Below are 112,843 nucleotides of genomic sequence, written 5' to 3' on the forward strand. Positions count from 1 at the left end.
AAATCCAAAGCCCCCTTCTCTTCGTTGAGAAGGGGGCTTTGGATTTGTTGCGTTATCTGTTTTATTCGCTCAAATCGACACCCAATTTTTTCACAATGGTGGCACAACGCGAGCACAGATGCGGATGGTCGGCATCTTGGCCCACGGTCGGGGAAATCACCCAGCAGCGTTCGCATTTTTCTCCTTCTGCCGTACGAACCGTCACTTTCACCTTCTCCTCCGCCGTCACGTCAGAAGAAGCTTCGTTCAGGACAACACCGGAGACAATAAACAGTTGATCCAAATGATCCGTGGACTTGAGCAACTCCCCGGCTTCCGGATTCGGCGTGATTTCGACAGCCGCTCCCAGCGAGTTTCCGATTAATTTTTCGGCCCGCGCTTCTTCCAGCGCTTTTAAGACCACATCGCGGATGGTCAACAATTCATCCCATTTTTTCTCCAGAGCTTCATCATACCAATCTTCCCTTGCAACCGGGAAATCACAAAGTTGCACACTGATTTCATGATCGCCCGGAATATATTTCCAGACTTCCTCCGTCGTATGCGGCAGGATGGGGTTGGTGATTTTCACCAGCGTCAGCAAGACTTCATACAACACGGTTTGTGCCGAACGGCGCACTTCCGAATCCGTGGGCAATACATAGAGCCGGTCTTTTAACACATCCAGGTAGAACTGGCTTAAAAACACCGTGCAGAAATGGTGGATGTCATAGTAAACCTGGTGGAAATCATAGTCATCATAAGACTTGCTCACCCGCTCGACCAGACGATTCAGCTTGATAAGCGCATAACGGTCCAATTCGGTCAATTCATTCAGAGCCAAGCGGTCCGAACCGGGATCAAATCCGTTTAAGTTGCCCAGCAAAAAGCGGAAAGTGTTCCGGATTTTCCGGTAAGCTTCGGCCGTTTGTTTCAAGATGGCATCCGAAATTCGCACATCTGCCCGATAATCTGAAGAAGCCACCCACAAGCGCAAAATATCCGCACCATATTGTTGGATCACTTTGGCCGGGGCAATCACGTTCCCCAAGGACTTGGACATCTTCCGCCCTTCTCCGTCCAAGAAAAATCCGTGGCTCAGCACCTCTTTATAAGGAGCTTGTCCTTTGGTTGCCACGGCGGTGGACAGGGAAGAGTTAAACCAGCCGCGATATTGGTCCGATCCTTCCAAATACATGTCCGCCGGCCATTGCAAGTTTTCCCGTCCTTCCAACACCGCACGGTGGCTGCTGCCGGAATCAAACCACACATCCATCGTATCGGTTTCTTTGCGGAACTTGTCATGGCCGCATTCGGAGCAGGTGGAACCGGGCGGCATCAATTCTTCAACCGGTTTTTCATACCAAACTGAAGAACCCCGTTCTTTAAACAGATTGGCAACAAAATCAATGGTTTCATCGGTTACATGGGGATGGCCGCATTTCGTGCAATAAAAGATCGGCAAAGGAACGCCCCAAATCCGCTGCCGCGAGATACACCAATCACCACGGTCGGCAATCATGTTGTGAAGGCGGATCTCTCCCCAGGACGGTGTCCATTTGACTTTCCGGATCTCTTCCAGCATTTTTTCACGGAATCCGTCAATCGACGCAAACCATTGTTCCGTCGCCCGGAAAATGACCGGTTTTTTGGTCCGCCAGTCATGAGGATATTGGTGGGTGATAAAGCCCAAATTTAACAAGTAGCCGGCTTCCTCCAGCTTTTCTGTCACTTTTTTGTTGGCATCGTCATAGAACAATCCTTCAAAACCGGGAGCCTGCTCCGTCATGCGCCCTTTCTCATCCACCGGGCAAAGCACGCCCAAGTTGTATTTCTGTCCAACATAAAAGTCTTCTTCCCCATGTCCCGGAGCCGTGTGAACACAACCGGTTCCTGCATCCAAAGTGACATGATCACCAAAAATGACGGGGCTTTCCCGGTCATACAGCGGATGCCGGCAAATGACGCCTTCCAGTTGTTTTCCTTTGAACGCTGACAGCACCCGGTAATCGGAAATGCCGGCCTCTTCCATCACTTTCGCCAACAAAGCTTTGGCCATCACCATTTTGCGTCCGTTCGCCTCAACCAGGTTGTATTCAAAATCCTCATGCAGGGCAACGGCCAGGTTGGCGGGAATCGTCCAAGGTGTGGTGGTCCAGATCACCACATAGGTATTGTCTGCCGAAAGCACAGCATTGCCCTGTTTCACCGGAAACAAAACATAAATGGACGGCGAGCGTTTATCACGGTATTCAATTTCCGCTTCGGCCAGTGCCGTTTCGGAAGACGGGGACCAGTAAATGGCTTTTTGCCCGCGATAAATATAACCCTTTTTCAACATTTCCCCGAACACGCGGATCTGTTCAGCTTCATATTCCGGTTTCAACGTTATATAAGGGTTGTCCCAGTCCCCCCGGACCCCCAGGCGTTTGAATTGTTCTTTTTGTTTATTGACAAAGGATAAAGCATACTCTTTGCACATTTCCCGGAATTTGACCGGATCCACGTTTTTCCGGTCCACTTTTTTCTTGCTGACGATGGCATGCTCAATCGGCAAACCGTGGGTATCCCAACCGGGAATGTAAGGAGCATAATATCCTTTCAGCGATTTATACCGGATGATGAAATCTTTGAGAATTTTGTTCAGGGCATGCCCAATGTGCAAATCCCCGTTGGCATAAGGAGGCCCGTCATGAAGAATAAAGGAATCGGCTCCTTTTCTTTTTTCCAGCACTTGCTGATAAATGTCGATCTCATCCCACCATTTTTGCATTTCCGGTTCGCGGTTGGGCAAATTCCCGCGCATTGGAAAATTGGTTTTCGGCAGATTTAATGTTTGACGGTAGTCCGGCATGTGTGTAATCACTCCTTTATCCTTTTCTAAAAACATAAAAAAACCTTCTGCATCCTCTAGGGACGAGAAGGTTTCCCGCGGTACCACCCTACTGGCTTCGTATCCTTGAATTGGAGACAAAACCTCTCAACCATCCTTAACGTGGATGACGCGGTCGACCTTACTCCAATTTCAGGTGACAGTTCCAGGGTGATTTTCGATAGAAACTCGGATTAGGCTTACACCATCCCTAATTCGCTGCAAACACGAGTTTACCTATCTACTCTTCCCTTTCTTTACCATTAGCCCTGATTCTCTTTTTACTGATCTCCCAGAACATCGGCATGTCCATTAAAACATTGCTTTTTTCTTCAGTTTTCTGGATGTTCTGCGCAACTCGCGGCGTGGTTCTTCTTCTTCATAATAGGAAGAAGCGGCGACTTCGTCCATGACGGAATTATCTTCCACATTGTTCATGCCATTGAAATCTTGGAATTCCTGCGTGTTGAAATCCTGAAACTCCTGGGTGTTGAAGTCTTTATACTCTTGGGTGTTTTGATCCATCAACATCTCCCGGGATTGATCCTGTTCGGCATATTGTTCAAGTTTCTTTCCTTGTTCTTCCAATCCGGACTCCAACTCTTCCAGGGATTCCCAATCGGAGTTTTCCAGAATGTCCAGATGCGATTGCACCAGCGTGCGGAAACGTGCACGGTAGACGGTTGCTTTTTGTTTCAGATCAAGCAGCTCGCTGTGGATGGCACGTGCCTTTTGCAATGCTTCGTTGATGATCCGGTCGGCATTTTTCTCTGCTTCCTGAACAATCAATTCGGCTTCTTTCTTGGCGTTTAAGCGGACTTCCTCGGCCACTTCCTGAGCCACACGGATCGATTTGTGAATGCTTTGTTCCATCGAGCTCAATGCTTGAGGCGACGGATGCTGAACAGGTTCCGGATAACGTTGCATCGGTTGCGGCGCGGGTGCCGGCGGTTGTACGGTTTGTTGTTGCTGCTGTTGCATTTGCTGCGGTCCGGTTTGGAACATGGATTCGTCTTCCATCAAACGTTCAATCTCTGCCTGCAACTCTTCCACTTGTTGTTCCAGTTCCAGTTTTTCCCGTGTGAGCAGTTCAAAATCTTTAATAATCTGGTCAAGAAAATCGTTCACTTCATCAACATCATATCCACGGAAAGATCTTTTAAACTCTTTATTGTGTATATCTAAAGGTGTTAATGGCATCTTTCGCACCTCCTGAAAAAATTGCACTCATTCTTATTCTGCAAAATGAAAAAACGTCCTTCCGGAAGCCTGCAAAAATCATCCGGGCTCCCATCAATGATAAGTACTCAGTTTTATCCATATTCTTCCTTTTTTGCTATGTCCCTCAATACTTTCTACAGCCAAACGTCCAAATCCTCTTAGTGAAATCAAGTCGCCCGGTGCCACCGGATAATCCGGTTGATCCACTAATTTCCAATTCACTTTGCACTTACCGCTTTTCACCATGGACGCAGCCTTTGTTCTAGAGACCCGATAACCTTCTGATATTACTGCATCGACACGCATCGAGGCCACAGAAGCCGTCCGGATCTTTCCGTTTCTTTCGGGAAGAGTCAGTTCCGCGCGATTAATCTTCCTTATACTAACACGATGGCGTCCGACTTGTCCAATACCCAGAAAAATATATTCCGCCATCTCGCCGGCAACGATAATATCGCATCCTTTCCCGTGTGGCAGGATGTCCCCCAGCATGTTCCGTTTGATTCCCAAACCCGTCAAAGCTCCCAAAACATCACGGTGTTTCAGTTCTTTTGAATCTTTTGTTTCAAGTCTGTAAAAAACCAAATCCGTCCATTCCGGATTTTCCCCGTAATAATCGGGAACAATCAAAGCGCGCTTTCGCTCTGCTTCCGGATACCCGCCATCCAGACAGAAAAGAAGATCCGGCTCCCTTTTGACAACCGACGTCAGAATAAACTGCTCCCTCGGATCCAAAAAAGGAGTGACAACCAATTGATTTCTGTCGGATGCGCGATGCACATAGTCCAAAGAACGTTCCACAAACGGGCGTTCTTCCGGACGAAAATGCATAAAAATATTTTCTTTTGACATCACAGAATTATAGCACCCAATCGATAATTGTATATACGCCTAATTCAACGAAATGCAAAACAAAAAGCGCTACGATGGGGGAGATGTCAATCATCCCGCCGATCGGTGGAATGAAGCGGCGAAACACGCTCAAATAAGGTTCGGAAACTTTCGCGAGAAAAATGCCCACCGGGGTGTCCCTGAAATTGGGAAACCACGAAGACAGGACATAAATGATGAGCACAATCGAATAGATATTGAAAAACTGGCTCACGATGGAGTAAATCATTTTTTCCACTTCACCTCAAATTTTTTGCCTCTTCCTCTTTGAAGATATCTGTGATCGATCCTTGGATATCCACATTCGCCGGTGTGCAAATAAAGATATTTTCACCCAGTTTTTGAATGTTTCCCCCCAAAGCATAGACGGTACCGCTTAAAAAGTCGATGATCCGCACCCCTTGCTCGCGGCGGACCATTTGCAGGTTGACCACCACAGGGCGGTGGCTTTTCAAGTGATCCGCAATTTCCGGCGACTCTTCATATGCGCGCGGTTCAAATAATACCATACGAATGTTTTTTTGTGTATGCAGCGAAACCACATTGCTTCGCCCCTTCGGGCTGGAAGTTCCTTGCTCTTCTTCCGTTTCTTGGTATAAATCCTCATCGGTCACGCCGAAAAAGCCCATAATCCGGTCCATGAATGTCATTGGGAAATCGCCTCCTGACACAAAGGCTAGCCACCCCGTTTTTCACCCCCAATCAAAACAGAGCCCAACCGCACCCAAGTCGCTCCTTCTTCAATGGCAATTTCAAAATCTTGGGACATGCCCATGGATAAATGAGGTACTTGCAAACGGGGATGGTTTAACCGTTGTAATTTTCCTTGCAATCGTTTTAATTCACGAAAGACAGGCCTCACTTCTTCGGGGTTGTCCGCTATGGGTGCCATGGTCATCAGGCCGGTGATGTCAATGGTTTTTAAATTCGCCACTTCAAGGGCAAATTCTTCTAATTCTTGCGGAGAAATTCCATATTTTGATTCTTCTCCCGAGACATTGACTTGCAAAAAACAACGCTGCGGCGGATATCCGCTTTGCAATACCCGTTTGTTGATTTCTTCCGCGAGGGAAAACCGGTCCAGTGAGTGGATATAGGAAAATCTGCCAACCACGTCTTTGGCTTTCCGCCGTTGCAAATGGCCGATAAAATGCCATGTTCCCCGGTCTTTTAACTTCTCCCATTTGGGAAGGGCGTTTTGCACCCGGTTTTCGCCGACATGCTCCAACCCCAGGTCCAAAATGCTTTTGGTCGCTTCCGTATCTAAATATTTAGTGACCGCAAGCACATGAACCTCCTTCGGATCCCGGCCGGAACGCTGACACGCCTGCCCGATTCGTTGTTTCACTTTTTCCCACCGGTTAGCAAATTCGTTCATTCCGATCCCCTTTCCTTCTTTCCGATGTATGCAACCATTCGTCCGGTTTCTCCCTGATCGCGACGATGGGAATAAAAATAATCTTGGTCACAGCTTGTACAAAACCGTGACAAAAGAATATGTCGCGGATGGACGCCGGCTTTTTCCAAAATTTTGGCATTGGCTTTTTTCAAATCCAGCTGCCAGCGACCCGGTTCCCGGCTTACGGCGACTTCATTTAGAGCTTTTTCATCCGATAATATGTTTTCCAGCGGCCGGTACACCCGTTCATCCACTTCATAACAACAGGAGCCGATCGACGGGCCAATCACGACACGGATTTTTCCGGGATCTGCTCCAAGCGATGTGAAACGTCCGACCATTTTTGAACCGATTCCCCCGACCGTTCCTTTCCAACCGGCATGCGCAATCCCGATCCAGTCGACATCGGGGGCATAAAAATAAAGCGGAACACAATCGGCAAAGTAGGCCGCCAATAAGATTCCGGTTTCGTTTGTCACCATCCCGTCGGTGTCTTGGAAAGCGGTTTTCCGCGAATCTTTTCCATATCCCCGGTGTTTCTCCCCCACCGTTTCGATATGGACACCATGAACCTGTTCCCCGCAAGTCCAAGCGGAAAAAGGCATCTGAAGCGCATCAGACAGTTCTTTCCGGTTGGATAGGACTTGTTCCGGTTGATCCCCGACATGTAGTGCGTAATTTCGACAGAATTTATCTTCTTTGTGATCTTTGGCGCTAAAACCCACGGTCAGATGAGGGAACATGCGCTCCCATTCCTCCACCGTAAAATAAGGCACACCATTTTTCTGTTGATAACGAAATGGCTCCATATACACCCTCCCTTCCAATCATATTACCATATCTTCACAACGGAACAAACTGATTAACGGTACTCGTCACCGTCCGGTAACATGGCGTGGGAAGGGGGTGCCATCGGGGAGGACCGGCCGTTGTCCAACCGGACCAAAATCACATCCGAGCCGATTTTTACAATGTGACGCCATGGAATCACCCACTCATGCCCCCCGGAAACCAACCCGAACCATCTCGTTTCCCCGGGAACCACAATGGCCTGGATCACGCCTTTTTGCATATCCAGCTCCAAATCATAAATTTGTCCCAACTTGCGCCCGTCAGCAATATTCACAACATCTTTTTCCTGCAACTCGGATATTTTCATGGGAAAGATGCCCTCCGTTTGCCATGATTTTTTATTATATATATGTAAACAGGCCGGAAAATGTAATGAGGACATCCCTTTTTTAAGCAGAACTTTTCCCGTTAAAAAAAGCTTGCCATTTCCACCCGTTGGCAAGCTCCGGTTTATATTTTAATTAATAAATTTATTCATTTGTTGTATTGCTGCTTTCTCCAAGCGAGAAACCTGGGCTTGGGAAATGCCGATTTCATCCGCCACTTCCATTTGTGTTTTTCCTTCGAAAAAGCGCATGGACAAAATCATTTTTTCTCTTCCGTTTAACCGGTTCAGTGCCTCTTTCAGTGCAATCTCTTCAATCCACTGCACATCTTTGGATTTGTCATCACTTAATTGATCCATGACAAAAATCGGATCACCGCCATCCTGATAAACCGGTTCAAACAACGAAACCGGGTCTTGAATCGCATCAAGTGCAAACACAACATCTTCTTTCGGGACATTTAATGCTTCCGATATTTCGTAGATCGTCGGTTCCCTGGAATGCCGGTTGGTCAATTGATCGCGAACCTGCAGTGCTTTGTATGCAATATCCCGCAACGACCGGGATACACGAATCGGATTGTTATCCCGCAAATACCGCCGGATTTCTCCGATGATCATCGGCACGGCATAGGTTGAGAATTTGACATTTTGGCTGAGATCAAAATTATCAATGGCTTTCATTAATCCGATACATCCCACTTGGAATAAATCATCCACGCATTCTCCACGGTTATTGAAACGTTGAATCACACTCAGCACCAAGCGTAAGTTCCCATTGACCAATTTTTCCCTCGCTTTGAGATCTCCGGCTTGATATTTCTGGAACAATACACGCATCTCTTGGTTTTTCAGGACCGGGAGTTTTGATGTATCCACACCGCAGATTTCCACTTTGTTTCGTGCCATGAAAAATTCTCCTCCTCAGGATGGAACTAAATTACAGTATGTCCTGCGAAGGAGAATTTATAATGAAAATGAAATTAAACCATTTTATTGAATTCTTTACGCAATCTCTTAATAATCCTTTTTTCGAGACGGGAAATATAGGACTGCGAAATTCCCAACAGATCTGCGACATCCTTCTGTGTTTTCTCTTCACCGCCATCCAGACCAAAACGCAAAATCATAATTTTCCGTTCCCGGTCCGAAAGATGCGACAAAGCCGTCCGCAATATTTTTTTATCCACTTCTTCTTCAATGTCGCGGCAAATGATGTCATTATCCGTCCCCAACACATCAGACAGCAGCAACTCATTTCCATCCCAATCCGTGTTTAAGGGCTCGTCGAACGAAACTTCCGACCGGACTTTGTTGTTGCGGCGCAAAAACATCAAAATTTCATTTTCAATACAACGGGAAGCATAGGTGGCCAATTTGATTTTTTTCTCCGGATCAAAGGTGTTTACCGCTTTAATCAAACCGATGGTTCCGATTGAAACCAGATCCTCGATATGGATCCCGGTATTTTCAAACTTCCTTGCGATGTACACAACCAAGCGCAGGTTTCTTTCGATCAGGATGGCCCGGACAGCCGAATCCCCGCTTGGAAGCCGTTCCAACAAATGGGCTTCTTCTTCTTTGCTCAGCGGCGGCGGAAGGGCTTCACTGCCTCCGATATAGTAGATTTCTTCTCCTTTCAGCCCGAAATGAATTAAAATACGATACCAGAATAATTGAAACGCCATTTTCCATCTGGCAAACATCCCTTTTACCTCCTCTTTTAAACGGCTGATACACAGGATGGATGAATAATCGCCTGGTAAGTTCCGTCGGATGAAAGACTTCCGACATCTATACCTATGAGAATTTTCTTGATTTTATTCTCATTTTCTCCTTGCGAAATGATGACATAATCGGGTTTGACGGCCAGCAGGAGGTTATTCTTTTTTCCGGCCGCCCGGTAAGGAATCAGGCGGATGCGATTCATCCAATCCGCCGGCAGCTCTTCCCAGTCTTTTTCAAACCCCGGCTCTTTGGCCATTTTCCATAAGGGTTCCGGAAGCAGCGTTTTTAACTGCTCCAATTCCACCATGATCACCGGCGCGCGGGTGATCGGATCCCGCAATTGATTTCCGGTGTCCACCAGTCCCACGCAACGCAATTCCTGATCCTTCAAGCGGATTTTCACATCGGCTGTGAATTGGTGAAACATTTGCCGCTCATCCAGCGAACGCAATGACAAGCGGGTGTACAACCACACAACCGGAAATCCGAAAATGATCAGCCCCCATGAGACCGGGGATCCCCATCCATGTTGGGATTCCGTGTAAAAAATGCCTCCGGCCACCTGGCTGTCACCGGTCATGACATAGTGAAAAGCAATCATTGCTCCGCCCGTAATAAAGCAAATGAGATAAAACATTCCCAAATTCCTGAAAAAAGCGAGCGGATCCTTCCAACCGAAAGCAATCCAAACCATAAAAAAGGAGACAATGATTTTCACCGGCAAAAAGTAGGCGATGGAAAATTGCGGCCACAGATGCAACATTGAGTAAAATCCGCCCAGCAGGGCCGAAAGCAATAACCGCCACCAGACGGCCTTTTGCTTCCGGATCCCGGAAGTGAGCCAGAGGAGCAAAAAATCAATTGCGCTGTTGAGAAAGAAAACCACGTCCGCATACACTGTCATAAGCTCTCTCTCCAAATTGAGGTGAGAATAGTATATCTTAATCTATATTTCAAAGTCTGTCTAAACTTGCCAACCCCGTTTGACTTTTTTCGTCGAACCGGAAAACAACCTGCAGGCTCCAACCGCACGGCGTGCAAAAAAAAGCAACCGGACCCCCGAAGGAGTCCGGTTGCAGCAAACAGCCGGTCATTTGTTTTTGCGGTTGCGCAGGAAAGTGGGCACTTCCAAGTTGCCGTAAGGATCCATGATGCTTTCTTCATCCGGTTTTTTGGGAGCAGGGTCTTTTTGCAAGCGTTGGAACGGGTTCAAATTGTTGTCTTCCCTTCCGCCAAAAGAAGGTTTTCCCTGTGATTGCGGTTTGACGCTCTTTTTCTCTTGCTCTTCGTGATCGAAGCCGGTGGCAATCACCGTGACCAAAATTTCATCTTTGAGATCTTCATTAATAACCGCCCCGAAAATCATGTTCACTTCCGAGTGGGAAGCCTGGGTCACTATATCCGCCGCTTCATATACTTCGTATAAACTCAAATTGGTGCCGCCGGTGATATTCATCAGCACACCGCGGGCTCCTTCGATCGAGGTTTCGAGCAAAGGACTGCAAATCGCTTTTTTGGCCGCATCGGCAGCGCGGTTTTCCCCGTTGGCTGAACCGATTCCCATCAAGGCGGAACCCCGTTCCGTCATAATGGTGCGGACATCCGCAAAGTCAAGGTTGATGAGTCCCGGGACGGCAATCAAATCGGAAATCCCCTGAACCCCTTGTCTCAGCACGTTATCCGCTTCCCTGAACGCTTCCAACATCGGGGTGTTTTTATCCACGATTTCCAACAGGCGGTCGTTGGGAATCACGATCAACGTGTCCACATTTTCCTTTAATGCCGCAACCCCTTGTTCCGCCTGATTTGCTCTTCTCCGTCCTTCAAACGTAAACGGTTTGGTGACCACGCCGACGGTCAGCGCCCCCAATTCACGGGCCACCGCGGCAATCTCCGGCGCCGCTCCGGTTCCGGTGCCTCCACCCATTCCGGCGGTGACAAACACCATGTCGGCTCCCTTTAAGACGCTTTCGATTTGTTCCCGGCTTTCTTCAGCTGCTTTTTTCCCGATTTCCGGTTTGGCACCGGCTCCGAGCCCCCTGGTCAATTTTTCCCCGATTTGCAGGCGGACAGGCGCCTTGGAGCGGTTTAAAGCTTGGGCATCCGTGTTGACGGCAATAAACTCGACCCCTTGTACGCCCGCCTCAATCATCCGGTTGACTGCATTGCTTCCGCCACCACCGACACCAATGACTTTTATCTGGGCAATTTGTTCCATTTCAAGATCAAAATCCAACATATTCTTGTCCCTCCAATACAAATGCTTACCAAAATCTTTTTAAATGAATTCATTTAACCAGTTTTTCATTTTTTCAAAAGCCGACGGTCCACGCTGCTTTTTCTGGCGAGGAGGGTGATGGGAGGCACGATGCGACTCGGTTTGAAAAGCCCCGCGTTTATGCAAGTAGTGAATCATGCCGACTCCGCCGGTGTATGAGGGCTCCTTGACGCCGATATTTTGGGGAGTGGCGATCCGTACGGCTCCGCCCAATTGGCTTTGCGCCACATGCAGGATATGCTGTGTTGCCATGACTCCTCCCGTCAACACATAACCACCGGCAGGTTCTTCCGAAAATCCCATGGCTTTGACCTGTTGGCGGATCAACTGAAACATTTCTTCCAGCCGGGGTTCAATAATTTGCGCCAATTCCAGTTGAGTCACAATCCGGTCTCTGCTCGTTCCAATCGTCTGCACATTAAACATCTTGTCTGTCAGCGCAAATTCTTTACAGGCAACCCCGTATTTGCATTTCACTTCCTCGGCTGAGCTGGTCTGTGTCCTGAGTCCTATCGCAATGTCATTGGTTATGTATTCCCCGCCGATCGGAATGACGGAAGTTCCTGCAAGGTGACCGTGCTGATAAACCGTCAGGGTCGTGGTTCCGCCACCCATATCCACCATGACGACACCCAGATTTTTCTCATCATCGGACAGGCAAAGTTCACTGACAGCCAGCGGCAAAAACACCATTCCGGCGATATTTAAGTCCGCCCGCTCCACACAGCGGAGCAGATTGGTCAAAATCGTCTTGGTCCCGGTGACAATGATCGCATCCACTTCCAACCGGACACCGACCATTCCGTTCGGATCTTTGATATCATCGAGGCCGTCAACAATAAATTGCTTTGGAACGACTTCAATCACTGCCCGTTCCGGCGGCAAGGCAATCACCCGCGCCGCTTGCAACACACGGTCAATGTCATGAAGGCTGATCTCCCTGTCTTCACTGGAAACAGCAACAACACCATGGCTCGGCTGCAAAGAGACATGGTGTCCAGACACTCCGACAAACACCTCGGAAATCTCTATGCCAACCATGCGTTCAGCATGATCCACCGCTTCGCGAATTGATTGTACGGCTTGATCAATATTAATGATGGCTCCCTTTTTCATCCCTTGTGACTCTGCCGTCCCCACTCCCACAATGTGTGGTGTTCCGTCTGCATTGATTTCGGCTACGATGACACGAACTTGTGAAGATCCAATATCCAAAGTGATAACGAAATCCTCATTGCTCAATTCTGGGCACCTCCTTGCCCGGGAGTCAGTCTTAAAGTATGGGTATCCATTTTAGAATGAAATTATATTAAGGAAAAGGGAGGAAACTCTTACAAACCATATTCAACAATCAAAGAGTGATCCCCTCTAAAGCAAAACATTTTTATTGATATTCCTTTTTCCATGTTTTTCTTTTTAAACAGACTTTCTCATGTCAGGTTGCCGGCTCCGTTCCGTCATCCGGAATAAACCAGATGCTTTCCAACAAATACAGTGTACCTTGCGGATGTTTAGAAAACGAGGGATAATAATTCATTTTTTGTGCAAGGTCTTCCACTCTCACAAAAATGCGGTGTTGATAACCGGTTAAAATTTCCACTTGATCCTGGTGTTTGGGGACGGGTCGGACTTCTTTGATGGAACGTTGAATCATCGGAGGGATTTTTCCAATTTCTTGCACCGTTTGTTGCAGCATGGGATGGGCAAGATCCCACCCTTTAAATAAAATCCGGTCATATTTGAATGAAAGCTGCCGGTGAGGTAAAATAGTACCGTCCGATAAAATGGGGAGATGTTTCTGATCTTTGGTTTCAACCCAACCGACAACCGGTTTTTCCCGGACCAAAATGGTCACTTTATCCGGAAACGACTTTTTGACCTCTGCATGACGGACTTCGGGAATGGTCCGGATTTGATTTGCGATTTCGCCGGGTTGGACACCAAAAAAAGAAACCCCTTTCTGTAACCGCGCTTTCTTCAAAATCGTTTTGGTTGATACCAATTGGTTTCCGGATATTTCAATCTCTTTGATTTTACTCAGCGGCGATCGCAAGAAGATGGCAAACAACGCTCCCATAAAAAACAAAAAGATAAATGCCAAAATCCATGGTGACGGGGACCGTTTTTTGCCAATCCGGTTGCGAAAGGGAGGAATGCGTTCATCCACCAAATGATACTCCTTTCCTCTGCTTTCGCCTGACTGACCTGGATGCAAAAAATATAATCTTCCCTATATATTACCACAAATATGGGATGTTGAAAGGTTTTCGCACAAAAAAACAGCGGCACAATCGTGCTACTGTTCAGCATCCTTCTGGATTCGTTTGATATTTCCTCCCAATTGTCGGAATGTTTCTTCCATCGGCTCATAACCCCGGTCGATATGGTGAACGCCATGTACAACGGTCCGGCCGCAAGCCGCCAATCCGGCGATCACCAATGCCGCTCCGGAACGCAAATCCGATGCAAACACTTCGGCTCCTTTCAGTCTTTTTACCCCGCGGATCGTAACCGTACACCCGTCCAAATGCATATCCGCTCCCATTTTCTTCAATTCGTGCACATGTTTCAAGCGCCGTTCAAAAATGTTTTCGGTCACCCGGCTTTCGCCCTCCGCCAACGCCAGCAGGACCATGGTTTGCGGTTGCATATCGGTCGGAAATCCGGGAAACGGCTTTGTCACCAATTCAGAAGCCGGCCGGATGGATGAACCTGCCTTTACCCGGATACCCTCCGGATCCGGACGGAAATGAACCCCCAACGGCTCAAGATGTGCGGCGAGCCCTTCCATCTCGGCTTCCTTGATCCCTTTCATGACCAATTCTCCCCGGGTGATCACCGATGCAATGGCGAACGTGCCCGCGGCAATCCGGTCGGACATGACCTGATGGGAAGCAGCTGTCAATTGATCCACCCCGATAATCCGGATCTCGGGCGTGCCGGCTCCTTCGATCTGAGCCCCCATTTTGGCCAGGTATGTTGCCAAATCAACAATTTCCGGCTCACAAGCTGCATTTTCAATGACGGTTTCCCCTTCGGCACACACCGCCGCCATCATGATGTTTTCCGTGGCGCCGACACTCGGAAATGCCAACGGGATGTGTGTTCCGGTCAGTTTGGGTGCTGCACACTGAATGATCCCATCCGTCTCCACAATTTCCGTTCCCAACATGGCAAGCCCTTTGAGATGGAGATCAATCGGGCGTGCACCGATATTGCATCCCCCGGGTTTGGTCACATGAACCCGCTGAAGACGTGCAAGCAACGGCCCCATCAGAAAAACCGATGACCGGATTTGCCTCATCAGATGTTCCGGAATGCAATGTTTTTCTATGTTCCGGGTATCCACATACAACGTCGACCGTTCACGAACAATTTTCGCCCCCAGCGATTCCAAAATATGACACATCGCAAAAATGTCGGTCAATCCGGGAACGTTTTCGATTCGGTGAATTCCTTCGGCTAAAACCGTGGCAGCCAGGATGGGCAAGGTTGCATTTTTTGATCCTTGGACACGAACAGATCCGGACAGAGGTTTGCCACCTTCAATCACAAACCGTTCCAATGTGTCACCTCCGTTTACTCTTCACCCACCACCTGCACTTCCGGTTCGAGACGGATATTGTATTTTTCCTCAATGGTTTGAATGATGTGCTCGATCAATTGCAAAACATTTTTGGCCGTTGCATTACCCCGGTTGATAATAAAGTTCGCATGCGTGGTAGACACTTCGGCATCCCCGATCCGGAAGCCCTTTAAACCGGCTTCCTGGATCAGGCGTCCGGCGTAATCCCCCGGCGGATTTCTGAAAACACTACCAGCGCAAGGATATTGTAATGGCTGTGTCTTTCTCCGGCGGTCTTTATAAGAAGTCAGCCGCGACATGATCTCATCCCGTTCTCCGTACTCCAATGTGAAAGAAGCTTCGGTCACGATTCCTTTCAGTTTGGTTTGAAGCACGGAAGTACGATAGCGAAATTCCATCTCTTCATTCGACAATGTCACCCATTCACCGGTTTCCAAAAGTACAGTCGCGGAATGAAGAACTTTAGAAATCTCAGAACCGTGCGCACCCGCATTCATGTAGACGGCGCCCCCCACGTTGCCGGGGATTCCCGCCGCAAACTCCAATCCGGTCAGCCCTTGTCTGGAGGTCATGGTTGCCAGCAAGATGGTGGAATACCCGCCACCGGCGGTGACCCGGGTTCCATCCACTTTCAATTCGTTAAACCCTTCATCCAATTTGAACACCACACCCCGGATTCCGCCATCCCGCACCAACAGATTGGATCCTCTGCCAATCACTCTCCAAGGAATCTGATGCCGGTACACCACTTGCATCGCCTGTTCCAATTCTTCCTTGTTGCGCGGATAGATCAAAAGATCGGCAGGACCTCCCACTTTCCACGTCGTATGGCGGGACAAAGGTTCATTGACTCGCACATCCTGAATTCCGATGTTTTTCATCTCTTGTATGATTTGTTCCACTTGATCGTCCCTCCTCGCCTATCCCGAAAGAGTCCCTCCAACCACTGGCTTAACATAGTTTATGCCGGTCCGCACCGATTGTGACGAACGTCCAGTTGGAAAGGCCTTTCTTCACTCAGTCATGGGTAACTGCAATTTTTTCCAGTTCGCTGACCAATACTTCGGCCGCATGGGGACGCCCCAGACGGCTGGCCGCTTCACTCATCGCATGATGTTCTTCTTTATTTTCAATCAGCCGTTTCACTTCACGCCACAAGTTTTGGCCCGTGCACTCACTTTCCAGAAGCATTTTGGATGCCCCTTGTTCCTCCAGCCATCTTGCATTGGCTTCCTGGTGGTTGTTGGTGACATAAGGGGACGGAATCAGAATAGAGGGTAAACCCAATGCTGTCAACTCCGCCAGCGTCGAAGCCCCGGCTCGTCCAACCACCAGATACGTGGCTGCCAGCACATCCGGCATGTTATAGATAAACGGCTTGATGTCCAAGTTGGGGATGTCATCGGTTTGCACCATTTCACGAATTTTATCATAGTGCACTTCACCGGTCACATAGACAAAATGGACATCCGGCATTTCTTTCATGCGGGGAATCATTTCAAGAACCGCTTCGTTAATGGCTTTGGCTCCCCGGCTTCCTCCGAAGATCAGGATAATCGGTTTGTGTGCGTCCGTAATCCCCAAAGATTTTCTTCCGTTCGCGGCATTGGCTTGTACCACTTCGGTCGCCCGCGGGTTGCCGGTGAAGACAATGCGGTTGGCACGGCTCAAATATTTTTGCGATTCCTCCAGGCTGATGGCAACCACATCCACAAACCGCGATAAAAATTTGGTGGTCAAGCCCAACACGACATTTTGCTCATGAATCAGGGTCGGAATTCCCAACTGGTGGGCCGCATACACAGCCGGACCACTGACGTAACCGCCGGTTCCCACCACCACATCCGGCTCAAACTCGCGCATGTATTCTTTAGATTTGCGCACGGCTTTGATGAACTTGTGCAAGGTGTGGACGTTTTCCCAAGAAACGCTTCTCTTAAACCCTTGAATTTCCACAGTATAAAAATGAATGTTCCCTTCTTTGGGAACAATTCGCGATTCCAATCCTTCACTGGTACCGATATAAGCGATTTCCACATCCGGGAATTTTTTTCTGACAGCCCGGGCAATTGCCAAAGCCGGGTAAATATGCCCGCCGGTTCCGCCACCGGATAACAAGATTCGTTTCATTGATCCTTCCTCCTGATTATTTGGATTTACGTACAAACCGCGATAAATTCATCAATATTCCTACGGCTGCTAATGTCAATGTGAGGGAAGAACCTCCGTAACTCAAAAAAGGCAATGTGATTCCGGTCACCGGAAAAACCCCGGAGACAACGCCGATATTGATCACGGCCTGAATGATGATCATCGCCGTGATCCCTGTTGCCACCAAGCTGTAAAACATGTTGGGAACACCCATGGCCACCCGGATGCCGCGCCATACCAGGACGGCAAACAGCAGAATCACCGTGGCCGCTCCCAAAAAACCCAACTCTTCGGCTAAAATCGAAAAAATGAAATCCGTATGCGGTTCAGGAAGATACAGGTGTTTTTGTTTGCTCATGCCAAGCCCCAGCCCCATGAGTCCGCCAGGGCCGATGGCATATAATGACTGGATCAGATGATATCCCGCACCAAGCGGATCCTGCCACGGATTTAAAAAAGCGACAATCCGCTGAATACGGTAAGGTGCAGCCAGTATCAGCATGACAAAACCGACCACACCCAATAAGAAAAAGAAAGCCAAATGTTTTTTTCTGGCTCCGGCAGCAAAAATCAAAATAATTCCGGCTCCCATCAAGACCGTGCCCGTTCCCAGATCCGGTTGCATCATGATCAGCCCGAAAGCGAGCCCCAACAACAGGAGTGCAGGTAAAAAACCCCGGGTAAAATGTTTGATGTCATAATCGGGGTTGGAAAACATGCGGGACAAAAACATAATCATGGCCAGTTTCATAAACTCGGAAGGCTGAATGCTGAAAGCTCCGATTCCCAACCAACTTCTTGCACCGTTACGCAAAATTCCAACCCCGGGGATCAAAACGATCAACAACAGAATAAAACATATGACAATCCCTGGTTTCGCCCATTCACGAAACTTTTCCGGGTCCAGTTTTGCAATCCAAAACATCAGGAAAACACCCAAAGATGCAAACAAGAACTGCCGCTTGGCGAAATAAAACGCATCATCGTATTTATGATAAGCAAAAGCGGCACTTGCGCTGTACACCATCAATACACCGATGGTCAAAAGCAAAACAATCGCAACCACAATGATGATATCGGGTGTTTGGCTCTTTGGATTCATGGGCGTTTTCACCTCTTGGTAATTTGGGCAAGCTCTTATACTTGAAGATTATGCACGGTCTTCTTAAATATGCTTCCCCTTTCCTCAAAAGAGGTGAACTGGTCCCAGCTTGCACAGGCCGGGGAGAGCAACACCACATCCCCGGGCCGGGCCAGGTCAAATGCCCGTTTCACAGCCGTTTCCAAACCGTCCACGGAATACACATCTTTCAGCCCGGCATCCTTTCCCCGCCGGGTCAGGATCTCTTTGGTTTGGCCATAGGCAATCAACGCTTTCGCCCTTTTTTTAAAAACCGGAATCAACTCTTTGAAGTCAATCCCCCGGTCCAAGCCTCCCCCGATCCAGATGACGGGTTCACGAAAGGATTCCAAGGCTTTGGAAGCCGCTTGCGGATTGGTCGCTTTGGAATCATTGTAAAAACGGACTCCGTTGATCTCAGCCACAAATTCCAAGCGGTGCTCCACCCCGCGAAAGTTTTTCAGCACCTCACGGATGCCAGCCACGCCCGCTCCGGCTGCCAGACTCATCGCGGTGGCCGCCAGCACATTTTCCAGGTTGAATTCACCGCGCAGGGCAATGTCATTCACCGGAAGGACCGGTTCCGTTTTGTCCCCGATCCGGGCGGTCACCATGCCCTCACGGACAAACACTCCTTCCGGCACTTCCTCCTTCCGGCTGAACCACCAGACCTGACTTTTGATTTGCCCGGCCGCCTCTTGACACACCGGATGATCCCGGTTCAGGACGGCGATGTCTTCCGGCGTCTGATTTTGAAACAATTTCATTTTGGAAGCAAGATAATCATCCATATTCAAGTGGTAGTCCAAATGCGCCGGATAAACGTTCAAGAGACAAGCGATGTCCGGTTTGAATGTGCGGGTTCCTTTCAACTGAAAGCTGCTGAGCTCCGCGACCAGCCACGCGTTTTTCGGGTTGGAACGGACCGCTTCGGTCAATGCTTGTCCGATGTTTCCGGCCACCTGATTTTGAATTCCGCTTTTGGTCAACATTTCCCCCACCAAGGTCGTGGTGGTGGTTTTCCCGTTGGAACCCGTTATTCCGATGACCGGGGAATCGGAAAGGAGTCCGGCGATCTCCACTTCCGTTATGACGGGGATACCCTTTTCCGAGGCTTGAACCACCGGTTTGGCATGATAGGGAATGCCCGGATTTTTCACCAACCAATCCACTTTCTCATGAATCAAATCATCCGGATGGCTTCCGCAAAGAACCGGGATCCCCAATTCTTCCAATTCTTCTGCTTCGGGACATTGTTCCCGCGGCTTTAAATCATTGACCACCACATTGGCGCCCAACTCATGCAAACATTTGGCAACTGCGACTCCACTGCGGGCCAGCCCCAAAACAACCACCTGGCGACCCGCCCAAATTCCGGTATTTTTCATCACAACCACATCTCCAAAAAGACACCCAAACCGGCGAGAACCAGACCGAAGAACCAGAAGGTGGTCACCACCCGCCACTCGGACCAGCCGCACAATTCAAAGTGGTGGTGTAACGGGCTCATGCGAAACACCCGTTTGCCACGGAATTTAAATGAAGTCACCTGAATCATCACAGACAATGTTTCAATTACAAAAATTCCACCGATAATGGGTAACAATAATTCCGTTTTCGTAATCACGGCCAACGCTGCAATGCCGCCGCCGAGAGCCAATGAACCGGTATCTCCCATAAACACTTTTGCCGGATTGGCATTAAACACCAAGAATCCCAGAAGCGCCCCGACCACGGCCACGGAAAAAATCGTCACCGTCGGGTTGCTTTGCAAAATCCCGATCACGGCATAAGCACCGTACGCACTCACTGCCGTTCCGGCCAACAAGCCATCCAAACCGTCCGTCAGGTTCACGGCATTGGAAGCACCGATCATCATCAACAAGAGAAGAGGCAGATACAACCAATTCAGATGAATGGTCAAATCGGTAAAAGGAATGTCCAAACTGAAAATATAGTTGTTGGGACCGCCTGTCCGTACTTCCAGCAGCACCCAGAAAAGCACCAAACCGATAAACAGCTGACCGAGTAATTTCTGGTTGGCGGTCAGTCCGAGATTCCGTTTCATTACCACTTTAATGTAATCATCCAAAAAGCCGAGAATTCCGTAACCCAATGTCGCAAACACCAAAAAGAACAAGTCCGCGTTAATAATGGCATCGTTGTTGTTCAGCAACGTCAAACTGCTGAGCGGAACGGCCGTCAACACGATCGCGGTGAGGATAATCACTCCGCCCATCGTCGGGGTTCCCGCTTTCTTCAAATGGGCTTGCGGCCCTTCCTCACGGATGCTCTGACCGAATTTCAACCGTTTTAACACCGGAATAATCATCGGTCCCAGGATGACGGCAATACCAAAAGCAACTGCAAGTGGAATTAAAATAAATCGAAATTCTAGATTCCCCATAGTTCTTCCCCTACGCTCCTTCAGTCATATTTTTGACAATCTGATCGAGCCTCGCTGCACGTGAAGCTTTGACTAAGAGGATGGTCTCTGGATGTCCTTCCCGGAGCAATGTTTCGACAGCTTCATCCGGCGTATGGAAATGAACGAGGGCTTGATTGTCATCAGCTTTTGCTTTCATGGCTCCTTCATGAATCCACCGGCCCCGTTCGCCAATCGTATATAAGCGGTGAATGCCTTTTTCCATGGCATACACCCCCAACTCTCTATGATAATGCTCCTCTTGTTCCCCGATTTCAAGCATATCTCCCAGAAGAGCCCATTTCTCTTTTTCCGGCTCAATCTCTGCCAACAAGTCCAATGCCGCTTTCATGGATGTGGGACTGGCATTGTAGGCATCATCGATCAACAACATTCCATTTATTGCCAGTTTCGTCTCCAAACGCATTCCGGTCAGGGTCACATTTGCCAGGCCGCGGACGATCTCCTCTTCCCGAAGCTGAAAATACCGGGCCACCTCGATGGCAAGCATTGCGTTTTTGACATTGTGCCTTCCCAATAACGGCAAGGTGAAACGGGTGCCGGTTTTCCGGGATTGAAAAGAAACACCCTCGGTACCCCTGACCTCAATTTGTTCCGGAGATTCGTCGGAATCCGTTTCCCATCCGGCTTTGATCAACTTTCTGGATTCCTCTTTCAACAAGTTCCGAAGCAACGGTTCATCTCCGTCGATCACCAAAGTCCCTGCCGGGGACAGTCCATCTTTAATTTCCAATTTTGCCCTTGCAATTCCTTCCCGGCTCCCCAAATGTTCGATATGGGACTCGCCGATGTTGGTGATCACCGCGACGTCCGGACGGGCAATCTTCGAAAGGACGGAAATCTCCCCGCGGTGGTTCATTCCCATCTCGATCACCGCAATTTCCGTTTCCTCCGGCATCGATAGCAAGGTTAACGGCACTCCGATATGGTTGTTGAGATTTCCTTTCGTTTTATGCACCGCATATTTTTCTGCCAACAAAGATGCGATGAGATCCTTGGTGGTGGTTTTTCCATTGCTTCCTGTCACTGCAACGACTTTGGCCTGACATTCCGCGCGGTATCCGGCAGCCAGTTGTTGCAATGCTTTCAACGTGTCTTCCACCAGAATGACAGGGAGGTGAAGCTCCGGCAACGGCCGGTCCTGCTGCCACAAGACAGCTGCCGCTCCCTTTTCCCCGGCATCCTTTACAAACTGATGCCCGTCAAAACGTTCACCGACCAGAGGCACATAAAGCTGATTGGCCCGGATGTTCCGCGTATCCGTGGACACCCCGCGCACCAGCCGGTGAAGATCGGCGGGACTTCCCTTCCAGCTTCCGCCGGTTGTTTCCAAAATCCATTGACATGTACGTTGCATTTCATCATTCCTCACTTTGCCCGCATGGATGAAATCGCATCGGCGGCGACTTCCCGGTCATCAAAATGATGGCGTACGCCGTTGATTTCCTGATAGGTTTCATGGCCTTTTCCGGCAATTAAAATCACATCTTCCGGTTTGGCTTTGGCCACCGCTTCATAAATCGCTTCCTTGCGGTTTTCAATCACCAAATAACGGTCTTCGGGATACTGGTCCACCCCGACCAACATATCATCCAAAATCGTGACGGGATTTTCCGTACGAGGGTTATCCGAGGTGAAAATGGCCAAATCACTGTTTTTCACCGCAATCTCCGCCATCAGCGGACGTTTGCTGCGATCGCGGTCCCCGCCGCAACCCACAACGCAAATCACCCGCCCCTTGGCAAATTCGCGAATGGTGGTCAACGCATTTTCCAGACTGTCTGGTGTGTGGGCGTAATCCACAAGAACCGAATAAGGCTGTCCCAAATCCACCGGTTCAAACCGCCCGCTGATTCCTTCCACTTCAGCCAATGCCGTCTGAATCAGTTTAAGGTCCATGCCTTCAATCAGCGCGACGGAAACGGCCGCTAATACATTATATACATTAAATTTGCCGACCAGTCTTGTCTGAATGGGAACTTCCCCGCGAAAGGTTTTTAACGTGAAGGTTGTTCCCGAAGAAGAAAACCGGATATTTTCCGCCGTGACGTCGGCCGGCTGCCCGATGCCGTAGGTAATCACCTGGGCCGGCGTCCGTTGCATGAAATAACCGGAAGCTTTGTCATCCGCGTTTAATACGGCAAACGTATTATCTTCTAAATCTTCCGCATAAGCATTACCCAATTGACTGAACAGCAAACTTTTCGCTTCGCGGTAGTTTTCCATCGTCTCATGGTAATCCAAATGATCTTGCGTCAAATTCGTGAAAACAGCGATCCGAAATTGACAACCTCTGGTTCTTCCCATGTCCAATGCATGTGATGAAACTTCAATGACAGAATACTCACAACCCTCATCTTTCATCATTCGAAACGTCTTTTGCAAATCCGTCACTTCGGGCGTTGTGTTTTTGGTTGCAAACTTTTTCTTTCCGATTTTCGTCTGAATGGTTCCGATCACGCCGGTTAAAGAACCTTTATGTCTGAGAAGCTGTTCAATCAGATAAGTCGTGGTTGTCTTTCCGTTTGTTCCCGTCACTCCAATCAGCTTCAATTCTTTCGTCGGATAGTGGTAGAATTTCGCAGCCACCACGGCCATCGCTCTGCGTGTGTCAGGCACTTGAATCACGGGAATGCCCGGCAAATCAACCGGCTTTTCCACCATGACCGCCGCGGCGCCGTTGGCCACCGCCTGCTCGACGAAACGGTGGGCATCCACCTGCGTCCCTCTCAGAGCAATAAACAAGTCTCCCGGCTGAACCTGACGGGAATCGATTTGGATGCCATGAATTTCGGTCATCAGATCCCCTGTCGTTTTGTGCAACATTAACGGCCGGATTAACTCACATATTCGCATCTTCTTCCTCCTTTTCGACAACAGAAAGACAACAGAAAATGCCAGGGGTATTCCTGGCATGGTCTATTCACATACCCTATTTTAATCTCCTTTCTATCATTTGTCACTTTCCTTGGCAAGTGCGCACTTTCCTCAATTCATCGGATAAACCCCCGAGAATTCAAGGAGTGAGCAAAATCAAGCCACAGAATCCCCACAGAAATGTTTGCATTTTGTTTGCAAATTGTTTGCATTTAAGTAACAAAGAAGCGCCGCTTGGCAATCCGATCCGGTGTTTTTCTATGAATCCCCCAGGTAGATTTTGATGGTCGTTCCTTTTTTGACACGTTGCCCGGGCTTGGGCATTTGATCAATCACCTTTTGTCCTTTTCCATAAACTTGCAGCGGAAAGGAATACAAACTGGAACGAATTTCATCGATGTCCTGATTGACCAGATTGGGCGCCGGGACAATCGGGATCTCTGCCGGCCCGTTTTCCGGCGGAATTTGTTTGGTTCGTTTCGGGATTTTTAAATACCGCAGGCTGTCATCCAAAATGTTGCCGACAATGGGGGCGGCAACCACTCCGCCGAATTGAATTCCCTTGGGATTGTCCACCGCCACATAAACCACCAATTGCGGATCATCCGCCGGCGCAAAGCCGATGAACGAGACAATGTGGTTATTTTGCATGTATCTGCCATCCGGTCCCACTTTTTGCGCGGTTCCGGTCTTTCCTCCCACACGGTATCCATCCACAAACGCTTTCCTTCCCGTCCCCTTCGCCACGACACTCTCCAAGGTTTGCCGGACTTGGGCGGAAGTCGCTTCGGAAATGACTTGCCGTTTCATTTTGGGTTTGATTTCTTCCACCACTTTTCCGGTTTCCGGATCCACCCATGCTTTGGCGACGTGGGGAACCATCAGCTTCCCGCCATTGATCGCGGCCGAAACGGCAGCCACCTGTTGAATCGGGGTCACCGAAACCCCTTGTCCGAATGCCGTGGTTGCCAATTCCACCGGCCCCACCTGACTTTCCTCAAATAAAATTCCGAGTGCTTCGCCATTCAAGTCAATCCCGGTTTTCTCCCCAAACCCGAACTTACGGATATAGGAAAACAATTTCTCTTTTCCCAGCCGCTGTCCCAACGTGACAAATCCCGGGTTGCAGGAGTTTTCCACCACTTCCAAAAATGTCTGATGTCCATGGCCCCCCGATTTCCAACAACGCAACCGGGCACCGCCCACTTTGATGTAACCAGGGTCATGAAAGTGATCCTGTAAATTCATTTTCTTTTCTTCCAGTGCCGCGGCCAACGTGATAATTTTGAACGTCGATCCAGGTTCATACGTTTTCCAAATCGGCAAATTCCGGTTATAAATCAACGGGTCGGTCACCTTGTATTGATCCGGGTGGAAAGTGGGGCGGCTGCTCATCCCCAGAATTTCACCGGTATTGGGGTTCATGGCTATGGCCAAAGCGTTTTCCGGTTGATACTGGGCCATCGCCTGATCCAATTCCCGTTCGATGATGGTTTGAATCTGGTAATCAAGGGTCAGCATCAAGTCCAGACCATCCTGTGGAGGTATAAACCGGTCCACCCCTCCCGGCAATTTATCCCCGCTGGCGGTGGCACTGAACGAAACATATCCCTTTTTACCTTTCAATTTTTCATCATAGATCAATTCCAACCCGGCCAGCCCCTGATTGTCGACCCCGGTAAATCCCAAAAGATGGGCGGCGAAACTGCCATGGGGATAATACCGTTTACTGTCCTCTGCAATGGCAATCCCCGGGAGCCTGAGCCCTTGAATTTGCCGTGCTTTTTCTTCCGAAATTTTTCTCCCCCACGGATGAAGTTTGACAATCAATTGCCGCTGGGTGATTTTTTCATAGATTTTCTCTTCGGGGGCCTGGAGAATGCGGGCCAATTGCTTGGCTGTTTTGGCCGGATCTTTGATTTGGGCCGGAATCGCCATGACGGAAGGGGAGCTGATGTTGTATGCCAGTTTTTTTTGATTCCGGTCCAATATTTTTCCCCGTTTCGGTTCAAAAGGGATATTCCGGCTCCACAGGTCTTTGGCTTTTTCCGCCAGTTCCCCGCCGGCAATCAATTGGACGTAAGCAAGCCGTGCAATCAAAACCATAAATACAAATATGGAAATCAAAAACAAAGAAAACAATCGTTTGCGAACGGTGATTTGTTGGCCGTGCATCTTCCCCTTCCTCTCCTTCCCGTCTCTTACTCTAAAACTATGAAATCCGCGGAAAAAAAATGACACGGCCTGTCTTCTTCCATAAAAAAAGCCCCGCTTTTAAAAGTGGGGCTTTCCATCCCTTTATTTAATCGTCTCGGCGAATTTGTCATTCGGTTGCACTTGTCTGATTTGCAGCGATTTTTTCATGATCTCCCTGGCGATCGGAGCGGCCACCGTTCCCCCGGTGGCATTTTGGGACGATGACGGCTCATCAATGGCGACATAGACGACCACTTCCGGTTTGTCATACGGGGCAAAACCGACAAAGGAAACAATATATTGGTTCTCCATGTATCCTCCGTCCGGATCCGGTTTTTGTGCCGTCCCCGTTTTTCCGGCCACGCCATAGCCCGGTAAATCGGCTTCGACACCGGTTCCGTTTTGTACCACCCCACGCAATAACTCCCGGACTTGTTTTGCCGTGGATTCTTTCACGATCCGACGGCTTTCGGGTTGAAAAGATTTCACTTCTTTTTTCAACCCCGGTTCCCATATCGATTTCATGATATGGGGGGTCTTCCAGACACCGCCGTTGGCAATGGCGCTCACGGCTGCAACTTGCTGGATCGGCGTGACCGAAATCCCTTGTCCGAATGAGGTGGTGGCCAATTCCGTGGCATACAGGTTCCGTCCGAAAAAGTATCCCCTTCCCTCTGCCGGCAGATCGATTCCGGTTTTTTTGCCGTATTGCTCCGTAATATTTCCAAAGCCAAACCGGTTGATATAATCCGTTAATTTTTGCGCCCCCAACTTTTGCCCCAAAATGACAAAAGCGACATTGCTGGACAGTTTGATTCCGTCCCGAAACGTGATGTTTCCCCATCCGCTTCCGTTCCAGTCATGAATCACCCGGTCATCCACCCGGATCGAACCCGACGGATACGTTTGATCCGGATTGAAAATGCCTTCTTCAATCGCCGCGGCCAAAGTCACAATCTTAAAGGTGGAGCCCGGTTCAAACTGGCTTTGCACGGCCCGGTTGATGCTGTTTTCGTCACTCAGGGTCTCGGCATACCGGTTCGGGTCAAAAGTCGGGCGGGATGCCATGGCCAGAATTTCCCCGGTTTTGGGATCGGCGACAATCGCCGTTCCCCCTTTGGCCTCATGGGTTTTGATTGCTTCATCCAACTCCAGTTCCACTTGATGTTGGATACGCGAATCAATGGTCAGGACAAGATCTTTCCCGTGCTGCGGAGGCTGGTTTTTTTCCGGCTGATCCGTGACCATCACACCATTTCTGGCTTTCAGGTATTTGATGTAACCTTCTTTTCCCCTGAGCCATGGATCGTAATATTCTTCGATGCCGCCAACGGCTGTGTCATCATACCGCAAAAATCCCAAAACATGGGCGGCCATGGTTCCGTTATACTGCCTCATGAAAGTGGGAAAAGCATAAATGCCTTGGATAAGCCCGTCCTTTTTTAAGGATTCCACCTGATTGAGTGTCTCTTTTGGATACTTGTATTTCCCATTGTATCGGAGTTCCACAGAGTCTGAATCCTTCGACAGCAGTTTGACCAGCTCGTCTTCTTTTATTTTCAACACCGGTGCCAGATACTTTGCAGTTTTTTCAGGATCTTTCACCTGCCGGGTGTCTGCGACAAAGTAATAAGCGTCCACTTCCCATGCCAATTGCTGCTGCTTGGTCCGGTCATAAACAGTGCCTCGTTTGGGACGAAGAGCATCTTCTTTGATCCATGTTTCTTTGGCCGCCGCGAGCAATTTGTTATGGTCCACCGCTTGCAGCCAAAACAATCTTCCAATCACAATGATGAATCCCACGATCCAAACGAGCCCGATCAGAAGAGAACGCCGTTTGCTCTTCTTAAACATCGAACCCATATCAAGCCTCTCCCATCTCTCTGACAAATATCGTGTTTATTTCGGCATCAGGGGCTGGTTGAAGGTAAGTATTTTGGTGCTGTCAGCTCTAACCCTTTCTGTTCAGCAAATTTGCGAATACGCTCCACACTTCTTAATTTGTTGGCTTCTGTTTCCAATTGGAGATTCTCTTTTTCCACCTTTTCGATTTCCAATTCCGTATTTTGAATCGCCACATTTAACTCCGACACTTTGGCATAACGCGACAAAACCAGAACAGCCAAAGCAACGCACAAAACAACGCTGAACAGGTAAAGCAGTCTTTCACCGGTCGGAAACGCTTTGAAAGGGGCCGGCTTTTTTTGCTTCCGCTCCCCTCTGTAAGGTTTATGGAGCTGTTTTGCAGCCGAACCATGAAAACGATCCGCTCTCATATATAAATCCTCCTTACACTACCTGCTTCTTTCATGTTTATATTTTTTCCGCGACCCTCAATTTTGCGGACCGGGCCCGCTGGTTTCTCTCTATCTCTTCCGGACCCGGCAGGACGGGTTTTTTGGTAATCATCTTCAATTCCGGTTTTCTGCCGCACGTGCAGACCGGAAAATCAGGAGGACAAATGCATCCCCGGGATTGTTCCTTGAAAAACTGTTTGCAAATCCGGTCTTCCAGAGAATGAAAAGTGATCACACTGATGCGCCCTTCAGGGCGGAGCAATTTCACACTTTCTTTCAGCGCCTCTTGAAAAGCGTTTAATTCATCATTGACGGCAATCCGGATCGCCTGAAACGAACGACGTGCCGGATGAGGACCCTTTCTGCGTGCAGGCGCGGGAATCGCCCGCTTGATCACGTCCACCAGCTCCAACGTGGTTCGAATCGGCGCTTTCTTTCTCGTTTGGACAATTTCTCTGGCAATTCGCCGGGAAAATTTTTCTTCGCCATATTCAAACAAGATTCGCGACAATTCTTCCTCCGGCCATTCATTCACAACATGAAAGGCGCTTAACTCCTGTGACTGATTCATCCGCATGTCGAGCGGAGCTTCCTGGTGATAACTGAAGCCCCGTTCACCCTGATCGAGCTGGGGGGATGAAACACCCAGATCAAACAACAAGCCGTCGACCTTTTCATAACCTAGTTCATTCACAACTTCCCTGACATGTCGAAAGTTGGTGTTTATCAAATGCAAGTTGCATGAGTGTTCTTTTAATTTATTTTTGGCATGATCCAATGCTTGCTTGTCCTGGTCTAATCCGATAAGGGTTCCTGATGGAGACAGTTGCTCGGCGATCAACTGACTGTGTCCCCCTCCGCCCAGCGTACAATCCACATAGATGCCATCCGATTTGATACAAAGTCCATGGACTGCTTCTTCTCTTAATACCGTTTCATGTTTAAACACTTTCATTCATCCTTTGCTACAAATCCAGATCAATCAAGCTTTCTGCAATTTCATTAAAAGATTCTTCGGAGTTACAGTAATACTCTTCCCATTGTTCTTTGCACCAAATCTCAACACGGGTGGAGACACCGATGATCACACACTCTTTTTTCAAACGAGCATATTCCCGTAAATGGGGAGCAATATGGATTCTGCCTTGTTTGTCAAATTCCACTTCGCTTGCTCCAGAAAAAAAGAAGCGCGTAAATTTACGTGCATCCGCTTTGGTAAAAGGAAGAGCTTTTAATTTTTGTTCCAGTTGCGTCCATTCAGAAGGAGGATATGCAAACAAACAGCGGTCCAAGCCACGGGTGATCACAAAAGAAGATCCCAATGATTCCCTAAACTTCGCAGGGATGATCAATCTCCCTTTATCATCGATATTATGCCTGAATTCACCCATGAACATACCGCTTTCCTCCCCCCTGGCCTCCCTTCCTCACCACTTTTCACCACTCTCCACCACACTGGTAATTATACCACACGGAATATAAAAAATCCTGCACTCAATGTGCAGGATTCAACCGTATATTTCCTTTCATCTCAAATCAATCCAGCTGCCAGCTTGCCAAGTATTTTTCCTGTTCTTCCGTCAAGCGGTCGATCGCCACCCCATTGGCTTCCAGGAAATAACGGGCCACTTGCTCATCGATTTGATAAGGCACATCCAACACTTTCGGGCCCAATTCGCCATGATGTTCATGCACAAACAGCAGGGAGAGCGCCTGCAGGGCAAAAGTCATATCCATGATTTCAGCCGGATGCCCGTCTCCCGCAGCCAGATTCACCAGACGCCCTTCGGCCAACAGGTAAAGTTTCCGTCCGTCAGCCATCTCATACTCCGCGATGTCTTTTCTCACCACGCGTTGTTTCACGGCTGCTTTTTCCAGCTGTTCCACGTCGATTTCGACGTTGAAGTGTCCGGCATTGGCCATGATGGCTCCGTTTTTCATCACTTCGAAATGCTCACCCGCAATGACTCCTTTATTCCCGGTGGTGGTGATGAAGAAGTCGCCGTACCGGGCCGCTTCCTTGATCGGCATCACTTCAAAGCCGTCCATGTATGCTTCCGTTGCTTTGATGGCATCCACTTCGGTGACGATCACTTTCGCCCCCAAACCTTTGGCGCGCATGGCAACCCCCCGTCCGCACCATCCATAGCCGACAACAACCACGGTTTTCCCGGCGACGACCAGGTTGGTTGTGCGGTTGATTCCGTCCCAAACAGATTGACCGGTTCCGTACCGGTTGTCAAACAAGTATTTGGAATGCGCATCATTGACCGCCACCATCGGGAATTTTAATGTCCCCTCTTTTTCCAGCGAGCGCAAACGCAAAATCCCGGTGGTGGTTTCTTCGCATCCGCCCAGGACATTTTCCATCAGATCCGGACGTTCGGAGTGCAAAATGCTGACCAAGTCCCCGCCGTCATCAATGATCAAATCCGGTTTCGTTTCAAGCGTTTTGATCAAATGGTCTTTATATTCTTCCGGAGACGGGTTGTATTTGGCAAACACCGTCACGCCCGAAGCAGCCAGCGCAGCGGCAATGTCATCCTGGGTGGAAAGCGGGTTGCTTCCGGTAATGGCCACTTCCGCTCCGGCATCCCGGATCAATTCAGCCAGGCAAGCCGTTTTTGCCTCCAAATGCAGGGAAATCGCCACTTTTTTTCCGGCAAGCGGCTTTTCCGCGCTCAACCGTTCCCGCAACCGGCTCAGCACCGGCATATGATCCCAGGCCCAATCCATTTTCAGGCGGCCTTGCGGAGCCAGGTTCATATCACGGACAATGCTGTTTTCTGCTGACATATAAATCCCCCTATTCCTATATGTAAATCCGATAATCGTGGTTATTATACACGATTATCTTCCAAAAGGAAAAAGACTAAATCAACAAGACATGGACGGAACCATCCAGCCGCACTTCCGAAGAAGGCGCCCGCAGCAAAAAGTCAACCCAATCCATCCCGTGTTCATTCCATGCCCATATCATATTGTAAACCCTTTCCTGGGGTTTGTCGTTCGGATAAATTCCGTGAATCAGTTCGTCCCATTTCCGTAACGATGCGCGATGTTTCTCTTCCAGGCTTTTTTTGGCAAACCGGTGCAAGTAATCGATTTGCGCTTTGATTTTTTCTTCATTTTTTTTCCCGATTTCTTTCATATTCATGCCGATGGTTTGGTGCAAATAACCAACCAGCTGCCCGTGATGCCCGAGAATGACATCCACCGCTTCCTGAAACCGGTCGGTCAGATCGGGAGGTTGTTGCTCGTCGATCCACTTCATTTTTTTCTGTTTCAAGTGTTCCAGTTCCTCAAGCCCCAAAGCAAACTCATCCATCCGTTTTTCCAATGCCTTGTCCATCAGCGTGACAAACATGCGCGGAATTACAACCGGCATTTTCAGGCCGAGTTCGTAAAACGCCTCTTTCAACAGGGACCAATACGCGATTTCACCCGGGCCGGCCACGAAGTAAAGGGTGGGGAACAAGGCTTCCTGCATGAGGGGACGGGTGATCACATTATTGCTGAACAAAGCGGGTTCTTGTTCGACCAATGACAACAATTCATCTTCCGACCACTTTTTCAGGCCGTCTTTGGTGGTCCACTGCCCCCCTTTTTGAAACAGGAGCTGCCGCTCGCCATCGATTTGGATGAACAAATTCCCCTGATCTTCTTTTAAATCGACCGGAACTTCCAGTCCCCTGCCAATCAGCCGGCCGGAAGCGTTCTGCACCGCCCGGGCAATCGCCCGGCTTTGCCGGATCATGCGTTTAAGAACCGGCACCTCCAGCCGGCGCAAATTTTCGTCATGGGAATCCACCAACAACAATCCGTACGGGCCAAAAAAGTGATTCAACACTTTGGCAAACAAGCGGGTCCATGACCGTGTGCCCATTCCCCACTTTTTGCACTGTGCCAGCCATTCTTCTTTGTAAGGACGGTCCGGCAGAATCCCGGCCAATTGATCCAGCCAGTCCCGGTACTGTTTTTCATCCAGCCTGCGTCGGGAAATGGGGATTTTCCGCTGGTCTTTCACTTCAAGCCGGTGTTTCACCGGTTCTTTGTCACCGTTTTGCACCCATACATGGTTCACTTCTTCCAAATCATGGTCCTCACCGGCAATCCAAAAAACGGGAATCACCGGTTTTCCCAGTTGTTTCTCTGCTTGTTTTGCCAACCGGACAATGGTGATGGCTTTATAAAAAGTATATAACGGTCCGCCCAATAAACCGGCCTGTTGGCCGCCAATCACAACCATGCTGTCCTCTTCGGCCAACCGGTTCAAATTTCGCTCCACTTCGTGATGCACCAAATCCGGCTGATGGTAAGACCGGAGCACCCTGACCAATTCCTGGCGCGAAACGGCCGGTTTCGATATTTTCAAATCGCGGGCACGTTCGTAAATGCTTTCTTCCCGCCAAGGATGATACTGATAAAACGAACCGGCAAATTCCCGGTCGTGAAGAAATTCATCAAATATACTGGATTTCTTGGTCATTGCTATCTTTTGTAACCTCATATATAACTCCTCTTTAAAAGAAAAGTCTGATGCTCCACCGTTACAAAGTATATCACTTCAATTATTATAGTGGCTAACTTTTTTTGTCCCCAAAAACAGGCTAAACAAAAATCCCAGAAAAGAAACTCCTGCAACAAACAAAAAGATGCGCACCTCTGCACTGATGAGCACACCGGGTTCAAACAAGCGGGCCGCGGTCACAAATCCCAGCGCTCCCCCGGCCGCCCTGAACATGCCTGCCGCCATCAATCCCGAACGGATCCGGCGGGGCGACACCCATTTGAACATATACCGGTGAACGGGATCGGCCACTGCAAAGCTCAGGCACCATCCCAAAAGACAAACCGCCAGAAGCATCCACCGGCTGTCCGGGATCCAGATCATGCCCGCACTCGTGACGGCCGAAAGCAAAAAAGCCGTGTAAGCCAGACGGTGCACATACACCGGATTGGACAAAAACCCGATGACGGGCAGCGCCATCATTGCACCAATCACAATGAAACTCAAACAGACCGCCGAGCCGTATGTCCCGGTATCATACTGCCGGGCAAACCAAAAAGGAAGCAAGGTCAGAATCGTCCACAAAAACCCTTGCAAAGTGACCTGTATATATAAAATCCACAGACGCCAATTGGCAAACAGATGCGGTTCGAAAAACGGATAGCTCCCCTGGCGTTCAACCATCAACAGAGGAACCACCATTCCGATGGCCACAATCCAAAGCGGCAATACTTCTTTGTGCAAGACCGCGGAGATCCCTCCGGAAAAATCGGTGCTGGTGACGGCCATCATCAAAAACAAGACGATCAGCCCGAAAAAAACGATGGATTCGCCGCCGACTCCTTTGCGGTTCGGCTGATCAACGATTTTCCACGTTTGGGAAATCAACAGCACCAAAAAAGCAAACAAAATATGCAAAATAAAAACCGATTTCCAGCCCAAGGCGTCAGCCAGCCCGGCGGATGCCAGGGGAACCAGACACCATGCGGCTGCAAAGGCCAGCATGATCAAATAGCGTTGGCCTTTGGGCATTTTGCCGAGTTTGCGCCGGCATTGCGAGGAGACAAACGGCACCATGCCGCCGGTTCCGATGGCCTGAATGACACGGCCGCACATGAACCACACCCACTCCACGGCCAATCCGGCGAGAAAGGTTCCCAGCACAAAGAAAGTGAGAGCCGTCCACAATACTTCCATTTTCCCTTTGGAAGCCGCCCAGTTATCCATCATGGGCAAAGAAAAAGCAAAAAAAGCCAAATGGAGTGAAACGGCCCACACCGCCCAATTCATCGACAAATGGTACTCCCGGATGATCAAAGATAAAACGGGCACCACCGTCAACAAATCGAACATGCTGAAAACCAAGTTGATGATATACGTATCAAATGACAACAATTTGGGACGAGACAAACCAATCCCCCCACAGTACTCCTGATCCATGATCGTCTTCAGTCTTCACATTATAGCATGAACTTTTCTTTCTCCCGAATCCGGCCGGTCCACAGTTGATTGACGGGCAACTTTTTGTGGTGTTTTGCCCCCAACCGGACAATCGCCCCGTTTAAATAATCGATTTCCGTCGGCCGGTGGTGTTTCACATCCTGCAGCATGGAAGAAAGATTGGCGGAAGTGCGCCGGCAAACCTCATGAATTTGTTCCCACATCTGCCGGTACGGAAGCGAAATCCCTTCCAGAGACGCCACTTCCGCCACTTCCGTTAAAATCTCCTCTTTTTCCGCATCATATTTGGGGTTTAACAACGCACCGTTTCGGATTTCATACCAGGCGGTCATCGGATTGATCACACAATTGACGGCCAACTTCCCCCACAGCCTTTGCCGGATGTCTTCATCGTATTGAAGGAGGTCTTTTCCCGCTGCTTCCAGCAAAGCCTTGAGTGCCGGAGACGTTTTTTTACCCGCATCGGGATAAGAGCCGATCCAGCTCTCCCCTTTTCCCGTATGCCTCACATGATTGCCGTTTTTCAATGCGCCTTCCGTCGTTACCGCCAAATAAGTTTCGCAACAAGAAGACAACTGTTCCAACCACTGTTGGTGGCCCCATCCGTTTTGAAAAAACAACACCTGTGTTTCCGGATGTATCACATTTTTCAACAGGGGAATGACCGATGGCAAATGGTGTTGTTTCACCATCACCAAGATGACATCGAAGGGGGGTTCTTCCTTGATCGAACCGGCCGGCCGCGCCTTTACCCGGATGTTCCGCCGGTCGCCCGCCAACGTTGTCAAGGTGATTCCCGTCCGGTTCACTTGCCGGGCCTGACCTTCGGTACGGGTGACCAACAAAAACGGACCGGTCCGGGGGGCAAGGCGTGCAGACCATAACAATCCCAGCGCTCCGCCTCCCCATACTGCTATTCTCACCGTTTCATCCCTCACTTTGGCTAAAAAAAGAGAGCCATTGGGATCATGGCTCGTAAATGTCTTCGTTTCTATCATAACCTTTTTCTCATACAGGGTAAACGGGATGTTTCCGTTGGCTGAATTGCAGCTGTTTGCTTGCATAAGCCTCAAAGCGGCGGCTTAATTCCGTCCGCAATTCATCGGGCTCCACAATGCCGTCAATCACCATTTCGCCGGCCAGCCGGTAAATATCGATGTCTTGTTTGTATTCTTCCCGCTTTTGCATGACAAAACGGGTTCTCTCCGGCTCTTCCAACTCCCGGATTTTGTTGCTGTATACCGCGTTGACAGCCGCTTCCGGCCCCATCACGGCAATTTGTGCCGTCGGGAGGGCCAGGCAACAATCCGGTTCAAAGGCCGGACCGGCCATGGCATACAATCCGGCGCCATATGCTTTCCGGACAATGACGGAAATTTTGGGCACACTCGCTTCCGAGACGGCAGAAATCATCTTCGCTCCATGGCGGATAATCCCGGCCCGTTCCACTTGCGTCCCGACCATGAAACCGGGGACGTCCGCCAAAAACAACAGCGGAATGTGGAAAGCATCACACAAGTTGATGAAACGGGCTGCTTTGTCCGCCGAGTCCACAAACAACACCCCGCCTTTGACCTTCGACTGGTTTGCCACAATCCCGACAACCCGCCCGCCAATCCGCGACAATCCGGTGATCAGTTCTTTGGCAAACAAGCTCTTGATCTCAAAGAATGACCCTTCATCCACAAGGCTTTCAATCACTTCCATCATGTCAAAAGGCGTGTTTTGGTGATCCGGGATAATTTCCGAAACAGGACGCGCCTTCGGGGAAGGTGCCTTGGCTTCAACAGGCTCCGGGCTTGTCTGGTAGTTGGCCGGGAAATAACTTAAATACTTCCGTGCGGATTGAATCGCCTCTTCTTCCGACGACGCCAATACATCGCCGCATCCGCTGACGGTACAGTGCATACGCGCTCCGCCCATTTCTTCCAGGGTCACTTTCTCCCCGATCACCATTTCCGCCATGCGCGGGGAACCGAGGTACATGCTCGCGTTTTTGTCCACCATGATCACAATATCGCAAAAAGCGGGGATATAAGCTCCGCCGGCCGCTGAAGGCCCGAACAAAAGACAAACTTGCGGAACCATTCCGGACATTTTTACCTGGTTATAAAAGATGCGGCCCGCTCCCCTCCGGCCGGGAAACATTTCAATTTGGTCCGTAATCCGGGCGCCGGCCGAATCCACCAGGTAAATCATGGGAACTTTCAATTTCATGGCCGTTTCCTGGATGCGTATGATTTTTTCCACGGTCCGTGCTCCCCAGGAACCGGCTTTCACGGTGGAGTCATTGGCCATGACGCAAACCGTTTGGCCGTTGACCTTTCCAATCGCCGTCACCACACCGTCCGCCGGAAGATCACCGGCCATGAAGTTGGCAAACAACCCGTCTTCCAATTGAAATTCGTCATCAAACAACCGTTTCAATCGTTCCCGCACGAAAAGCTTGTTTTGTTTCCTCAACTTCTCATGATATTTGGGGGCGCCCCCTTTTTGCACGGTTTCTTTGTTTTTGCGCAATTGATCGACAACGGATTCTTTCACAACCATCCCTCCCGGTTTATTCCCCGGTATAGCGGGGTTTTCTTTTTTCTGCGAATGCTTTGAGCCCTTCCTGCCGGTCTTTTGTCGGAATCAGCGTTTCATAAGCCGAAGTTTCCAGTGCCAGCCCGGTCATGAGATCGGTCTCCAACCCGCGATCGATGGCCAACTTGGCCTGACGGACTGCAAGTGGTGCATTTTCCCCGATCCGTCCGGCCAACCGGCAAGCCGTCTCCAACGCTCTTCCTGTCTCCGTCACCTCATTGACCAGCCCCCATTTTTCCGCTTCGGATGCAGTGATTTTTTGTGCCGTGAAAATCCATTCCTTTGCCTTCGCTTTACCGATCAACCGGGGGAGGCGCTGTGTCCCCCCTGCTCCCGGAATGATCCCGAGCGACGTTTCCGTCAGCCCCATCACCGCATGTTGTTCGGCAATCCGGATATCACAGGCCAAAGCCAGTTCCGTCCCACCCCCGAAAGCGAACCCGTTGATGGCGGCAATGACGGGCTGCGGCATTTGCTCGATGCGGGTGAAAGTATCCCGAATCAACCGGATAAAACGGCGAACCTGACTGTCATCCATCGTGCGGCGCTCTTTGAGATCGGCTCCCGCGCAAAAAGCTTTCTCCCCGGCTCCGGTAATGATCACGGCCAGGGCCTTCGGATCATCGGTCAACGCTTCCATCGCCGACTGCAATGCCTGAAGCGCCGGCAAATTCAGGGCATTGTGGACTTCAGGTCGGTTGATCGTGACAATGGCCGTATGCTCTTTCCACTCAGTGACCACCGGTGCCATCTTCATTCCCTCCCCCGCATTCTTTTTTCTTGGCCGCATAACTTTGCAACATTTTGGAAGGCAACGGTTTTCCCAAATGTTTTTGCACATACAGGCTGGTTTCGCACAGCCGGTCCAGATCGATTCCCGTGTCGATGCCTTGCCGGTTCAGCATGTAAACCAGGTCTTCAGTGGCCAGATTCCCCGCCGCCCCCGGTGCGTACGGACAACCGCCCAAGCCGCCGAAGGAAGTATCCAGGGTATAAATGCCTGCTTCCAGACAAACATAGGCATTGGCCAATCCGGTCCCGCGGGTGTCATGGAAGTGACCGGCCAGTTTTGATGCGGGAACTGCTGACATAATGTCTTTCAGACGATGTTTCACTTCAAGCGGCGCGGCAACCCCGATCGTATCGCCTAATGAAATTTCATAAACCCCCATATCCAGAAGTTGCTCACAAATGCGGACCACGTTTTGGACCGGGACATTCCCTTCATACGGACAACCGAAGACGGTGGAAACATACCCCCGCACCCTCTTTCCGTGTTGGTGTGCGAGTTGAACCACTTCCCTTAAAACCGGAATCGTATCCCGGATGCTTTTGTTGATATTTTTCCGATTATGGCTTTCGCTCGCGGACAAAAACACGGCATACTCATCGATGCGGGTGTCAAGGGCCCGCTTCAACCCCCGCAGATTCGGAACGAGCGCTCGATAGGTCACCGGCAAACGGGGAAGACCGGCAGCCAACCGATCGGCATCGGACAATTGGGGAATCCATTTGGGATGGACAAACGAAGTCACTTCCAGATGCTTGATCCCCGATTGAAACAAGCGCTCGATAAGCTCTTTCTTCACTTCGGTCGCCAACGTGACGGGCTCGTTTTGCAACCCGTCCCTCAATCCGACTTCCACAATTTTGACATCCACTTGGATTACGCCACCTCGGATCAGAGTTTTATGAAAGCTCGATCAAAACATCTCCGTCACTGACAAACGAACCGGTTTCCACCTTGATTTCTTTGACGACGCCTGAATATTCCGACTGTACCGGCACTTCCATTTTCATTGATTCCAAAATCACCACATCCTGTCCGGCATCCACTTTGTCCCCCACAGCCACCAACACTTGCATGACAGTTCCGGCCATGGTCGCTTCCACTTTGGCCATTTGTCTCACCTCATTTTAAAATGTTTTGGATTAATTTCGTATCATAACTCCCTTGCTGAAACGGTTCGCTCTCCAACACACTTTTTAAGAGCGGAAGATTGGTTTTGATCCCCTCCACCTTGCACTTTTGCAAGGCTTCTCCGGCTTTTTTCAACACTTCCGCCCGGTTGCAACCGCTTACAATCAACTTGGCAATCATGGGATCATAAAAGGGCGAAACCACATTTCCTTCCTGAATCCCCGTATCCACACGCACGCCTTCTCCTTCGGGAAAAGAGAGTTGGGTCACTTTTCCGGGCGAAGGCAAAAAACGCTCCGGATCCTCAGCATAGATGCGAAACTCCATGGCATGGCCCCGGCCCGAAATTTCCTCCTGCTTCAGCGGCAAGGGCTTTCCTTCCGCCAGACAGATTTGCCAGTCCACCAAATCAACGCCGGTGATGGCTTCCGTGACGGGATGTTCCACCTGCAAGCGCGTGTTCATTTCCAAAAAATAAAATTGTTCGGTTGCATCCACCAAAAATTCAACCGTGCCCACTCCGGTAAATTGTGCCGCTTTGGCTGCCTCCACCGCCGCTTTTCTCAATTTTTCCCGGGTGGATTCATAAATGGACGGCGATAATCCCTCTTCAATCACCTTTTGATTCCGTCTTTGCACCGAGCACTCTCTTTCAAACAAATGAACCACGTTCCCGTGTTGATCTGCGGCAATTTGGACTTCGACGTGCCTGGCAGGAGAGATCACTTTCTCGATAAACAAACCGTCATGGCCAAAATAAGCCTTGGCCCGGTTTTTCAGCGGCTGAAAATGCTTTTTCAGCTCATCCTCGTTCAAACAAACCTGCATCCCGATTCCGCCCCCGCCGGCGCTTGCTTTGACCAGAACCGGATAACCCATTTCCCCGGCCACGGCGACGGCATCTTCCGGCCGGGACAAACCGTCGGATCCCGGAATGACCGGAATCCCCGCTTTTTTCATGGTTTGTCTGGCCACGACTTTATCGCCCATCCGCGAAATGACGGAAGGATCCGATCCGATCCAAATCAGCCCGTTGGCTTGCACTTTTTCGGCAAACACCGCATTTTCCGATAAAAAACCGTAACCCGGATGAATCGCATCCGCCTTGGTTTCAAAAGCGGCATCCAAAAGCGCTTCCTTATTCAGATAACTTTTGGGAACCGGGGGCGGGCCGATGCAGACGGCTTCATCCGCCATCTTAACAAACGGCATTTCCTGATCGGCTTCGGAATAGACCGCCACGGTTTTTAACCCTTTTTCCCGGCACGTCCGGATGATGCGACAGGCAATTTCTCCCCGGTTTGCAATAAGCACCTTTTTTATCGACATAATTCACCTCTTTTTTCTAAAATAAATATAATCATTAATAATGGTTATATTTTAAATTGTTCTACAAAAACGTTTTTTACTCCTTCTCAAATGAATCAAAGTTTTGTGGTAAAATAGGGGAAACAAGGATAAAAATCTTAAAAATTCAGGGGGCAGGAACCATGAATGCTTTAAAAGTCGAAAGATTAAAAATTAATTATAAAACATTTGAGGAATTCCAACAATTTCATGAGTTCGGACTTCCGGAATTATCCATGTTGGAAGATCTGCAAGAAAATATGGTGGAAAACAACAGCCAATCCCCTTTTTACGGCATATACCAAGATGGAAAGCTGGCGGCCAGAATCAGCTTATACCGGGTGGACGCCAAATATGACCGCTATTTTTCACCCGCCCAGGATTATTATGAGATTTGGAAGTTGGAAGTGTTGCCCCCGTTTCGCGGGCAAGGCATGGGAAAAGCGCTGGTCTCTTACGCCAAAAGTTTGGGATTGCCGGTCAAAACCAATGCCCGTTGCCGGACGGATGAGTTTTGGAAAAAAATGGGCTTCACCCCTGTCAAATACCTTCCGGAACGCGACCGCGGCGAAAGCCCCTATGTTTGGTTGCCGGAAGGGGTCGCTTTAAAAGAATGAGGGAATTTTCACACCCATAAACGGAAAGACCCACATGTTTCAATATGCGGGTCTTTTTTTACTTGTCGATTTGCTCCAGGGATTCTTCCCCCAACCGGCTCTTGTCTTGCAAATTCCCTTCCTCTTGGATCGCCAGCTTGCGGGCTCTCTCCATGATTTGAACCAGGGTGCGGTAATCGTCATTGACAAGACGGTAATCGCTCTTTACATCATTCAGTTGTTCTTTCATCTCTTGGTTTTCTTTTTCCAACTTCCGGATCTGGTTTTCCCGTTCCTTCAATTCCTTTTCCAATTGTTGCTGTTGCCTTTGCAGTTCACTCACTTCTGTTTTATATTGACGCAAAAAGCGGATGATCTTATCAATGGACTGGACCATGTTTTCGGAAGACAAAGAATCCGGCCGGAAACGGTAACCGGTTTTGCCCCGTTCCTGCAATTTCTTTTGCCGCTGTTGCTTGGCGATTTGAATGGCGGATTCGTACTTTTTGCGCACCGTGCTGTTCCAGCGGAATCCGCAGGCAGCCGGGGTTCTGCCCAACTTCTCGGCCACTTCTTCAAATGCGGATAATTGTGTTCCTCCTTCCCGGATATGCCTTAAAGTCACTTCCGCCAAAATCATGTCATCATCAGGAGTCCAAGCATCCTGGCGTTTCACTGCCATAAACCGTACCTCCTATCCCTCTTAAGCCCCTCTCACACAAGGTCAACTTCCTTATCCTTACTATATGCAATTGATATAAATCATAGTATATGGATCTACTAATTTTTATTACCATCCGGATGTAGAAGTATACCCCCGTGCTGGCGAAAATCAAAGAAATCCAAGGTACGGTTTTCTCTTGCTCATTTCGTGCGGGTGCGCTTTAAAAACGCGGAAACCGCCTGATGGTGACTCTCGCTTTCCCACAAAGCGGCACAATTTTCCGCCTCTTGATGCAAAAGCTCGGCCGTGTCTTTACCTTCCCGGACCGCTTTGGCAAGCAATTTATAACGGGCAGTGACTTCCGGGGAACTTTTTACCAGGGAACCCACAAACCGCTTGACTTCATCCCAAAACCGGTCACGCTCCCATACCTGATCGGCCAGTCCCGTCTCCAAAGCATCTATTGCCCCCATCACTTTTCCGGACAGTAAAACCGGCAAGGCCCGTCCCGGTCCGATTTTTTTCATCAACCGGCTGGCGCCTCCCCACCCGGAAGTAATATGCAAATTCACCTGGATCATCCCGAACCGGGCCGAATCCGAAGCCACACAAAGGTCACAACTGGCGGCAAACTCACACCCGCCTCCCACGGCAGGACCCTCCACTGCCGCAATCGAAAGCAAACGCGACTGATAAATCCGTTCCAATAATTTTCCCATCCGCAACATGACAGGCCGGATTTCTTCCGTTTTGGTCATTTGGTGAAATTCCCCCACATCGCCACCGGACAAAAAGGCTTTCTCATCACCGTAAAACACAACCGCCTGCAATTGTTCATCCTTTTCCCATTCATTCCATACGGACTCCAACTCTTCCATCATCTTCAGATTCACTGCATTCCGGACTTCCGGCCGGTGAAAACGGATCCATCCGGTTTTCCCCGTTTTTTTCACTTGCATTGTCTCCATCATGGAACATCCTTTCTTCTTTGCTTGATAGCCGCATGACACTGAGGGTATAATAAATCTGTCATCGTCTTCTGAGATCTCAACGTATCAGGGTACATAGAAAGGAGTGGGACCATGGACCGCATGTTTCGTGTTCTCGGGTTCTGGGCTTTTGCGATCGCCCTCATGTTCCTGGCTGGACAAATGTACATCCCGGCCTTCCTTTTCATCGCACAAACCATCCTCTTCACGGTATTGGGTTACATGCGTTTCACGGAAAAAACATATATGTATCTGTTTGGTGGTTATATGTTTATTTCCTTTATCGGTATGGTTGGGTATGCCACTTTCATGATGTAATATTTACGAAAAGATTGCAAAGCGTTTTCACTTTAAAAAAACCTCATCCCGGCGGCTCTTTTCTTTGTGGGAAAGCAAAAGAAAAGAGCCGTCTTGTTTTGACGGCTCTTTTTCATGCTTCATCGATACTCGGAATGTTCACGGCCGGATCGACTTCCTGATCATAATCGACGCCCTCTGTTTCAAAACCAAACAGCTGGAAGAAATCGTGTCGATACCCTTCAATATCCGAAATTTCTTCCAACGTGGTGCTGTCGATCAACTTCCACTGCTCCATCACTGCTTGCTGCACTTCCGGCTGCATTTCCAAATCATCAATCCGGATGCGCCCTTTTTCATCCACGGGCACTTCCCCGCTCCGGTAAAGTCTTTCCGAAAAGAGGCGGTACATTTGCATGATGCAGTCTTCGTGCAACCCTTTTTCTTTCATCACTTTGTACAAGATGGAAATGTAAAGCGGAACAATCGGAATCGCGGCACTCGATTGCGTCACCAGGGCTTTGTTGACAGACACAAACGCCCGTCCGCCCAAGTCTTTCAGTTTTGCATCCAGTTCATGAGCGGTTTTTTCCAAATGGTCTTTGGCTTTTCCGACGGTCCCTTCCCGGTAAATGGGGAAAGTCAGTTCCGGACCGATATAGGAATAGGCAATGGTGGTGACGCCTTCTGCCAACACATCCGCTTCTTTCAAAGCATCCATCCACATCTGCCAATCTTCCCCGCCCATGACCTGAATGGTGTCATAAATCTCTTTTTCGGTGGCCGGTTCAATCGTCATTTCGGAAACGTGACCGCTGTGAAAATCCACCGCTTTGTTGGTAAAGGGTTTTCCGATCGGTTTCAAAACGGAATGGAAAGTCTCTCCCGTTTCCGGATGAACCCGCCGGGGAGCCGCCAGGCTGTAAACCACCATGTCCACTTTGCCCCCCAAACGGTTTTTGATCTTTTTGATCGTATGTTCTTTGATCTCTTTGCTGAATGCATCCCCGTTAATGCTTTCCGCCACCAATCCGGCTTTACGGGCTTCTTTCTCAAAAGCCGCCGTGTTGTACCAACCTGCCGTGGCCGTCCGGTTTTTCACACTGGGTTTTTCAAAAAACACCCCGATGGTGTCGGCTCCGCAACCAAAAGCCGCCACAATTCTGGAAGCCAGTCCGTAACCGGTTGAAGAACCGATGACCAGCACTTTTTTCGGCCCGTCAATTTTGGGCCGGCTTTGGACATAATCAATCTGGTTTTGCACTTGCTTCGCACAACCAACCGGATGGGCCGTTGTGCAGATAAAGCCGCGAAATTTCGGTTTAATGATCATCTTTCATCCTCTTTCATTTTCATTTTTTTCAGCCAGTGGATTTGGTCTGGATGAGCACTTGGAATGCTTCGCCCATGGTTTCGGGATGAATCAGCTGCTTGATGGCCCGAACCCGCTTTGCATCCTTGCCAAACGGATCCCTTCCGGGGACTTCAGGCAGCCAGTCGAACACGCCTGCCTGAATCAAAAACCGGGACTGGGACCATAACTGCTCCCCCGTAAACCCGGCCTCCCGGCCCCATTCGATCAAATGGGAAAAATTCACGTCATATGTAAGATCCTTTTCCCCCGGATCCGAATATAAATCGTGGCAAATCCGATGCGCTTGATAGGCGCGGATGGTTTTTCCCTTTTGCAGCAATTGTTCACCGGTCCCGCCATAGTCAATGGTGACCAGCACTCCTTGCTCCATCCAGCCTGCAATTTCCCGCAGCCAGTCACGCGCCGCCAAACAAATTTCCGTTTCTTGGCCTTCTTTTAATTTCCTCAGCCAACTTTCCATTTGTTGACGGACGGGACTGTCTTCCGACAAAGGAAGCCACTCTTCCTTCAAATAAGGCTTCCGGTGCATGGTGGTCACAAACGCCTCGGTCCATCCGCCCTGCTCTTTTTTTATCCGATGAACCGGAAAAGCGTCAACCAGCTCGTTGCTGTAAATAAATGAGAAAGGCCGTGCAGGAATGTCGCTCAAGCGGCTGACAATCTGAAAACCGACCGGGGAAGAAGAAAAGCGTTCTTCCAGCAAACGGCAATGATACGGGCTGGTTTCGATTAAGTAAAAAGAAATCTCTTCCGGGGAAAACCCCTGCTCCATCAACCCTTGCGCAAACTGTCCGGCAATCCGGCCGTCGCCGGCTCCCCATTCGACAATCGTCCAACGGGACCGGATTTGGTTTCTTTTCAGCCAGTCCGCAAAAAACCGGCTGAGCACCTTGCCAAACAAGTCACCCACGTGCGCATTGGTGAAAAAATCACCCTTTTTCCCCAATTTGGTCTGTTCCTTTGCATAATAACCCCATACCGGATGATACAACGCCTGTTCCATAAACCGGGGAAAAGAGATGGCACGACGGCGTGTCGATTCAATTTCCTGAATCAACCCGGCCAAAAGAGTATCGCTCATGACAAGCTCCCTTCATGAGAAATCAAACACATTGGTGCTCAGGTACCGTTCGCCGGTATCCGGGGCCATGCAAACCACTCTCTTGCCTTTTCCCAACCGTTTCGCCACTTGAAGAGCCGTCCACACCGACGCGCCTGATGAAGGGCCGACCAGCAGGGCTTCTTGGCAGGCCAACTTGCGGGTGGTTTCAATGGCGTCTTCATCACTGACATGGAAAATTTCATCATAAATGGACTGATTCAAAACCGGCGGGATAAACCCGGGGCTTGTCCCCGGAATTTGGTGCGGTCCTGGTTTGCCGCCCGCCAGAACGGGGGAGTTTTTGGGTTCGACCACCGCAATAAATAAATCCGGCAAATGAGATTTTAAATATTCTCCGGTTCCTGTAATGGTTCCTCCCGTACCGGCCGTTGCCACAAATGCATCGATCTTTCCTTCCATCTGCTCCAAAATTTCCGGTCCGGTCGTGTTGCGGTGAACTTCCGGATTGGCTTCGTTTTGGAACTGATAAGGCATAAAGGAATTCGGGATTTCTTTGGCCAGTTCTTCCGCTTTCTTAATCGCCCCGGGCATTCTTTCCCTGCCCGGTGTCAACACCACTTTGGCTCCGTAGCCTTTTAAGAGTTTAATCCGTTCCTCGCTCATATTGTCCGGCATGACCAAAATGGTTTCATAGTTGCGCGCGGCACCGACCAGTGCCAATCCAATCCCGGTGTTGCCGCTGGTGGGCTCAATAATGGTTGCCCCCGGTTTTAATACTCCCCGTTTTTCCGCATCCAGGATCAAGTTCAACGCCGTACGGTCTTTGACACTTCCGCCGGGATTAAATTTTTCCAGCTTCACATACACATCCGCCCAGTCCGGTTGAACCAGACGGTTCAATTTGACCAGCGGGGTCCGGCCCACCAATTCCAAAATATTTTCCGCAACGCTTACTCTTTGCTGACGGGTCCGTTCCATTCCAACATTCCACCTTTTAAATTAAACAATTGTTCAAATCCTTTTTGGGCCAAAACCTCTGCCGCGATCACACTCCGCCGTCCGCTCCGGCAAACCAGCAAGACCGGCTTGTCTTTGGCATGTTCCAATTCATGAAAACGGTTTTCCATTTCATCATACGGAATATGGGCAGCCCCGGGGATATGCCCTTCCTGATATTCCTCATCCGTGCGCACATCTACCACCACATATTGCTCCGGATCAAAAGCCTTGCTTAATTCTTTGGCTTCAATATCCTGATATTTTCTCACACCGGTCACTCCTTTGGTAAAATGGGTAAAATATGAATGCGAAGTTGATCCAGGTTCAAAGGCCCTTCCACGATCTTGCGGATCTTTCCATCCTGGTCAATGAAAAAAGAGCTCGGAATCGGAACAATGCCGTAAAGCTCAGTGACTTCACGATTCCGGTCCAACAAAACCGGAAATTTCAATTGATATTGCTCCACAAAAGAAGAAACAGCCACATCGGTTTCCGCAATATTGACGGCCAACACCTCAAACCCCTGGTCTTTGTACTGTTCATAAGCATTTTGCAGCGCGGGCATTTCCGTGCGGCAGGGTTCGCACCATGTCCCCCAGAAATTGAGTAAAACGGCTTTTCCCCTGTAATCGCTCAGCTGCACCGTTTTCCCGTCCAATGTCGTCAGGGTAAAGTTGGGTGCCGGTTCTCCTTCCTGCAATCCGCTTTTTGAATCCTGGGTCACGGCCTGATATAAAGCATAACCAATTAAAACCACCATCACAAGAAACAAGATGCGCCGCACCCAGTACCTCGTTTTTTTGTCCATGGCCTCACCCGACTTTCTAATTCAATGTACCTCAAATCAAAATCCTTGAAAACCTGTGACTTTTGCCAGCCAGGCAGTGAAAACCGTCATCTGATCAGTATATAACAAAACCCCCAGCAAAATCATCAAGGCCCCTCCGGCCTTCATCAATTTTTCCGAATACCGCAAAATCCAACGGGTTTTTCCCATGAAAAATGCCATCAGCAAAAATGGAATCGAAAATCCCAAAATATAAGCCGTCACATAGACAAATCTCATTTCCGGATTCAAAGTCGTAAACGTAATGATGGCGGCAAAAATCGGGCCGATGCAGGGGGTCCATCCGGCGGAAAAACCGATCCCCACGGCCAGCGAGCCCAAATAGCTGACATTTTTTTTGGACACCTGCCATTTATACTCACGCATTAAAAAAGCGGGTCGGAAAATCCCCAGCATAAACAAACCCATCGCCACAATGAGAACGGCCCCCAGCATCCGCATCAGATCTTGATATTCTTTAAAATAAGCACCAAACCAGCTCGCGCTGAATCCGATGGCATAAAAAATCATGGAAAAACCGATGAGGAAAAAAACGGTATGCAACATGACCTCCTGCATCCGGCGTTTTTCCTTCAGCTGGTTGACGGAAATTCCCGTGATGTAGGAAAGATAGGACGGATACAGCGGCAATGAGCACGGAGAGACAAAGGAAAGCACCCCCGCTCCAAAAGCCAACCACCAGCTGACTTGCTCAACCATGATTTCTTCCCTCCCTATTTCATTGCATCAGTTCTTGCACCGCAGAGAAAAGCTGCTTTTCGGAAACGCCTCCCATAAAGTGCCGGGTGATTTTGCCGTTTTCATTGATGATAAACGTGGCGGGAATATTGAACAATTGATATTGGTCCACACCGACCACCGTCCCGTTCCGGCCCCGGTCCAGGGCGACCGGAAACGTGTACCGGTGGTTGTCAAGATAAGGTTTGACATCGCTTTCATCACGCTCCATCGCAGTTTCATTCACCATGATCACATTGATCTTCTCGCCGTATGTTTCATGCAGTTTTTGGAAATAGGGCATCTCCTCCTTGCAAGGAGGGCACCAGGTCGCCCAGAAATTCACGACGGTCGGTTTTCCCTCGTTTTGATACAACTCCACTTCTTCCCCGGATAAGGTGGGCAGCTTAAAATTGGGCGCGCAAAAACCTTGCACCGGTTTGGGTTCTCCCTGGCACACCGCCCGGTTCATCGCGGAAGCCGGATTTTCTTTTGGTTTGTCAACAGTCATGAAGACGGCCCCTGCCACCGCGGCAGCCAAAACCGCAACAATGACGGCTTGTCGCTTGTTCATTGCAAACCCCCTTTGATGATGGACTCATTGCTTCGTTGTCCAAAGTATATGTCAACGGCCGGACTCTTTAAACCTTTTTTCACAGCATTCCGGTTACAAACGGATTATGCATCTGTTCCCTTCCGATCGTGGTTTCCGGGCCGTGTCCGCACAAAACACGGGTTTCTTCGGGAAACTCCATGATGATGTCATGAATGGTGCGCATCAGGGTCTCGTGATCCCCTCCCGGCAAATCCGTCCGCCCGACGGAGTCTTGAAACAAGACATCACCGCTCAATAAAAGGGAATCGACCACATAAGTCACGCTGCCTGGCGAATGGCCCGGTGTATGTAGCACTTCCCATGATTTTCCGAGCAAAGTCAGGACCTCTTTGCCTTTCAGCAAATGATCCGCCGGTTTGGCCTGCACTTTCGGCAACCCGAAAAACGCAGAGCCGTTTAAATCCGGATTGGTCAGCCACTCCGCTTCCGCCTCATGGACATAGACCGGAGCCCCGGTCAATGAACGAACCTCTTCCAGCCCGCCAATATGGTCAAAATGAGCGTGCGTCAACAGCACTGCTTCAATCTTGAGTTCCAATTCCTGAATCCGTTCAACCAACGGTGCCGGCTCCATGCCCGGATCAATCACCACACCGCGTTTTTCATCCGGCAGATAAAGCAACCAGGTGTTGACCATCACCGGCCCCAAAACGAAAGATTCCACCTTCATCTTCTCACCCCATCTCATTCATCGCATTTATGCTCATTCTACACTGAAAACGCGCTTTTCAGCAAAACGGTACATGGAAGTTCCGTTTTCGGACAAAATAAACACAAATATACGGAAGGGAAGTGGGATCGGATGAACACACTTCTGAAAACCATCAGCGGTCTTGCCGGCATCGCCTTGATTCTTTCGGCTTGCTCGCAAAAAAATGAACCGCCGGCGGACAATGCATCGCCTTCGCCCAATCAGCCCCCGCAAACCGTGAAAGTCCGGCAGACCGCTCCGAACGAAAAGAAAGACCAGTCATCCCAGGCCGTTGCAAACCGCCTGGTAACTATTGCTCAAAACGTCCCGAACGTCAAAGGGGCCTCCGCCATCGTTCTTGGTAAATACACCATTGTCGGGGTGGATTTGGATCCGACCCTGGACCGGGGAAGAACCGGCACCATCAAATATACGGTGGCCCAAGCCCTGAAAGAAGATCCGCAAGGAGCCAATGCGCTGGTCACCGCAGACCCCGACATCACACAGCGGATCCGGGAATTGAATGAAGATCTTCAAAACGGCCGTCCGGTTCAAGGAGTGATGGAAGAACTGGCCGAAATCGCAGCCCGCATCGTTCCGCAACCTTCCAGGGAAACCGAGAAAAACGAACAACCCCCCTCGAAGGAAGATCAACAGCGGCTGAAATAAAAAAGCAAACATCGGGATTTTCCCATGTTTGCTTTTCTTCTTTTTCTTTTATTAATCAATTGATCAAACTTGCTTGCCTTCCGCTTTCATAAATGTAGTATACTAGAAAATAGCCCATTTGATCTGTTAAAGGAAGATGCCTCATGAAAGTGATTTGCATTTTGTGTGACCAGGTTTTCCGTCCGGACCCGCTCACGGAGAAAAAAATCAAAAAGCATCCGCACCGGATTCAAATTTGTCCGCAATGCCACGAACGAATCACCAAACAAGTGACGGAAAGAAAAAAAAATCAATCCTCAAAGACTTGATTGTACTTTGGTTCCGCCATGATGTCGCGGAGCAATTGTTCCGCCGTGTCTTTGGAAAAAATCTCCTCTCTTTCTTCTCCATCCACCTGATAACAAACCACATACCGGTCTTTTTCTTTTCTCTTTTCCAAATGTTCCACGCGGTGATCTTCCCGCAGCATTTCTTCAAAAAACTGCACGGTGTCCCGTGCAGAACGATCACTGGGCCTTGCATCCTGAACCACTTGGATTTGCAACCAGTTAAACAGAGCATCTTTGAGTTGCATGGTCATCTCTCCCTGAGTTCACGCCATTTTTTCGTCTTGTTCTTTCTTTCGCACCAGGTAAAGCCGCAACCGCGTCACTGCAATCAACACCACCGTGACCAGCAGTGCGGGAACGATGGGCAGTCCCATCAGATGAAAAAGGGCGAGCAGCCAACAGCCGACAGCCAAGGTGATGTAAACCAGCACCGTTTTCAACACGGGCAGCCGGACCGCAAACGCCGTTTTGTAAATCATGGCCGTTAACACCAAAATCACGAGATAAATACCTGAAATCGGTAAAGAATTCAACCAGTTATTGAGCCATGCCAACATCTTACACCCCTTTTATCCTTTCAATTGATGGAGATATTTCATCTCTTCACTGTATTCTTGTTCATCCTCCACCGGCGTTTCCAGAACCACGGGCAATCCTTCAAAACGTGGTTCTTTCAGAAACAGGGACAAGGCTTTTTCCCCGATTTCCCCTTTTCCTATTTTTTCATGCCGGTCCTTCCGGCTTCCGGCCGGGGCTTTGCTGTCATTAAAATGAATCGCCACCAAATTTTCAAGATACTTCGTCTTTTCCATTTCGTTCACAAGGTCTGAAAAAGTTTCTTCCATCCAGATTCCGGCGGCAAACCCGTGACATGTGTCAAAACAGAACCCGATTTTCTCCGGCGCATCGGTGGCTTCCCGAATGTCGACAAGCTCCTGAATCGTCAGACCCAATTCGCTGCCTTGCCCGGCGGTGTTTTCCAGTAGCAACTTGGTGTTTCCTTCATAATCCGCCAAAATTTTGTTCAGCGTCTCCACCATTCTTTCACGGCCGTACGCTTCCCCTTCCCCCACATGTTTTCCGCAATGGACCACTGCTCCGACGGCACCGTATGCTTCGGCAATCATCAAATCTTCTTTGATGGAACGAATGGTCACTTCATGAAGATCCGGTTTGGGGGTGGACAAATTGGTGATATAAGGTGTATGGCAAACCAACGAAATGCCGTGCTCTTCGCAAAATTGCCTTCCCCGTTCGGCATCCGTGTGATTTAATTTTTTGGGGCGTAAGCCACGCGGATTTTTCGTGAACACCTGAAACGAATCCGCTCCCAATTCGCGGGCTTTTTGCGCAGCTTTGTAAAATCCTTTGGCAACGCTGATGTGACAACCGATTTTCATGGACTTCTCCTCCTGTAAAGACAAAAAGCGCCTGAGGTAAAGGCGCCGTTCACGTCCATATTTTATCACTTTTTCTTTGACGATAGCAACTTTCTCATCCGGTCCGGATCGTTGGTGATCACTGCATCCGCCCCGGCCTCCACCAACCGTTTCATCTCTTCTTCCTCATTCACCGTATACGGGCGGACCCGGATTCCATGCCGGTGGCAACCATCAATCATCTCAGCGGTGACAGCCCGATGGTACGGATGAACCGCATCCACCCCCAAATACTTTGCATACACCCAAGGATCGACCATCCCGCAGACATAAAGCGCTCCGGTTTGCATGTCGGGACGGGCTTGTTTCACAGCCAACAGCGAATCATGCCGGAAGGAAGAGAGAATGACCCGATCTTGCACTTGAAACCGTTCCACTTCCGCAATCACTTTTTGTTCCAATCCGGGATACCGGATGATGCCGTTTTTCAGCTCAATGTTGATCTCAACGAAAGCCCCCTCAAGCCTTTCCAGCACTTCACCCAATGTGGGGACAGGCTCGTTTTGAAAGGACGGATGAAACCAACTTCCGCTATCCAGTTGTTTCAGCTCTGCCAGCGTCATGTCTTTGATCCATCCGGTTCCGTCGGTGGTACGGTCCACTGTTTCATCATGCATCACAATCACATGCCCGTCGCGGCTTAAATGCACATCCAACTCCACGCCGTCCGACTTGGCTTCCACGGCTTTTTCAAAGGCAGACAACGTATTTTCCGGAGCCGCCCCCGAAAAGCCCCGGTGGGCAAACACTTTGGTCAAACTCACCGATTCCACCCACAATGCTTTCGTTCTTTCCTGTTGATTTCCACACGCTGCCTCGGCATTCCTTGTCACTCCGGAAAAAAAGATCCCCTCATCCCAACCGGACGGCAAGTTGGATCAACGTGCGCGCCATCACGCCGGTTGCCCCTTTGACAAAAATCCCTTTTTCTTTGGGGGCCTGCACCGTTCCGCCGATATCCAAATGGACAAACGGGGTGTCTCCGGCAAAAGCTTTTAAAAACATGCCCCCCTGGATGGCTCCGGCCGGAAAACCTCCTTCATTTTTCAAGTCGGCAATATCGCTCTTCAGATATTCATCATATTCTTCGTACAACGGAAGCTCCCATACCCGTTCCCCCGCGATGCGTGCGGCTGCTTTCACTTCCTCCGCCCACTCTTCATCATTGCTCATCAAACCGGTCACTTCATAACCCAACGCCACTTGAATCGCCCCGGTTAACGTTGCAACGTCAACGATCCGGGTCACTCCCAGCCGTTTTGCATAAGCGATCGCATCGGCCAACACCACTCTGCCTTCCGCATCGGTGTGTTGGATTTCAACCGTCTTGCCGCTGAAGGTGGAAATCACATCGCCGGGACGGTATGCTTTCGTGCCCACTCCGTTTTCGCACACCGGAATGACAGCGCATACATTACAGTGCGGCTGCAATTCCCCGATGGCATCCATCGCCGCCAGGACCGCCGCCGCCCCGGCCATGTCGTCTTTCATTTCCTCCATCCCGCGTGCCGGTTTAATTTGCAATCCTCCGGAGTCGAACGTGATTCCTTTTCCAATCAGCCCCAGCATTTCCTGGCTGTCCGGCTCACCTTGATACGTCAGCACAAGCATGTACGGATCATGGGCTCCGGCTTGCGCCACACTCAATAACCCGCTCATCCCCAGCTCCTCCAACCGGCCGTTGGTGATGATCTCGGCTTTCAAATTGCGTTTTTCGGCGATTTTTCTTGCTTCGTCGGCCAATTGGTCCGGAGTCATGCGGTTGCTCGGTTCATGCACCAGATAACGGGCGTAATTGGTGGCCCTGGAAAAGATTTGGCCGCGTTGTTTTCCGGCTTCAAACGCTGGTTCCCGGAGCGTTGCGTCAGAAATCCAAACCGCGTTGATTTTCTTTTTCGATTGCTCTTGTTTATAGGTGTGATGCTCATAAGTGCCCAATTCCATGCCTTCAACAACCGATTGTACGACATCAACCGGATTGTATCTTTCAATGACCAAGGAGGGACAACCGATTCCCAAACTGTCAATGCCTTTCTTTTTGGCGGTGCGGGCCACGGCCGCCACGGCATCTTTAAACGCCGGCAAATCCAGTTTGTCCTCTTTGCCCAACCCGACGACAAAGACACGACCGGACGGAATTTTCCCCCAATTGTGAAGAGTCGTAATCCCGCCGAACTTTCCGGTGATTTCCCCCAGCGAAATGAGATTGGAAATTCGAAAACCGAGTGCTTCATCGATTTCCCGGGTGACGCCCAACAAGGATTCGCGCTTTTGAAAATGAAAAACCACAATCGCATCCGCAGACAATGAAGCAAGCGGTTCTCTCGTCAATTTCCATTCCATTCCAACGCCTCCTCAAATCGGATTCTGGATGTCTTAAATTAAAAGTGCATTATCTCTGTAAAAATTCTTGCATGTAACAGTTTCGACAAAATCAGACCCGTTTCCTGTCTTGGATAAATAGACGAAATTGTTTTATAACAGACACAACTAAGCATCAAGCGGATTGATATATGAATATATTCCACAGATATGCTTATATACATCTTCAGCAGGTTGAGCCTTTTGCCGGTCTTTGCACGATCAACAATTCTCATTCCTTTTAATTTTTATAATATTTAAATAATTTTCCGCCATAAATAAGAGACCCACGTGAGCGGGTCCGGATGCAAATCATAATGCTTCCAGCATCATCATCTCTTTTCTGATTTCCTCCAGTCGCGCTTTGCATTGGTCGATTTTATGGGGATGGTTCTCTTTGAGAGCGTCGTACAGGTTCAACAACTCATAATCCAACTCCATTCTCAACACCAGGATCCTTTCTTCCGCATCCCGACAACGGTAAGCCTTCATCAAATCCTCCATGGTTCCGCTACACCCCTTATTTTTTAATCGGGTATCTTAGGATGCCTGCCATCTTGTTGCTTGGCTACAGCATTGCCTGTTTTTCAAGAAATAAACCTGCCCGGAAAAAACGTTTTTGTCCCCGCGGAATCCGAGGTCCTGATTTTCTATAATCTATGCTTAAAAACTTGCAAACGGAACGACACTTGACAATGTGGATGATTTTCAGAATGAAATGGCCTTGTGGTAAGATAGTGATCAAAACGGAAAAAAGGTGGTGAACATCGATGGCAATTCCTTCGTTTACGGAAGAAGATTTTGCCGTCTTTCAGGTAAACGGCCTTGAAGAACGCATGGAAGAGTTAAAGAAACGGATCCGGCCGAAATTTGAAAGCATCGGGGAACAAATCACCCCGTTTCTTGAGCAAATGATCGGGGAACCTTTTTATCTGCACATTGCAAAACATGCCCGCCGGACCGTGAATCCGCCAGATGAAACTTGGATGGCCTGGGCCGCCAACAAACGCGGGTATAAAGCCCATCCGCACTTTCAACTGGGAATCCGCGACACGCATCTTTTCATCTGGTTTGCTTTGATTTATGAATGCGGCCGCAAACCCGATTTTGCCCGCAGCCTTCGTGCGCAATTGGACGAAATCTGGCCGGCGATTCCTGACCACTTCCACATTTCGGAAGATCACACCGTTCCCAAAACCACTCCCAAAAAGGATTGGGATGTGGAAAAAGGGTTGGACCGCCTGGAAAAGGTGAAAAAAGCCGAGTTTTTGTGCGGAATTCTCATCCCCCGGGAAGAAGCGGTTACCTTAAAAGGCGAAGAAATCATCCAACGCAGTGAATCGGCTTTTCAAACGCTTTATCCTTTGTATCGGTTGGCAGTTTCTTCCTGACTTGATTCTTGCCTGCAATCCTGAGGGTTTTGCAGGTTTTTTTATGGATTTTTTTCTTTTGTTTAAGAATGCTTTTTGTTATACTAACGGTCGTGCATGATTTACTTGTAAAGGCAGGCAACAGCAATGAATCAAAGACAATATCAAACACCACTGTTTTCCAAGCTGATTGAACACTCACAAAAAAAACCGCTGCAATTCCACATCCCCGGCCATAAAAAAGGGCAGGGAATGGATCCGGAATTTCGTCAGTTTGTCGGGTCGAACATCCTGTCGATCGACCTCATTAACATAGAGCCATTGGATGATTTGCATCTTCCCAAAGGGGCGATCAAGGAAGCTCAGGAGCTGGCTGCCGAAGCCTTCGGGGCCGACCACACCTTCTTTTCCGTCCAGGGAACCAGCGGAGCGATCATGAGCATGGTGATGTCCGTCGTCCGTCCGGGAGAAAAAATCATTGTGCCAAGAAACGTGCACAAATCCGTGATCACCGCCATTATTCTGGCTGGTGCTTACCCGGTTTTTGTCCACCCGGAAATGGATGAACGGCTCGGAATCGCCCACGGCATCACCGCATGTCAGGTGCAAAAAGCGCTGAACCAACATCCGGATGCCAAAGCGGTGCTGGTCATCAATCCCACTTATTACGGTATCGCCGGGAATCTGCGAGAAATTGTCGAGGTTGTCCACCGGCACGGCATTCCCGTTTTGGTGGATGAAGCACACGGCGTGCTCACCCATTTTCATGACCGGTTGCCTTTGTCGGCAATGGATGCCGGTGCGGACATGGCCGCAACCAGTGTCCACAAATTGGGCGGATCGCTCACGCAAAGCTCAGTGCTCAACTTGCGGGAAGGACTGGTCAATCCCCACCGGGTGCAAGCCATTATCAGCATGTTGACGACCACCTCCACTTCCTATCCGCTTTTGGCATCCCTTGATACGGCCCGCCGTTATCTGGCCGTCAACGGCAGTGAGATCATTGAACAAACACTGTATTGGGCCGATACGGCAAGAAAACGGATCAATGAAATCCCCGGGCTGCATTGCATCGGGAGAGAATGGCTGGGAAGTGATGCATTGTATGACATCGATGAAACCAAACTGCTCATCCATTTAAAACACTTGGGCATCACCGGATATGATGCAGAAAAATGGTTGCGGGAACATCATCGCATTGAAGTCGAGTTGAGCGATTTATACAACATTTTGTGTCTGGTCACGCCCGGTGACAACGAAGAAACGATCCTTCCGTTAATAGATGCCCTTCAGGATTTATCCGATCATTTTTATCAACCCGGACGTTCCAATCATGTTCCCATTCAAACCCCGGAAATTCCGGAACTGGTTCTGTCGCCGCGCGAAGCGTTTTACAGCCCGACGGTGTCGGTTCCGTTGGAAGAAGCCGCCGGAAGAATCAGCGCCGAATTCATCATGATTTATCCGCCCGGGATCCCTGTTTTTGCGCCGGGGGAACGGATCACGGAAGAAAACATCGACTATATCAAAAAGCACATTCAAGCCGGATTGCCTGTCAAAGGAACGGAAGATCCGAACGTGAAAATGATCCGGGTGATTGAATAAAAAAAGGCCGCTTGAAGCGGCTTTTTTTATACCCACCTTTGTCCTTCTTTATCTTTAAGCCACGCCTTCCGCTTGTTTTTCGCACGATTTGGACGGATGGTCTTCGCAACCCCGGCAGGAACCGTACAAGGTGCCTGCTTTTTCTGATTCGACATAAGCAATCACTTTGTCACAGGTTTGGCATACGATGACTTCCAACACAGGAACCCCCTCCAATAACATCACATAAAGAGTGAAAACGATTCAATTATGATGTACTAATAGTATATTATGATATACTAATTTTGTCAAAGGAGAGGTCAGGATGGCATATTCTTCATTTTTCCATTAAAAAAGAGCAAATCCGGAGACTTGCTCTTTCTGGTCAATATTCCCGCTCTGCCTGGTTCCCCAACGCCGGGAGACAGCTTTTCAAAAAGATCGAAACTTCTCTCGCTTCATCCATGGATCGGAGATGAAAAATCCTTTGCAAATAATCTAAATTTTCGGCGTCTTCTAAAGAAAGCAACGAGGAGCGTCCTGTCTGCATACAAACCACTAACGGCTTTCCAAAGAACATATTGGTGTAGACGATGCCATAATCATAACGGCCGTTATCCGAAATAAAACCGACAAATCGCACTTTGGCCTGTTCTGCCTCGTCATACAAACGTTCATAAAGACTCATCTTATCTCCTCCTCACTTTAATTTAGAAGAATATCATTTTAAACTCGAATCCTAAAATACAGAAGATAAATAATATATACCCGCATTTTATCATGCTCAAACATAAATTTATTGATCAAGCCAACAAAATATCGAATGATTTGATGAAATATTCACACACATGTTAATATAACAAAAAAAGCATTGATATGAAGGAGCGATCGCCGTGAGTAAAAGCGCATACATAAAACTGGTTCCCGGTTCCAACCAAGAAACCATTGATTTGGACGGCGTCAGACAGTTGCTCGACACCTACTGCGAAATGACCGGCCTGACGGGAAAACAATTGGGATGGTCTTATGAAGCGGCGGCTTTCCCTTATGAGGTAAGCCAAGAAGAGCAAGACGGCATTTCTTATCTGCACCTCAAAGGCAAAAGCCCGGACAAATACAACGGTTTAATCATCGGAACAAGCCGGGAAGAAGCGTCAGGCGTCCATTATATCCAAATCGTTCTTCCTTCCAATGCGTCCCACGGGGACCTTGCCAAAGGAAATGAGTTTTCCAAGTTTTTTGCCAAACAGTTAAAGGGGGAACTCCACTTGTTTAACGGCCGGGTCATGTATTACAACAGCCGGAAATAATTTTATTCCTCCACCTGTTTGTCCCGTTCAGGTGGAGGAAAACGGTTTGAAAAATCAACGGACGGACAATTCTTTTCCTTGTTCCACGGCCATCTCGATTTTGTAAAGCTCGGTCACATACTCCTGAAACTTGGTAAAATCCACCCGTTCATAACATTGTGCCAGTTTTAAAATGATTTTGTGCTCCCCCTCCCGGTCGCCTTCCTTTCCTGCCAACTCCCGGGCTTTTTCATAATACAAAATCGCTTCTTGATATCTGGCTTGTTGCAGATAACAATCGCCCAAAGCCATGTACGTTTCCCGGCTCACTTCCGTCTGCTGGGATCGTTCGCAGCCCGAACCGGCTTCTTGCAAGACTTCCTCCGCCTCGCTCCACCGGTTTTGCCCCAAATAGCTGAGGCCCAAGTACGTTTGCCCCCGGATTTTTAACAGATCGTTTTTCAGTTTTTCCTGCAGGCTCAAGACCGTCAGGAAACAATCTTCGGCCTCTTCCCATTTTTTGATCAACAAATACACCTTGCCCATCAATTGCCACAATTCGCACGCTTTTGCCACTTTCTTGTTGATCCTCGCCAGTTCGATCCCTTGGACCGCATACCGGATGGCCTCGTCATACAGCTTCAACTTCATCAACACCTTGATGCGGACCATGTATAATTCCAGCACGGTATCGATGCTCTCGATGCAGCCGATCTCTTTCCAGAATTTTTCGATTTGGCGCAACGCTTCTTCCAGACGGTTGGCTTCATTCAGATAAATGATGCGTGAAACCTGCAAAAGATATTTGTAATGGTTCCGTTGTCCCTCTTCCTTGAAGTGGCTGATTCCTTCCTCGATATAGCTCAATGCTTGATTCCATTCTTTGTTTTCATAAGCAATGCGGCTTAACTCATGGTAACTGGCTGCTTTGATGTTGGACATGGAGCGGTCTTCCCGTTGTTCCATGATCCGGATCGCTTCCAGAAAGTAATTTTTGGCCTTCACCCAGTTTTTCTTCTTTAAATAAATTTTCCCCCGCAAAAAATGAATCATGCCGGCCAGCTTATGATTGGCGGGCACATCCAATTTGCGAAGACGTTCCAATCCCTTGTCCGGATTCATTAAATCCACCATGCTCTCGATGGCGGTCAACTTTAAAACCATTTGTTCTTCTTCTTGTTTTTCTTTGGCCAGCAAATCATGGGCCCGGTCCAAATTCACATTTAACTTTTCCGCAATGTACCGCACTTTCTCTTCATTGACATAAGTGATTCCCCGTTCGATATTGCTGATCGTGGAAGGAGAGATGAAATCGTCGGCCAGATCTTCCAGCCTCAGGCCCAATTCCTTTCTCTTTTTCCGGAGCAATTCCCCGATTTGAATTGGATGAATATAGTCCACGTTCTTCACCATCCCTGACTCCTGATCAAATTTCGCCACATATGTAACACTATATAAAATTTTCAGCTAATTTTTATGTCATGAAAGCCAAACATCCCCTGAAGAAAGAAAAAACCCCAACATTTTATGGGGTAATTAGATATTTAGATACGCTTATTCTACCATATTTTTTAGAAAAGAAAAAAGAATGAATCAAAAAAAGGAAATTCTCTCCCTTTTATATCCTCTCAAACAGATTGACCACGATGAAAGCAAAACTGCTTCCCAGGAAGGTCCCGATCAACACATCGGTCGGATAATGCAAAGCCAGATACATGCGGGAGAATCCAATGATCATGGCATATGGAATCAAAATCATCATCATGACGGACGAATGAAGGGCAAATGTCATGGCGATGGAAAAAGCGGCGGTTGTATGGCCGGAAGGAAAGGAATAATCCGTCAGCGGATTTGGAAATGTGTGCAAATGCGTTAATTTCAGATAAGGACGGATTCTCGGCTTATACTTTTTCAAAAACCGGACGGCCAAATGGCTTGTCCCCAGCGCAATCAATGCCTCCAACGCCCATCCTTTCACCGGCTTGGGCATAAAAAGGATCCAGCCCAACAAAAAAACGATGGTCGCCGTGGCCCCTCCCAGATGGGTCACCCGGGGCATGATCCAATCCAACAAACGACACTTGAAATGGCAATTCACCAGTTGAATCAAAAATTGATCCGATCGGGACAACCAGGATGTCAAACTTTTCATCAGTCCTCACCTCCGTCTCAGCACCCCTGATGAAGAAAGAAACGGGCAAAAAGAAAAGTAAATAAGGTGTTAATCTTGGAGAAGATTAACACCCGTATTCAGCATTGGTGATTGCCATGGTGCAACTCTTCCAAAGAGGATATATCCATCATTCCGTCGCCAACCCTTCTGACCGTTCTTTTATGTAACAGCACAGGGTGGTTTGATTTTCCGGATTTTTCTCAGCAGAAACGCCTTTTTCGATTCCGCCCGACTGAAGCAGCATTTCCCAACGATTCAACCATATTTTATTGCTGGGTGGCATCAGTACGATCAGAGTCATGACAGAAGCTACGATGGTCAAAAAAGACGTTTTGTTCATTTTTCACTCCTTAATATTAAAACGCTTCGTCCTGTGTCTTCATTTTAAAAAGGAATACGGAGAGGGTCAAGATTCCACGGTCCGTATTCTAAAAGATTTATTGAACAACATGGATCAATCTGGTCACAATTAGGGAAAAACACTGCTTTGGCCCGGTAAACTGTTAAATTTTTTCCGACACCTAAAAAAATGACAAATCCGGCCCGTAACCGTCCGCTCCCGGAGACGAAAGAAAAAAAGATCGCTATAATAAGAGAAGGAATTTTTAACCAAAGACAAAAAGGTGGGATGCAGGGTGAGTACACTGATCGCCATCCTCTCTCTTCTTTTGAACGGGGGGATTCTCTATCTTTTGTACCGGCAATCGCTCACGGAAACGAAAGAAAATCCCTGGAACGATCTTTTTTACCAGCTGCAAACACTCCAAGACCAGCAAGAAAAATTGGAAAAAAGAGTACGGGAAGAAATGGGGTACAACCGCCAGGAATGGAATACGTCTTCACTGGAAAACCGGAGAGAATTGCAGCAGTCTTTCACCACGTTGACCAAAGCCACATTATCCACGCTCCGCGAATCGGCATCGCAACAAAAAGATCTTCTGGACAGCTTTTCCAAACAACTGAATGATCTGACCCGGATGAACGAACAAAAATTTGACCATCTCCGGACCCAAGTGGAAGAAAAGCTGGCGGCCATCCAAACCGAAAACCAGAAAAAACTGGAAGAAATGCGGAAAACCGTGGATGAAAAGTTGCACGATACCTTGGAAAAACGGCTCGGCGAATCCTTTCAACTGGTCAGCGAACGCTTGGAACAAGTACATAAAAGCTTGGGGGAAATGCAAAATCTGGCCACCGGTGTGGACCATCTGCGGAAAATATTATCCAATGTCAAAAACCGCGGGGTTTTGGGCGAAATCCAATTGGAAAACATTTTGGAACAAATGTTGTCTTCAGAACAGTATGAAAAAAATGTGCGTGTCAAAGAAAACAGCAAGGAAAATGTGGAATTTTGCATCAAACTGCCTTCGAAACAGGAAGAAGGGAAATTTGTATTGTTGCCGATCGACTCCAAATTCCCCCTCGCAGATTACCAGCGCCTTCTGGAAGCACAGGAAAGCGGCGACGTCCATCAAATGACCCAGGCCGGAAAAAATCTGGAAAACCGGGTCAAACAAGAAGCCAAAAAGATCAGCGAAAAATATATATCGCCCCCGAAAACAACGGACTTTGCCATTTTATTTTTGCCTTTGGAAGGTTTGTATGCCGAAGTCTTGCGCCGTCCGGGTTTATGGGAAAGCATTCAGCGCCAATACCGCGTCTCCATTGTCGGGCCGGCAACATTGTCCGCTTTTTTGAACAGTTTGCAAATGGGATTTCGCACTTTGGCAATCGAAAAACACACCCATGAAGCCTGGGAATGGCTCAGCATTTTAAAAAATGATTTGTATCGGTTCGGGGACTATCTGGCCAAAGCACAAAGAAAAATTGAAGAAGCCGGAAAAACCATCGGCTAGGCGAGCCGGCAAACGGAAACCATGAAAAAGAAACTGAACCAAGTGGAAAACCTGCCCCAACCCAAAAGCATCCCCCCGACTCCGGCCGGTCCGGAAACGGATGGAGAAACGGGTCCGGGAGAGTGATCGTGGAAACGGGTTTTCTCATGCGGTGAAACCGGATCCGTCCGGAACAGGAAGGTTCATCCACATACCGGGTTTTTCCTTGGGCAGACACAGACGGACGACCGCACCGGCTGCCCAAGGATGGGGATCCTTTGAGCGAAACCCAATGGCTCAAAGGATCATTCTCATGAAGTTCCCCACTAAGATCCCGATATAATTGCCCACCGCGTAACCGAAAATCCCCATTAACACGGCGGGAGTCATTAATGAAGCCCAACCTTTGGACGACGCCAGTGCAAGGGCCGTCGACGGACCTCCGATGGCCGCCTGGCTGGCCACGGCCAACATCTCCACTTCGAGTTTAAACCATTTCCCCGCACCAAAAACAATCAGTGCATGCGTGGCGATGACAAAAACGAGAAAGACAAACACCACCGGCCCCTTTTCCACCAATGTACTCAAGAGGGTCCCGGCACCCATGGAGGCAAAAAACAGATGAAGCAAATAATTCCCGATCGCCTCTCCCCCTTGCAACCGGGAGACCGGCGTAAACCAGGCCATCAACAGAGCCAATGTGGTATACCAAATCACACTAGGGATTTCAAGGCCGGTGGCTTGCTGAATCCAAGGCGTGACCCATTCGGAAACCGCCACAATGGAAAACGCAACCGCAAGCATCGCCGCCAGATCAAAGATCGTCACTTTTTTGGGTTGAAAAAAATCTTCACCGGTTTTTTCCCCTTTCCACTCCTTGTCCTGAAGCGAAGGGTAGAAGCCGCGGAGCAACACCGGAATCACGGCGGTCGCAACCATCCAGACGTTGGTCATGATGTTGTCGGCGGCAGCTCCGGTCGCATACATGGTTTCCGATGTTTCAAGCGCTTTTCCCACCGCTGCATAATTAATCCCGCCGCCAATGTAACTGGCCGCAAATTGGGCGGTGATTTTCCAACTCTCTTCCCCGATCTGCCCGGCCGTCAAAAAACCTCCCAACACCGTCCCGCAAATGGTGCCGATGGCAGCCAGGCCAAAAGCGATGAACGCCGGTTTTCCCAATCGGCGCAAATTTCGAAAATCCGTGGATAACAGTAACAGGACAATGGCCAGCGGCACGCAGTAATCCCCGGCAAATTGATAAACGGGATTTGATTCCCCCAAAGAAGAAGGAATCACATGCAAATTCACCAAAACCGCCCCGCCGGTGATTACCAGAATCGCGGTTCCGAGAAAAGAGAAAAAGCAGTATTTTTTATCCAGCCAAAAGGAAAACCAAATCAGTAAAGTGATCACGGCCCCCACTCCCAACGGGCTGGTGATCCATGCGTCTTGATTCATCCAATTCCTCCTTTTCAAACGCTTTGTTTTTCTATCTCCATCATACACTCAAAGAAAAAAGTCTTGGATAAAAATATCCAAGACCATGCCGATCTATTTCCACTCCGTTTTTCTGTTCACCATTTCGACCGCCTCTTCAATCCGGCTGAGCACTTCTTGTTCCGTCCGTCCGGTAACCACCATCGTCACGATGTAATCGACGCTCGTGGTGGCTCCGGCATAAGATTGCCCCGGTTTGGCAAGCAACCGGTATTCCGTGACCCATTCCGGCAATTCTTCCGCCCGTGGCCCCTTTACAAACGTGCCGTATTTCGGGGGAATCCCGACAAAACCGAATTGGGTTTTTGGCTTTTTCTCTTTCTGCAACTGTTTTGGCAGCTGAACCGGAATCCCGCACTGGGCTTGTACAGAAAATTTCGTCAAATCAACCCCGAAAGCTTGGCGATACTCCTCACAAATCCGGGACCCCCCGGTGCGGCAAGCCACCTCGCACAAAACCAATTCATCATCCGGGGTATGGAACACTTCGGCATGAAAAGAAGTGTGCTCAGGCGTCGGCATCGCTTTCAAAACGGAACAAACATATTCTTGCATCCGCGCCGTCAACGGATTTTGCGGCGACAACAAATAACTTCCCAAATATTTGCCTTCGTGAAAAGCCAGGCAATCGTTCAAATACTTGGACGGCCAGCACAAAACGATTTCGCCGTAAAGAATCAAACCATCAATATGGTACATTTCTCCCTCAATAAATTGTTCCACTTCCAGATTATGCTCCAAGCCTTTCGTCAGATACCGGATGGTGTCGCGGTCATTCTCCAGAATGGTGGTGTTTCTGGAACCCATTCCGTCAACCGGCTTCACCACCACCGGATAATGATGATCCTGAATAAACTCATACAAATCAATGGCTGAGTTCAAACGGGCGTATTGAGGGACCCGGATATGGGCCTTGCTTAAAATGGATTTCATTTTGACTTTGTCGCGGAACGCGATGGCACTTTCCCAAGATTGCCCTTCGATCCCCAAATATTCCCTCAGCCTGGCTGCCCGCAGGATATCCCGTTCGGCCGTTGCAATGATGGTGTGATACGGATGTTCGCGGTACAATTGCAAAGCTTGAAATTCAATGGCAGAATTATAATCATAATTTTCAAACGCAAAAACTTGGGCATATTGAGTAAAATCCTTGGCATAAGTGGTGTTTGTCATGAGATACAGATCCTCATTCAGTTCCTTCAACCATTGGTTATAAGGAACGTCATAATGGGGCAATCGGTTAAAAATCAGTATACTCAAATTGTTTCCCCCTTTTTTATCTGTCTTCTTGAGGATCTCAAAACACCGGTGGAATCATGAAATTCATGAACACCTGACATTTGGGGTGCTCCTCTTAATATTAGAAAAAACACTATTTTATGTCAATAAATATATGTAGAAAATAATTAATTTTCTTTTAATTAAAAATACCTTGCGAAATGACTTCGCAAGGCTCACCAGACCGTGGATTTATAAATCTTTTTTGGAGAACGAATAGGGAAGCAATTTCCCAACGGTCGTCTCCATGACATCCCCCTTCAAATTGGACAGATAAACCGGCATGTCCGAATCGCAAAACTCTGAGAGCACCTGGCGGCACGCCCCGCAAGGCGAAACCGGCCCGTCAGTATCCGCCACCACCGCGATGGCGGAAAAAGAACGTTCGTTTTCTGAAACCGCCTTGAAGACGGCGGTCCGTTCGGCACAATTGGTCAGCCCGTAAGAAGCGTTTTCAATATTGGCCCCACGGATCACTTTCCCCTCTTTGGTCAACAGGGCGGCGCCGACTTTAAATTTGGAATAAGGGACATAGGCACGTTCCATCCCTTTTTTGGCTTCCTCAATCAGTTGGTCACGGTCCATGGCTCTCAACCTTTCTGCTTCAAAGCTTATTTTTCTTCCATGATTTTGACTCCGGAACTGGTTCCAATGCGGTTGGCTCCGGCATCAACCATTTTCATCAGATCTTCCAGGCTGCGGACGCCTCCGGATGCTTTCACTCCCAAATTGTCTCCCACCGTTTTGCGCATCAGTGCGACATCTTCCACGGTGGCTCCTCCTGTTGAAAACCCGGTGGACGTTTTGACGAAATCGGCCCCGGCTCTGGCGGCGATTTCACATGCCCGGACTTTTTCTTCATCCGTCAACAAGCAGGTTTCAATGATCACTTTGGTCAATGCTTTTCCTTCAGCCGCCTTGGTCACGGCGCGAATGTCTTCTTCCACCTCGTCATCCCGGCCGCATTTCAGCAGACCGATATTGATCACCATATCCACTTCCGTCGCCCCGTTTTCAATTGCGTTGCGGGTTTCAAAGGCTTTGGTCTCCGGTGTGGTTGCCCCGAGAGGGAATCCGATCACCGTGCACACCTTCACATCGGTCTCTTTTAAAATTTCATAGACTTGCGGAACCCAAACCGGATTGACGCATACGGACGCAAAATGATATTTTTTGGCCTCTTCCGCCAGTCGGACAATCTGTTCCTTGGTTGCATCCGGTTTCAACAAAGTGTGGTCGATCAGTTTGGCAATTTGACTTTTTTCCATTTCGTTTTCCTCCTGTCATCCTTGAACAATGTCGTGAATCAAAACTGGTGGTTGAACCGGTTGTTTGCTGATCGCATAAGCCTGTTCCACTTTTTCAATGACGTCCGTCACCGACGAACGGTTGCTGTAAATGGTAACGAGTGTCTCTCCATTGCGGACAGAATCACCGATCTTTTTGTTCAACACTAATCCCACCGCCAAATCGATTTCGGATTCTTTGGTCGCCCGTCCGGCTCCCAGCATCATGGCGGCCGTTCCGATTTCATTGGCCGTGATTTCGGAGATATATCCGTCCTCTTTTGCTTTCACTTCCATCGTGTACTTTGCCGTCAACAACTGCTCCGGATGATCGACATACCGGTCATCCCCGCCTTGCGCCCGGATGAATTGCTTCATGGTTTCCAGCGCTTTTCCGTTGTTCATGGCTTCTTTGAGCATCGATCCGGCTTCTTCCGGAGTTTGGGCTTTGCCGGCCAGGCAAACCATGTGGCTGCCCAATGTCAAACAGAGCTCTTCCAGATCTTTCGGCCCTTTTCCTTTCAACGTGTCGATGGCTTCTTTGACTTCGAGGGCATTTCCGACGGCAAAACCGAGCGGCTGGCTCATATCCGAGATCACCGCCATGGTTTTCCTTCCCACATTGTCGCCGATTTCCACCATGGTCCGGGCAAGTTTCCGCGCATCTTCCATGCTCTTCATGAAAGCCCCTGCTCCCACTTTCACATCCAATACGATGGCATCCGAACCGGAAGCAATTTTTTTGCTCATGATGGAGCTTGCAATCAGCGGAATGGAATTGACGGTTCCGGTCACATCCCTTAAGGCATACAACTTTTTATCGGCAGGCGTCAGCTTTCCGGACTGGCCGATGACGGCGACTTTATTTTGATTCACCAGCCGGATGAATTCCTCATTGTCCACCTCGACATGAAATCCGGGAAAGGATTCAAGTTTATCAATTGTTCCGCCGGTATGCCCCAGTCCGCGGCCGGACATTTTGGCAACCGGCACGCCGACCGAACCCACCAGCGGCGCCAGCACCAATGTGGTGGTGTCTCCCACACCTCCGGTACTGTGCTTATCCACTTTGATTCCTTCAATGGAAGACAAATCGATTTGCTCTCCCGAGCGGACAATTTCCATGGTAAAATGAGCGGTTTCCTCGGGAGTCATCCCTTGAAAATAAACCGCCATCAAAAAGGAGGCCATTTGATAATCCGGAATTTCTCCCCGGGTGTAACCTTGCACCAAAAACCGAATCTCTTCTTCGGTCAATGCCTTTTGGTCTCTTTTCTTTTCGATCAAATCGATCATCCGCATGTTCTTAACGACTCCCTTCATTCTTTATCGCACAAGCCCGTCCGACTCATTCCATTTGCCTTCAAAGCCAATATATCAAAGGGTTGAACATATGTAAATTAAAATATTAACAAATGTAAAACCAACAGCGTTCCAATCCTCTTTCTTCTTATTATGATCGGCGAAACGAAAAATAAAAAAAAGAGCATTCAATCCGAATGCCCCGAATCGTCGTCTCCGCCGCTTTGTTCATGAAGCAATTGGGCCGTGTACTGATCCGTGATCAACACGTTGGCATACCGTCCCTTCAAAGCCCCGCGGATCGCCTTCACTTTATTCAATCCTCCCGCCACCAGAACAGAGTGCTCCTTTTTTCTCAATTCGTCCAATTCGATGCCGATGGTTCGTTGATTTAAACGTTCATCGCAAATTTTTCCGTTTTTATCATAAAACCGGGAACAAATATCGCCGACGGCTTTGGCGGAGAGCAGTTTCAACTCTTCCTCGTTCAGATAGCCCAACCGGAACAGCAAGGAATCGGACAACGCTTCCCCGACGGTATAAACCGCAATATTTGCCTGTTTCCCCATTTCCAGCAGTTTTTGAATGTGCTTGTCGGCCTCGATGGCTTCTTTCACCACCGCCTTGTCGACAATGGCGGGAAGCGGGAGATAATGCGGAATCGTTCCGTAAGCCTGCCCGAAACTCTGCATAATTTCCGAAGCATAAGTATGCTCCGCCGAATAACTGACACCACCTTTCAATTGCACCACATGCACATGGTTGACCGGCTTGTGCTTCAAATGAAGCGCAACCTGGTACAAGGTCGTTCCCCAGGCAACCCCGATCAAATCCCCGTCAGCAACGATTTGGTCCAAGTACAAGGCCGCCTGCCTGCCCAGCATTTTTTTTACCGTTTTTTCGTCGTACTTGTGAACCGGTACAATCAACACTTTTTTCATCCGGTATCTTTCTTTTAAAGCAGCTGCAAGTTGGTCCAGACGAAGCGAAGGATCCACGATTTCAATCCGCACAATGCCTTCTTCCTTGGCCTGCTGCAACAGGCGCGACACGGTCGGTCGCGAAACTCCCAACCGGTTGGCGATTTCCTGCTGATTGTAATCCTCCTGATAATACATTTTGGCTGCTTGTATCAACATCTTGAGTTTTGTTTGATCCATATTTTCACCCGTCATCGATTCGTCACGCCCATTATAGCACGGAAAGAATCCTGAACTCATCTCTCATGGCCTTCATACGATGGAAAAAAGGGTGGAAGATTGCAATCCGCCTTTCGGCCTGTCACAAGGAGACCCTTCCGCACTTCCCGGCGGGAACCCGGATATTTATTTTTTGAAAGGTTGGTTTTATTATTTTTTAATATAAATTCATTTTTACAATAATGAATAAAATTCGTTAAACTTTTGTAACAAATTGAAAATAGAATCCTTACTGAAAATATTTTAGTATAGAAAGGATGAGCCCATTGCTGAAACGTGTCTTGTCTCTGGCGGCCATCTTTGCATTGGGAACGTTTATGTCCATTCCGACCGTATCCAACGCCAACGCGGAGACGGTTCAAAAACAGCCTCAGGAAATCATCGTAAAATTCAAACAAAACGCAACCGCTTCTGCCGTTTCCACCTTGCACGCCAAAGCAAAAGCCACCATCACCTCCACCAATAAACAACTGGGGTATCAAGTGGTGAAAGTAAACGAAGGTCAAAACCTTGAAGATGTCCTGAAACAATACCAATCCAACCCCAATGTGGAATATGTGGAACCCAACCATGAAGTGCATGCCTTTTTCACTCCGAATGATCCCAGATACAGCGAGCAATATGCCCCCCAACTCGTCGGCGCTGAAGAAGCCTGGGATGTCACCCAAGGTTCTTCCAATGTGACAGTGGCCATCGTGGACACCGGGGTTGACTACACCCATCCCGACCTGCAAGGAAAAGTGGTGAAAGGAAAAGATTTCGTTGACAACGATGACGACCCCATGGATGAAAATATGCACGGAACGCACTGCGCCGGAATCGCGGCTGCTTTGACCAACAATGGCGTCGGGATTGCCGGTATGGCTCCGAAAGTGAAAATTCTGGCAGAACGTGTTTTGGATGCGAACGGATCCGGTACCCTGGATTCCGTTGCACAAGGAATCACCCATGCCGCTGACCAAGGTGCCGACGTGATCAGCTTGAGCTTGGGATCTCCCCAAGGCGCTTCCACCTTGGAAGATGCCGTAAACTATGCCGCAAGCAAAGGAGCCGTTGTGGTGGCGGCAGCCGGGAACGAATCGACCAGCGCTCCCAGCTATCCGGCTTATTATGAAAAAGCCATCGCGGTGGCCGCAACCGACTCCAACGATAGAATCGCTTCCTTCTCGAACTATGGAAGCTGGGTGGATGTAGCCGCTCCGGGGGTCAACATTTTGTCCACGGTTCCCGGCGGGGGATACCAAACGGCTTCCGGAACTTCCATGGCCACTCCGCTGGTTGCCGGTCAAGCAGCTTTGCTTGCCTCCCAAGGCAAAAGCGCCAGTGAAATCCGTCAAGCCATCGAAGGAACGGCTGACAAAATCTCCGGAACCGGCCAATATTGGGCACACGGCCGTGTCAATGCCGCAAAATCCGTCTCTCAATAAGAAATTGAAAGCTGTCTGTGAAATCACAGACAGCTTTTTTTGATCAAAAGGCTGAAATCATTCATGATGAAACCGGTTTAAAAAATGAAACATGCCGTTTGCCGGTTTTAAAATGATGAACCCGGTTGAACCCCTCATGCTCCGGTTTGATCTTCTGACCGGCAATGATGACGGCGACGGAATTGTTTAAGTCCATCGCTTTCCGCAGATTTTTAAACAGGGATCGGACCGGATTGTCATCATTTCCACGCCAGGAAACCAGGTTCCCGTATGGAAGATTGGTGATGATGACCTGGGCCTGAAGGACCGGATGGTTATCCGGCTTCGTGATGTCCCTCTGAAAACAAGTGATGGGGATGGGTTCCTCCTTCAAATATGTTTTTAACACCTGGACACTGTCCAACGCTTCCATATGCGAAGGTTTCCCATACTCCTCCACGTATTTCCGGATTTCTTCTTCCCTGCGGCGAAGCCCTTCAAAAGAAAGCAAGGAAAGATTTTTCCGTGCAAACGCCACCATCTTTTCATCAGCATCCGAAGCCGCGATTTCGCGGATCTTGGAAGCGTGCAAAAAACCCAACACGGTCAACAAATATCCCGACCCGCAACACGGATCATAGAGCTTGAACCCGTTTATTTCCTCATTTAAAAAAGATTGTGCCCGGTAAAAAATCTCGCTTGCCAACCGGACGGGAAAAGGCGCGGAACCGGGGACATTGTACAACACCCGCCCGCTGGCAAAATCACGATAATCTTTTTTTTCGGTTTCATAATGGTATTTCATCCGATCACCTGATTGAAAATGTTATTCCTGATTAAAAAACGTCGTGACAAGCCGGACGAACTTGTCCGGAAATTCCCTTTGCGGCCAATGCTTGCATTGTTCAAAGACCGCCAGTCGGGAGCAAGGAATCCGTTCGTGGGCTTTCCGGGCATAAACGGTCGGCACCGCGGGATCCTCTTTTCCCTGAATGATTAATGCAGGAGCTTGGATCCGGGCCAACTCTTCGGTCAAATCCGAACGAATCCCCCGCAAAGTCAGTTCGCTTCTTTGAAAAGAAATAAATGCTTTTCCCGCTGATGCATCGAGAACGCACTGATAAATCTCCTCAAACAGTTCACCGGTCAGTTTCTTCTCATCATAGAACAGACCGGATAATAAACTCAACCTGGCCAACGGACGGATTCGCAACCATTTGTACGAAAGTTCATTGAGGCAGGTCTTGACATAAAGGTAAGAAAGCCGGTGGAATTTCAACTTGTTGAATATACCATAGGGAGCCGCCAGAACCAACCGGTCCACTTTGCCTGGATACATGGCCGCAAAGCGGATGGCAATCCCTCCCCCCAGCGACAATCCGACCAAGCGGATCCGGTTCAAACCGAGATGCTCCATCCACTCCTTCAAAAAACCGACGTAAAAATCAAGGGAGTAAGTGATATCCGGCTTGTCGCTTTTGCCATAACCGGGAAGATCCGGCGCATACACCTGAAAATTTTCCGACAACGGCGCCAGCACTCCTCCCCAAGACAAGTGTGCGGAATCAATGCCTCCCCCGTGCAACAAGACAACCGGCGGTCCTTTTTGATCCAGACCGGCTGTATAACAATGAATGCTGAACCGGTTCACCTGATCAAACCGGCTGCGGATGGCATTTTTCCCATTCATCGATCCGATTCCCCACTTTATCTGTTTTTTGGGTTTGAGCCCGCTTGACTCCTATTAAACCATTTTCCTACACTCTGGTAAAATCGCTTCCCCACAAAAAAGCGGGCAAGCGGAGTTACCGTTTCTCCCTGCCCGGATCCTGAAATCTGGTCATCATGATGGTTGCAAAGTCACTTCAAATTTGACTTCTTCTTCTCCGGTAAGATCGGGCTTATAAAGGAGTACATATTTTTCTTTTTGGGGGACATCAAAATACAGGACACCTTTTTTCGTCTCCCCTTTTTGCAATTCAGCCTCCATAAACCCGTCATCGTAGGAGAAATAACTTTGCAGTGCATTTCCGTCCTCATCATATAAATTAAACGCTTCCACCCCAACACGCGCCGGTTCATCCCTCCGGTTGGCCAACTGAAATTGAACCGCCAACACTTTTCCCTTCTCCGGCGGAATATATTTGTTCCCGTCTTTTAAAGCGGCACTTTGGACGGTGATCTCCAGCCCGTCAACCGACGCCGTTTCCCCGGTCTGAAATACGTTTTCCTCTTTGGTTGGTTCTTGTTTCTCTTTGGCATCACTGGCTGTCGGGGGATTTTCCGCTTTTGGCTCCGCCTTTTGTCCCTGCACGGAACAACCCGTCAACATTCCCCCGGCGAACAAAAGCGTTGCCCCCCATAAAATCCATCGCTTCATCCAATCCCTCCTTGCTTTGGTTTCCGGATATTTCATTCGTATTGAAATCAAAGGTTTTTGTCCGGTCCGGGCAACCAGGATTGGACGGAGACACAAAAAGCCCGCCTCCCTCATGGAACTCCCCCATGATAAGAAGCGGGCTCCGGCCGGCGTCAATTTTGAAACGGATCTGACCAACCATATCTATTCATCAAGCAAAAACCCCTTCGCAGAGAAGGGGCTCGGTTTGGTGGGCAGTATTGGAATCGAACCAACGACCTCTTCCGTGTCAAGGAAGCGCTCTCCCCCTGAGCTAACTGCCCAAGTTTTGAAAGGAATAATCTGGTGGGCCCAACAGGACTCGAACCTGTGACCGATCGGTTATGAGCCGACTGCTCTACCAACTGAGCTATAGGCCCATTAAAAATGGCGGAGCTGACGGGATTCGAACCCGCGATCTCCTGCGTGACAGGCAGGCATGTTAGGCCTCTACACCACAGCTCCATATTTGGTTGCGGGGACAGGATTTGAACCTGCGACCTTCGGGTTATGAGCCCGACGAGCTACCTGACTGCTCCACCCCGCGTCGTTTGTTGTTTCGTCATCAGCGACATTTTCTAATATACAATAATTCTCCGGAACATGCAAGGGGTTTTTTAAAATTTTTTTCTCCATATGTACCGCACCCCGTATTTCCCTTTTTTGGAGCGGAACACTTCCACTTCCTCCGGACTGTCGTAACCGTACAGCCACCAATCCTCCTGCATGCGTGTTGCCAGGCAGCGAGCTTGAAACGAACTGTCAAACAATTTGGCCCAATAAATCCACTTTGTCATTTTTCACACCCTCCTTGTATGCCTATTTTTTCCGCGGCGCTTCCATTTCATGCCTGGATAAACGCATATTTTCGCCTGGTTTCATAACCGTTCAATGTGATACGCATAAAATAAAACAACCATGGCAACACCTCTACATTCCCTCCTCTGAGCAGGCAGGCCGGATCTTTGCGGCCTGTCTTATTCTTTGCGATCGAGGATGCGTTCTGCTTCAAGAAAAGTTATAATAAAAGGAGTCACCAATTTCGAGGAGGGATTCAGATGTACTACGGCATTGTTGCCTTTCCACAGAAACATGTCCAAGACAAAGTAAACGCTTTACGAAAACGCTATGATCCGCATTATTCCTTAATTCCCCCGCATATCACTTTAAAAGAGAAATTCGAACTTTCTGACGACAAACTCGAAAAAGCGGTTCAAGATCTGGAGAGGATCGCCAAAGAAGTCAAAGCTTTTCAAATTAAATTCCATAAAATCAGCCACTTTCATCCCACCAGCAACACCATCTATTATGCCATTGAAAACGGAGAGCCTTTGGTTGAATTGCACAACAAAATCAGTGAAGTGTTTGAAAGCGTCGAGGCTCCCTACAAATACATCCCTCATCTCACGATCGGTCAAAAAATGGCGGAAGATGAGTTGCATGATGTTTACGGAAGCCTGCGGATGAAAAATGTGCAAATGGAATCAAAAATTGACCGTTTTCATTTGATGTACCAATTGGAAAACGGTTCTTGGAGCATTCATCAATCTTTCTTGCTGGCCAGGAACTGAGAAAGGAAGGTTTGCAATTGGCTGACACCACCGTAAAACAAGCGACCGGCTCCAAAGAGATGGAGCTTGTCTATTCGATCCGGACCAAGGTGTTCATCGAGGAACAACAAGTGCCAAAAGACTTGGAAATGGACGAATGGGAAGAAAAATCCGTCCATTTCCTCGCCTGGCTGGAAGATGTTCCCGTCGGAACCTGCCGCCTCCGTTTTCTTGACCATGATACGGGCAAAGCGGAAAGAGTGGCCGTTTTAAAAGAATACCGGAAAACCGGTGCCGGCACGAAATTAATGCAGGCATTGGAAACCTTCGCCCGGCAAAAAGGAGCCAAAAAAATCTTGCTGTATGCGCAAGTGTCCGCGTTGCCCTTTTACGAGAAGTTGGGTTATACCGCTTTTGGCACCCCGTTTGAAGATGCCGGGATTTTACACATGCGGATGGAAAAAAATCTTTAAAGATACAGGCGCTGTTTTTTCAAGTCCTCGATGACGGAGATGTCTGTGGTGCATGTACCCAGCGGCGCATGATACATGGAACCGTTTCGCTCTCCGTGAAAGTCCGAGCCCGCTGTTTTCAGCACGCCCAGTTGATCCGCCAACTCCTCATAATGTCTTTTTTGACCGGCCGGATGATCCGGATGGTTGATCTCTATGCCATCCAATCCTTTTTCCACCAGGAGCGGGATCAAGTCGTCTTGCTCATAAAGACCGGGATGAGCAATGACGGCTGCTCCTCCGCTTTGATGGATGCATTCGATCGCTTCAAACGGAGAAATCCGCTCAACCACCGCATAAGCTTTCCCGTCTTTCCCCAGATACTGATCAAACGCTTCGTCCATCGTTTTGACGACGCCTTTATCGATCAACACTTCGGCAATATGCGGCCTCCCCGGATTTTTTCGGGCATTTCTTTTCTTTTTGGCGATGACCTCCTCATAAGTCACCGGAATGCCCAACTCGTTTAAGCGGTCGATGATTTTCAAATTGCGTTGATGCCGGGCTTCTTGCTGTTTCTTTAATATTTTGAGGAGACGGCTGTCATGCACATCCATATGGTATCCCAGCATGTGAATTTCTTTCCCCTGCCACATTGTACTGATTTCCACTCCGGGCACCACCTCAATTCCCCGTTTTTTTCCTTCCGCCCGGGCTTCTTCGATCCCTTCGACGGTATCATGGTCCGTGATGGCAATCCCTTTCAACCCGGCTTCCTCCGCCAGTTTCACCACACCGGCCGGAGAAAACAAGCCATCCGAAGCCGTCGTATGCACATGTAAATCCACTTTCCCCATTGCTGAACCCTCCATTCATTGATTCAAAAAACAAACCGAAACAGCCCCATCCCTTCGCCTTTCATCCAGATCCGCACCGGAACCGTCCGGTTTTTCCGCCTTTCAAAAGCCCATGCCTGTATCCTTTGTGCTTGCTCTTTTGTCAAAAGAACAACCGGCTTTAACGGATAACACCGGACTCCCACCTTGACCGGCCTCAACAAGGCATAGTATGTGCACCCTGCCTTCGGTCCATCCGTCCCGGACCACTCAACACGGCATTCGGTGGCATCTTCCAGCAAAGAGCGAAGCTTCACCGTTTGGCCTTCTTGTTGCATCTCATATAACGAATAATAAGACGCCATCAACTTGGAAGCATATTCCCAATAATCATGAAGCTTGGCTTCTTTCAGTACGAATTCCACCATCCTTTCTTGTTTGACATTGAAATAGTCATACAACAACCACTGCTGAAAGATTTGTTCGGGGAGAATGTCCTCTGTTGATTCTTTGGTGCGTTGGTAACCGGTATATTGCTGAAACCAATAAAGAGCCCGCATCTTTTCCCGGATGGAAATCAACCGCCGGGACCACTTCTCCACTTCTTGAAGCATGGTTTGAAACTCTTTTTCTTTTTGCCGCTGCCATTGCTTCCGCCAACTCGTAAAGTGAATCATTTCATGGTTGGAATTGGAATGCATCCGGATTCACTCCCTCAGTAACATCAAACACGAAGTCCGCAATAAAATCAAACGCGATGGAGGCATGTCCGGGCACAAACAACGCATTTCAACCCCTTCTGCTGGGCGGATTTTCATTCGGACAAAGGAATCCGGGTTCGTTGGATTTTGTTAAACATAAAAAGAGTACCCGCTTCAGACCGGGTACTCTCCTCACTCAACACCTTTTACTTCCGTTTTTTGATCTCCTCTTTCATCCGTTCCGCCAATTGCTTGGGGTCCTGATTGGTTGAACGCGTTTTTTCATTCACACCCAATTCACGCCCCACTTCATTCATCAGTTCTTCGACTTGGTTTTTATTTTGTCCTTGTTGATTGTTGCGTTGTTGTTTTTGATCATTTTCCCGTCCGAATAATTGGTTGAGAAAGCGGAACATTCGAAGATCCCCCTTTTGGTTGAGTGATATGCTTATTATTTTCTTTTTTGTTCTTTTGCATACAAAAAAGAAGCCACCCCTTTGCAATGGCTTCTTTTTATCATTTCTGACTCATCAGTTGTGCCGGATTGTCAAAAACCACCACCGGATAAACCCCGTCGATCTGCGTAAAATGGCAACCCGTTTCATTTTTTGCCAGCATTCCCCGGATCCAAAAACGCTGTTCTGTTGTAAACGAGGGAACCGCCGACAGATGGACGGGTTTCCATTTTCCTTCCAGATAGACCACCGGTCCGGAAGACGAAAAAGTAAACATCGACATTTCCTGTTTCTCTTCAACCGTTTCCGGATTCCTTTCTGCCTCACAAATGCCATGGTCCAAAAGCCATTTGCGCACTTCCACCGCAACCGGCAAGGTACGGATCAAATGAATGTAGACTTTCCGGAACACCGGATAAACGTGAGCCATCTTTTCACTTTCCAACCAGCGGAAAAAATATTTCAGTGTGTTGAGGAAAACGCGGGAACCCTGAGGTGTGCATTTCCCTTGATCCAGATACCATTTGCTGAGAAAGTGAATAAACGTCTCTTCATCCAAATACTCCCACCGAAACCGGCTTCCGAACCGGGAGGACAGGTATTGGTACAATTTATCGATCGACTGGCTGTACAAAGCTTGCGTCCCTTTTTGAAACGACGAAACGTATTGGATGAAAAATTGTTCAAATTGCTGCATGACATACAAAGGCAATTTTTCATTTTTCTCCTCCAAGACAGGCCATCCGGAGGTTTTTTCTTCCGAAACTTTTGGCCCTGTTTGAGCAGATTTTGAATTTTCCATTTCTTCTGCACGTTGAATGGACCAACCAAAAACTCTCCAACCGTTCTCCCAAGTTGTGTACTTATTTTCTTCCAAGTGGTTGTATTTCTCTAGTTGCAAAAGTATCTCCCCTCTCATCTCATGCAAGAAGGATGTATAAGGGCCAAACAGTTCATAATGATTGCCGATTCGGACAAACCGCCCAAAAATCAAAGGTGCCGGCGGATATTCTCCTGCCGGAGACTTCACCGTCATCTCCCCGCCGCCCGTCAGCATCCGATAGACCGCTTTTTGTTCATCGAAATCCAACAACTCGTAACAAGTAAAGCGGGATTGACAAAAGCTTCTTGCAAGTCGTTTTTGGTAGGGATTTTTTTTCAAAAGTGTGGAGGCCCAGATCTCTACGGGACGTTTCTGGTTCAGGCTGGGTGCATCAAACAACAGCCAAAACCGGAAGAAAGCGGACATGTCGTGCGGAATCGGCTTTTCAGGCGGAATGTTCAGCAACTGCTTAAAACGGTCGACCCAATCCAATTGCATTTCTGGTGACATGTGTCGATGGAACCATTGATTAAACTCATGCAATAAATCATTCTTCAGCTGACTTTCCCGATCTTCTCTTGCTTTTTCGGCTACAGACAGAGTCACTACCCTTTCACAACATTTTTTGTACTTTTTTCCACTGCCGCACGGGCAAGATTCATTCCGACCTACCATCGTCACACCTCGGATGAATTATTCCTTGTTTTCAAGTATAGCTCATTCAGCTACCGAAAACAAAGAAAATATCACAAAATATACCAAATATCCGCTTGCATTTCCCCCATACATCACTTTATTCTCAGTAACAATATTCCTCTGTCTGAGGAAATTTAAACCAAAATGTGACGGCATGATCGGATGGTTTGTGCTTGATGGAAGGCGGGTGTATCCGGGGCGTTTGGAGATCATTGCGAAGGATATGATGTATCTTCACCCAAGAAGAACTCCCTGCTATAAAAATAATTCCCTATTCAACAAAAAAAACCTGCAATTCTTTTAATTGCAGGTCGATTTTTTTCTGTTTTATTTTAAAATCTTGATCGTAACCGTTCTTCTTCCCCATTGAATTGCTTCACTTCTGGTTTCAAAAAACAAATCGATGATATGGCCTTGCACTGCTCCTCCGGTATCTTCCGCCACTCCATATCCGTAACCCGGAACATACAGTTTTGTTCCCAAAGGAATCACATCCGGATCCACGGCAATGGTTCCACGATGCGGATATGTACCTGTTGCGGTTCTGCCGCCAGTATGGGTGTAACCAGTGGCCTGAACGGTCAGAGTGCCGGCAGACGCCAATTGGGTGTCATCTTTTTCAGCCAATTCTTCATTCGTGCCAATTTTTACAATTTCCTCGACAGGCTGAACGGTATCCACCAATCTTTGCTTCACCACTTGTTTCCCGTTTTCCTCCATGGGTTCCCCATTTTTATACATCATGGCGACTTCGTAGATTTTTTTCCCTTTTTCCCCTTCTTGCTCCACTTCTTTTTCGCCCTTGGCCAATTCTTTATCTTCAATTTCCTTGGTTTTATAAGGCACCAGTTCTATTTTTTTCTGAATCCGCTGTTCATAACGATCCACGACGATTTTCACGCCGTCTTTGATTTTTTGATTCAGAGGCAGATTGACTTCATCCCACTCGGAAATTTGAATGTTTTTGTCTTCCAGGACATCACCAATGGTCGTCTTCGAAGTCTCGAACGTTCCCATATCCTTACCGCCGACTTGAAGCGACACTTTACATTTGCAGATCAACTGAACCCGGTTATGTCCTTTCAGAGGCTGGTTCCATTGGATGCTCGGCGAATACTTCCGCTTCAACTCCGCCACATTCAAACCAGCCCCTTCCAAAGCCTCTGCCAAAGTATGATCACTTGATTCAAGCTTGATCATTTTGGATTGGTCACTGAACGTGACCTCCACTTGTTGGGAAGACCCGGAACATCCTGCCAGCAGGAGAAAAATCATCGCAAGGCTGCTGAGAAGGGTCTTGTTCATCCAATACCTCCTTCGGTGAGCCTGAAACAATGACTTGATTATAGCAAAAGTTCCCGGAATGATCTACGAGTCTCCAACTTTTGTCATATAATCACCCATTTTTATTTATCATATGGCGCCCGCTTATCCAATGTTCGCTTTTTTTTCTTTCACTTCCTCCCGAATGGATTCTTTTTCACCCGGGGGATCAGGAACTTCGCGTGGAAAATGACGGGCATCGCGTGGAGCATAAATGTGAATTGTCAGCACGCCTTTGTTTACATTGGCTGCAATCAGAATCGGTTTGGAAAGCGAATTTTTAAACCTGAAATCGGGTCCGCCCCAAGATACAGTGGCATCCCGGTTTTTGGGAACGTAAGCCACCCGGCGGCTGTGGCTGTTCCGTTCTACAATCTCAAGCCCTGCCATGTCAACGGCATTAAACAGGGTGGAGGAAGTTTGGCAAATGCCACCGCCCACTCCTTCGCTGTATTCCCCTTTTACGATGACCTTCGCCATCCGGTATCCCCGCGCTCTGGAACGGATCCCCACCACTTTGTTAAAGGAAAAGGTTTCCCCGGGCATCAACACATGATGGTCGATGGCTTTGGCGGATAAATAGATATTATGCGAGCGGTTGACGTTCCTGTGATTAAAAAAGGTGGTATAACTGCCCAACTCTTTTTCTTTTAATTGCAAAAGTTCGTTCGTAGTGAGTGCCGGCATGGACCATTGGACGGGCAAATCAACCGGGCGGTTGATATAATCATGAATTTCATCAAACCATAATTTGATTTTTTGGCGGTCCACTTTGACTCCAAGTTGATGAGGAACCACTTTGCGATCTTTGTAATATGCTGACCGGGGCTTGCGGTTCACTTCTTTTTCAATCGTCTCATGGATTTGATTCATGAGCGCATCCTGATTCAAAGTGGTCGGATCAATTCCGTCAAAACCGATTTCCCGCAGATCCAGGTTCCACTCCTTTTCGCCGAACCTTACCATCAGCCGGACTTCCGGCTCCTTTTTTTCCTGAAAAGACCATGCCGCTTCCGGAACAAAAAGCAAACCGGACAAAAAAAGGGCGAAGAAAAGAATCGGTCTTGTTCGTTTCATAAATGAAACCTCCTTCTTGATCCATAGTTTGCATCAAAAAGGAGGCGGATATGAAAAAGTGGCTAGATGATTTCCCACAAAACATAAAGAAAAAACAGGTTCCATGCCACAAACACGGGAACCCCGATGCGAAAAGACCGGTGCAGGGTTTTATGCCGGAAAGCTTTCATCCCCAGCCAAACCCCGACGGCCCCTCCAAAAAAAGACAGCAAAAAAAAGACGCTTTCTCTGACCCTCCATTTCCGTTTCATGGCTTGGGCTTTATCCCATCCCATCAGCAAAAAACCAAATCCGTTTAAAATCATCCAAGCAAGAATCAATAATATCATCATCATATTCCGCATATTAACACAGGAACCGGCGGTTGTCGAATTCAGACGTCCTCCCTTTTTCGTTGGATGCAAGCCTCCACAAAAGCACAAAAGAGGCGGTATGCATCGGCATCCCTTTTCACCATGTCCTCCGGATGCCATTGCACCCCCATCACAAAAGGATGTTCTTTGCTTTCAAACGCTTCAATAACCCCGTCTTTGGATACGGCCGAGACCCGGAAAGGCTCCACGACATTGCGGACGGCTTGATGGTGAAAGCTGTTCACCTTGGCCAGCCCTTTTTGATAAATCGATTGGAGCAAGGTATCTTCCACAATGGTGATGGTGTGGGAAGCATGATACCTTGGCGCCCGCTGTGCATGCTGCAAAAGGGTTTGCTTTTGGGCGGCGAGATCCTGGTACATGTCTCCGCCGAGCGCAATGTTTAAGATCTGGCATCCGCGACAAATCCCCAGGATGGGCTTGTTTTGCTCCATGAACTGTTCAATTAACGCTATCTCCATCTCATCGCGGTCCGGAACGATTTCTCCCAATCCGGGATGCGGCTCTTCATCAAACAAGGTCGGATCGATATCCCCTCCCCCGGTCAAAATCAATCCATCCAATTTCAAGCTCAGTTGTTGAATCACATGATCCTCCACGGTATAGGGAATGACCAGGGCGATCCCTCCAGCTTCAAACACCGCATCGCTGTATGCTTTGGACAGATATTGTTTGGTCTCGTTTTCCAAAGACATGGTCAGTCCGATGAGCGGTTTCATTTTTGCCTCCCCCTTTCTTTTCTGATCTTAACTTATATCCTGATTTTACGAAAGAATCAAATTTTTTACCCCCAAAAAAACTCCAGACGGATTTGCCCGGAGTTTCGCTTATGTTATTGGTATTCGGCTTTTGTACGATCATCAAAGAGGAAGCGAATCGCATAAATCCCCGCAATCCCGACCAAGGCATAAATGATGCGGCTGAGAAAGGAGGATTCCCTGAAAGCTTCGCCTCCGAAAATGGCCGATACCAAATCCCATTGAAAAAGTCCTACCAGCAACCAGTTTAACGCGCCAATAATCACCAGAACCAAAGCTACTTTTCTCATGATATCCCTCCTTTAACTTGGGATCAGCAATAGTATCACAAAAAAAAGCGGGCTTTATACATGGAATGAGTAAAAAGCCATCCTTAAAAAAGGATGGCTCTTCTTTTAAGCATTGAGAACGTTTTGTTTTTCTTCATTTTGTTTTTTGTAATACTCTTCCGCGAGTTTGTCGATCTCTTTTTTCAGTTCCTCAACCATTTTCTCTTCGGGAATTTTGCGGATAATCTTGCCGTGACGGAAAAGCAATCCTTCTCCACGGGCCCCGGCAATTCCGATATCCGCTTCTTTGGCTTCCCCCGGACCATTTACGGCACATCCCAACACAGACACTTTGATGGGCGCTTGAATGTTTGCAATGTATTCTTCAATCTCGTTGGCAATGGAGATCAAATCAATCTCGATCCGGCCGCAAGTGGGACAAGAAATCAACGTGGCGGCATTGGCTGCCAATCCGAACGCTTTCAGCAATTCGCGGGCCACTTTCACTTCCTCCACCGGATCGGCACTCAGGCTGATGCGGATGGTGTTTCCGATTCCCATCGCCAAAAGTGCGCCCAAACCAGCCGAACTTTTTACTGTTCCGGAAAACAACGTTCCCGATTCGGTGATTCCCAAATGCAAAGGATAATCAAAGGTTTCGGCCGCCAATTTATATGCATCGATCGCCAACCGGACATCCGAGGCTTTCAACGAAACGATAATATCATGAAAATCCAACTCTTCCAAAATGCCGATATGGTACAATGCGCTCTCAATCATGCCTTGCGCCGTAGGATAGCCGTATTTCTCCAAAATGCGTTTTTCCAAAGATCCGGCATTTACACCAATCCGAATCGGAATCCCGCGTTCCTTGGCAGCTTTGACGACTGCTTCCACTTTTTCGCGGCGGCCGATGTTTCCCGGATTGATGCGGATTTTGTCAATCCCGCCTTCAATCGCCTTTAATGCCAACTTATAATCAAAATGAATATCCGCAACCAGGGGGACATTCACTTCTTTTTTAATCAACGGAATCGCCTCTGCCGCACGCTGATCGGGACAAGCCACGCGCACAATCTGACATCCGGCTTCTTCCAGCTTCCGAATCTGCTCAACGGTTGCTTTGACGTCATGGGTTTTGGTTGTGGTCATGCTTTGTATCACAACTTGGTCGTTTCCCCCGATTTGGATATTTCCCACTTTTACCGGTCGGGTTTTTGTACGATGTACCATCAAGGATTCGCTCCTTTTAAATGTAGGTAAATCTATAATCGATAGAATAAGGTCAAAACTCAATTATAAAGTATAACACAGAACAAAAAGAAAAGGAGCTTCACTCCCGCTCCTTTTTGTGAAGTTGTTCCGTTTGCTTTTCTTCGTAAGCAATCAGGGCCACATGGCTTCCGGTCTGTTTATGAAGTTCCCGTTCCCATTTTTGGATTTGTTCCAACAACTTCGGTTGCTGTTGCAAATTCATCAACCGGTAATTATTTTCCACTTTGCTTCCCTCGCAATCTGCTTCGTTGTTTGTCAATGGTCATTTTCATCGAGAATGGAATCAATCCAAACCAGCGGACACTCCAAGGTTCTTTTCGCGATTGTTTTAGTTTCTTCCGTTCGGTCCGGGGGGTTTCGAGATACCAGATGAATCTTTCCAACAAATAGGTAAACCAATCCCTGAATGACATCCAATCACCTCAGCCTTTAGCATGGCCCGGCACAAAAAACTTTAAACCGGAAAAAAGCGATTTACCGGATCCACCGCGAAACGGCATAGGTTTTTGGATGGAGAAAAGCTTCCACGGTTTGCACCACGCCCTGTTCCCCCCACGTGGTGGCTTGGACCCGTACATGAGACGGCTGGACATCCACATTGACCAAGACATACCGGTCCTCCACCTGAATCATGGTTTCATCCGCCGCAGCCGCCCGGTTTTGCCCGTTCAACCGCAATTGTTGCTGAACAATGGCGATCCCGCTTTCAGCCACATACCGGCTTTTCACTCTTTCCTGATACAGCGTTTGCATTCTTCTCACCTGAACCATTTGCGAAACCGACAGCATGATCAGTGTGAATAAAAACGTCACAATCATGAGGGTGACCGGCAGAGCCATGCCGGACTCACCGGGATGGGTCTTTCTCCTGTGACCGTTTTGAAAAGTACGTTTGAAATTCCTGGTGGGCATACCAATTTTGCAATCCGACATCCGACTTCACTCCGTTCTCATCCGGTAAAAATTGCGCATAATAAACATGGTTCAGAACAATGGTCGTACCCCTGAACCCCTTGTCTTCCGGCTTTTTGACGCTTCGGATCAAGCGCCGTCCTTTCAGCATGTAACGGATCATCACTTGTTGATCCTGCTCAATGTACAACACACCATCCGTTTCCCGGAAATGAACCCCTTTTTGGACGTCTTTTTCCAGCCACACCAAAAAAGACAGGTAATCCATCTCCAACCGGGAGTGATGGATCATTTCTTTAATTTCTTTTTCTGTGGTGGAAGACACAAAAAACAAGGCCGGCAGAAAAACGATCAAAGCGGACAAAACGATGCAAAATTCAATATAGGTAAACCCGGCTTCCGTTTTTACGGGAAAAAACGGTGGGTGAACCATCGCCGGCTTTCGGTTTTTCCGTCGAATCCTTCCCATTCGGCCTTCAACTCCAATTGATATAAGAAAGGTTGCACCTTTTTGCAATCCCAGCGCAACAGGATTTCTTTTTGCACGGGCTGGCGGCTTTTTACTTTTTCTTGCCCCTTGCATTGCCCGGGATCGCTGTGTTGAAGTTCTTCCATCTTGCTCTGCATGGCCTCTGATATCTCCATCTGCAACACTTGTGAAGCATAGTGCATCCGCATTTCTTTCAACACGGGTAAAGCAAAAAACACAAACACCCCCAGAACAAAGCCGGCACTGACCAGTTCGGCCAGCGTAAAACCGCTTGAGCTGTTAATGTTAAAACGGTCAGACGGCATTGACGAACACCTCGATCACCGGCAGTCCGGAAGCCACTTGAATCACAATGCGTCCGACGGGCTTGTCTTTGACATAAAAAGTGACCGTGCCGCCGCGCACCTGTCCCGTTTCCCGGAAAGTGAGCCGTTGCCCCGGATAGTTGCTGTCCAACCGGTATGGCGGAGGGATATCCATTTTCCTTAATAACGCCCCGTCTTCAATCACTTTCACTTCCTTCGCTTCCCACTGCACCGTCACTTCCGCTTGTCTTGTGACGGCTTCCATTTGCGCCAGTTGCAGTTGGGTCGCAAGCTCCTCAATCAACAGCTTTCTTTCCACCCGCTCCCCCACCGACATGACGGCGGGGACACACAAAGTGGCCAACAAGCCAAACAAAAACAACGCAAAAATCACTTCGATCAGCGTCCATCCCGCTTGGCCGCCCGGCCTTCCGTCATTTCGCATGACAGGTGACTCTCCGGTCAAAAGGAAGATTCGGTTCCGGGTGGATCACATATTTTCCGTTTCCGGACGGACATGGAGGGACGGAACGCAAATAACCCCTTTTCACCAATTCTTCAACCGTCGGATATTCCCCGTACTCCAAAAAATACTGATCCGCTTGGGCCGCAATCATTTGCCGGTTGGCGAGATCCGCTTTCTCCTGTGCTTTCATTCCCGCCGCTTTCAAATTGGGAATGGCGATCGCCAAAATCAAACCGATAATAAACAGGACAACCAACATCTCGATCAGAGTAAACCCTTTTTCTCCATGCGAACGATGGACATTCATGTTCCTCCCCCTTTCGTTTATTCAGAGCGCCTGCACCAGTTTTAACACCGGCAAAAACAAAGCAACCACCGAGACCGCGATCATCAGGCCGATCATAAAAATACAAAAAGGCTCTATGCTTTTGGCCACCCGTTCCAATTTGTAACGGATCATCATTTCAGTCCCGTCCGCCAGATTGGTCAAGGTTTCCACCAATTTCCCCGATTCCTCGGCAATGGCAACCAACCGGGGCAAAGAAGGCAAAAAGAAATGTTTGCCCTTTTGGCTCAAGGCGCCGGAAAAAGATTTCCCCGTCAACAGTTCTTGGTTCACCCGGTTCAGGTAATGGACAAGCACCGGCCATGGTGTATGTCTTTGGATCAACTGCAGGGCATCCACCAACGAAACCCCGGCTTTTAAAAGGGAAGACAGCTGAATGGTCAAAAAATGAGTGTGCCGGTACCGGCAAATCTGCCGGACCAACGGCAAACGGATCCAGCAGGCTCCCCACCAAACCCGGACCGGGAAGGGGCTCAACCGGAGGATGAAACCCACGGTCACCACCAGAAGAATGAAAAGCAATCCCCCTGCCAAAAGCTGCGGCAACGCATCATAAACCTGAAACAGACGGCGTGTAACCAGCGGCATGGAAATATTCATGGATGCATACAGATGGGAAAACCTCGGCATCACCACTGCAAACATAAAGACAAAAGCGCAAACGGCAAGGAGAAACACAATCGCCGGATAAGTGCATGCTTTTTTGACTTCCCGCTGCCAATTGGCTTTGGTTGCATAGTAAGAAGCACAGCGCTTAAACCCCGATACGTAATCCCCGTGTTCTTCCGCCGCCCGCACAAAAGCGGTGTAAATCGGCGGAAAGTTGAGTTTTTTCAAAGCCGCGGACAACGATTGCCCTTTTTGCAGCAACCCGTTCAGCCGTTGATAAACCGGTTCGTCGATCAAACGCTGTGCGGCCAGCAATTCCAAACAGGCCAATAATGGAATTCCGCTTTCCAACAGATGGCCCATTTGCTGACTAAACACCATGTACTGCTCCGCATTCCACCGTTTGTTTATCCACAACATCCCCATCGACCTTCCTCACCCGTTCTTCCATCATCGTTTCGCCTTTATTGACATGCTCTTTCATCCTGTCTTCCAGCGTCATCATCCCCGAATCTTTCATCGCCTTGCGAATTTTCACCCCTGTATTATGACGGGCAATCTGCCCGGCCAGGTCATCACTTATCTCCAGCACTTCAAAAACCCCGGTTCTTCCCCGGTACCCGGTGTGCCGGCAATAATGGCACCCCTCACCGCCACAGCCGGTGCAAATTTGCCGCACCAGCCTTTGCGCAATCACCCCGATGAGCGATGCGGCCAAGCGGTACGGTTCCACTTTCAAATCCAGCAAACGGATCACGGCTCCCGCCGCATCGGGCGTGTGTAACGTCGTCAGAACCAGATGACCGGTCAACGCGGCACTCACGGCAATCTTTGCCACTTCCTCATCCCGGATTTCCCCGATCATGATCACATCCGGATCCTGCCTCATCACCGCCCGCAATGCGCAGGCATAAGTGAGGCCGGATTTCGGATGGATTTGCACCTGATTGATCCCGTCCAGTTGCAATTCAACCGGATCTTCCAAAGAAACAATATTGGTCCGGCTTTGATTCAATGTCTGCAACAAGGTGTAAAGTGTCGTGGTTTTGCCAGAGCCGGTGGGGCCGGTGACAACCATGAGGCCGCTGCTTTTGCTTAACAGGCGCCTCACCTTTTGTTGTTGTTTGCTCTCCATCCCCAACTCTTCCATGGTGAAAGGATTCTCGCGGAGACGAAGAATCCGCATCACCACTTTCTCCCCGTGAATTGTCGGCAGGGTGGACACCCGGATCTCAAGCGGTTGTTTGTCCCGCTGAAAAACAAAAACCCCGTCCTGCGGAAGACGTTTTTCCCCGATATCCATCCGGCTCATCACTTTGATTCTTGAGACAATCGCTGTTGCATGGAAGAGATCCGCCTTTCCGGTCTCCGTCAATTGTCCGTCCACCCGCATACGGATGCGCAATGCATCCGGTTGCGGTTCAATATGGACATCACTTGCCCTGAGTTGCACGGCCTGATGCAACAATTGATTGATGTAAGAAGCTATGTCCATGCTGAATACCCCTTTCCCATGCAAACGACATATTTTTACAATTTCCCCTTTAAAAGGAAAGATCCTCCTGAATTTTGCCATTTTTTTGATTTGGGTTGGTTTGACTTTTTTCTCCTTTATGCCGCGTGCGATGTATAAAACGTGGCGAATGGATCCATTCTAAGAAAGAAAGCAATGGGGAATAGCCAAGTGGTAAGGCAACGGACTTTGACTCCGTGATGCGCAGGTTCGAATCCTGCTTCCCCAGCCAACAAAAAAGATTGTCTCCTTTTAACCGGAAAAAGCCGGCTCATCCGCAAACGGACAAGCCGGCTTTTTGATTTGATTTACACCGTTTTCGTTTTATGTTTCCACGCATAGCCGCTGATGACAACAATCACAGCCAGCGCCACCGGGATGATCAGATTCAAGACATCCAGCCCGGTCAGCAATTGATGAACGAACGGGTCTTCCACAATCAATTGTCCGCCCGTGTACCCGAGTACGGCGGCCCCGACATAGAGCAGCCAGGGAAACCGGTTCAGCAATCCGGCAATGATGTTGCTGCCCCACATGATAAACGGAATGCTCAGAGCCAGTCCTATCAATACGAGAAAAACACTCCCGTGGGAAGCGCCGGCAACCGCCAATACATTATCCAGACTCATCACCACATCAGCGATGATGATGGTTTTAATGGCACTTTTCAACGTATCCCCGGCATGGACATCCACTCCGTCATCTTCCTCCACCAATAATTTCACCGCAATGCCGATCAACAAGATTCCGCCCACGGTCTTCAACAGGGGAATGTTCAACAAATAAGCGGCCACGACCGTCAGGGTGGACCGTAACAACACAGCAACGCCCGCACCGAACACGATCGCTTTTTTCCTTTGCGCCGGTGGCAGTTTGCGTGCGGCCATCCCGATCACTACCGCGTTATCCCCGCTCAAGATCAAATCGATGATGATAATATTAAAAAAAGCAAGCCAAAAGGCAGGCTCCATCCAACTCGTATCCATGTCGACTCTCCTTTTCTGTATCTGCTCCTTTATACGATAACACAAATTTGCATCCGGTGAGACATTGTCAAAAAGCATCCACAGAATTGAAAAGATGCCGGATCACACGCACGGTCAAGTTGGGAACCCATTGCATCGAATAGGAAATTTCCAACCGTTCCCATTTTTTATGGGCGTCTTTTCCGTATGGGCCGATGTTGACCACCGGGACATCCAGCTGCCGGATGGCTTCCATGTCCATATGGTATTTGGCCCCCCACACCGGCATGTTTTTTTCGAACGTTTGAATTTCCCGTTCATCATCGCTCATGGCCACAAAGCTCATATCCGAAATATACGGGAAAAATTTGCGCACTTTGATCTTTTTCTCCTGCAAAGGCTCAATCTCCGCGACCGATTTTTTTACGGCCCGGATCAGGCGGAGATCACGCGGATCTTTTTCATTTAAAACCACACGGGGAATATAAGGGGCCGCATAAAAAAGAATTACCGCCGGGTCATCGTCGCCGCCCCATTTCCACAACTCCTCCACCATCCGCAGCGAGTGCTCGCGAACATCCATGTTTTCCTGATTCAGTATGTTCCCGGTCAATCGCAAGATTTCCCGTTCGAATTCCTGCCCGTGTTTTTCACGGCATTTCCGGTAAAACTCCTCATATGTATAAACCCGCGGCTTCCAGTCGATATCCCGGTACGGACGGCGTCTCGATTCATGATACCGGCGCGACTGGTCCCGAAACTTCATGACGGCCGATTCAAAGGCATCGATGGCCACCTGTTTCAACTTTTCCAGCACATCCCGCGGTGACCAACTGTGAACGAAAAAATTATAGTAAACCAGTGCAGTTTTGGGTGTTTGCACATCATATTGTTTTTTCAGATCCGTTTGTTTCAATGAAACCGGGGGCAACGTGATTTCGCCAAACATTTCATCACACAAATTGGTTTGGTAATCGATTCGCGCCGTCAACTCCGACGCAATCAGGTTGGGATCAAAGCCTTCAAATGCCTGCCCCACATGGGTTTCCTTGCCCACGATATAAAAAGCCGGCAACAATTTACCGACCGTCCCCAGATAAATATAGCGGTCGCAATCCCCCGGAAACCGGGGCGACGTGTAATCCGAATTGATTGCCGCAATATAGGTGAGCTTTTCTTCCCTTCCCCATTGCAAGATATCGGTCAGGGCCGACAGGATCCCGCGCGAATTCCGCTCTTCATCACAAGCGGCAACAAACAGCAAATTCCCTTTCAATAAATGCCGGTTCCGGGCAAAGTACCGGACAATCGCCAAATGGATGGCAATCCCGCTTTTCATGTCCAGCACTCCGCGCCCGCCGATGTAATCCCCGGTGTCAAGATCTTTTTTCACTTCTTCCGGCAGTTTGCTCTTTTTCCACTCTTCCAACAATGGTTCCGGCGAAAAAGCGAGATTCATCCATTTCCCGTAATCTTCCACGCCCACCGTATCCATGTGCCCCATCAATATCACGGTTTCGCTTTCATTCTCATTGCCGCCTTTCAGCAATGCGAGTACATTATATCTTTCCAGGTCATCCTGCCGGGTCGGCGTCATCTGCAAATACTCGGGATGTTCTTGAAAATAAGGGGTCTCTTGCAATATCTCATAAATCAGATAAGCCATGTCCCGTTCACCGAAAGTTCCGACAATACTGGGGTGTTCCACCAATTTTTTTGTCAATCGGTATACTTCTTCTTGAAATGGAATCATACACCGGACCCCCGTTTCGGTCATGTTCATTTTGACCGTTTGGCATGCGGAACGAAAACCGCATGCCAAACGCAACCTTAAAAGTAGGAAAATTCTTCTTCGTCTTCCGGACGCAAGTCGATGATTTCCGTGTTTTCCACAGCTTCTTGGATCAACCGTTCCACATCCAGCAAACGTTCCTGGCGTTCGGCCACATCCAGATGAGGTTTGGTTTTCGGCGCTTTCGGCAGAAAGACCGTACAACAATCTTCATACGGCAAAATGGAAGTTTCATAAGTATCTATACGCTTGGAGATGGTCATAATTTCCTGTTTATCCATTCCCACCAGCGGCCTTAATACGGGCATCGTCGTTGCGGCATTAATTGTTTGCATGCTTTCCAGGGTCTGGCTGGCCACCTGGCCGAGGCTTTCTCCGGTCACCAACGCCAACGCTTTGTGTTTTTTGGCAATTTGCTCCGCGATGCGGAACATAAAGCGGCGCATAATGGTGATGCTGTACGATTCATAACAATGCTTGTTGATCTCCGTTTGGATCTCGGTGAACGGAACCACATACAACCGGATGTGTCCCCCGTAGCGGGTTAAAATTTTGGCCAAGTCGATCACTTTTTGTTTGGCCCGTTCGCTGGTATACGGATAACTGTGGAAATGAATCGCCTGCAACTCCACGCCCCGTTTCAGTGCCAGAAAGCCGGCGACCGGGCTGTCGATCCCGCCGGAGAGCATCAACAAAACCCTCCCGCTGACTCCAACCGGCAAACCGCCCAAACCGGGAAGATCCTCGCCGTACACATAAGCATGTTCCTTCCGCACTTCCACAAACAACGTCAGGTCCGGGTCGTGGACGTCGACTTTCAAATGAGGCAGTTTGGCCAGCAAAAATCCGCCCAACCGGTGATTCATCTCCTGAGAAGGGATGGGGAATTGCTTATCGGCCCGTTTCGCATTGATTTTAAACGTTTGCACCCGTTCCTTCCGTTCACTCAACAGCGCCAATGCCGCCTCTTTGATTTTTTCCCAATCCTTTTCCACGCGGATGGCGGGACAGATTCCCACCAGACCGAAAATTTCCGAACAGGCCTGAATGACCGGCTCGAAGTATTCTTCATTCAGATCAATATAAATCCGGCCCGGACTTTTGGTCACCACCGTGCCCGGAAACCGTTTCACTTTTTGGCGGATGTTGTTCACCAACTGATTCTCAAATTCTTTTTTATTCTTGCCTTTTAGTGCAAGCTCTCCATATCGCAACAATATACAGTTCTTTTTCATCCTTTATGCACCTTCATGACTTGTTGTAATTCCGGAATGACACGCACCAGTGCATCGCCGCATCGGCGGATGTCTTCGTCCGTGTTCATTCTCCCCATGCTGATCCGGATGGAGCCGATCGCTTCCTGATCGGTCAGCCCCATCGCTTTCAACACTCTGGAAGGCTCTTCTTTTTTCGAGGAGCAGGCCGATTTGCTGGAAACATAAACCTTTTCTTTTTCCAAGGCATGGACCACCACCTCGGACTTCAATCCGGGGAAAGACAAGTTCAAAATATACGGGGCTCCACCGCGGGAAGACGTATCTCCGTTCACTTTCACACCGTTTAACTCTTTCACGCGCTCCAAGAGCATTTCTTTCCATCGTTGGCATTTTTGAATAAAATCTTTCTCCGATTGGCCAGCCATCACCACCGCTTTGGCCAGGCCGGCAACAGCCGGGACATTTTCCGTTCCCGAGCGAAGTCCCTGCTCTTGTCCCCCTCCGATCAAAAGCGGCGGAAGGGTCAGGTTTTTCCGTTTATATAAACAACCAATGCCTTTCGGCCCGTGAATCTTGTGGCCGGACATGGTTAAAAAGTCGATATGGGCATCGGCCGGTTTCAGCGGGATCTTTCCGAAAGATTGGACCGCATCCACATGAAACAACACTTTGGGATAAGATTTTAATAATTGCCCGATTTCCCCGATCGGTTGAATGCTTCCCGTCTCATTATTGACATGCATGATGGAAACCAGAACCGTTTCATCGGTCAAAGCGGCTTTGACGTCTTCGGTCCTCACTTGCCCCTTTTCATTCACGGGCAGAAAAGTGACTTTCCATCCTTTTTGTTTCAGGTACTGAAAAACATCATACACGGACGGATGTTCAACCTGGCTCGTGATAATGTGGTTTCCCCGGTTGCAGTAAGATTCGGCAACCCCGCGAATCACCATGTTATTGGCTTCGGTGCCTCCCGAGGTGAAAATGATTTCCTGCGGCGATCCTCCGAGTGCATCGGCAATCACTTTGCGCGCCTGCTGCAGCAACCGCTCGGCTTTCACTCCGATGCCGTGCAATGAAGAGGGATTTCCGAACACTTCGCGCATGACATCCCCCATGACCTGGATCACAGCCGGATCGGTTTGTGTCGTTGCACTGTTATCCAAATAAACCACCGATCCCCCCTCCTTTCTGCTGTACAAGAATGCCTGTTTTCATAACTCCATCATTCTAACACAAAACAAAACACCTGCCATCCATTCAGGTGCCGGAAGATCCGTTTCAAATTTCTCATCGGATACAAGACAGCAAAGACGGGTCGAAATAATAATGCCAGTGTTTCCGGCAACCCGGATTAAACTTGGCGCGGCAAGAGGGACAGGCTCCCGTCCCCTGCAGATACTCCTTCAGGGTCATTTCATGCCGGCACACACCGCAGAAGACCGCTTTTTCATGCAGATGGCGGGCCGACCAACGGACGGCCGGATGATTCTCCGCTTCCTGATGACAAAAATAGCATGGATAGTATTGCCCGCAACAGGCAAACTTAACCGCTATGATATCCAACTCCGAATGGTAATGGATACAACGGGTCATATCATCCACGACTTTGCCTTTGACCACCATTTCTTTCACACGATTCACTTCCTTACAGAAAAAGGCGCCCGATGTCAGCGCCTTTTTCTCTGATTATAAATGGCAGGCATATAAGCCGCGTTTTTGCAAGTAACGTTGATGATATTCTTCCGCACGCCAAAAAGTGCTGGCCGGTTCAATCTGTGTCACAATCGGATCTTTCCATTTGCCGGATTGATCCAATTGCTTTTTCGACGCTTCCGCAGCCTGTTTTTGTTCCTCTGTATGGTAAAAAATCACCGAACGGTACTGGGTTCCCACATCAGGGCCCTGACGGTTCAGTGTCGTCGGATTGTGATTGTTCCAGAATACATCCAGCAATTCTTCATAAGTGACTTGTTCCGGATCATACTCGACCTGAACCACTTCGGCATGGCCGGTCTGATCCGTGCAAACCTCTTCATACGTCGGGTTTTCCGTGGTTCCGCCCATATAGCCCACGGTGGTGTTTTTCACACCGGGAATTTGGCGGAACACTTCTTCAACCCCCCAGAAACATCCAGCTCCAAATGTAGCCAGTGCCATAAGCAGTGCCTCCTTTTAATTACCACTTATTTTATCAGTTTTTGCGAAAAAGAAGAAGATTATTTTTTCCTTCCGTCATAAACCACTTCCAACTTTCCCGTTTCGGGATCGATGGTTAAGCCATGGACCAGAACATCCCGGGGGAAAAAGGGATGGTTTTGGATCAAACGGACGCTCTCCATCACGCCTTCTTCCACACTTTGAATGCCGGACAACCATTTTTCGGCATCCACTCCTTGTTTTTCTATTTCATCCGCTTTCTCTTCGGTGATTCCTCTCTCTTTTAATTTTTCAAGCACCCGCTCGCCCGTTAAACCGACCAGCCCGCAATCGTGATGGCCGATCACCATCACTTCTTCCACTTTTAAAAGCGTTACGCCCACCAAAAGGCTGCGCATCAGGCTTCCATACGGCTCGGATATGAAGGCGCCGGCCGTCTTGAGAATTTTGGCATCCCCGTTTTTCAAGTTCAGGGCTTTGGGCAACAACTCCGTCAACCGGGTATCCATGCAAGTGACGATCAATAACCGTTTATCGGGATATTTGTCCGTGGCGAATTGTTCATATTGTTTATCTTTTACAAACTTCTCATTATATGACAAAATTTCTTCCAAACAACTCATCGCTTTGCCCCCTTTGTCACGGTCATATTTATGTGCAACATTTGCCAAAAAAACTTCATTTTGATTCAAGGCAGTCTGGGATATACTAAAAATATAAGATAAACGGGCTGAAGGGGTTTGAACATCGACATGAAAACACTTTGGACAAACATTCTCGGATGGACCTTTTTAATATTGGGAATCATTGGTTTTTTCACACCATTTCTCCAAGGATTTTTATTTACATTTATCGGATTGATCCTGCTTTCCAAAACCACTCCTTGGGCAGAACGAATCCTTCTCAAACTTCGGAAACGTTATCCGAAAATCGCCCGAAAATCCGATGAATGGATGGCTCGTTTTCTTGTGAAGTCCGGCTCGACACAGAAAAATTAAAATCAGACAGAAACCGAGGAATCCGGAAAATTCGGGTTCCTTTTTTTAACGGGGTTCCTTTACCCGGCAAACGGCCAAACCGTCACCCAGCGGAAGAATCAGGGACTCCAAGCGGTCATCCGTGGCCATCTGCTGATGGAACCGGCGCATGGTCACCGGCGAAGGTGCCTGATTGTTCTCATCAAACACCCGGCCGCGAAGAAATAAATTGTCCGCAGTGATCACGGCCCCGGGATTTGACAGCCGGATGGCTTTCTCCAGATAGTTTGGGTAATTCAGCTTGTCCGCATCAATAAAAAAGAAATCAAACCGTTTTTGTTCTTTCTCCAATTGATTTAAACTTTCCATGGCATCGCCGACGATCAATTCGACCCGATCACCAAGCCCCGCTTTGGCAATATTCTTACGGGCAAATTGCGCATGCTCCTCCTTTAATTCCAACGAAATAACCTTCCCGTGTTCCGGCAACGCCCTGGCCATCCAAATTGTGCTGTAGCCCCCCAAAGCACCGATTTCCAAAACATTGGATGCATTGGAAATCTTCACGAGCATATGTAACATTTTTCCGACTTCCGGCGGCACGGAAATTTGCGGGAATCCGTGTTTTTCAAGCCCGGTGCCGATCGACTTGAGCACTTCATCTTCTTCACGCGTAAATTGCTCACGGATATATTGCCTTTCCTGCATCGAAGCTCCTCCTTTTTACACCATTTTCATTATTTTATTCGATCGGATGCACCCTTGGCTACTTTTTTTAAAACAAATAAAAAAGGCACTACTGAAACAGTAATGCCTTTGCTTTTATTTCGGAGGGGGTTCCAGGATGATTCCCTCTTTATTGTGCATTTCCTAAAAGCGCTTCCAGTCCGTTCACAAAATAAACTGGAGCGGATGACGGGAATCGAACCCGCGTTCCTAGCTTGGGAAGCTAGTGTTCTACCATTGAACTACATCCGCAAATTTCGTTTTAAATTATAACATATTTTTATCATAAGAACAAGCCTTTCTGAAAAAGAAAGGCTTGTTCACCTGATCCGGACGTGATTAAAAAAGTAGTCGGAACGGAAATAAAAAGAGTGCGACGATCAGGGCAACGATCCCAACAGCAATCGCCCACCATCCCAAAGCACTTTTTTTCCGAACGGCAAAAATCCCTACAATAATCCCGGCAATGGATAAAACAAACGGCCAGACAAAAAATGAAAGAACGGACAGAATCAAGGCGGTTAAACCAATGCCGAAGCCTCCCGCCTCTTCCTTTCTTTTATGGTTCTCCCTTCTGTCCTGCATCAGAGCCGGATTGGGAGCAACCTCTTGTGCCACCTCTTCATCCAGCTGAGGATTGTGATTATTTTCCTGATAGGAGCGATTTTCCATACGTTCTTCCTGACGTTCTTCTTGCTTTTGAAATTGATTGTCTCGATTTTCCATCATTACCCTCCAAATGGTCCGGATCTGTCTTTAGTATGTGTGTTTCAAGCAAAATTACTTTGTAAAAAAAATCCACTTGAAACTTCCGGACCAAAGAGGGCTTAATTCACTTCGGCATACGTATAATCTTTCGGACCGACCGGATGGCGGATGATGCCTTTGACTCCCGGCTGTTCCATATAGGCCGTGTTGTAATAGTAAAGCGGGAACACCGGCATATCGTCAAACAAAATCGCCTCCGCTTCATGCAGCAGTTTCTTTCTTGTTTCAGGATCTGCCGTTTCGGATGCCTGCTTGAGCAGCGCATCATATTTTTCATTGCTCCAATTGGTTCGGTTCATCGGATGCCCGGTTTGGAAACTTTCCAGGTAATTATAAGCATCGTTGTAATCCGCCAGGAAACTGGAGGTGCTCATTACAAACCGGGTGTTTTCCTGATCGGCATAATAGACTTTTTTCTCCTTGGCTTGCAATTGAATTTCCACGCCCAGATGTTTGCGATACATTTCCTGAACGGCTTCCACCACTTTTTTGTTTTTATCTGTGGCATTGCTGTACATGAGCGTCACCGGCGGTAACCGATCCCATCCTTCTTCTTTCATCCCTTCGGCCAAGAGTTGCCGTGCCTTTTCATACTGGCCGTCTGCAATCAGATTTCCCCCTTCCTTACGGAAATTGTCCGGCACGGAAGGAGCGACATAAGCGTAAGCCGGTTCTTCCCCGCTTCCCACGATCTGTTCCGTGATCAGTTTGCGGTCGACCGCCAGGGCAAACGCTTGACGGATCTTCTTGTTGGTAAACGGTTTCTCTTTCACGTTAAACCGGAAAAAGGAAAGCCCGCTTCCTTCCATGGTTTTCACTTTCCCTTCCCCGATCAGACGGGTTAACAGCTCCCCGGGGATGGAACTCTTTGACGCCACATGCAATTTTTTGGTTTGAAACATCTGATAAACGGTCTGGTTATCCGTAATCACCGAAAAATGAATTCCATCCAGTTTGACCTCATTTGCTTTGTAAAAATTTTCGTTTTTGGTTATTTTCACATAATTGTTGTGCTTCCATTCAGCCAACCGGAACGCGCCGTTGCTCGCATAGTTTTGGGCATTTTGGAACATGTCGGGATTTTTTTCAAAAGCCTGCTTGCTCACCGGGGAATAAACCGGATAGGCGGTGAGTTCGAGGAAGGAAGGCGTCGGCTTTTCCAACTCCACCCGCAATGTGTTATCGTCCAACGCTTGAACCCCGACTTCTTCCACACCGGCTTTTCCTTGATTGTACGCTTCAGCTCCTTTAATAAAATAAAGCAGAAAAGCTGCTTTGGAAGCCGTTTCCGGGTTCAACACCCGTTTCCAGGCAAATTCAAAGTCATGGGCGGTCAACGGACTTCCGTCGGACCATTTGGTTTTTCTCAGCGTAAAGGTATAAACCCGTCCGTCTTCACTGGTCTCCACTTTCTCCGCAATGGCGGGCTGCGGTTGATGATTTTCGTCCAGGCGCATCAGTCCGACAAACAGGTTATGGGTGATATCCAGGGAATCTTCATCAAAAGCTTGCGCCGGATCCAGGGAAGTCGGTTCACCGGTGATGTTCAAATTGAGCATTTTGTCGCCTTGATCCGCTTTTGTACTGCAACCGCTCAACATCACAGCCAAAAGGAAAATGGCTGCCATCCCCATCGTCAATATTTTTCTCAATCGATGCCCCCCTTTTTTCTTCAAACTATTTTTTAATTCAGCAAAATATTCAAAAAACCTCCTTGGAAGAGGGTTTGATTATTAATTTTAATAAAAATATACTTCCATGGCGAAAATGAAGGAAACCGATTGATGTTGATCTGATACGGATGCCAGCCATTTTACACACATGTTTTTATGTATTAACGAAGGACGATTTTCTCCAAACGATCCAACCGGGCGAGAATATCGTTGATCACGTCATCGTTTTTAACGGCGGCATTGCGCCCCGTTGTCTGGGACACCTTTTTCCCCCCGCTTTTCAACTTCTTGATTTCTTCCTTCAAATATTCATTTTCCTGCAACACATCTTCGTAACTTGCAATCACCTGATCCAAAAATTTATTCACTTCTTCAATATCATAACCCCGCAACGATTGCTTGAAATCTTTGTTGAAAATCTCCATGGGCGTTAATCTTTTCACACACCGACACTCCCTGCTTCAATTTCCTTCTTTGCCCTAATTATATATAAAAAAGACAGACCTCAAAAGAGGTCTGTCTCCGTAAAAAAAGGCTTATTTGGCTTCCGGGAATGTTCTTTGGATGATATCATTCAAATTTTTGATGAATCCGCTGACCGGACGTCCGTTCCGCAGGTCATTGGCATAATTATTCATTTGTTTGACGAAATCCGGGTTGGCGGAGACATATACATCCCGCAACGTCGGATCCACGGCTCTGGCGTGTTTGGTGATCTTTTCTTTTAATCTGTCGGTCACCTTTCCGTCTCCGCGTTTTTCTTCTAAAACCACCGCCACATAAGCCGTGTTGCCCATCACAATGGCTGCGGCGCTGTTTACTTCCGGCAAACCGGCCACTTCGCCGGCCACTTCATCCGAAACCCGGACACCGCGCGTCAAGTTGTTGTCATCCGTATCATTGGTCCGGGTAAAATTTTGTGCACGTTCGTTCATATTGTTTCGATTGGCAATTCTCGTCACATCATCCCTCAGCGTGTCCCGGTCCACCCCTTGCTCTTGGGAAGTGGCACATGCACTCAATACAAAAACCAGGCATAAGCTCAATAAGCCACGCATCCACAAGACCATTCGGTTCATTTGTTTTCCCCCCTTTTGCTTTTGATTTGCCATTATTATTGTTATCCGGCCATCAAACTATGTACCCGGTTTCTGTCATAAAGACGGCAAAAGAGGAAAAAACAGGAAAGGATGATCAACCGTTCACAAAAAAAACCCTCCGAAGAGGGTTTTTCCTTCAATCGTCCTGTTGCATGAAAAATAAAGCAACATATTGCAACAGTTCCACCAAGGCGACAACCGCACCGGCCACATAGGTCAGCGCCGCCGCTCCCAGGACTTTGCGGACGCCTCTTTCTTCCGAAGCTCCGTTAATAAATCCTTCCCTGACCATGATCGCCTTGGCCCGCGAACTGGCGTTGAATTCAACCGGCAATGTCACCAAGTGAAACAAGACAGCCACGGAAAAGAAAATCAATCCGAGCAAAAGCATTCCCGTCATTTTAAAGAAAATGCCGGCCATCAACAAGAAAGGAGCCAATCCCGAAGTGATGTTTAAGACAGGAACCATCCGATGGCGCAGGACCAACGCGCCATAAGCTTCTTTATGTTGAATGGCATGCCCGCACTCATGCGCGGCCACCGAAATGGCAGCAATGGAACCGGAGCTGTAAACCCCTTCCGACAACCGGACCACTCTGGACACCGGATCATAATGATCCGTCAACATCCCGCGCACCGGTTCCACCGCCACATTGTACAATCCGTTTTGATCCAAAATGCGCCGCGCCACTTCTGCACCGGTCAATCCGGATCGTGCAGGCACCCTTGACCACTTAGAATAATTTCCCCTCACTTTGGCCTGTGCCCATAAGGTCAAGACCAAACCGGCTAATGACAGCAACAGAAATACTCCAAACAATGACCCTTCACTCCTCAACTCAAGCCTGTATACACATAATATCTATACCCATTCTTATTCTAACAAAAACCAAAATGAAAACTAAACGATAAAATACGGACACGGATGTATTTTTATAACCAAAAAGATCCATCCTAACAACAGGGAGGGTTACCATGTTACCAGACCAATTCTTCGACTTCAGCAAACTGGAACAATTCCGATTCTTGTATGAGCTGGGAATCATCCTGCTCGCTGTCAAAATCTTGGGGCATCTGAGCAAAAAATGGGGTCAGCCCTCCGTGCTGGGGGAACTTTTGGCCGGCATCCTTTTGGGCCCGATGGTGCTCGACTGGATCCATATGAATGCGTTTATTGAAGAAGCGGCCGAAATCGGTGTCATTTTGCTGATGTTTTTGGCCGGGTTGGAAACCAATTTAAAAGAATTCCAAAAAGCCGCTTTTGCCTCCACCTTGGTGGCGGTGATCGGGGTGATTTTGCCGTTTCTCGGCGGACTGGCCGGCGGTCTCTGGTTTGACTACCGTTTTGCCACATCCATCTTCATCGGAACCGCTTTGGTGGCGACCAGTGTCAGCATTTCGGTTCAGACGTTGCGCGAATTGGGCTGTTTAAATTCGAAAGCGGGCAACACCATTTTGGGTGCGGCCGTCCTGGATGACATTCTCGGAATCATCACTTTATCCATTGTCGTTGGTTTTGTGGGAAAAAATGGGAACGATAATTCATCGCTTCCGGTTTTGATTGTGAAAATCATTGTCTTCTTCGTATTCATCTGGTTGAGCCGCAAGCCGCTTCCGAAAATCTTTCAATGGGCCAACCGGATGATGACGACGGAAGTCATCCTGACCATCGGCATCATCGTGGCGCTCGTTTATGCATTTCTTGCCGAAATGTTCGGACTGGCCGGGATTGTCGGTGCATACTTTGCCGGTCTCATTCTCAGCACCAGCAAATTTCAGGACGAACTGTTCCCGAAACTGGAAACGGTTTCTTTTTCCTTTTTTGTGCCGGTCTTTTTCGTCAGTATCGGTTTGATGACGACGATTGAGTCCGTCAATGCATCCATTTTGATTCAGATCCTTGTGTTCTCCGTCGTTGCGGTATTAACCAAATTGGTCGGCGGTGCCATCGGGGCGAAATTGGGCGGTTTTCCGACAACCGATTCTTTCGCCGTCGGCGCCGGCATGGTGGCCCGGGGAGAAGTCGGGTTGATCATTGCAAGCATCGGATTAAACAACAAACTGTTTTCAGCCTCCCTGTTTCCGGTCATTGTTGCGGTGATTTTGATCACCACTGTTGTGACTCCGCCGCTTTTAAAAGTGTTTTTGCCCAAGCCGGGGAAAAAATCTGCCTCCTCCTGAACCCCTTATGATTTTATGGGACAAAAGGCAAAAAAAGTACAATAAAAACCGCCTTCAAACAGGCGGCTTTTTTTACTCTTGATCCGGGGTATGATCGGCTTTGTCCAACTCTTGCAGCAATTGGATGATCCGGTCCAGTTTGATTCCCTGCTCGTTTCGCGCCGACAATTTCAATGTGATTTCGGCACTGAATGCGGCAATATGCTCCCGGATTTCCACTTCGGTCTCACCGAAATTTTTTTGATAAATGTGCTGGCCTTTCACCTTTTTCCAGCCTCTTTGGATCAACGTCTCCTCATACTGTTCAAAATCCTTTTCCCGGATATCCAGGGACAAAGAAGTGATTTTCATGCATTCGCCTCCTCTAATGAATGGTAAATTGCAATTGTTCCGCCTTGGATCGCATTCCTACATTCAATGCCAAACCGATCGCCACCAGTTGCGTGACAATGGAAGTGCCTCCGTAACTGATGAACGGAAGCGGGATTCCGGTAATCGGCATTAAACCGATCGCCATTCCAATATTCTGGTATATTTGGAAAGCAAACATACCAACGATTCCGCAAACGATGCAGGTACCGAACAAGTTGGCCGACTTGAGTGCAATGCGAATCAAGCGGTACAGCAACATCAAGTAACAAGCGAGCAGGAACCCGGCGCCCAAAAAGCCGAACTCTTCGGCAATCACCGCAAAGATGAAATCATTGTGGGGTTCCGGAATCCAGTTGCCCTGTGCTTGCGTTCCCTGTTGATAACCTTTTCCCCAAAGCATTCCCGAACCGATGGCGATTTTGGCCTGGGTTGCCTGGTAACCGGCTCCCGTCGGATCGGATGCCGGATCCAAAAAGATCTGGATCCGTTCAATCTGATGATCCGCCAACAAGAGGTGGAGCAAAGGAGAATCCGTCAGATAAAGAAAAATGACCGAACCGACGACGATTGCAATCGCCGTCAGACCGCCAACCAACCATTTCCAGTGCAAGCCGCCCACCAGTAAAATGCTTGCGGTGATGGCCAACAAGATCAATGCCGTACCCAAATCGGGCTGGATCAAAATGATCACAAACGGAACGCCTGCAGCCAGCAAACCCTTTCCGAGCGTATGAAAATCCTCCCACATCTCCCCTTTTTTCCGGGACATCATTTTTGCTAATATCAAGATAACAAAGATTTTCATCATCTCCGACGGCTGCAGGGAAAACCCGCCAATCCGGATCCACAATTGCGCACCGTTTACTTCCTGGCCGATGCCCGGGATCATGACGATCAGATTTAAGAAAATGCCGATCCCGTATAAAATGTACAAGAGTTTCCCTTGTAACAAAATTTTATAGTCAAACAGGAGAACACCGAACATACAGAGAAACCCGACTATGTACCACATGATCTGTTTTTCGTAAAAATCCTGGTTTCCGGTGTAAGTCGCACTCGATATGGCAATTATGCTAATAGCCGCAAGCAGGATGAGGATCAACACGGTGGCAAAATCAATTTGTTGGATTTGATGCTTCTTGTTCATCACGATTTCCATTCTCCTTTTCTCTGCTCGGATTTCATCCTATCATAATGCATGAAACATCAAAACCTTTTGCAGAAGGAGATTTTCACTATGAAGCGTGGCAAACCAGACTTTTGGTTGATTTTTCTCACCTTTTTGCTGTTGGGAATTGGACTTGTCATGGTTTTTAGCGCCAGTTATTTCAATGGATATATCGATCCGGGCATCCATGATTCCTATTACTTTTTCAAAAAACAATCCATCTTCGCCCTGATCGGCTTGATTTTATTTTTTACGGTTTCCAATATCCCCTATCACACCTACCGCAAATGGGTCGGCCCGATCTTGCTCCTTTCGCTCATTCTTTTAATCCTCGTCCCGATGATCGGTCTGGCCAGAAACGGAGCGCAACGTTGGCTGGGTTACGGGGCCATCTCCTTTCAGCCCTCGGAATTTGTCAAGCTGGGGATGATCATTTACATGTCTTCCATCATGGTCAAAAAGCAACCGGTCTTGCATGAATTCCGGCGCGGTCTGCTTCCTCCCCTGATCGTCCTGTTTCTGATCTTGGGACTCTTAATGTTACAGCCTCATTTTAGCGCAACGGTGATTATCATGGGAATATGTTTCACCATCATTTTTTGCGCCGGTGCCCGGCTGAAGCATCTTTTTTTATTGACATTATCCGGCCTTCCCGTGCTCATCGGCGTCATGCTGTTGGGAGACTACCGCGTCGACCGGATCCAATCGATGCTCAATCCGTTAAGTGATCCGACCGGAGACGGGTATCAAATCATGCAATCCCTCATGGCTATCGGCCCCGGCGGATTGACGGGGGTGGGACTTGGAAGAAGCATTCAAAAGCTGGCTTACCTTCCGGAATCCCATACCGATTTCATCTTCTCGATTATTGCCGAAGAACTCGGGTTTATCGGGGGATTCATCATCATCGCTTTGTTTGCCTTGCTCATTGTACGCGGCATTTTGATTGCCATCCAGGCGCCGGACCAGTTCGGAACCTTGATGGCCACAGGAATCGTCACTTTGATTGCTATCGAAACGATTTTCAATCTGGGTGTGGTCACGGCATTGCTTCCGGTGACCGGGGTTCCGCTACCTCTCATCAGTTACGGGGGAACGGCACTCGTGTTTAAGTTGGTGTCGCTGGGCATTTTGCTGAACATCTCCCGCTACCGGAATGTAAAAAGCAAAGTGAAATTTTCTTCACCTGCCATTCGTCAGGTACATAGTTAAAAAAATCCCCCGGCCGGATCCATCCGGCAAGGGGATTTTTTCGTTAAGCGATTTTCAATTGGCCGGCAATCCCCCGGCGGAACTGCTGGCACTGGCATATTCCCGTTTCGGGATCCTTCCGGCCTCATATCCCATTCTTCCCGCCATGACGGCATATTTCATGGCTTCTGCCATCTTGACCGGATCTTTCGCCTGAGATACGGCCGTGTTGAGCAATACCCCGTCCGCTCCCAATTCCATGGCTTCCGCAACATCTTTCGGCGAACCGATTCCTGCATCAATAATTACCGGCACCGGCGAATCCTCAATGATCCACTTCAGATAGAGGGGGTTCAACAACCCTTGCCCCGAACCAATCGGCGCCCCTCCGGGCATGATCGCATGAGCCCCGGCTTCCCATAATTTGCGGGCCAAAACCGGATCATCCGAAGTGTAAGACAGAACGGTAAATCCTTCTTCCACCAACATCCGGGTGGCTTTTAACGTTTCAACGGGATCGGGCAACAAGGTTTTGGAATCGCCGATCACTTCCACTTTAATCATGTCGCACAAGTTGGAGGCCCGGGCCAAACGGGCGATCCGTACGGCTTCTTCCGCGGTCGTGGCCCCCGCTGTATTTGGCAACAGTTTGTATTTCTTCAAATCAAGCATTTCCAAGAAGTTGGGTTGCTCCGGATCATACAGATTCATTCTGCGGACCGCAAAAGTCAACACCTCGGTTCCGGATACATCCACCGCTTTTTTTTGTACATCCAAACCGGGAAATTTCCCTGTGCCAAGAAACAAACGCGATTGAAAAGTATGTTTTCCGATTTTCAACATCCGGCTTATCCCCCTCCGACAAAATGAACAATTTCAATGCAATCACCATCCGACAACCGGGTCGTGGCATGCATTTCCCGGGTCAGCACATGGCGGTTGTGTTCCACCACAAGAATTTTGCTGTTTAATTTGAAGTGTTTGATGAGATCATCCACTGTTTTCAGATGAGGGGGGACCGTTTGCTTTTCCCCGTTCAACTGAATTTGCACGGCACACCCTCCTTTTCATCCGGTAAACCTCCGGGGACTGAACGGGAGACATTCTTCTTCTGTCTCTCCCAAAATGAGACGGGTCACGACTTGACCGGTCCAAGGGCTGAGCAAAATGCCATTTCGAAAATGACCGGTGGCCACAATGCAATGATCGACGGTTTCCAGCCTGCCGATCACGGGAAGCCTGTCCGGCGTACCGGGTCGGACACTTGCCCACATCCGGCTGATGTTCAATTCTTTGACAGCGGGCAAGTAACGGGAGGCATCGGCGATGAGCCGGTAAACCGCTTCGGCTGTCACGCCGGGATCCCACTGATGCACTTTTTCGGTGGCGCCAATGATCCATTCCCCGTTTGCTTTTGGCACAATGTACACATCGTTGCCGAATATCGTGTGATTCAGGGACGGGCGGGTGGTCTTCAAGGCCAAAGACTCCCCTTTGACCGGATAAACCGGCAGGTTCAGTCCCAGCCGCCGCGAAGCAATCCCCGTCCAGGCACCGGTCGCCAGAACCACCGTGTCCGCCGCCCATTCTTCATGCGGGGTGACCACTTTCCGAATGCGGCCGTTTTCGACGCAAAAATCAATCACTTTGCAATCTTCGATTAATTCTGCCCCCTGCTGTTGCGCAGCCCGGATCAAAGCCTGGGTCAACCGGGGGGCAGAGACCTGAAATTCTTCAGGAAAAAACAAGCCGCCGATCACTTCTTCACCCAGACCTTTTTCTTTCTCCAGACATTCTTTGCGATCCAGCCAGACAGCTTTTTGCCATTTCATCCGTTCTTTTAAACCGGCCGCTTCCTCTTCTGACCGGGCGGGTTTGATCAATCCCGAACGGTTCAATTCAATATCCAGCCCGGTTTGTTCCCGCAATTCTTCCGCCAGTTCCGGAAACATGGACCGGCTTTTTAAACAAACATCGGCCAACGGGCCCGGCTGATGCATCTCCACCTGGGCTCCCAACATTCCCGCGGCCGCCCTTGAGGCATGAGCGCCCGCCCGGTCTTGTTCAAGAATAACAACGTTTACTTTCGATTTGGCCAAGTGATAAGCAATGGAACCGCCGATGATCCCTCCGCCAATAATTAAAACATCACTGTGCTTCATCAACCCACCTTCTTTTCATTTCCTTTGCCACTTCTTCCGGGGAAGGATGATGGGCGACGGCTGAAATCACAGCCACTCCTGTAGCACCCGTTTGTCGGATTTGATTCACATTTTCCGGCCCGATCCCGCCGATGGCAATGACAGGCAGCGAACAAGCTTGTACCAATCGCCGCAGCGATTCCACCCCGAAGGGAGGCAATCCCGGTTTGGAAGCGGAAGGAAAAATGTGCCCTGCAATCAGATAATCCATTCCTTCCCGCTTGGCTTCAACCGCGCGGCGGACAGAGTGAACGGAACGTCCCACCCGCATTTTCTGTTGCATCCGTTGCAGCATTTCCCGGGAAATCTCTTGTTGTTCGGTCAGATGCAGCCCCCCTGCCCCCAATTCTTCCGCCACAGCAGCATGCCGGTTAATGATCAACGATTTGGCCGGAATCGGGGTTTCTTGCAGAAGCAGACGGGCCATTTCCAGTATTTCCCTTTCTCTTTTATCTTTGTAGCGCAGATGAAAAGCATCGGCATAAGGAACCAAACGGGTCCATTGTTCGATCAAATCTCCGAGGGTTTGACAAGGGCTGGATATCACATGCAATTCCATGAACAAATCCCCCATCAAAAAAACCGGCATCCATGGGGATACCGGTTTTTATGCATCGTCAAGTCAACTTCATAACGAACCTTCCCCACTTCCTTTCGCTGGCATGACCCAGTTCAAGTTCAAAGGGTTGGAACCATGTTCCTCTCAGCACGTCCGTGCACCCCTAGTGGATAAATTCAATATGATGTTTTCTTCTTTATTCTAAACATAGAATGATCTACCCGTCAACTTTTTTAAACATTCGCACGATGGGAATCCCTTCTCTTGTCATGATTTCTTCCTGCTTCTGAAATCCGTGCTTCTCATAACATCGAATGGCCGGCTCATTTTCTTTTCCCGTGGTCACGACCCAACTTTTGATCCCGGGTTGGTTTAAAACCTGCGTCAACAACCGGGAGGCAATCCCCTGCCGAAAATAGTCCGGATGAACCGCCAGACGGCAGATCGTCATCCGGTCTTTCTCTTTTATGTACGATAAAAAACCGGCCAATTGATCTTTTTTATATATACCTATAAACGTTTCTTTCGATTTTCGCATGGATTGAATGGTTTCTTTCAGTGTGGGAATATTGTAGGACCGGATTCGCTCTGCTTCCACCTGATATGCCGCTTGTTGTGTGGATAAAATTTGGATCAGATGTTTATCATCCATGAGCGACAAAATTTGAATCGTCATCCCCATCCCTCCTTAACCTCTTCCACTATATCTTTAACCCTCCACCTTTGACAAGCAATCGCCGGATTCCATAAAAAAGCCACCACCAACTTTCTTTTGGGGATGATGGTACCGTCCGCCACTTTCTATTTTGTGTTTAACGATTTATTTTGACTCCAAAAATACCATCCGCCAAAAATCAGAGCAACCGGCAACAGGATGAACAAAATCCGTGTTCCATACTTGTGCAACAGAAAAAAGCCCCATTCCCAATTTGCTCCCAGAAGATGTCCCAAACCGATAAACACGATGCACCAGCAAACAGCGCCTGCATAGGCATGCATGGCAAAACGCCAATAAGATATCCGGGTGATCCCCGCCAAATAGGCCGAGACATGGCGGACGCCGGGAATGAAATACCCACCAAACAACAGCCAGTTTCCATATTTACGGAACAAAAGCTGCGTGATCCGCAACCGCCGGCGGGTAATGAAAAGCTTGGGTCCGTATTTTTTCAAAAAAGGATATCCCAACCAAATGCCGAGCAAATAACTGATGGTGATTCCACCCGCCGATCCGAGAAACGCACAAAGAATGGTGAGGTAAAAATTCAATTGTCCGGTGGTCGTCAAATAACCAAGAAAAGTCAACATAATCTCATCGGGCAACGGAAGCCCGATCAGCCCCAACACCAGAAACAGAAAAATTCCTATATACCCGTATTCCTGCAAGATATACAATGCTTGTTCCATAACTCAACCCCGTTTTTGGACACGTCTCCTTCTAAACATATCTTACGAATTCCGATGCTGAAAAATACTGCTTTTTGTCCGCGCCGGTCCATCCCGGCGGAAGTACCGTGACATCAACCATCCCGCCTGAATCCTTTCGCTTACCGTCTTGCTGCTTTTCCCCCATTCCTTTTGATCTTTCTCCATCATAGCATAAAAGGAGGACGGTATGGAGTCACCGTCCCAGGAGGGTACAAGTCAGACATATTGGATGAATTCATTGTATCGGTCATGATTCAAGCCTTTGACCACTTCCACCAGCAAACGGACGGCATGATCCAAGTCACTCTTGCTGATCATGGAAACATGGCTGTGGATGTATCGGGCAGCCACACCAATCACGATCGACGGAACGCCTTTGCCGTAGAGATGGAACTGTCCGGCATCGGTTCCACCCCCGGTCATCGTGTCGATTTGGAAAGGAATCCCGTGTTTTTCGGCCATGTTCACCACATAATTGCGCAAGGCCAGATTGGGAATCATCGTCGCATCCAAAAATGTGATCAACGGGCCTTTGCCCAGCTTGGCTTTGTTTTGTCCTTCATTGCCCGGGGAATCTTCCGCAACCCCCACATCGAGGGCAATCGCAACGTCCGGCTTCAGCAGGCGCGGGGCGGTGGTCGCTCCCCTGAGGCCCACTTCTTCCTGCACCGTGGCCCCGGCAATCACCGTATTGGGATGATCTGCCATGCTTAATTGTTTTAACACTTCCAAAGCCAGGTAACAACCAACACGGTTGTCCAACGCTTTGGCCAGAATGGTGTCGCGATCCGGCAAAATTTCAAACGGACACACCGGCACAACCGGATCCCCGACGCGGATCCCCCATTCTTTCACCTGCTCATCGCTGTGGGCACCGATATCAATAAACATTTCGCGAATCGGAATCAACTTTCCTTTTTCCTCGGGTGTCAGCACATGAGGCGGCCGGGAACCGATGACACCCGTAAAAGTTCTTTTTTCCGTAATGATCAAAACACGTTGTGCCAACAGAACCTGACTCCACCATCCTCCGAGTGGGGTGAAGCGCAAGTAACCGCTTTTGGTGATTTCATTCACCATAAAACCGACTTCGTCCAGGTGTCCGGCCAATAAAATGCGGGGCCCGTCACTGGTCCCTTTTTTAATCCCGAAAATGCCTCCGAGCCCGTCGGTTTGAATTTCCACGTTTTCTTTGCTGAGTTCCCGTTTCATGATTTCGCGCACTTCTTTTTCAAACCCGGAGACCCCGTTGGCCTCGGTAAGTTCCTTCAACAGTTGCATAGATATCCTCCTTCATGTTCATCTTTTGTTAAGTTTTGCAACGTTTTCCGATTTATACCCCGGTCCGGCCGGTTTCGCGGCAAAAATTCACATCACCGGCGCTTTGCTGCCAAAACCATTTTCCATATGTAATAATTTTCAGATAATTTATCGCCAAAGAAAAAAAACAATGGCCCGAAACCAAGCCATCGTTTTTCCCGGACAGTTACATCGAATGAAGAAGTTGAATGCGGAAATTGTCAGAGGCATCACTGATGGCCAACTGATTTTCCAACCCGTTAATCACACTGCGGTAATACTGCCCCGCTTCCTCCTGTTTTCCCATACGCAGCATTTCTTCATAGGTTTGGTAACTTTCTCTCAACAACTGGAACAAGCGGGTGAATTGCTCACGATCCAACACGGGAGGGCGGTCATTCCATTCTTCATCATAAAATGTCTGATAACGCTCCAAATAAGCCTCGTATGATGTAAAGTCCCCGTTCATCTGAACCAACCTCATTTTGAAAGATTTTATGTTTAGCATGGCCTTCCCGTTCATTCCTATTCAAAGTCCGCAAAAGTCCGTAAAAATAAAAAAAGACGCGTTCGCGTCTTTTCTCAAGCTATGTCGGAAAGCAAACAATAAGCCGGGTTCTGTTCTCCGGGTGGTCCAAGCAACGGCTTGAACGTCTCCCACCCATTGGAGTGGCAATCATCTATCTACATTGTGTATTGCTACACAACTTCAGCGACCTACCCGAGATCACTGCGGGCCACAGCTGCATCCAAAGATGCTGATCTCCTATCAGGTCTTGCTCCGGGTGGGGTTTACCTAGCCAGCATGTCTCCATGCTGCTGGTGCGCTCTTACCGCACCGTTGCACCCTTGCCTGTGAGACGAAATTCGTCCCCATCGGCGGTCTGCATTTCTGTGGCACTAGCCTTAGGGTCGCCCCCACCGGCCGTTAGCCGGCACCCTGCCCTGTGGAGCCCGGACTTTCCTCCCGTGGGACCTTGCGGTACACCACCGGCGATTGCCTTGTTTACTTTCCTTTGTGCAGTAAATTTAATTATAACAATCAAGCAGGTTCATATCAACAGGAACCTCTTTCCACTTGTTCAAACACAAAACCGAAAGGGATTGGTGTTCACTTTCGACGGTTCGACCGGAACCTGGCGGTTCAACCGTTTTTCCAGCTCCTTGCAAACATACGGAACCACCCAATGTTCCACATGGTGTCCCGGATCCACCAGTGAAATCCCCAAATCGATGACTTCTTGCGCCGTGTGGTAATCCACATCCCCCGTGATGTACACATCGGCCCCCTGCCGCTTGACATCGCGGAGGTAACGGCCACCGGAACCTCCCAAAATCGCCACTTTCCGAATTTCTTTATCCGGGTTGCCCACCACCCGGACCCCGTCGCATTCAAAAGCGTCTTTGACGAAACGGGCAAATTCATCCAATTTCATCGTTTCCGGCAAGGATCCGATTCGCCCGAACCCGAGCGGCTCGCCTTTCAAATCCAACGGATAGATGTCATAAGCCACTTCCTCATATGGATGGGCTTTGAACATGGCTTCAAGCACCCTTTTTTCGATCGATGCCGGCATGACGGTTTCCAAACGGATCTCTTTCACCTTTTCCAGTTCCCCCGTTTTACCGATAAACGGATTGGCTCCGTCGCGTGGCAAAAAGGTTCCGGTTCCTTCCACATTAAACGTGCAATGGCTGTAATTCCCGATCCATCCGGCCCCGGCTTCGCTGATGGCATTCAGCACCGCTTCGTGATGGTCCACCGGCACGGTGACAACCAGTTTTTTCAATGCATCCTGTTTATAGCCGATCAAAACCCTGGTGTCAGTGAGCCCGAGACGGTCGGCCAAGGCATCATTCACTCCGCCCACGGCCGCATCCAAATTGGTGTGTGCGATGTAAACATGGATTCCGTGCGCCAACAACTTGGCAAACATTCTGCCGGCCGGTTCATCGGTCCGGATTTCTTTCAACGGATGAAAAATCACCGCATGATGAGCCACAATCCAATTGGCCCCGATGCGAATCGCTTCATCCACCACTTCTTCATTCACATCCAGGGTGACCAGCACTTTCCGGACTTCCGCTTGCGGATCCCCCACCTGCAAACCAATCCGGTCTTTTTCGACAGCCAAAGCGGAAGGGGCATACGATTCCATCGCTTTGATCAGGTCGACTCCGCGAACAGACATGTTTTCACCTTCTCCCATTCTTTTAATTGTTCCGCCAGCTGTTCCCTTTTGGCGACAGCTGTCTCCGATTTCGCGTTTTTCAATGACCGAAACACCTTTTGTTTCGATTCCCATTCCTGCATTACTTTTCTTTTCAGGAGCGGATGCCTTTTCTTCAAAAGCAGCGGCCCCACTTCCATTAAGGTGGATTCCGAAAACTCCCGGCCCATCTCGTCATAAATCGTTTCCTCACCAGGTTCTGCCTCCAGCGCCTCATACAAGATGCCGGCATCTTCCACCAATGATTCATCCACCAGGCAAAATCCGTTTTCTTTCAACCATCTGCGGACATTGTGGCCGCCGATGTTGGGTTGCAAAATCAACCGTTTCACTCCGTGCAGCTTTTCTTTGCCCTCTTTTAAAATCTGAGTAATCAAAGCCCCGCCCATTCCGGCGATCACAATCACATCGACTTCACCCGGTTTTAACACCGACAATCCGTCTCCGAGGCGGGCTTCCACCATCTTTTCCACATTCGCCATCCGGATGGTCCGGCAGGCATTTTCAAACGGCCCCTTGTTTAACTCTCCCACAATTCCATGTGACAAACAACCGGCTTTGGCCTGATGAATCAGCAAATAGGCATGATCTCCGCCGATGTCTGCCACCCGCGCCCCGACCGGGATCCATTCCGTCAATTTCTGAAGGCGCGCCGACAGGACAATTGGATCATCCGACAACCTCTTCCCTCCCCTTGAAACTTAGACCTTTACGCCTCTTAGAATAATAGCACGAACCCTCCAAACAAAAAAGCAACCGGTTTGGTTCGGCCGTCTCCGGACAACAAAAAAGGAAGTGACGGGTCATCACTTCCTTCGCCTGGTTGTTTCCGGTTCCCTTCCTCCGGGATTTAAGCTTCCTTGAAGTACAACCATTTTTGAAAAAAAGGAGTCAAATCTTTGCCGGCCACTTCATTGGCGGTCCGGATAAAATCCCGGGTGGTGGCGACTTTGTATTGATACCGGTGATAATAGGTTCTTAAAATCTCCAGGACTTTCTCTTTTCCGATTTCGTCCATCAGTTCATACAGCATGGCTGCCGGACGAATGTACACCATCAGACCGTACACCGGTTCCGGGTAATCATAAAGCGGTTGGGCCGAACTGATCCCCGCCGTTTGATGAATTTCATCGGCTTTTTTCGATGCTCTCTCCAACAGCTCCCGTTCATCTTCTTTCATCTTCTCTTCCATATACAAAAACTCGGAGAAGGTGGTCAACCCTTCATCCAGCCAAGGTTCTTTGGCCTGGTTGTTGCCGACCACCCCGTACCACCACTGGTGTGCCAACT

At 48.7% G+C, this 112,843-nt stretch carries 126 protein-coding genes, 6 tRNA genes, 1 other RNA gene, 1 riboswitch and 1 other annotated feature (1 of these 135 cut by a window edge); of the genes, 15 read left to right on the forward strand and 118 right to left on the reverse strand.

Annotated elements, in window-relative coordinates; genetic code table 11:
• Positions 1-61 precede the first annotated feature (61 nt).
• From ileS to H1R82_RS06120, 36 genes are all read right to left on the reverse strand, one after another.
• On the reverse strand, positions 62-2,869 hold the full coding sequence (gene ileS, locus H1R82_RS05945; RefSeq protein ID WP_269747543.1) for an isoleucine--tRNA ligase: 2,808 nt from the start codon (positions 2,867-2,869) through the stop codon (positions 62-64).
• Positions 2,870-2,888: 19 nt separating this feature from the next.
• Positions 2,889-3,118 (reverse strand) — a binding site (T-box leader).
• 45 nt (positions 3,119-3,163) lie between these two features.
• The gene (locus H1R82_RS05950; RefSeq protein ID WP_181730814.1) at positions 3,164-4,051 is read right to left on the reverse strand and encodes a DivIVA domain-containing protein; all 888 of its coding nucleotides are present in this window, start codon (positions 4,049-4,051) and stop codon (positions 3,164-3,166) included.
• Positions 4,052-4,144: 93 nt separating this feature from the next.
• Positions 4,145-4,924, reverse strand: coding sequence for a YlmH family RNA-binding protein (locus H1R82_RS05955; protein ID WP_181730815.1), 780 nt, complete (start codon positions 4,922-4,924; stop codon positions 4,145-4,147).
• A gap of 7 nt (positions 4,925-4,931) precedes the next feature.
• Positions 4,932-5,192 carry a YggT family protein gene (locus tag H1R82_RS05960; RefSeq protein ID WP_181730816.1) on the reverse strand — a complete coding sequence of 87 codons (261 nt, stop codon included), beginning with the start codon at positions 5,190-5,192 and terminating at the stop codon, positions 4,932-4,934.
• A gap of 10 nt (positions 5,193-5,202) precedes the next feature.
• Entirely contained in the window at positions 5,203-5,613 is a 411-nt protein-coding gene (locus H1R82_RS05965) for a cell division protein SepF (protein WP_181730817.1), read from the reverse strand.
• Positions 5,614-5,639: 26 nt separating this feature from the next.
• Positions 5,640-6,341: a YggS family pyridoxal phosphate-dependent enzyme gene (locus H1R82_RS05970; protein ID WP_181730818.1), complete on the reverse strand. Its 702-nt coding sequence runs from the start codon at positions 6,339-6,341 to the stop codon at positions 5,640-5,642.
• A complete protein-coding gene (gene pgeF, locus H1R82_RS05975; protein WP_181730819.1) occupies positions 6,338-7,171 on the reverse strand; it encodes a peptidoglycan editing factor PgeF in 834 nt (277 codons plus the stop codon). Before pgeF ends, H1R82_RS05970 begins: the two co-directional genes overlap by 4 nt.
• 53 nt (positions 7,172-7,224) lie before the next feature.
• Positions 7,225-7,521 carry a YlmC/YmxH family sporulation protein gene (locus H1R82_RS05980; RefSeq protein ID WP_181730820.1) on the reverse strand — a complete coding sequence of 99 codons (297 nt, stop codon included), beginning with the start codon at positions 7,519-7,521 and terminating at the stop codon, positions 7,225-7,227.
• A gap of 150 nt (positions 7,522-7,671) precedes the next feature.
• Positions 7,672-8,448: an RNA polymerase sporulation sigma factor SigG gene (sigG, locus tag H1R82_RS05985; protein ID WP_181730821.1), complete on the reverse strand. Its 777-nt coding sequence runs from the start codon at positions 8,446-8,448 to the stop codon at positions 7,672-7,674.
• A gap of 74 nt (positions 8,449-8,522) precedes the next feature.
• The gene (gene sigE / locus H1R82_RS05990; RefSeq protein ID WP_037994951.1) at positions 8,523-9,245 is read right to left on the reverse strand and encodes an RNA polymerase sporulation sigma factor SigE; all 723 of its coding nucleotides are present in this window, start codon (positions 9,243-9,245) and stop codon (positions 8,523-8,525) included.
• Positions 9,246-9,262: 17 nt separating this feature from the next.
• Entirely contained in the window at positions 9,263-10,171 is a 909-nt protein-coding gene (spoIIGA, locus tag H1R82_RS05995) for a sigma-E processing peptidase SpoIIGA (protein ID WP_181730822.1), read from the reverse strand.
• Between the two features lie 186 nt (positions 10,172-10,357).
• Positions 10,358-11,506, reverse strand: a complete 1,149-nt coding sequence (gene ftsZ, locus H1R82_RS06000; protein ID WP_181730823.1) for a cell division protein FtsZ — start codon at positions 11,504-11,506, stop codon at positions 10,358-10,360.
• Between the two features lie 39 nt (positions 11,507-11,545).
• Positions 11,546-12,787, reverse strand: a complete 1,242-nt coding sequence (gene ftsA / locus H1R82_RS06005; RefSeq protein ID WP_181730824.1) for a cell division protein FtsA — start codon at positions 12,785-12,787, stop codon at positions 11,546-11,548.
• Positions 12,788-12,980: 193 nt separating this feature from the next.
• On the reverse strand, positions 12,981-13,712 hold the full coding sequence (locus tag H1R82_RS06010) for a cell division protein FtsQ/DivIB (protein WP_181730825.1): 732 nt from the start codon (positions 13,710-13,712) through the stop codon (positions 12,981-12,983).
• Positions 13,713-13,841: 129 nt separating this feature from the next.
• Positions 13,842-15,110, reverse strand: a complete 1,269-nt coding sequence (gene murA, locus H1R82_RS06015) for a UDP-N-acetylglucosamine 1-carboxyvinyltransferase (RefSeq protein ID WP_181730826.1) — start codon at positions 15,108-15,110, stop codon at positions 13,842-13,844.
• Between the two features lie 14 nt (positions 15,111-15,124).
• The gene (murB, locus tag H1R82_RS06020; protein WP_181730827.1) at positions 15,125-16,033 is read right to left on the reverse strand and encodes a UDP-N-acetylmuramate dehydrogenase; all 909 of its coding nucleotides are present in this window, start codon (positions 16,031-16,033) and stop codon (positions 15,125-15,127) included.
• A 115-nt stretch (positions 16,034-16,148) separates the two neighbouring features.
• The gene (murG, locus tag H1R82_RS06025; RefSeq protein WP_181730828.1) at positions 16,149-17,261 is read right to left on the reverse strand and encodes an undecaprenyldiphospho-muramoylpentapeptide beta-N-acetylglucosaminyltransferase; all 1,113 of its coding nucleotides are present in this window, start codon (positions 17,259-17,261) and stop codon (positions 16,149-16,151) included.
• A gap of 16 nt (positions 17,262-17,277) precedes the next feature.
• On the reverse strand, positions 17,278-18,384 hold the full coding sequence (spoVE, locus tag H1R82_RS06030) for a stage V sporulation protein E (RefSeq protein WP_181730829.1): 1,107 nt from the start codon (positions 18,382-18,384) through the stop codon (positions 17,278-17,280).
• Between the two features lie 35 nt (positions 18,385-18,419).
• Positions 18,420-19,790 carry a UDP-N-acetylmuramoyl-L-alanine--D-glutamate ligase gene (gene murD / locus H1R82_RS06035; RefSeq protein ID WP_181730830.1) on the reverse strand — a complete coding sequence of 457 codons (1,371 nt, stop codon included), beginning with the start codon at positions 19,788-19,790 and terminating at the stop codon, positions 18,420-18,422.
• Positions 19,790-20,809 (reverse strand): phospho-N-acetylmuramoyl-pentapeptide-transferase, encoded by a 1,020-nt coding sequence (gene mraY / locus H1R82_RS06040; protein WP_037994974.1) that lies wholly within the window; start codon positions 20,807-20,809, stop codon positions 19,790-19,792. Before mraY ends, murD begins: the two co-directional genes overlap by 1 nt.
• Before the next feature lie 10 nt (positions 20,810-20,819).
• Entirely contained in the window at positions 20,820-22,205 is a 1,386-nt protein-coding gene (locus H1R82_RS06045) for a UDP-N-acetylmuramoyl-tripeptide--D-alanyl-D-alanine ligase (RefSeq protein WP_181730831.1), read from the reverse strand.
• An 11-nt stretch (positions 22,206-22,216) separates the two neighbouring features.
• Positions 22,217-23,704: a UDP-N-acetylmuramoyl-L-alanyl-D-glutamate--2,6-diaminopimelate ligase gene (locus H1R82_RS06050; protein WP_181730832.1), complete on the reverse strand. Its 1,488-nt coding sequence runs from the start codon at positions 23,702-23,704 to the stop codon at positions 22,217-22,219.
• A gap of 279 nt (positions 23,705-23,983) precedes the next feature.
• Entirely contained in the window at positions 23,984-25,900 is a 1,917-nt protein-coding gene (locus tag H1R82_RS06055; RefSeq protein ID WP_181730833.1) for a stage V sporulation protein D, read from the reverse strand.
• Positions 25,901-26,023: 123 nt separating this feature from the next.
• Complete coding sequence (locus H1R82_RS06060) at positions 26,024-27,784, reverse strand: peptidoglycan D,D-transpeptidase FtsI family protein (RefSeq protein WP_181730834.1); 1,761 nt, start codon at positions 27,782-27,784, stop codon at positions 26,024-26,026.
• 47 nt (positions 27,785-27,831) lie between these two features.
• Positions 27,832-28,197 carry a cell division protein FtsL gene (gene ftsL, locus H1R82_RS06065; protein WP_181730835.1) on the reverse strand — a complete coding sequence of 122 codons (366 nt, stop codon included), beginning with the start codon at positions 28,195-28,197 and terminating at the stop codon, positions 27,832-27,834.
• Between the two features lie 37 nt (positions 28,198-28,234).
• The gene (gene rsmH, locus H1R82_RS06070) at positions 28,235-29,167 is read right to left on the reverse strand and encodes a 16S rRNA (cytosine(1402)-N(4))-methyltransferase RsmH (RefSeq protein ID WP_309544798.1); all 933 of its coding nucleotides are present in this window, start codon (positions 29,165-29,167) and stop codon (positions 28,235-28,237) included.
• A 16-nt stretch (positions 29,168-29,183) separates the two neighbouring features.
• Positions 29,184-29,615, reverse strand: coding sequence for a division/cell wall cluster transcriptional repressor MraZ (mraZ, locus tag H1R82_RS06075; RefSeq protein WP_062843156.1), 432 nt, complete (start codon positions 29,613-29,615; stop codon positions 29,184-29,186).
• Between the two features lie 139 nt (positions 29,616-29,754).
• Positions 29,755-31,014 carry an adenosylhomocysteinase gene (locus tag H1R82_RS06080; protein ID WP_181730837.1) on the reverse strand — a complete coding sequence of 420 codons (1,260 nt, stop codon included), beginning with the start codon at positions 31,012-31,014 and terminating at the stop codon, positions 29,755-29,757.
• 76 nt (positions 31,015-31,090) lie between these two features.
• A complete protein-coding gene (gene bshC / locus H1R82_RS06085) occupies positions 31,091-32,728 on the reverse strand; it encodes a bacillithiol biosynthesis cysteine-adding enzyme BshC (protein WP_181730838.1) in 1,638 nt (545 codons plus the stop codon).
• A gap of 57 nt (positions 32,729-32,785) precedes the next feature.
• Positions 32,786-34,138 carry an MFS transporter gene (locus H1R82_RS06090; RefSeq protein WP_181730839.1) on the reverse strand — a complete coding sequence of 451 codons (1,353 nt, stop codon included), beginning with the start codon at positions 34,136-34,138 and terminating at the stop codon, positions 32,786-32,788.
• Positions 34,139-34,188: 50 nt separating this feature from the next.
• Positions 34,189-35,112, reverse strand: coding sequence for a ketopantoate reductase family protein (locus H1R82_RS06095; RefSeq protein WP_181730840.1), 924 nt, complete (start codon positions 35,110-35,112; stop codon positions 34,189-34,191).
• 85 nt (positions 35,113-35,197) lie between these two features.
• Positions 35,198-36,733: an acyl-CoA carboxylase subunit beta gene (locus H1R82_RS06100; RefSeq protein ID WP_370527037.1), complete on the reverse strand. Its 1,536-nt coding sequence runs from the start codon at positions 36,731-36,733 to the stop codon at positions 35,198-35,200.
• 16 nt (positions 36,734-36,749) lie between these two features.
• Positions 36,750-37,532, reverse strand: a complete 783-nt coding sequence (locus H1R82_RS06105) for an enoyl-CoA hydratase (protein WP_181730842.1) — start codon at positions 37,530-37,532, stop codon at positions 36,750-36,752.
• Positions 37,507-38,436 carry a hydroxymethylglutaryl-CoA lyase gene (locus H1R82_RS06110; protein ID WP_181730843.1) on the reverse strand — a complete coding sequence of 310 codons (930 nt, stop codon included), beginning with the start codon at positions 38,434-38,436 and terminating at the stop codon, positions 37,507-37,509. The genes H1R82_RS06105 and H1R82_RS06110 overlap by 26 nt, the downstream gene beginning before the upstream one ends.
• A 28-nt stretch (positions 38,437-38,464) precedes the next feature.
• On the reverse strand, positions 38,465-38,677 hold the full coding sequence (locus H1R82_RS06115) for an acetyl-CoA carboxylase biotin carboxyl carrier protein subunit (protein ID WP_181730844.1): 213 nt from the start codon (positions 38,675-38,677) through the stop codon (positions 38,465-38,467).
• 10 nt (positions 38,678-38,687) lie between these two features.
• Positions 38,688-40,019 (reverse strand): acetyl-CoA carboxylase biotin carboxylase subunit, encoded by a 1,332-nt coding sequence (locus H1R82_RS06120; RefSeq protein ID WP_181731208.1) that lies wholly within the window; start codon positions 40,017-40,019, stop codon positions 38,688-38,690.
• A gap of 167 nt (positions 40,020-40,186) precedes the next feature.
• On the opposite strand from H1R82_RS06120, the gene H1R82_RS06125 reads away from it, so the two are divergent.
• Entirely contained in the window at positions 40,187-40,660 is a 474-nt protein-coding gene (locus H1R82_RS06125) for an N-acetyltransferase (RefSeq protein ID WP_181730845.1), read from the forward strand.
• Between the two features lie 58 nt (positions 40,661-40,718).
• On the opposite strand, the gene H1R82_RS06130 is transcribed toward H1R82_RS06125, so the two are convergent.
• Complete coding sequence (locus H1R82_RS06130; RefSeq protein WP_181730846.1) at positions 40,719-41,321, reverse strand: RsfA family transcriptional regulator; 603 nt, start codon at positions 41,319-41,321, stop codon at positions 40,719-40,721.
• 182 nt (positions 41,322-41,503) lie between these two features.
• A complete protein-coding gene (locus tag H1R82_RS06135) occupies positions 41,504-42,271 on the reverse strand; it encodes an enoyl-CoA hydratase/isomerase family protein (RefSeq protein ID WP_181730847.1) in 768 nt (255 codons plus the stop codon).
• A 114-nt stretch (positions 42,272-42,385) separates the two neighbouring features.
• Between H1R82_RS06135 and H1R82_RS06140 the strand changes: the two genes are divergently transcribed.
• A complete protein-coding gene (locus tag H1R82_RS06140; RefSeq protein WP_037995005.1) occupies positions 42,386-42,610 on the forward strand; it encodes a DUF2626 family protein in 225 nt (74 codons plus the stop codon).
• A gap of 112 nt (positions 42,611-42,722) precedes the next feature.
• Here H1R82_RS06140 and fabV read toward each other — a convergent pair whose 3' ends face one another.
• The 8 genes from fabV to H1R82_RS06180 form a co-directional block, all read right to left on the reverse strand.
• Complete coding sequence (gene fabV / locus H1R82_RS06145) at positions 42,723-43,922, reverse strand: enoyl-ACP reductase FabV (protein ID WP_181730848.1); 1,200 nt, start codon at positions 43,920-43,922, stop codon at positions 42,723-42,725.
• A gap of 28 nt (positions 43,923-43,950) precedes the next feature.
• The gene (locus H1R82_RS06150) at positions 43,951-45,045 is read right to left on the reverse strand and encodes a class I SAM-dependent methyltransferase (protein WP_181730849.1); all 1,095 of its coding nucleotides are present in this window, start codon (positions 45,043-45,045) and stop codon (positions 43,951-43,953) included.
• A 12-nt stretch (positions 45,046-45,057) separates the two neighbouring features.
• Positions 45,058-46,005, reverse strand: a complete 948-nt coding sequence (gene cysK / locus H1R82_RS06155; protein WP_181730850.1) for a cysteine synthase A — start codon at positions 46,003-46,005, stop codon at positions 45,058-45,060.
• Positions 45,978-46,295, reverse strand: coding sequence for a rhodanese-like domain-containing protein (locus tag H1R82_RS06160; protein WP_181730851.1), 318 nt, complete (start codon positions 46,293-46,295; stop codon positions 45,978-45,980). Before H1R82_RS06160 ends, cysK begins: the two co-directional genes overlap by 28 nt.
• Positions 46,296-46,300: 5 nt before the next feature.
• The gene (gene resA, locus H1R82_RS06165) at positions 46,301-46,834 is read right to left on the reverse strand and encodes a thiol-disulfide oxidoreductase ResA (RefSeq protein WP_181730852.1); all 534 of its coding nucleotides are present in this window, start codon (positions 46,832-46,834) and stop codon (positions 46,301-46,303) included.
• A 36-nt stretch (positions 46,835-46,870) separates the two neighbouring features.
• The gene (locus H1R82_RS06170) at positions 46,871-47,575 is read right to left on the reverse strand and encodes a cytochrome c biogenesis CcdA family protein (protein WP_374189116.1); all 705 of its coding nucleotides are present in this window, start codon (positions 47,573-47,575) and stop codon (positions 46,871-46,873) included.
• 16 nt (positions 47,576-47,591) lie between these two features.
• Entirely contained in the window at positions 47,592-48,164 is a 573-nt protein-coding gene (locus H1R82_RS06175; protein ID WP_181730854.1) for a TlpA family protein disulfide reductase, read from the reverse strand.
• 79 nt (positions 48,165-48,243) lie between these two features.
• The gene (locus tag H1R82_RS06180; RefSeq protein WP_181730855.1) at positions 48,244-48,876 is read right to left on the reverse strand and encodes an MBL fold metallo-hydrolase; all 633 of its coding nucleotides are present in this window, start codon (positions 48,874-48,876) and stop codon (positions 48,244-48,246) included.
• A gap of 132 nt (positions 48,877-49,008) precedes the next feature.
• Between H1R82_RS06180 and H1R82_RS06185 the strand changes: the two genes are divergently transcribed.
• Both H1R82_RS06185 and H1R82_RS06190 read left to right on the forward strand, forming a co-directional pair.
• The gene (locus tag H1R82_RS06185) at positions 49,009-49,566 is read left to right on the forward strand and encodes a YhcN/YlaJ family sporulation lipoprotein (protein WP_181730856.1); all 558 of its coding nucleotides are present in this window, start codon (positions 49,009-49,011) and stop codon (positions 49,564-49,566) included.
• Positions 49,567-49,709: 143 nt separating this feature from the next.
• Complete coding sequence (locus tag H1R82_RS06190) at positions 49,710-49,874, forward strand: DUF2197 domain-containing protein (protein ID WP_082240649.1); 165 nt, start codon at positions 49,710-49,712, stop codon at positions 49,872-49,874.
• On the opposite strand, the gene H1R82_RS06195 is transcribed toward H1R82_RS06190, so the two are convergent.
• The 6 genes from H1R82_RS06195 to H1R82_RS06220 form a co-directional block, all read right to left on the reverse strand.
• Entirely contained in the window at positions 49,856-50,140 is a 285-nt protein-coding gene (locus tag H1R82_RS06195; RefSeq protein WP_181730857.1) for a hypothetical protein, read from the reverse strand. The genes H1R82_RS06190 and H1R82_RS06195 overlap by 19 nt on opposite strands.
• 18 nt (positions 50,141-50,158) lie before the next feature.
• Entirely contained in the window at positions 50,159-50,449 is a 291-nt protein-coding gene (locus H1R82_RS06200; protein WP_181730858.1) for a YlaH-like family protein, read from the reverse strand.
• Between the two features lie 15 nt (positions 50,450-50,464).
• On the reverse strand, positions 50,465-51,295 hold the full coding sequence (locus H1R82_RS06205) for a deoxyribonuclease IV (RefSeq protein WP_181730859.1): 831 nt from the start codon (positions 51,293-51,295) through the stop codon (positions 50,465-50,467).
• A gap of 65 nt (positions 51,296-51,360) precedes the next feature.
• Entirely contained in the window at positions 51,361-52,098 is a 738-nt protein-coding gene (locus H1R82_RS06210; protein ID WP_181730860.1) for a glycerophosphodiester phosphodiesterase, read from the reverse strand.
• An 88-nt stretch (positions 52,099-52,186) separates the two neighbouring features.
• Complete coding sequence (locus H1R82_RS06215; RefSeq protein WP_181730861.1) at positions 52,187-53,677, reverse strand: leucyl aminopeptidase; 1,491 nt, start codon at positions 53,675-53,677, stop codon at positions 52,187-52,189.
• A gap of 330 nt (positions 53,678-54,007) precedes the next feature.
• A complete protein-coding gene (locus H1R82_RS06220) occupies positions 54,008-54,187 on the reverse strand; it encodes a YkzI domain-containing protein (RefSeq protein ID WP_231564588.1) in 180 nt (59 codons plus the stop codon).
• A 278-nt stretch (positions 54,188-54,465) separates the two neighbouring features.
• Here H1R82_RS06220 and H1R82_RS06225 point away from each other — a divergent pair, with 278 nt between their 5' ends.
• Both H1R82_RS06225 and H1R82_RS06230 read left to right on the forward strand, forming a co-directional pair.
• Entirely contained in the window at positions 54,466-55,086 is a 621-nt protein-coding gene (locus H1R82_RS06225; protein ID WP_181730862.1) for a YktB family protein, read from the forward strand.
• A gap of 126 nt (positions 55,087-55,212) precedes the next feature.
• On the forward strand, positions 55,213-56,670 hold the full coding sequence (locus H1R82_RS06230) for an aminotransferase class I/II-fold pyridoxal phosphate-dependent enzyme (protein ID WP_181730863.1): 1,458 nt from the start codon (positions 55,213-55,215) through the stop codon (positions 56,668-56,670).
• 54 nt (positions 56,671-56,724) lie between these two features.
• On the opposite strand, the gene H1R82_RS06235 is transcribed toward H1R82_RS06230, so the two are convergent.
• Together H1R82_RS06235 and H1R82_RS06240 are read right to left on the reverse strand one after the other, a co-directional pair.
• Positions 56,725-56,868 carry a GapA-binding peptide SR1P gene (locus tag H1R82_RS06235; protein WP_181730864.1) on the reverse strand — a complete coding sequence of 48 codons (144 nt, stop codon included), beginning with the start codon at positions 56,866-56,868 and terminating at the stop codon, positions 56,725-56,727.
• Positions 56,869-57,034: 166 nt separating this feature from the next.
• Positions 57,035-57,337 (reverse strand): DUF3055 domain-containing protein, encoded by a 303-nt coding sequence (locus tag H1R82_RS06240; RefSeq protein ID WP_181730865.1) that lies wholly within the window; start codon positions 57,335-57,337, stop codon positions 57,035-57,037.
• Positions 57,338-57,542: 205 nt separating this feature from the next.
• On the opposite strand from H1R82_RS06240, the gene H1R82_RS06245 reads away from it, so the two are divergent.
• Positions 57,543-57,959, forward strand: a complete 417-nt coding sequence (locus H1R82_RS06245; RefSeq protein ID WP_181730866.1) for a DUF1885 family protein — start codon at positions 57,543-57,545, stop codon at positions 57,957-57,959.
• 54 nt (positions 57,960-58,013) lie between these two features.
• Here H1R82_RS06245 and H1R82_RS06250 read toward each other — a convergent pair whose 3' ends face one another.
• From H1R82_RS06250 to H1R82_RS06260, 3 genes are all read right to left on the reverse strand, one after another.
• Positions 58,014-59,351 carry a helix-turn-helix domain-containing protein gene (locus tag H1R82_RS06250; protein WP_181730867.1) on the reverse strand — a complete coding sequence of 446 codons (1,338 nt, stop codon included), beginning with the start codon at positions 59,349-59,351 and terminating at the stop codon, positions 58,014-58,016.
• Between the two features lie 205 nt (positions 59,352-59,556).
• Positions 59,557-60,090, reverse strand: a complete 534-nt coding sequence (locus H1R82_RS06255) for a phosphatase PAP2 family protein (RefSeq protein WP_181730868.1) — start codon at positions 60,088-60,090, stop codon at positions 59,557-59,559.
• Between the two features lie 148 nt (positions 60,091-60,238).
• On the reverse strand, positions 60,239-60,451 hold the full coding sequence (locus H1R82_RS06260) for a hypothetical protein (RefSeq protein WP_181730869.1): 213 nt from the start codon (positions 60,449-60,451) through the stop codon (positions 60,239-60,241).
• Between the two features lie 295 nt (positions 60,452-60,746).
• Here H1R82_RS06260 and H1R82_RS06265 point away from each other — a divergent pair, with 295 nt between their 5' ends.
• Positions 60,747-61,967 (forward strand): DNA recombination protein RmuC, encoded by a 1,221-nt coding sequence (locus H1R82_RS06265; protein ID WP_181730870.1) that lies wholly within the window; start codon positions 60,747-60,749, stop codon positions 61,965-61,967.
• Positions 61,968-62,243: 276 nt separating this feature from the next.
• Here the strand turns inward: H1R82_RS06265 and H1R82_RS06270 are convergent, their stop codons facing one another.
• The 6 genes from H1R82_RS06270 to deoR all read right to left on the reverse strand — a co-directional run bounded on the left by H1R82_RS06270 (position 62,244) and on the right by deoR (position 68,472).
• On the reverse strand, positions 62,244-63,407 hold the full coding sequence (locus H1R82_RS06270) for a DUF819 family protein (protein ID WP_181730871.1): 1,164 nt from the start codon (positions 63,405-63,407) through the stop codon (positions 62,244-62,246).
• 93 nt (positions 63,408-63,500) lie between these two features.
• Entirely contained in the window at positions 63,501-64,706 is a 1,206-nt protein-coding gene (locus H1R82_RS06275; RefSeq protein ID WP_181730872.1) for an ATP-grasp domain-containing protein, read from the reverse strand.
• 210 nt (positions 64,707-64,916) lie between these two features.
• Complete coding sequence (locus tag H1R82_RS06280) at positions 64,917-65,309, reverse strand: cytidine deaminase (RefSeq protein WP_181730873.1); 393 nt, start codon at positions 65,307-65,309, stop codon at positions 64,917-64,919.
• Between the two features lie 26 nt (positions 65,310-65,335).
• Complete coding sequence (deoC, locus tag H1R82_RS06285) at positions 65,336-65,992, reverse strand: deoxyribose-phosphate aldolase (RefSeq protein ID WP_181730874.1); 657 nt, start codon at positions 65,990-65,992, stop codon at positions 65,336-65,338.
• 15 nt (positions 65,993-66,007) lie between these two features.
• Complete coding sequence (locus H1R82_RS06290; RefSeq protein ID WP_181730875.1) at positions 66,008-67,312, reverse strand: pyrimidine-nucleoside phosphorylase; 1,305 nt, start codon at positions 67,310-67,312, stop codon at positions 66,008-66,010.
• Between the two features lie 188 nt (positions 67,313-67,500).
• Complete coding sequence (gene deoR, locus H1R82_RS06295; RefSeq protein WP_181731209.1) at positions 67,501-68,472, reverse strand: DNA-binding transcriptional repressor DeoR; 972 nt, start codon at positions 68,470-68,472, stop codon at positions 67,501-67,503.
• 356 nt (positions 68,473-68,828) lie between these two features.
• On the opposite strand from deoR, the gene H1R82_RS06300 reads away from it, so the two are divergent.
• Entirely contained in the window at positions 68,829-69,938 is a 1,110-nt protein-coding gene (locus H1R82_RS06300; protein ID WP_370527042.1) for a S8 family peptidase, read from the forward strand.
• Positions 69,939-69,999: 61 nt separating this feature from the next.
• Here the strand turns inward: H1R82_RS06300 and H1R82_RS06305 are convergent, their stop codons facing one another.
• The 8 genes from H1R82_RS06305 to H1R82_RS06340 all read right to left on the reverse strand — a co-directional run bounded on the left by H1R82_RS06305 (position 70,000) and on the right by H1R82_RS06340 (position 73,112).
• The gene (locus H1R82_RS06305) at positions 70,000-70,722 is read right to left on the reverse strand and encodes a hypothetical protein (protein WP_181730877.1); all 723 of its coding nucleotides are present in this window, start codon (positions 70,720-70,722) and stop codon (positions 70,000-70,002) included.
• Between the two features lie 21 nt (positions 70,723-70,743).
• Positions 70,744-71,607, reverse strand: a complete 864-nt coding sequence (locus H1R82_RS06310; protein WP_181730878.1) for an alpha/beta fold hydrolase — start codon at positions 71,605-71,607, stop codon at positions 70,744-70,746.
• Positions 71,608-71,760: 153 nt separating this feature from the next.
• Positions 71,761-72,297 (reverse strand): DUF4352 domain-containing protein, encoded by a 537-nt coding sequence (locus H1R82_RS06315; RefSeq protein ID WP_181730879.1) that lies wholly within the window; start codon positions 72,295-72,297, stop codon positions 71,761-71,763.
• 227 nt (positions 72,298-72,524) lie between these two features.
• Positions 72,525-72,599, reverse strand: a tRNA-Val gene (locus tag H1R82_RS06320).
• A gap of 20 nt (positions 72,600-72,619) precedes the next feature.
• A tRNA-Ile gene (locus H1R82_RS06325) sits at positions 72,620-72,695 on the reverse strand.
• Between the two features lie 8 nt (positions 72,696-72,703).
• Positions 72,704-72,780: transfer RNA gene (locus tag H1R82_RS06330), tRNA-Asp, on the reverse strand.
• A 5-nt stretch (positions 72,781-72,785) separates the two neighbouring features.
• Positions 72,786-72,862 (reverse strand) — tRNA-Met (locus H1R82_RS06335).
• Positions 72,863-72,932: 70 nt separating this feature from the next.
• Complete coding sequence (locus tag H1R82_RS06340; RefSeq protein ID WP_037995063.1) at positions 72,933-73,112, reverse strand: hypothetical protein; 180 nt, start codon at positions 73,110-73,112, stop codon at positions 72,933-72,935.
• Between the two features lie 261 nt (positions 73,113-73,373).
• Here H1R82_RS06340 and H1R82_RS06345 point away from each other — a divergent pair, with 261 nt between their 5' ends.
• Entirely contained in the window at positions 73,374-73,886 is a 513-nt protein-coding gene (locus H1R82_RS06345) for a 2'-5' RNA ligase family protein (RefSeq protein ID WP_181730880.1), read from the forward strand.
• Between the two features lie 17 nt (positions 73,887-73,903).
• The gene (locus H1R82_RS06350; RefSeq protein ID WP_232333826.1) at positions 73,904-74,338 is read left to right on the forward strand and encodes a GNAT family N-acetyltransferase; all 435 of its coding nucleotides are present in this window, start codon (positions 73,904-73,906) and stop codon (positions 74,336-74,338) included.
• Here H1R82_RS06350 and H1R82_RS06355 read toward each other — a convergent pair.
• The 19 genes from H1R82_RS06355 to H1R82_RS06450 all read right to left on the reverse strand — a co-directional run bounded on the left by H1R82_RS06355 (position 74,335) and on the right by H1R82_RS06450 (position 87,527).
• Complete coding sequence (locus H1R82_RS06355) at positions 74,335-75,174, reverse strand: PHP domain-containing protein (RefSeq protein WP_232333825.1); 840 nt, start codon at positions 75,172-75,174, stop codon at positions 74,335-74,337. The genes H1R82_RS06350 and H1R82_RS06355 overlap by 4 nt on opposite strands.
• Before the next feature lie 23 nt (positions 75,175-75,197).
• The gene (locus tag H1R82_RS06360) at positions 75,198-75,854 is read right to left on the reverse strand and encodes a hypothetical protein (protein WP_181730882.1); all 657 of its coding nucleotides are present in this window, start codon (positions 75,852-75,854) and stop codon (positions 75,198-75,200) included.
• 206 nt (positions 75,855-76,060) lie between these two features.
• Entirely contained in the window at positions 76,061-76,270 is a 210-nt protein-coding gene (locus H1R82_RS06365) for a hypothetical protein (RefSeq protein ID WP_181730883.1), read from the reverse strand.
• A 100-nt stretch (positions 76,271-76,370) separates the two neighbouring features.
• Positions 76,371-77,642: a site-specific integrase gene (locus tag H1R82_RS06370; RefSeq protein WP_181731234.1), complete on the reverse strand. Its 1,272-nt coding sequence runs from the start codon at positions 77,640-77,642 to the stop codon at positions 76,371-76,373.
• Positions 77,643-78,155: 513 nt separating this feature from the next.
• Positions 78,156-79,133, reverse strand: coding sequence for a 3D domain-containing protein (locus H1R82_RS06380; protein WP_181730884.1), 978 nt, complete (start codon positions 79,131-79,133; stop codon positions 78,156-78,158).
• A gap of 123 nt (positions 79,134-79,256) precedes the next feature.
• Positions 79,257-80,228 (reverse strand): VanW family protein, encoded by a 972-nt coding sequence (locus H1R82_RS06385; RefSeq protein ID WP_232333824.1) that lies wholly within the window; start codon positions 80,226-80,228, stop codon positions 79,257-79,259.
• A gap of 62 nt (positions 80,229-80,290) precedes the next feature.
• Complete coding sequence (locus H1R82_RS06390) at positions 80,291-80,560, reverse strand: DUF1294 domain-containing protein (RefSeq protein WP_181730885.1); 270 nt, start codon at positions 80,558-80,560, stop codon at positions 80,291-80,293.
• A gap of 41 nt (positions 80,561-80,601) precedes the next feature.
• Complete coding sequence (locus tag H1R82_RS06395; RefSeq protein ID WP_181730886.1) at positions 80,602-81,321, reverse strand: gamma-glutamyl-gamma-aminobutyrate hydrolase family protein; 720 nt, start codon at positions 81,319-81,321, stop codon at positions 80,602-80,604.
• A 113-nt stretch (positions 81,322-81,434) separates the two neighbouring features.
• The gene (locus H1R82_RS06400; protein ID WP_181730887.1) at positions 81,435-81,650 is read right to left on the reverse strand and encodes a DUF378 domain-containing protein; all 216 of its coding nucleotides are present in this window, start codon (positions 81,648-81,650) and stop codon (positions 81,435-81,437) included.
• A 105-nt stretch (positions 81,651-81,755) separates the two neighbouring features.
• On the reverse strand, positions 81,756-82,862 hold the full coding sequence (ispG, locus tag H1R82_RS06405) for a flavodoxin-dependent (E)-4-hydroxy-3-methylbut-2-enyl-diphosphate synthase (protein WP_181730888.1): 1,107 nt from the start codon (positions 82,860-82,862) through the stop codon (positions 81,756-81,758).
• Between the two features lie 100 nt (positions 82,863-82,962).
• Positions 82,963-83,127: a hypothetical protein gene (locus H1R82_RS06410; protein ID WP_181731235.1), complete on the reverse strand. Its 165-nt coding sequence runs from the start codon at positions 83,125-83,127 to the stop codon at positions 82,963-82,965.
• Positions 83,117-83,317 carry a YqzE family protein gene (locus tag H1R82_RS14915; RefSeq protein ID WP_037995087.1) on the reverse strand — a complete coding sequence of 67 codons (201 nt, stop codon included), beginning with the start codon at positions 83,315-83,317 and terminating at the stop codon, positions 83,117-83,119. The genes H1R82_RS06410 and H1R82_RS14915 overlap by 11 nt, the downstream gene beginning before the upstream one ends.
• Positions 83,318-83,378: 61 nt before the next feature.
• Positions 83,379-83,744, reverse strand: coding sequence for a hypothetical protein (locus H1R82_RS06420; protein ID WP_181730889.1), 366 nt, complete (start codon positions 83,742-83,744; stop codon positions 83,379-83,381).
• Between the two features lie 7 nt (positions 83,745-83,751).
• Positions 83,752-84,285: a hypothetical protein gene (locus H1R82_RS06425; RefSeq protein WP_181730890.1), complete on the reverse strand. Its 534-nt coding sequence runs from the start codon at positions 84,283-84,285 to the stop codon at positions 83,752-83,754.
• Positions 84,222-84,611: a hypothetical protein gene (locus tag H1R82_RS06430; RefSeq protein WP_181730891.1), complete on the reverse strand. Its 390-nt coding sequence runs from the start codon at positions 84,609-84,611 to the stop codon at positions 84,222-84,224. Before H1R82_RS06430 ends, H1R82_RS06425 begins: the two co-directional genes overlap by 64 nt.
• On the reverse strand, positions 84,601-85,056 hold the full coding sequence (locus H1R82_RS06435; protein WP_181730892.1) for a type II secretion system protein: 456 nt from the start codon (positions 85,054-85,056) through the stop codon (positions 84,601-84,603). The genes H1R82_RS06430 and H1R82_RS06435 overlap by 11 nt, the downstream gene beginning before the upstream one ends.
• Positions 85,046-85,384 (reverse strand): competence type IV pilus major pilin ComGC, encoded by a 339-nt coding sequence (locus H1R82_RS06440; protein WP_181730893.1) that lies wholly within the window; start codon positions 85,382-85,384, stop codon positions 85,046-85,048. The genes H1R82_RS06435 and H1R82_RS06440 overlap by 11 nt, the downstream gene beginning before the upstream one ends.
• Positions 85,385-85,405: 21 nt before the next feature.
• Positions 85,406-86,452, reverse strand: coding sequence for a type II secretion system F family protein (locus tag H1R82_RS06445; RefSeq protein WP_181730894.1), 1,047 nt, complete (start codon positions 86,450-86,452; stop codon positions 85,406-85,408).
• Positions 86,403-87,527, reverse strand: coding sequence for a GspE/PulE family protein (locus H1R82_RS06450; RefSeq protein ID WP_181730895.1), 1,125 nt, complete (start codon positions 87,525-87,527; stop codon positions 86,403-86,405). Before H1R82_RS06450 ends, H1R82_RS06445 begins: the two co-directional genes overlap by 50 nt.
• 175 nt (positions 87,528-87,702) lie before the next feature.
• Here H1R82_RS06450 and H1R82_RS06455 point away from each other — a divergent pair.
• Positions 87,703-87,777 (forward strand) — tRNA-Gln (locus H1R82_RS06455).
• Positions 87,778-87,853: 76 nt separating this feature from the next.
• Here H1R82_RS06455 and H1R82_RS06460 read toward each other — a convergent pair.
• From H1R82_RS06460 to H1R82_RS06490, 7 genes are all read right to left on the reverse strand, one after another.
• Positions 87,854-88,531, reverse strand: a complete 678-nt coding sequence (locus tag H1R82_RS06460) for a TerC family protein (RefSeq protein ID WP_232333823.1) — start codon at positions 88,529-88,531, stop codon at positions 87,854-87,856.
• Between the two features lie 67 nt (positions 88,532-88,598).
• Positions 88,599-90,263 carry a M20/M25/M40 family metallo-hydrolase gene (locus tag H1R82_RS06465; RefSeq protein WP_232333822.1) on the reverse strand — a complete coding sequence of 555 codons (1,665 nt, stop codon included), beginning with the start codon at positions 90,261-90,263 and terminating at the stop codon, positions 88,599-88,601.
• 77 nt (positions 90,264-90,340) lie between these two features.
• Entirely contained in the window at positions 90,341-91,537 is a 1,197-nt protein-coding gene (thiI, locus tag H1R82_RS06470; RefSeq protein WP_181730896.1) for a tRNA uracil 4-sulfurtransferase ThiI, read from the reverse strand.
• Complete coding sequence (locus tag H1R82_RS06475; RefSeq protein WP_181730897.1) at positions 91,534-92,694, reverse strand: cysteine desulfurase family protein; 1,161 nt, start codon at positions 92,692-92,694, stop codon at positions 91,534-91,536. The genes thiI and H1R82_RS06475 overlap by 4 nt, the downstream gene beginning before the upstream one ends.
• A 115-nt stretch (positions 92,695-92,809) precedes the next feature.
• Positions 92,810-93,145 carry a CHY zinc finger protein gene (locus H1R82_RS06480; RefSeq protein WP_181731214.1) on the reverse strand — a complete coding sequence of 112 codons (336 nt, stop codon included), beginning with the start codon at positions 93,143-93,145 and terminating at the stop codon, positions 92,810-92,812.
• A gap of 63 nt (positions 93,146-93,208) precedes the next feature.
• Positions 93,209-93,679 (reverse strand): peptide-methionine (S)-S-oxide reductase MsrA, encoded by a 471-nt coding sequence (msrA, locus tag H1R82_RS06485; protein WP_181730898.1) that lies wholly within the window; start codon positions 93,677-93,679, stop codon positions 93,209-93,211.
• Between the two features lie 59 nt (positions 93,680-93,738).
• Positions 93,739-94,302: a beta-class carbonic anhydrase gene (locus H1R82_RS06490; RefSeq protein ID WP_181730899.1), complete on the reverse strand. Its 564-nt coding sequence runs from the start codon at positions 94,300-94,302 to the stop codon at positions 93,739-93,741.
• 129 nt (positions 94,303-94,431) lie between these two features.
• Between H1R82_RS06490 and H1R82_RS14920 the strand changes: the two genes are divergently transcribed.
• Positions 94,432-94,677: a PGPGW domain-containing protein gene (locus H1R82_RS14920; protein ID WP_181730900.1), complete on the forward strand. Its 246-nt coding sequence runs from the start codon at positions 94,432-94,434 to the stop codon at positions 94,675-94,677.
• Between the two features lie 45 nt (positions 94,678-94,722).
• Here H1R82_RS14920 and H1R82_RS06500 read toward each other — a convergent pair whose 3' ends face one another.
• The 7 genes from H1R82_RS06500 to H1R82_RS06530 form a co-directional block, all read right to left on the reverse strand.
• Complete coding sequence (locus H1R82_RS06500) at positions 94,723-95,364, reverse strand: O-methyltransferase (RefSeq protein ID WP_181730901.1); 642 nt, start codon at positions 95,362-95,364, stop codon at positions 94,723-94,725.
• Positions 95,365-95,560: 196 nt separating this feature from the next.
• A tRNA-Gly gene (locus H1R82_RS06505) sits at positions 95,561-95,634 on the reverse strand.
• Between the two features lie 87 nt (positions 95,635-95,721).
• Positions 95,722-96,108 carry a DUF4190 domain-containing protein gene (locus H1R82_RS06510; RefSeq protein WP_181730902.1) on the reverse strand — a complete coding sequence of 129 codons (387 nt, stop codon included), beginning with the start codon at positions 96,106-96,108 and terminating at the stop codon, positions 95,722-95,724.
• Between the two features lie 101 nt (positions 96,109-96,209).
• Entirely contained in the window at positions 96,210-97,802 is a 1,593-nt protein-coding gene (locus H1R82_RS06515) for a peptide ABC transporter substrate-binding protein (protein ID WP_181730903.1), read from the reverse strand.
• A gap of 182 nt (positions 97,803-97,984) precedes the next feature.
• Positions 97,985-98,266, reverse strand: a complete 282-nt coding sequence (locus tag H1R82_RS06520) for a DivIVA domain-containing protein (protein ID WP_181730904.1) — start codon at positions 98,264-98,266, stop codon at positions 97,985-97,987.
• Positions 98,267-98,359: 93 nt separating this feature from the next.
• Positions 98,360-98,902 (reverse strand): YhcN/YlaJ family sporulation lipoprotein, encoded by a 543-nt coding sequence (locus tag H1R82_RS06525; protein WP_181730905.1) that lies wholly within the window; start codon positions 98,900-98,902, stop codon positions 98,360-98,362.
• 157 nt (positions 98,903-99,059) lie between these two features.
• Positions 99,060-99,743 carry a zinc metallopeptidase gene (locus tag H1R82_RS06530; RefSeq protein ID WP_181730906.1) on the reverse strand — a complete coding sequence of 228 codons (684 nt, stop codon included), beginning with the start codon at positions 99,741-99,743 and terminating at the stop codon, positions 99,060-99,062.
• A 155-nt stretch (positions 99,744-99,898) separates the two neighbouring features.
• On the opposite strand from H1R82_RS06530, the gene H1R82_RS06535 reads away from it, so the two are divergent.
• Positions 99,899-101,104: a cation:proton antiporter gene (locus H1R82_RS06535; protein ID WP_181730907.1), complete on the forward strand. Its 1,206-nt coding sequence runs from the start codon at positions 99,899-99,901 to the stop codon at positions 101,102-101,104.
• A 72-nt stretch (positions 101,105-101,176) separates the two neighbouring features.
• Here the strand turns inward: H1R82_RS06535 and H1R82_RS06540 are convergent, their stop codons facing one another.
• Together H1R82_RS06540 and rodA are read right to left on the reverse strand one after the other, a co-directional pair.
• Positions 101,177-101,455: a hypothetical protein gene (locus tag H1R82_RS06540; protein WP_181730908.1), complete on the reverse strand. Its 279-nt coding sequence runs from the start codon at positions 101,453-101,455 to the stop codon at positions 101,177-101,179.
• A 13-nt stretch (positions 101,456-101,468) separates the two neighbouring features.
• Positions 101,469-102,623 (reverse strand): rod shape-determining protein RodA, encoded by a 1,155-nt coding sequence (gene rodA / locus H1R82_RS06545; RefSeq protein ID WP_181730909.1) that lies wholly within the window; start codon positions 102,621-102,623, stop codon positions 101,469-101,471.
• A 90-nt stretch (positions 102,624-102,713) separates the two neighbouring features.
• Here rodA and ftsW point away from each other — a divergent pair, with 90 nt between their 5' ends.
• A complete protein-coding gene (gene ftsW / locus H1R82_RS06550) occupies positions 102,714-103,856 on the forward strand; it encodes a putative lipid II flippase FtsW (protein WP_181730910.1) in 1,143 nt (380 codons plus the stop codon).
• A gap of 54 nt (positions 103,857-103,910) precedes the next feature.
• Here ftsW and H1R82_RS06555 read toward each other — a convergent pair whose 3' ends face one another.
• The 12 genes from H1R82_RS06555 to H1R82_RS06610 all read right to left on the reverse strand — a co-directional run.
• A complete protein-coding gene (locus H1R82_RS06555; RefSeq protein ID WP_181730911.1) occupies positions 103,911-104,678 on the reverse strand; it encodes a thiazole synthase in 768 nt (255 codons plus the stop codon).
• A gap of 5 nt (positions 104,679-104,683) precedes the next feature.
• Entirely contained in the window at positions 104,684-104,887 is a 204-nt protein-coding gene (gene thiS, locus H1R82_RS06560; protein WP_181730912.1) for a sulfur carrier protein ThiS, read from the reverse strand.
• A 15-nt stretch (positions 104,888-104,902) separates the two neighbouring features.
• Positions 104,903-105,997 carry a glycine oxidase ThiO gene (thiO, locus tag H1R82_RS06565; protein WP_181730913.1) on the reverse strand — a complete coding sequence of 365 codons (1,095 nt, stop codon included), beginning with the start codon at positions 105,995-105,997 and terminating at the stop codon, positions 104,903-104,905.
• Entirely contained in the window at positions 105,984-106,595 is a 612-nt protein-coding gene (locus H1R82_RS06570) for a thiamine phosphate synthase (RefSeq protein ID WP_181730914.1), read from the reverse strand. Before H1R82_RS06570 ends, thiO begins: the two co-directional genes overlap by 14 nt.
• A 73-nt stretch (positions 106,596-106,668) precedes the next feature.
• Positions 106,669-106,770: riboswitch (TPP riboswitch) on the reverse strand.
• A gap of 42 nt (positions 106,771-106,812) precedes the next feature.
• Complete coding sequence (locus H1R82_RS06575; protein WP_181730915.1) at positions 106,813-107,271, reverse strand: GNAT family N-acetyltransferase; 459 nt, start codon at positions 107,269-107,271, stop codon at positions 106,813-106,815.
• A gap of 125 nt (positions 107,272-107,396) precedes the next feature.
• Positions 107,397-108,002 carry a DedA family protein gene (locus tag H1R82_RS06580; protein ID WP_181730916.1) on the reverse strand — a complete coding sequence of 202 codons (606 nt, stop codon included), beginning with the start codon at positions 108,000-108,002 and terminating at the stop codon, positions 107,397-107,399.
• A 237-nt stretch (positions 108,003-108,239) separates the two neighbouring features.
• Positions 108,240-109,304 carry a M42 family metallopeptidase gene (locus tag H1R82_RS06585; protein ID WP_181730917.1) on the reverse strand — a complete coding sequence of 355 codons (1,065 nt, stop codon included), beginning with the start codon at positions 109,302-109,304 and terminating at the stop codon, positions 108,240-108,242.
• A gap of 205 nt (positions 109,305-109,509) precedes the next feature.
• Positions 109,510-109,791: a hypothetical protein gene (locus tag H1R82_RS06590; RefSeq protein WP_181730918.1), complete on the reverse strand. Its 282-nt coding sequence runs from the start codon at positions 109,789-109,791 to the stop codon at positions 109,510-109,512.
• A 123-nt stretch (positions 109,792-109,914) separates the two neighbouring features.
• Positions 109,915-110,335, reverse strand: an RNA gene (rnpB, locus tag H1R82_RS06595) — RNase P RNA component class A.
• A gap of 69 nt (positions 110,336-110,404) precedes the next feature.
• The gene (locus H1R82_RS06600; RefSeq protein WP_181730919.1) at positions 110,405-111,514 is read right to left on the reverse strand and encodes a Nif3-like dinuclear metal center hexameric protein; all 1,110 of its coding nucleotides are present in this window, start codon (positions 111,512-111,514) and stop codon (positions 110,405-110,407) included.
• Positions 111,490-112,233 carry a tRNA (adenine(22)-N(1))-methyltransferase gene (locus H1R82_RS06605; protein ID WP_181730920.1) on the reverse strand — a complete coding sequence of 248 codons (744 nt, stop codon included), beginning with the start codon at positions 112,231-112,233 and terminating at the stop codon, positions 111,490-111,492. Before H1R82_RS06605 ends, H1R82_RS06600 begins: the two co-directional genes overlap by 25 nt.
• Before the next feature lie 170 nt (positions 112,234-112,403).
• Positions 112,404-112,843, reverse strand: partial view of a M1 family metallopeptidase gene (locus tag H1R82_RS06610; RefSeq protein WP_181730921.1) — the 3' end only. The gene runs 985 nt beyond the window's last position; only the last 440 of its 1,425 coding nucleotides appear in the window; its start codon lies beyond the right edge, outside the window; it ends in the stop codon at positions 112,404-112,406.

Origin of the sequence: Thermoactinomyces intermedius, from assembly GCF_013912365.1 — a bacterium.
GTDB lineage: Bacteria > Bacillota > Bacilli > Thermoactinomycetales > Thermoactinomycetaceae > Thermoactinomyces > Thermoactinomyces intermedius.

What these genes read in the sequence shown, in the direction of transcription:
- H1R82_RS06500 (WP_181730901.1), bottom strand. Translation starts at nt 95,364, where the DNA reads ATGCAGGAAAGGCAATATATCCGTGAGCAATTTACGCGTGAAGAAGAT.
- H1R82_RS05950 (WP_181730814.1), bottom strand. Translation starts at nt 4,051, where the DNA reads ATGCCATTAACACCTTTAGATATACACAATAAAGAGTTTAAAAGATCT.
- H1R82_RS06180 (WP_181730855.1), bottom strand. Translation starts at nt 48,876, where the DNA reads ATGAAGGTGGAATCTTTCGTTTTGGGGCCGGTGATGGTCAACACCTGG.
- cysK (WP_181730850.1), bottom strand. Translation starts at nt 46,005, where the DNA reads ATGGAACGGACCCGTCAGCAAAGAGTAAGCGTTGCGGAAAATATTTTG.
- H1R82_RS06540 (WP_181730908.1), bottom strand. Translation starts at nt 101,455, where the DNA reads ATGAAAATCACTTCTTTGTCCCTGGATATCCGGGAAAAGGATTTTGAA.
- H1R82_RS06215 (WP_181730861.1), bottom strand. Translation starts at nt 53,677, where the DNA reads ATGGAATGGAAATTGACGAGAGAACCGCTTGCTTCATTGTCTGCGGAT.
- H1R82_RS06080 (WP_181730837.1), bottom strand. Translation starts at nt 31,014, where the DNA reads ATGTCAGCAGAAAACAGCATTGTCCGTGATATGAACCTGGCTCCGCAA.
- H1R82_RS06185 (WP_181730856.1), top strand. Translation starts at nt 49,009, where the DNA reads ATGAACACACTTCTGAAAACCATCAGCGGTCTTGCCGGCATCGCCTTG.
- H1R82_RS06220 (WP_231564588.1), bottom strand. Translation starts at nt 54,187, where the DNA reads ATGAAGGCTTACCGTTGTCGGGATGCGGAAGAAAGGATCCTGGTGTTG.
- H1R82_RS06250 (WP_181730867.1), bottom strand. Translation starts at nt 59,351, where the DNA reads ATGGTGAAGAACGTGGACTATATTCATCCAATTCAAATCGGGGAATTG.
- H1R82_RS06305 (WP_181730877.1), bottom strand. Translation starts at nt 70,722, where the DNA reads ATGAAATACCATTATGAAACCGAAAAAAAAGATTATCGTGATTTTGCC.
- ileS (WP_269747543.1), bottom strand. Translation starts at nt 2,869, where the DNA reads ATGTTTTTAGAAAAGGATAAAGGAGTGATTACACACATGCCGGACTAC.
- spoVE (WP_181730829.1), bottom strand. Translation starts at nt 18,384, where the DNA reads ATGAATCCAAAGAGCCAAACACCCGATATCATCATTGTGGTTGCGATT.
- H1R82_RS06115 (WP_181730844.1), bottom strand. Translation starts at nt 38,677, where the DNA reads ATGGCCAAAGTGGAAGCGACCATGGCCGGAACTGTCATGCAAGTGTTG.
- H1R82_RS06355 (WP_232333825.1), bottom strand. Translation starts at nt 75,174, where the DNA reads ATGGGGAAAGTGGATTTACATGTGCATACGACGGCTTCGGATGGCTTG.
- H1R82_RS06060 (WP_181730834.1), bottom strand. Translation starts at nt 27,784, where the DNA reads ATGGGTTCGATGTTTAAGAAGAGCAAACGGCGTTCTCTTCTGATCGGG.
- H1R82_RS06365 (WP_181730883.1), bottom strand. Translation starts at nt 76,270, where the DNA reads ATGTTCCGCTTTCTCAACCAATTATTCGGACGGGAAAATGATCAAAAA.
- H1R82_RS06580 (WP_181730916.1), bottom strand. Translation starts at nt 108,002, where the DNA reads ATGGAACAAGCATTGTATATCTTGCAGGAATACGGGTATATAGGAATT.
- H1R82_RS06575 (WP_181730915.1), bottom strand. Translation starts at nt 107,271, where the DNA reads ATGACGATTCAAATTTTGTCGCTCATGGATGATAAACATCTGATCCAA.
- H1R82_RS05960 (WP_181730816.1), bottom strand. Translation starts at nt 5,192, where the DNA reads ATGATTTACTCCATCGTGAGCCAGTTTTTCAATATCTATTCGATTGTG.
- H1R82_RS06590 (WP_181730918.1), bottom strand. Translation starts at nt 109,791, where the DNA reads ATGAACGGGGACTTTACATCATACGAGGCTTATTTGGAGCGTTATCAG.
- H1R82_RS06280 (WP_181730873.1), bottom strand. Translation starts at nt 65,309, where the DNA reads ATGGACCGTGACCAACTGATTGAGGAAGCCAAAAAAGGGATGGAACGT.
- H1R82_RS06105 (WP_181730842.1), bottom strand. Translation starts at nt 37,532, where the DNA reads ATGAAGATGGCACCGGTGGTCACTGAGTGGAAAGAGCATACGGCCATT.
- fabV (WP_181730848.1), bottom strand. Translation starts at nt 43,922, where the DNA reads ATGATCATTAAACCGAAATTTCGCGGCTTTATCTGCACAACGGCCCAT.
- H1R82_RS05965 (WP_181730817.1), bottom strand. Translation starts at nt 5,613, where the DNA reads ATGACATTCATGGACCGGATTATGGGCTTTTTCGGCGTGACCGATGAG.
- H1R82_RS06050 (WP_181730832.1), bottom strand. Translation starts at nt 23,704, where the DNA reads ATGCGAATATGTGAGTTAATCCGGCCGTTAATGTTGCACAAAACGACA.
- H1R82_RS06125 (WP_181730845.1), top strand. Translation starts at nt 40,187, where the DNA reads ATGAATGCTTTAAAAGTCGAAAGATTAAAAATTAATTATAAAACATTT.
- thiO (WP_181730913.1), bottom strand. Translation starts at nt 105,997, where the DNA reads ATGAAGCACAGTGATGTTTTAATTATTGGCGGAGGGATCATCGGCGGT.
- H1R82_RS06585 (WP_181730917.1), bottom strand. Translation starts at nt 109,304, where the DNA reads ATGCAACTGTTGAAGGAACTTACCGAGGCCAACGGGGTCTCCGGGTTT.
- thiI (WP_181730896.1), bottom strand. Translation starts at nt 91,537, where the DNA reads ATGAAAAAGAACTGTATATTGTTGCGATATGGAGAGCTTGCACTAAAA.
- msrA (WP_181730898.1), bottom strand. Translation starts at nt 93,679, where the DNA reads ATGGCACTGGCTACATTTGGAGCTGGATGTTTCTGGGGGGTTGAAGAA.
- H1R82_RS06225 (WP_181730862.1), top strand. Translation starts at nt 54,466, where the DNA reads ATGGCAATTCCTTCGTTTACGGAAGAAGATTTTGCCGTCTTTCAGGTA.
- H1R82_RS06315 (WP_181730879.1), bottom strand. Translation starts at nt 72,297, where the DNA reads ATGAAGCGATGGATTTTATGGGGGGCAACGCTTTTGTTCGCCGGGGGA.
- H1R82_RS06260 (WP_181730869.1), bottom strand. Translation starts at nt 60,451, where the DNA reads ATGAACAAAACGTCTTTTTTGACCATCGTAGCTTCTGTCATGACTCTG.
- H1R82_RS06230 (WP_181730863.1), top strand. Translation starts at nt 55,213, where the DNA reads ATGAATCAAAGACAATATCAAACACCACTGTTTTCCAAGCTGATTGAA.
- H1R82_RS06370 (WP_181731234.1), bottom strand. Translation starts at nt 77,642, where the DNA reads ATGTCACCAGAAATGCAATTGGATTGGGTCGACCGTTTTAAGCAGTTG.
- H1R82_RS06450 (WP_181730895.1), bottom strand. Translation starts at nt 87,527, where the DNA reads ATGGACATAGCTTCTTACATCAATCAATTGTTGCATCAGGCCGTGCAA.
- H1R82_RS06300 (WP_370527042.1), top strand. Translation starts at nt 68,829, where the DNA reads ATGTCCATTCCGACCGTATCCAACGCCAACGCGGAGACGGTTCAAAAA.
- deoR (WP_181731209.1), bottom strand. Translation starts at nt 68,472, where the DNA reads ATGGATCAAACAAAACTCAAGATGTTGATACAAGCAGCCAAAATGTAT.
- H1R82_RS05980 (WP_181730820.1), bottom strand. Translation starts at nt 7,521, where the DNA reads ATGAAAATATCCGAGTTGCAGGAAAAAGATGTTGTGAATATTGCTGAC.
- H1R82_RS06420 (WP_181730889.1), bottom strand. Translation starts at nt 83,744, where the DNA reads ATGGCTCTGCCGGTCACCCTCATGATTGTGACGTTTTTATTCACACTG.
- H1R82_RS06190 (WP_082240649.1), top strand. Translation starts at nt 49,710, where the DNA reads ATGAAAGTGATTTGCATTTTGTGTGACCAGGTTTTCCGTCCGGACCCG.
- H1R82_RS06150 (WP_181730849.1), bottom strand. Translation starts at nt 45,045, where the DNA reads ATGAGCGATACTCTTTTGGCCGGGTTGATTCAGGAAATTGAATCGACA.
- H1R82_RS06445 (WP_181730894.1), bottom strand. Translation starts at nt 86,452, where the DNA reads ATGTTGTGGATAAACAAACGGTGGAATGCGGAGCAGTACATGGTGTTT.
- ftsW (WP_181730910.1), top strand. Translation starts at nt 102,714, where the DNA reads ATGAAGCGTGGCAAACCAGACTTTTGGTTGATTTTTCTCACCTTTTTG.
- spoIIGA (WP_181730822.1), bottom strand. Translation starts at nt 10,171, where the DNA reads ATGACAGTGTATGCGGACGTGGTTTTCTTTCTCAACAGCGCAATTGAT.
- H1R82_RS06130 (WP_181730846.1), bottom strand. Translation starts at nt 41,321, where the DNA reads ATGGCAGTGAAACGCCAGGATGCTTGGACTCCTGATGATGACATGATT.
- H1R82_RS06195 (WP_181730857.1), bottom strand. Translation starts at nt 50,140, where the DNA reads ATGCAACTCAAAGATGCTCTGTTTAACTGGTTGCAAATCCAAGTGGTT.
- sigG (WP_181730821.1), bottom strand. Translation starts at nt 8,448, where the DNA reads ATGGCACGAAACAAAGTGGAAATCTGCGGTGTGGATACATCAAAACTC.
- H1R82_RS06570 (WP_181730914.1), bottom strand. Translation starts at nt 106,595, where the DNA reads ATGGAATTGCATGTGATATCCAGCCCTTGTCAAACCCTCGGAGATTTG.
- H1R82_RS06385 (WP_232333824.1), bottom strand. Translation starts at nt 80,228, where the DNA reads ATGAAACGAACAAGACCGATTCTTTTCTTCGCCCTTTTTTTGTCCGGT.
- H1R82_RS06400 (WP_181730887.1), bottom strand. Translation starts at nt 81,650, where the DNA reads ATGAGAAAAGTAGCTTTGGTTCTGGTGATTATTGGCGCGTTAAACTGG.
- H1R82_RS05955 (WP_181730815.1), bottom strand. Translation starts at nt 4,924, where the DNA reads ATGTCAAAAGAAAATATTTTTATGCATTTTCGTCCGGAAGAACGCCCG.
- H1R82_RS06435 (WP_181730892.1), bottom strand. Translation starts at nt 85,056, where the DNA reads ATGCGAAATGACGGAAGGCCGGGCGGCCAAGCGGGATGGACGCTGATC.
- H1R82_RS06205 (WP_181730859.1), bottom strand. Translation starts at nt 51,295, where the DNA reads ATGAAAATCGGTTGTCACATCAGCGTTGCCAAAGGATTTTACAAAGCT.
- H1R82_RS06290 (WP_181730875.1), bottom strand. Translation starts at nt 67,312, where the DNA reads ATGCGGATGATCGATTTGATCGAAAAGAAAAGAGACCAAAAGGCATTG.
- H1R82_RS06395 (WP_181730886.1), bottom strand. Translation starts at nt 81,321, where the DNA reads ATGAAACCGCTCATCGGACTGACCATGTCTTTGGAAAACGAGACCAAA.
- H1R82_RS06175 (WP_181730854.1), bottom strand. Translation starts at nt 48,164, where the DNA reads ATGAACAAGCGACAAGCCGTCATTGTTGCGGTTTTGGCTGCCGCGGTG.
- H1R82_RS06140 (WP_037995005.1), top strand. Translation starts at nt 42,386, where the DNA reads ATGGACCGCATGTTTCGTGTTCTCGGGTTCTGGGCTTTTGCGATCGCC.
- H1R82_RS06270 (WP_181730871.1), bottom strand. Translation starts at nt 63,407, where the DNA reads ATGAATCAAGACGCATGGATCACCAGCCCGTTGGGAGTGGGGGCCGTG.
- H1R82_RS06055 (WP_181730833.1), bottom strand. Translation starts at nt 25,900, where the DNA reads ATGCACGGCCAACAAATCACCGTTCGCAAACGATTGTTTTCTTTGTTT.
- H1R82_RS06240 (WP_181730865.1), bottom strand. Translation starts at nt 57,337, where the DNA reads ATGAGTCTTTATGAACGTTTGTATGACGAGGCAGAACAGGCCAAAGTG.
- ispG (WP_181730888.1), bottom strand. Translation starts at nt 82,862, where the DNA reads ATGGTACATCGTACAAAAACCCGACCGGTAAAAGTGGGAAATATCCAA.
- mraY (WP_037994974.1), bottom strand. Translation starts at nt 20,809, where the DNA reads ATGGGGAATCTAGAATTTCGATTTATTTTAATTCCACTTGCAGTTGCT.
- ftsZ (WP_181730823.1), bottom strand. Translation starts at nt 11,506, where the DNA reads ATGTTGGATTTTGATCTTGAAATGGAACAAATTGCCCAGATAAAAGTC.
- rodA (WP_181730909.1), bottom strand. Translation starts at nt 102,623, where the DNA reads ATGAACAAGAAGCATCAAATCCAACAAATTGATTTTGCCACCGTGTTG.
- H1R82_RS14920 (WP_181730900.1), top strand. Translation starts at nt 94,432, where the DNA reads ATGAAAACACTTTGGACAAACATTCTCGGATGGACCTTTTTAATATTG.
- H1R82_RS06045 (WP_181730831.1), bottom strand. Translation starts at nt 22,205, where the DNA reads ATGCAACGTACATGTCAATGGATTTTGGAAACAACCGGCGGAAGCTGG.
- H1R82_RS06480 (WP_181731214.1), bottom strand. Translation starts at nt 93,145, where the DNA reads ATGGTGGTCAAAGGCAAAGTCGTGGATGATATGACCCGTTGTATCCAT.
- deoC (WP_181730874.1), bottom strand. Translation starts at nt 65,992, where the DNA reads ATGGAAAAAAGTCAAATTGCCAAACTGATCGACCACACTTTGTTGAAA.
- H1R82_RS06555 (WP_181730911.1), bottom strand. Translation starts at nt 104,678, where the DNA reads ATGTTGAAAATCGGAAAACATACTTTTCAATCGCGTTTGTTTCTTGGC.
- mraZ (WP_062843156.1), bottom strand. Translation starts at nt 29,615, where the DNA reads ATGTTCATGGGTGAATTCAGGCATAATATCGATGATAAAGGGAGATTG.
- murD (WP_181730830.1), bottom strand. Translation starts at nt 19,790, where the DNA reads ATGAAAAATACCGGAATTTGGGCGGGTCGCCAGGTGGTTGTTTTGGGG.
- H1R82_RS06490 (WP_181730899.1), bottom strand. Translation starts at nt 94,302, where the DNA reads ATGAGTTGTTTGGAAGAAATTTTGTCATATAATGAGAAGTTTGTAAAA.
- H1R82_RS06345 (WP_181730880.1), top strand. Translation starts at nt 73,374, where the DNA reads ATGTACTACGGCATTGTTGCCTTTCCACAGAAACATGTCCAAGACAAA.
- H1R82_RS06340 (WP_037995063.1), bottom strand. Translation starts at nt 73,112, where the DNA reads ATGACAAAGTGGATTTATTGGGCCAAATTGTTTGACAGTTCGTTTCAA.
- resA (WP_181730852.1), bottom strand. Translation starts at nt 46,834, where the DNA reads ATGGACAAAAAAACGAGGTACTGGGTGCGGCGCATCTTGTTTCTTGTG.
- sigE (WP_037994951.1), bottom strand. Translation starts at nt 9,245, where the DNA reads ATGTTTGCCAGATGGAAAATGGCGTTTCAATTATTCTGGTATCGTATT.
- H1R82_RS06380 (WP_181730884.1), bottom strand. Translation starts at nt 79,133, where the DNA reads ATGAACAAGACCCTTCTCAGCAGCCTTGCGATGATTTTTCTCCTGCTG.
- H1R82_RS06600 (WP_181730919.1), bottom strand. Translation starts at nt 111,514, where the DNA reads ATGTCTGTTCGCGGAGTCGACCTGATCAAAGCGATGGAATCGTATGCC.
- bshC (WP_181730838.1), bottom strand. Translation starts at nt 32,728, where the DNA reads ATGAGGTTACAAAAGATAGCAATGACCAAGAAATCCAGTATATTTGAT.
- H1R82_RS06465 (WP_232333822.1), bottom strand. Translation starts at nt 90,263, where the DNA reads ATGATTCCATTTCAAGAAGAAGTATACCGATTGACAAAAAAATTGGTG.
- H1R82_RS06390 (WP_181730885.1), bottom strand. Translation starts at nt 80,560, where the DNA reads ATGATGATATTATTGATTCTTGCTTGGATGATTTTAAACGGATTTGGT.
- H1R82_RS06440 (WP_181730893.1), bottom strand. Translation starts at nt 85,384, where the DNA reads ATGAATGTCCATCGTTCGCATGGAGAAAAAGGGTTTACTCTGATCGAG.
- H1R82_RS06310 (WP_181730878.1), bottom strand. Translation starts at nt 71,607, where the DNA reads ATGAATGGGAAAAATGCCATCCGCAGCCGGTTTGATCAGGTGAACCGG.
- H1R82_RS06510 (WP_181730902.1), bottom strand. Translation starts at nt 96,108, where the DNA reads ATGGAAAATCGAGACAATCAATTTCAAAAGCAAGAAGAACGTCAGGAA.
- pgeF (WP_181730819.1), bottom strand. Translation starts at nt 7,171, where the DNA reads ATGGAGCCATTTCGTTATCAACAGAAAAATGGTGTGCCTTATTTTACG.
- ftsL (WP_181730835.1), bottom strand. Translation starts at nt 28,197, where the DNA reads ATGAGAGCGGATCGTTTTCATGGTTCGGCTGCAAAACAGCTCCATAAA.
- H1R82_RS06135 (WP_181730847.1), bottom strand. Translation starts at nt 42,271, where the DNA reads ATGGAGACAATGCAAGTGAAAAAAACGGGGAAAACCGGATGGATCCGT.
- H1R82_RS06535 (WP_181730907.1), top strand. Translation starts at nt 99,899, where the DNA reads ATGTTACCAGACCAATTCTTCGACTTCAGCAAACTGGAACAATTCCGA.
- H1R82_RS06360 (WP_181730882.1), bottom strand. Translation starts at nt 75,854, where the DNA reads ATGCATTCCAATTCCAACCATGAAATGATTCACTTTACGAGTTGGCGG.
- H1R82_RS05970 (WP_181730818.1), bottom strand. Translation starts at nt 6,341, where the DNA reads ATGAACGAATTTGCTAACCGGTGGGAAAAAGTGAAACAACGAATCGGG.
- murG (WP_181730828.1), bottom strand. Translation starts at nt 17,261, where the DNA reads ATGAAACGAATCTTGTTATCCGGTGGCGGAACCGGCGGGCATATTTAC.
- H1R82_RS06255 (WP_181730868.1), bottom strand. Translation starts at nt 60,090, where the DNA reads ATGAAAAGTTTGACATCCTGGTTGTCCCGATCGGATCAATTTTTGATT.
- H1R82_RS06425 (WP_181730890.1), bottom strand. Translation starts at nt 84,285, where the DNA reads ATGGGAAGGATTCGACGGAAAAACCGAAAGCCGGCGATGGTTCACCCA.
- H1R82_RS06525 (WP_181730905.1), bottom strand. Translation starts at nt 98,902, where the DNA reads ATGAACCGAATGGTCTTGTGGATGCGTGGCTTATTGAGCTTATGCCTG.
- H1R82_RS06430 (WP_181730891.1), bottom strand. Translation starts at nt 84,611, where the DNA reads ATGCCGTCTGACCGTTTTAACATTAACAGCTCAAGCGGTTTTACGCTG.
- H1R82_RS06460 (WP_232333823.1), bottom strand. Translation starts at nt 88,531, where the DNA reads ATGGATACGAGTTGGATGGAGCCTGCCTTTTGGCTTGCTTTTTTTAAT.
- H1R82_RS14915 (WP_037995087.1), bottom strand. Translation starts at nt 83,317, where the DNA reads ATGTCATTCAGGGATTGGTTTACCTATTTGTTGGAAAGATTCATCTGG.